This is a genomic window from Siculibacillus lacustris (assembly GCF_004328075.1).
GTDB lineage: Bacteria > Pseudomonadota > Alphaproteobacteria > Rhizobiales > Ancalomicrobiaceae > Siculibacillus > Siculibacillus lacustris.
The window spans coordinates 1-113,576 of record NZ_SJFN01000009.1; the positions used below are offsets into that span (position 1 = coordinate 1).

A 113,576-nucleotide genomic window follows, 5' to 3' on the forward strand; every position below is an offset into this window, starting at 1 on the left:
ATCGACGAACGGGTGAAGGCCTTCCTCGATCGCCCGATCGAAGGCGACTGGCCCTATCTGTGGATCGACGCGACCTACCTGAAGGTCCGCCAGAACGGGCGGATCGTGTCGGTGGCGGTGATCGTCGCGGTCGGCGTCAACACCGACGGTCGGCGCGAGGTGCTCGGCATGGACATCGGACCGTCGGAGGCCGAGACGTTCTGGACCGGCTTCCTCCGCAAGCTCGCGCGCCGGGGCCTGCGCGGCGTCAAGCTGGTGATCTCCGACGCACACGAGGGGATCAAGGCGGCGGTCTCGAAGGTGCTGACGGCGACGTGGCAGCGGTGCCGGGTTCACTTCATGCGCAACGCCTTGGCGCACGCCGGCAAGAACGGCCGCCGGGTCGTCTCCGCCTTCATCGCCACGGCCTTCGCCCAGAACGACGCCGAGGCTGCCCTCCGTCAGTGGCGTGCCGTCGCCGATCAGCTCCGGCCGAAGATGGCGAAGCTCGCCACCTTCATGGACGACGCCGAGGYCGAYGTGCTCGCCTACATGAGCTTYCCCGCCCCRCATCGGGCGAAGCTGCACAGCACCAACCCGCTCGAACGCCTCAACGGCGAGATCAAGCGCCGMACCGAGGTCGTMGGCATCTTCCCCAACGAAGAYGCCATCGTCCGSYTSGTCGGSGCGATCCTGCTCGAACAGAACGATGAATGGGCCGTCCAGCGCTCCCGCTACATGACCCTGGAAACGATCGCCGCCATCGGCGATGATCCTGCCGTCCCTGGCCTGCCGAACATGGCGGCCTGAGTCCGCCGCCCATATCGGCGCCCCCGCTGGCCAACGGTCAGCTACACCACTCCCAGGGACGTCACCCTCGATCTGGATTTTCCGGCTTGCCGAGTTCTTGTTTGCGGAGCACTCGTCGATGGAGTCCGGCAGACTCTCCTCGTCGCGGCCTCGGAGTATTGATCATTCTCGGTGTCGCGGGCGTGGGTGCGACTCATGTTGTTCGAAACTCTTGGATCAATCCGTCGATCGCCTCGATGGCTCCGGCGTCGACGACGGCAGTTCCCGTCCCAACGGCGAAGTTCACATCTACCGATTTTCCGGTGAACATGCATCAATCTGTAGGTGACCGATCAACCAACGTTGAAACGTGAACCTTCCCTTGGACCGTCTCAAAGGGCCGATTGAGTGGCCCGGCATTCCAGGATGCCGTCAGGGATCCGATTGTGTTGGCGCGCGCTCCGCAGCTCGGCGACACCGATCTCGCTTCCCTGTTCGGCCAACTTCCGCGATGCAGCAGTTCCCTGAATGCCCTCTGCCGACTCCCTGTTCCGCCCTGCAGGGAAATCGGGCACATCACCTTGAATCAATATGTGTTTCAGATGCCGACGGGGCCTCGTGCCGGCTCGTTCGACGAAATTTCCCTGCAAATTCCCTGAAAGCAGGGAAATCCGAGACCGGTTAGCGCTCGACTGCGGCCACCGCCACTACACCCTCACAAAATGGCTGTTTTCAGGGGTTTCGGCTCGATCTGTCGGACCCCCAACCCACCACTACGTCGTGATTTCGAGCGGATGGCGGTGAACGACGGTGGACGGTCGACCCTCCCGCTCGAAGCCCGCAGCGGGCCGGGCTCGACAGAGCGAGTCGCTGCCCGTGATCGTACGGTTTCAACTCTTCGCCCCAATCTGACGGGCGGATTCCTGGAAGGCCGTCACGAAGACCTGGGGGGGCAAAACCGGGTCGTCATCGATGACGTCGTACCTCGCCCACGCGACTGACCTCCGAAACACTCCGGTCATCGCCCGAAATTTTTCCGGCCCGAAAATTCCTCGACCCCCGCGCCGCCGCCCAAGTGCAGTGTCGACCCTCCTGCCGTCCGGCACCGTGCCGGGATGACCAAACGCCCACCAAGACCTCGCCCCGAGTTCGTCAGCCGCTGCGCACGCCTGGGGTGATCGACGGCTCGGAAGCTCTGGCGCGGGGAGCGGCAGGCGTCGCTATGGACAGTGTCGCGCCTGGCCGGATCGCGGGTGCGCCGTTCTTCTCAGATGTACGACGCACAGACCGCCTCAATTGGCGAGGAGGACGGGCAGCGTCATGTGCCGCAAGAGGTAGCGCGTACCTGCCCCGCCCCCGAACAGCGTGAAGCCCGATCGATCGAAGGCGCCGGACACCAGCAGATCGGCGCCGTGATCGGACGCCTGATTGAGCAGCGTATCCATCAGATCGACGTGGTCCATCGGCACCCGCCGCCATTCGGCGGCGACGCCGTGGGCGGCGAGTTGATCGAGCGTGAGGGCGGCCATTTCGTCGCCCGCCTCGCCGGCCCGCACCGCCTCGACCACCAGCGCCTCCGCTTCTTTCTCGATCAGAGGCAGCGCGTCGCAGAGCGCTCTCGCGGCGGAGCGCGATCGGTGCCAGGCGAACATCGGCCGCGCGCCGACGCGGACGAAAGTTCCGACCGGCGGCACGATCAGCACCGGGCGACCGGATTCGAGCAGCAGATGTTCGGCGAGGTCTGCCGGAACCTGTCCGCCCGCTTCGTATCCCCCGAGAACCACGAGGTCGAAGCTCGAAGCATATTCGACGGCGCGGAGGACGACCGTGTGTTCACCGCCGCGATCGAGGTCGACGAAACGCGCCCGCTCGCCGAGCCCGCGCGTCCGTTCGACGAAGCGGGAACGCGCGGCGTCGACGCGGGCGACGTAGTCGGCGCTCGGCCAACTGGCGACGGTGCCGACGCGCTGCGGCGCGGCGATCTCGGCGAAGAGCCCGGTGAGGCGGGCGCCGTGGCGCCGGGCGAGGTCGACGGCGAGATCGACCCGGGCGCCGCATCGGGTTTGCGTGTCGAGATGGACGAGGATGGTGGCGATGGTCATGGCCTCTCCTGCGATCGTCAGTCGGCGCCGAGGTCGAAGCGGCGCGGAAGCCTCTTTTCGACGGCGTGTTTGAGAAGAGCCGCGGCGCGATAGGCGCCATGGGCGAACTTGCCGTAGGGCAGCGTCAGAAAGAGCGCCGTCACCGTACCGAGATGAGCGGCGAGCCACAGCGGCATGAGCCGGGTCTCGCGCAGGCCGAGGAGCAGGAGGCCGGTCACGGCGACCGCGAGGAGCAGCACCACGAAGCCGCGGTCCATCGGCCGCTGGTCCGGGTCGCCCTGGGCGGGATCACGCCGGACATTGAGCCACAGGAGCCCGGCCGGCCCGATCGTCAGGCCGATGCCGCCGACCGTGCCGAGGATCACCGGCGCGCTGAACCACGCATAGGGCGCGTCGAGGCGGAACACGTAGTGCAGGACGGTCGCGACCACGGTCGAGGCGAAGCACAGCAGGAAGCCGTAGGCGGTCAGATGGTGGAAGCGGCGCCGCACGAGGGTGAAGCGGTCGTCGGCCTCGTTGCATCCCTCGCCGTGACCGCCGCCGAGATGGCGCAGCGTCGCGACGTCGACCGCCGCTTCGGCGACCGCAGGCCCCCGCACCGTCGCGATCGCCGCGAGCGTCTCGACATCGGCGCCGACGGCGGGCGAGACACCGCGCCAGAAGCGGACGACGCCGATCGTCAGCGCCACCACCGCGAAGCCGAAGACCGTCCCGAACATCGCGACGAGCAGACCGTGCGGGAACACGGCATAGAAGTTCGCGTCGCGTGCCTCGTGCGAGAGGCCGCCGCCGACGAGGACGGTGAGGGCGAGGAAGAGCGACAGGCCGAAGGCCAGCGCCAGCGCCACCGTCAGGCCGGCGCGATGGTAGAGCCGGCCGAAGGCCGCCGGCCAGGCGTGATCGCGGTAGGTCTCCACTCGTACCTTCGCCATGGCCCGCGGTACGTTGACGGCGAACTCGTGCGGCGAAGCATATTGGCAGGCATGCAGGCAGGCGCCGCAGTTGTGGCAGAGATTGGCCAGGTGATGGGTGTCGGCGGCGGTGAACTCGAGGCGCAGGGTCATCGCCGGAAAGACCGCGCAGAAGCCCTCGCAGTAGCGACAGGCGTTGCAGATCTGCAGGACGCGGGCGATCTCGGCTTCGTTCGCGGTGAGGAACCGGGCCGGCGCGAGCCCTTCCATCGGGTCAGAAGGCGCAGACAAGGGCCATCTCCTCTTCGAAGGCGGGATTGGACCGGCCGACCGCACGCGCGGCCGAGGCACCGGCGAAACGCCCGAAGGCGGTGCCGATGCTCATGCCGACCCCGGCGGTGTAGCCCTGCCCGAGCACGTTGCCGGCCATCATCTCGCCGGCGACGAAGAGATTGCCGCTCTCCCGTCCGCCGAAACGGACGGCGGCGGTCGCATCGGTCTTCAGGCCGAGATAGGTGAAGGTGATGCCCGGGCGCAGCGGGTAGGCGACGAAGGGCGGGGTATCGATCGGCAGCGCCCAATGGGTCTTCGGCGGCGCGAGCCCGTCCGTGCGGCAGTCGTCGAGGCGGGTGTGATCGAAGGTGCCGGGTCGGCAGGCCGCGTTGTAGGTGGCGATCGTCTCGCAGAAGGTCGCCTCGTCGAGACCGATGGCGTGAGCGAGGCCGGCGATCGTGTCGGCCCGCGTGCCTTCGAAGACCGGCGGCATGAAGCGTCCGATCGCCTTGCGGTCGATGATCGACCAGGCGATCTGGCCGGGGCGTTGCGCCACCAGACGCCCCCAGATCGCATAGCGCTTGGGCCAGAAGTCCTCGCCCTCGTCGTAGAAGCGGCGCGCGTCGCGGTCGACCACCACACCGAGCGAGACACAGTCGATGCGGGTGCAGATGCCACCGTCGTAGAGAGGGGCCCGGGCATCGATCGCCACGCAGTGCGCCTGGGTCGGATCGCCGATGGTGTCGGCACCCGCCGTCATCATGAACCGCAGCAACGTGCCCCGGTTGAATCGGGTCCCGCGGATCAGGAAGTTCTCCGCCGGCCATTCGCCACGCTCGTTCGTCCCCCAGGCCTCGCGTTGCCATTCGAGGTTGGATTCGAAGCCGCCGCAGGCGAGGACGCAGGTCTTGGCGGCGATGCGTTCGCCCGACGCGGTCACCGCCGCGACGAAACGCTCGCCGTCGAGATCGAGACGATCGACCGGGGTCTCGTAGCGCACCTCGACGCCGAGGGCGGCGGCGCTGCGGTAATAGGCGTTCACCAGGGCCTTGCCGCCTCCCATGAAGAAGGCGTTGGTGCGGGCCACGTGCAACGCGCCGGAAAGCGGCGGTTGGAAGTGGACGCCGTGGCGGATCATCCACGGGCGGCAGCGGGCGGAATGGCGCACGACGAGGCGCGCGAGCCGCTCGTCGGTCTTGCCGGCGGTGACCTTTTCCAGGTCGCGCCAGTATTCCTCCTCGGGATAGCTCTCGACGAGCACATCCTGCGGCGTGTCGTGCATGCAGCGCAGATTGCGCACGTGCATCGAGTTGCCGCCCCGCCAGGCGCGGGGGGCCGCCTCGAGGAGCATGACCGTGGCGCCGGCCTCGCGGGCGGTCAGGGCCGCACAGAGGGCGGCATTGCCGCCGCCGATCACCAGGACGTCGATGTCTGCCGATCGCGTCATGCCCTGCCCTCCGCGCTCGCCGCCCGGCGCCCGGCGGTCCAGCCGAAGACCAGCGCCGGGCCGAGCGTGATGCCGGGGCCGGGATAGGCCCCCTCCATGATCGAGGCCATGTCGTTGCCGCAGGCCCACAGGCCGGGGATCGGCCGGCCGTCCGCGCCGAGGACGCGCGCTTCGGTATCGGTGAGGAGGCCGGCGGCCATGCCGAGGTCGGCCGGCCGCACTTCGACGGCATAGAACGGCGGTGTCACGATCGGCGCGACACAGGGATTCGGCCCGTGGTCGGCGTCGCCGAGGGCGCGTTGGTAGACGTCGCCGCCGCGACCGAAGGCCGGATCTTCACCGCGCACGGCGTCGCGGTCGAAGGTCTCGATCGTCTCCGCGAATGCATCCTCCGGCACGCCGATCGCCCGGGCGAGGCCGGCGATCGTGTCGGCGCGCTTGAGATAGCCGCTCGCCACGTGGCTCTCGACGCCACGCATGAAGGGGCGGACCCGGCCGAGGCCGTAGCGCCACAGAAAATCGGCGTCGCACACCAGAAAGGCCGGCAAGGCGCGCTCCGCGGCGGCGAGTTGGGCGCGGACGAAGGCGTGATAGGAGATCGCCTCGTTGACGAAGCGCCGGCCGTCGCGGCCGACGGCGACGAGGCCGGGCTTGGCGCGATCGGTCACCGTATGAGGAAAGACGCCGGCTCCGCCGTCGGCGCGGGTGAAGGTGGAGGCCGGAACCCAGAAGGCGCCGGCCTCGCCCGGCTCGGAAAATCGCGCTGCGACGGCCACGGCGAGCCGCGCCCCGCAAGCGGCGCCGCCGTGGTCGACGGTGGCGGTGAGATCGCCGGCCGCCGGCGGCACGTGTCGGCGGCGCAGTTCGCGATCGTGGGAGATGCCGCCGGTCGCCAGGATCACGCCGCGGCGCGCTTCGATGCGGCCGGTGGGCGTATCGACGAAACGGACCCGTCCCTCCCCGTCCCGCTCGATGGCGTCCACCGCCGTACCGGTGCGCAGGGTCACCCCGGCGTCGAGCACCGACTTCAGCAGCCGCGCGACGAGCGCATTGCCGAGATGGAGCGTGGTGCCGCGCCTCGCGCGAAGGCGCTCGAAGCCGTGACGCAGGAGGAGGCGGGCGACATGGACGGCCGATCGCGGCGAGCGCGTCGCCCGCCGCAGATGTGGGATGTCGGCGCGCGCGACCATCATGCCGCCGAAGAGCATGAACTCCGGCAGGGGATCGCGCACCAGAGCGAAGGCGCGGCCGAGTGCGCGCGCGTCGAAGGCGACGGGCTCCAGCACGCGGCCGCCGGCGGTGGCACCGGGCCGGTTCGGTTCGTAGTCGGGGTAGGTCATCACCGGTTTGAAGCGGAGCTCGGTGTTGGCTTCGAGCCAGGCGAGAGCGGCGTCCGCGCGGTCGAGGAAGACCCCGAGCCTCGCGCGTTCGCCACCGGATGCGAGCGGCGGCAGTGTGGCGGCGAGGTAGGCCTTCGCCGCCGCGATCGTGTCGGGGCGACCGGCCGCGGCGGTCTTGCGATTGGCCGGCAACCAGACCATGCCGCCGGAGATCGCCGTGGTGCCGCCGACGACGGCGGCCTGCTCGAGCACCAACACCGACGCCCCCGAGCGGGCGGCCGTGGCCGCCGCCGTGAGGCCGCCGGCGCCGGCGCCGACGACGACCACGTCGAAAATCTCCACCACCGGGCGGTCGGGAGGCGTCGTCATACCAGGCCACCGTTCGGCTGGACGACCTGCCCGGCGATCCACGACGCTTCGTCGGAGGCGAGGAAGCGGACGACGGCGGCGATCTCGTCCGGGCGGCCGATCCGGTCGAAGGGGCTCATCGCGGCGGAACGACGCTTGGCCTCGTCGTTCTTGCCGGCGTTGAAGAGATCGGTCTCGACCGGGCCGGGCGCGACCGCATTGACCCGGATCTTCCGTGCGGCGAGTTCCTTGGCCATCGACCGGACCAGACACTCGACCGCCGCCTTGGACGCCGCATAGGGCCCGAGTCCGGGGGCGGCGTGGCGGACCAGCGAGGTCGTCAACGCCACGATCGCCCCGCCGTCGGCGACCCGTCGTGCCGCTTCGGCGAGCACGTTGAAGGCGCCGATCACGTTGACCTCCATGAGGGCGCGAAAGTCCTCGGGCGGAAAGGCGGCGAGCGGCCGCGGCGGCACGTTGATGCCGGCGTTGGCGACGACGGCCGCCGGCGCCGTGCCGAAGGTCGCTTCGGCCTCGTCGAAGACCCGGGTGACGGCGGCGGCGTCGCGGATGTCGACCGAGAAGGCGGTGGCGCGGGAGGAGGACTGCGCCGGACCGGTGGTGGTGAGGCCGACGCGCCAGCCGGCGGCGGCGAAGGCGTCGACGCAGGCCGCGCCGATGCCGCGCGAGCCGCCGAAGACGAGGACGACGGGAGATTGTTCGGTCATGTCGGGTTCCTCTGGGAAAGACGTCGGGAATGACGAGAGGGCGGGACCGCCCTCCCGAAGCGGTTCGGGGCGGTCACCCGGCGGCGGCGCGGGTGGCGGCGACGGTGGCGGCGATGCCGGTCACGATGTCGTGGCGCGGTCGGTAGCCGAGCTCGGACACGGCACGGGAAATGTCGAGCGCCCCCTTGCGGGCCGACACGATCGTGCCGCCGTGGCGATAGGGACCGTCGTCGCCGACCGTGATGCGGGCACCGGGCACCGCCCGGTTCACCGCTTCCGCGGTGTCGGCGAGCGTCGGGGCGGCGCCGGTCGCCACGTTGTAGGCGTCGAAGCGATGTTCGGGCTTGTCGAGCGCCAGAAGCACGCCGGCGACCGTGTCGTCGATGTGGACCTGATCGACGGCGAAGGAGGCGCCGTTCGGCTCGTGGAACGGGCGCCCGGCGAGCGCCGCCTCGATGAAGGTGCGCGGCATCCGGAGGCGCGGGAGATGCGGGCCGTAGACCCAACAGGTGCGCACGTTGATGCACTCGAGGCCGTGCTCGCGGGAATGGACCCGGCCATAATGCTCGGCGGCGAGCTTGGTCAGTCCGTAGACGGAGGTCGGACGTTGCGGATGATCCTCGTCGATACGGTCGGCGAGGAAGTCGCCGTAGGTCTCCTCGGTCGAGACGTGGACGACGCGCCGCACGCCGGTCAGCCGCATCGCTTCGAACAGGTTCACCGACCCCGCGACGTTGACGGCGAGCGCCTTCAGCGGAATGTCCGCCGCCGGCGCGACGCCGACGATCGCCGCGCAGTGGATCACGGCGTCCGGCCCCTTTTGCTCGAAGAGGCGGACGAGGCCGTGCCACTCGCCGAGATCGAGGAGGGCGAAGGTCAGGCGCGGGTCCTGCGCGGCGAGGACGGCGAGCGCCGGAGCGGCGACGGCATCGGTGGCGACGACCCGGTCGCCGCGGGCGAGCAGGGCCCGGACGACGGCCGAGCCGAGCCAGCCGCAGGCGCCCGTGACCAGGATGGTCTTCGACATGGGACGCCTCAACGTGGCTGGGGTTCTTCGTCGGTCGGCGGGCTGGTGATCACCAGGAAGACCAACGGTTCGAGGCCGGTGCAGTGGAATTCGTGGACCACGCCCGGCGGGATGAAGGTGACGTCGTCGGCGCGCACGAGGCGGCGCTCGCCGTCGACGATCAACAGGCCCTGACCGGAGAGCACGTGGTAGATCTGCTCCTGGACCGCGTGAACATGGGCTTCGACGAAGGCGCCGGGTTCGTAGGCCGAGATCCGGTGATCGAAGAACCGACTGCCGACGGTCGCCGGCGTCACGATCGCCTTGGAGAGCGCCTGGTGGTAATGGCCCGGGTACTGGCTCCACAGGAGTTCGCCGAGATTGCGCGTGGCGGCGTACTTCTTCTCCGCGGCATCCGCGAAGGCGTTCGGGTCGGGGGAAACGATGGTCATCTCACTCTCCTGAAGGAAATCCGGGCAGACCGGCGAGGAGCCGGCGCTGGTCGTGTTCGGCGACGAAGCCGAGGCGTCGCTCGGCGTGGGTCAGGTCGTAGAGCGGCGCGAAGGGCCGGCGGGCATAGAGCTCGGGATCGCGGATCTCGACCCGGTCGCCGTGCAGCCGACGCAGACGGTCGACCGTCGGTTCCGGTGACAGCGTCGCCTGCGCCGAGAGGTAGAACGCCTCGAAGGCGCCCGCCGCCATGTCCAGTTCGAGCGCGAGGCGGAAGGCGCGGGCGACGTCGCGGGGATCGACGTGGTGATGGAGCGGCCCGCCGCCGGCCGAAGACGGGCCGCCGACCACCGGTCCGCGATAGGCATCGGGATCCTTCGCCCGGGCGACGATCTCGCCCGCCATCTCCGGATAGGCGACGAAGACGGTCCGCAGCGCCACCACGGCCAGACCGCGCAGCGCGAAGGCGCGGCAGAGATCCTCGCCGAGCACCTTGGAGACCGCATAGGGGTCGGTGGCGAGAAGCGGATGGGAAAGGTCGAGGGGCGCGAAGCGGGGTGGCAACATGCGCCCTTCCCGCACCGTGTAACCGGCGACGGAATCGCTCGAGCAGAAGACGACGCGCCCGACGCCGGCGGCCTCGGCGGCGGCGAGCACCGTGAAGGTACCGAGCACGTTGACGCGCATGATCGTGTCGCCGTCACCCGACCAGATGTTGGGCACCGCCGCGACGTGGAACACCGCTTCGACGCCGGCGGTGGCGCGGGCGACCAGCGCCGGATCGGTCACGTCGCCGACGAACCAGTCGATCGGCTCCGCGGCGGTACGCCGGTCGAGACCCCGGACGGAATGGCCGTGGCCGAGGAGTTCGCGGACGACGTGGCGCCCCAGGAGCCCGGCGGCGCCGGTCACGAGAACAGTGGTCATGCGGCGGTCTCCCGATCGCGGGAACCGATCCCGAGCGACGCGAGCACGGCGAGGCTGACAGCGATCGCTTCGTCCGGGGCGGGATCGATGATCTCGAGCGTGCAGGCCCCCGCGAAACCGGTGGCGTCGAGGGCCGCGACGAAATCGGCGACGGGAACGTCGCCGAGGCCGAGACGATCGTGGCGCCAGACCGTGCGGGTCGTGTCGGAGAGGTGGACGACCTTCAGAAGGTCCGCGACGGCGGCGAGGCCGGCACCCATGTCCTCGCCGACGAAATGGGCGTTGGCGGCATCCCAACAGACGCCGACCGCCGGCGAACCGAAACCGCGCACGAAGGCGGCGAGTTCGACCGAACCGGGAAACGCCGCGAAGGGTACGTTCTCGATCGCCAGACCGACGCCACGCGCCTCGGCGAGCGGCAGCAGGCGCTCGATGCCTTCGCGGATCCACGCCTCGCGCAGAGCGACGGGTGGAGGAAAGAGCGGACTCATCCGCCCGGGCACCACCACGAGCCAGGGCGCGCCGAAGTCGGCGGCGAGCCCGATCGCCGCGTCGAACATTTCGATCGAGGCCGCCCTCACCCGTTCGATCGGACTCGCCAGATTGTGGTCGAGGCTCGGCAGGTTGACCGAGGCGATGCGTCCGCCGCCCTCTTCCGCGGCGGCACGGATCGCGGCACGGGCCGCGGCCGACAGGCCGTCGAGTGGCAGGTGCGGTGGGTGGATCATCAACTCGAAGGCGCGGTGACCGCGTTCGCTCAGTTCACGCACACAGTCGAGCGCCGGTGTCGACCAGATCCAGCCGTAGGTGTTGATCGAGGCTTCGCGCATGGTCAGGCCCTCCGCGTCAACGGGGCGACGTCCGCGCCATTGACGATGCCGAGCAAGCGCTCCTGCAGGGGCCGGTCGGCAGCGAGCAGCGGGGCGGCCCCGCCCCAGGCGACGCGCCCGTTGACCAGCACATAGGCGCGATCGGCCATGGCCAGCACGCTCTCGGCATGATGCTCGACGATGACCAGGCTCGCCCGCGAGGTCAGGCGAGCGACCGCCGCGCGCACTTCCTGGACCACCGCCGGGGCGAGACCCTCGAACGGTTCGTCCAACAGGATCAGCCGGCTCGGCACCATGAGGGCACGCGCGATCGCCACCATCTGCCGTTCGCCGCCCGACAGATGTTCGCCGCGCGACTTCAGGCGCTGGGCGATGCGCGGGAAGAGATCGTAGATCTCCTCGAGCGAGGCGCCGCCGGAGCGCGTCGAGAGCTTCAGGTTCTCCGCGACGGTCAGATTGGGGAAGAGCCGACGGCCTTCCGGGACCAGCGAGATGCCGAGACGATTGATCGCGTCGGCGCGCAGACGACCGATTTCGGTGTCGTCGAAGACGATGCGACCGGCGGTCGGCGGCAGAACGCCGGTGATCGCCCGGAGCGCGGTCGTCTTGCCGACGCCGTTGCGGCCGAGGAGGGCCACCACTTCGCCGGTTCCGACCACGAGATCGAGCCCGTCGAGCACGGTTCCGCCGCCGTAGCCGGCCGAGACGCCCTCGACCGTGAGGAGCGGACGACGCTCGACCGCCACTGCCGTCGCGACGATCTCGATCGGGCGCGACGCCTCGGCCACCGGGGTCGGGGCCGCGCCGTGGCCGGTGCCGAGATAGGCGGCGACCACCTCGGGGTGACCGGCGACCTCGGCGGGAGCGCCGTCGGCGATGAGGCGCCCCTGGTGGAGCACGGTGATGCGATCGGACATGGCGAGGACGCGATCGATGTCGTGTTCGATGAGGAATACCGCATGGCTGTCGGCGAGCCGGCGGATGAGGGCGCCGACGACCTTGCGATCGGATTCGGCGAGGCCGGCGAGCGGTTCGTCGAGGAGCAGCAGGCGGGCCCGGGTGGCGAGCGACACCGCGATCTCGAGCAGGCGCTTCTCGCCGTGAGCGAGCGAGGCACAGAGTTCGCCCGCCCGGTCGACGAGGCCGACCGCATCGAGCAGCGACCAGACCCGGAGGTTGGCGTCGGCATCGGCGTGGGCGTCGCGCCACAGGCCGAACCAGTGACCATCGGCGGCCTGGACGGCGATGCGCACGTTTTCGAAGGCGGTGAGATTGGGAAACACCGACAGGATCTGGAAGGAGCGGGCGATGCCGAGGCGGGCCCGGCGATGCGGCGCCAGATCGACCACCGAACGACCGTCGAGAAGGATGTCGCCGCCGTCGGGACGCAGAACGCCGGTGAGAAGGTTGAAGAACGTCGTCTTGCCGGCACCGTTGGGGCCGATCAGGCTGTGCAGGCCGACCCGGCCGACGTCGAGCGAGATGCCGCTCTGGGTGATGATCGAGCCGAAGCTCTTGGAGAGATCGCGCACGCTCAGGATCGGCCGATCGCCCGCATCCGACTCGGCGACCACTGGTGCATAAGCCGGGATCGTCGCGGGACGGGCCGGGATTCCGTGGCGGGTCAGCGTCCAGCGGTCTCGGCGACCGAAGAGGTTCAGGAAGATGCCCTGCACGCCCTCGTGGGAGAACAGTGCGGAGACGATGATGATCGGCGCGAAGAACAGCCACCAGTTCTCGGTGATCGCCGAGAGGCGGTCTTCCAGCAGGATGAAGATGCCCGCGCCCCACAGCGGTCCGAGGAAGTGATGGACGCCGCCGAGGGCCGCCATCAACACCGGATCCCCGGCATGCGCCCAGTTGAGATTGTTGGCGTAGACGCCCTGCAGCAGGAGGCTCATCAACCCGCCGGCCACCCCGATCGCCGCGCCCGCGACGACGACCGCGACCAGCTTGGTCCGGTAGGTGTCGTAACCGAGACTCGCCACCCGCTGTTCGTTGTCGCGAAGGGCCTGCATGACGCGGCCGAGCGGGGCATGGGCGGTGCGCCAGAGCAACCACAGCACGCCCAGGACCACCACCACCGTGAAGGCATGAAAGGCGGCGGCCGAGGGGAAGAGCGGTCGGGCGACGTTCTGCAGGCCGTTCTCGCCGCCGGTGACCGCCGTCCACTTGTAGGCGACCTCGAAGGCGATCTGCGAACAGGCGAGCGTCAGCAGCGAGAAGTAGAGGCCGCGCCGGCGCAGAATGATCGCACCGACGACCGTCGTGAGGACGATCGAGAACAGGACGGCGACGATCAGGCCGGTGATCTCGTTGCCGCCGGCGATCATGCCGCCGAGAATGGCGACGGCGTAGCTCGCGCAGCCGAAGAAGAAGGATGCGCCGAAGGGCACGAGCCCGAGATAGCCGATGAGGAAGTTCACGCCGGCACCGTAGAGCGCGTAGATCGCGATCTGGGTGATGCGATGGATCGGCATGCCGATCGCCAGAGCCGCACCGGAGCCGACGACGAGCGCCACCGCCGCGACGACGATCGGATGGGCGAGAAGGCGCATGGACGGAGAAGGGACCTTCATTCGAAACGCTCCCAGCGCTCGCCGAACAGACCGCGCGGCCTGAGCAACATGATCGCGAACATCAGCGCGTACATCGACGCGGCGGCCGCCTCGGGCCAGAACTGGATCGTCACCGAGGTGACGACGCCGACCGCCAAGCCGGCCACGACGGCCCCCAGGAACGAGCCGAGACCGCCGATCGCCACCACCACGAAGGCGGGCATGACGGCGTTGGCCGACATCGAGGGCGACACCGTCCACAGCGGCGCGGCGAGGACCCCGGCGATGGCGGCGAGCGCGCAGCCCAACCCGAACACGGCGGTCAGGACGCGCGACAGGTTGATGCCGAGCAGTGCGACCATTTCGGGATCGCGGCTGCCGGCCCGCAGGATGCGGCCGTAGGGCGTCCAGGCGAGAAAGGCCCAGAGGCCGAGCAGGGTCGCAACCGTCGCCCCGAGGACGGCGACGCGATACTTGGTGATGAGCAACGGACCGAATTCGACGATCCCCGCCAGGACGGGCGGCGGATTGAACGGCTTGCCGTCGGCCCCCCAGACCAGGCGGATCAAAGCCTCGATCAGCAGTGCCAGGGCGAAGGTGACGATCAGACTCAGCAGCGGTTCCTTGCCGTAGAGGCGGCGGATGATCGTCGCCTCCACGACCATTCCCACGAGCCCGACCAGAGGCGGTGCGAGGACCACCGCGCTCCAGCCGAACCAGTGGTACATCTGCCAGGCGAAATAGGCGCCCAGCGCGAAGAAGGCCCCGTGCGCGAAGTTGATCACACCGAGAAGGCCGAATGTGATCGACAAGCCGACGGCGATCAGGACGTAGACGAATCCCAATACGAGGCCGTTCGCCACTTGACTGACGAGTATGTCGAGCATGTTCGACACCTGCGATCGTGAGTGATACGAAAACGACGGATCAGAGAGCCGGCATCGAACAGCCGATCTCTTCCTTGGTGCCGAAGGCCTTCTCGGTGTCGGCGAGCGTGTCCGAGGTGTTCTTCAGAAAATCGAAGTAGTTCCATTTGTCGGAGATCTGCGCCTTCACCTGCACGATCACCGCCGGTCGGACCATCTGATGGTCCCATTCCCGGAAATAGAACGGGAACTTTCCTTCGGCATTCTTCCACTTCTCCAGCGCCGTGACGATATCCTGCGCCTTGGTGGACTTGGCGGCTTCGATCGATTCCAGCAGCGCGCGCATGCCGATCCAACCCGACCAGGTCTTGTCCGACGGCGGCTGACCGTACTTCTTCGCGAAGTCTTCGGTCATCTTCTTTTCGGCGGCGGTGTTCTGTGGGTTGTCGTAGTACCAGGGCTTGATGAAGATGCCGGTCGAGGCCTGCGGGCCGACGTCCCAGAAGTCGGTATCCGTCACCGCGACGGCGGCGTACGGAACTTTGCCCTTCATCCCCATTTCGTTCCACTGCTTCAGGAAATTCGAGAAGTCGCCGCCGACGAGGCCGCCGATGACGGCATCGGGCTTCGCCTGTCGGATCTTGAGGATGTAGGAGGAGTAGTCGGCGGTGTTGACCGGGACCTCGTCGACGCCGGCTTCGGTCGCGGCGATGCTCGGAAGTTGCGAGCGGGCCGAACGCAGGATGTCCTGCCCGAAGGCGTAGGACGGGGTGATGAAATAGATCTTCTTGCCGAGCTGCGACACGTAGGGCATCAGCCCGGCGATCTGGACCGGCACCGTCGCTTGGGTGCGGAAGGTGTAGCGCGAACAGTCCTTGCCGGTGATCTCGCGTGCCGCCGCTCCGGTCAGGATCAACGGGATCTTCTCGCGATTGGCGACGCTCATCATCGCCAGTGCAGAGGAGGAGTAGTTGCCGCCGACCACGGCGACGACTTTGTTTTCATCGATCAGGCGCTGCATGTTCTGCTGCGAAACCTGCGGATTGGGCTCGTCGAGCCACACCAGTTCGATCGGCCGGCCGAGCACCTTGCCGCCGGCCTGTTCCACCGCCAGCGCCGAGCCGCGCTGGAGATATTCGCCGATCGCCGCGCCCGGCCCCTGTTTGGTGTAGATGAGGCCGATGCGGATCGGGCCGGCATCTTCGGCCGAGGCCGCAGACGACCCGCCGACCGCAGGAACCGCGGCGAGGGCCGCCAGGAGGCGCAGGATGGCGCGATTTCGGCGCTGGATTTCGGTCATGGCGTAGTCCTCCGTTCGGTTTTTTTCGTTGTTCTTCCGTACGTCGCGGGTCAGTCGAGGCGATGCGGCCGCCCGAAGATCGGTTCCTTGTAGGGAATGGGGGGAAGCGACCAGGTCCCCGTCGAGGGCGGGCGGACATCGGCGTCGACGTGGAGGTCGATCAGACAGGGGCGACGGTTGCGCAGTGCCGTCTCGACGGCGCCGCGCAGATCCCGCGAGCGGGTGACGGTGACCCCGTCGGCGCCGCAGGCCCGCGCCCAGGCCGCGAAGTCGGGATTGTAGCGCTCGCCGCCCGGCCCCTGATTGCCGCGGTAGAAGGCGGTGCCGATCTCGCGCCCCTCGAACAGCCCGTACTGGAGATCGCGGATCGCGCCCCACGCGAAGTTGTTCCAGACGATCCAGATGCAGGGCAGATCGTATTCGACGGCGGTCGCCACCACGTGCGGCGCCATCATGAAGCCGCCGTCGCCGACCACCGCGACGCAGGGGCGATCGGGCGCGGCGAGCTGGGCGCCGAGGACGCCGCAGACGCCGAAGCCCATCGACGAGTAGCCCCAGCTGTTGAGCATGCTCTGCGCCCGCTTCGGCTGCCAGAACTGCATGAACCAGTTGTGGTGGACTCCGGAGTCGAGCGACAAGATCACGTCGTCGGGGAGTACGTCGGCGAGGGCGCCGACCACGAATTCCGGTCGGATCGGCGACGTGTCCAGCGCGAAGTTCGGCCGCACGAAGGCCTCCCACTCGGCGCGCCAGCCGGCGACCTCGGCGCGCCATGCGGCGAAGCTCGCGCGGTCGATCTCGCGGCGTTCGGCGAGTGCAGCGATCAGCTGCCCCGCGAAAGTCTTGGCGTCGGCGATGATGCCGAGCGTCGGGGGATAGTTGCGGCCGATCTCGGTCGGATCGATGTCCACCTGGAGGAGCCTGGTCGTGGGGAAGTTCCACGAATAGCCCGGGTTCCAGCTCGACGAGGAGCGGTCGTCGAAACGGGTGCCGATGCAGATCACCAGATCGGCGAAACGACCGGCCTGATTGGCGGGATAGGCGCCGTTGCGGCCGATGAAGCCGAGGGTCAGCGGGTCGTCGGCCGGAACCAGTCCCATGCCGTTCGGCGAGGTGATGACCGGGATGCCCCAGCGGGCCTGCAGCTCGGTCATCTCGGGGCCGGCCTCGGAGAGCGTGGTGCCGTGGCCGACGAAGAACACCGGACGCTTCGCCGCGGCCACCAGATCGACCGCCGCGGCGACGTCGGCCGCACTGGCGCCCGGGCGATGAACGCCGAAGGAATGCGAGGGCAGCGGCGGGGAAACGTCGTCCTCCTCCTGGAAGACGTTGTAGGGAACGTCGAGGTTCACCGGACCGGGCCGGCCGGTGACCATCGTGTCGAAGGCCTGCCTCAGCGCCAGCGGCAGCATGTCGACCCGGCTCGGCTGGAACGAGCGCTTGACCACCGGGCGCAGCACCTGAGCGAAGTCGGCCTGATTGTGCGCGTAGAGTTCCTGGAAGGGGCCGCGATTGGCCTGCGACGTCGGAACATTGGCGGTGATCGCCAGAAAGGCGGACGAATCCGACAGCGCCGTGACGAGCGGCATCACCATGTTGGCGGATCCCGGTCCGGTCGACGTGAGCGTCGCGACGGGGCGGTGCTTCACGCGGAAATAGGCGTCCGCCATGTGGCCGGCGGCCTGTTCGTGACGCGGCGAGATCAGTCGGACCCGATCGCGCACGGCGTGCAGCGCGTCGAGCATGCCGACGTTGCCGTGCCCGCAGATGCCGAACACGAACGGCACCTTCTGCTCGACGAGATATTCGGCGATGACCTCGCCACCCTTCCTCTTCGTCATCCGACGACACCTCCTGCGACCCGGCCGTTCAGACCAGGAGCGTGACCATTCGTTCTTCGCTCATTTCCCGGATGGCCCAATGCGGACCCTCGCGTCCGAATCCGCTGTCCTTCGACCCGCCGTAGGGCATCAGGTCGACGCGGGAGCTCGGCGTCTCGTTGATGTGGACACCGCCGACCTCGAGACGGCGTACCGCCGCGAGGGCGTGATCCAGACGCTTGGTGAAGATGCCGGTCGCCAGCCCGTAGGGCGTGGCGTTCACGCGCTCGATCGCCTCGGCGAGCTCGTCGAAGGCGGCGATGCACAGGACCGGACCGAACACTTCGGAACACCCGAGCGTGGTCCCGGGGGGCACGTCGGCGAGCAGCGTCGGCGACACCACCGATCCGCGCCGGTCGCCGCCGGCGAGCCGACGGGCGCCGTGTGCCACCGCCTCCTCGATCCAGTTTTCGATGCGATCGGCCGCGGCCGGCGAGATGACCGGCCCGACGACGGTGCCGTCATCGCGCGGATCGCCCCAGGGCAAGGCGGCGACCAGCCCGGCGAGCCGGCTCTCGACCTCGGCGAGGATCGTCCGCTCGACCAGGAGGACCTGGATCGAGGTGCAGACCTGACCGGCCTTGCGGTAGGCGGCGTTGATCACCTTCGGCAGTGCGACGTCCAGATCGGCGTCTTCGCAGAGGATACAGTGGGCGATCGAGCCGAGTTCCATCTGGGTGCGGCGCAGTCCGGCGCTCGCCTGAATCTGGCGGCCGACTTCGGTCGAACCGGTGAAGGCGTAGAAGCGGACGGACGGCTCCTCGAGCAGCCAGCGCGCCACTTCCGCCCCGCCGTTGACGATCGACACCAGGGCCGGCGGCAGACCGGCGTCGATCAGGCACTCGACGAGCGCGGTGGCGCTCATCGGCGTGTGCAACGACGGCTTCAGGACCACCGCGTTGCCGGCGGCCAGCGCCGGGCCGATCTTGTGGGCGACGGTGTTGAGCGGCGCATTGAACGGCGTGATCGCACAGACGACGCCGAGGGGTACGCGGAGCGTGAAACCGATCCGCCCCTTCTGTCCCGGCGCGCCCTCGACCGGCACCATCTCGCCCCCGAAACGCCGTGCCTCTTCGGCCGACAGGCGGAAGGTGAGGACGCACCGACCGACCTCCCCCGCCGCGTCGCGCCGCGTGAAGCCGGCCTCCTGCACGAGGACGTCGATCAGGGCGGCGGCGCGCGCCTCGACGAGATCGGCCGTGCGATCGAGGATCGTACCGCGCTCGTAGGGATCGAGTGCAGCGGTCCGGTAGGCCCGTTCGGCCGCCGCCACACACCGCGTCACCTGAGCCCGCGATGGAAGCTCGGCCTCGGCGTAGGTGTGGCCGAGATACTTGTCGGGAACGGCGACCGTCTCGACGCCGTCCTCCCAAGCTCCGTCGACGAACAGACGGCACCGCGGTACGCCCCGCGACGATCGGCTCTGCGCGAACTCCTGCGCCATTCGAAGCGTCTCCTGCCCGACCTCGTTTTCTTCTGGGCCCCATCTAAAACCGATTTGACATAAGTGGAAATACCGTTTCATGCTTCCCGCCATAAGCCAAATGAATGGCTCTCGTGAGAAGAGGCAAGGCGCGGGATGGATCTCAGGCAGCTTCGATATTTCGCTCAGATCGTCGAGAGCGGCTCCCTTTCGAAGGCGTCGCGCTGCCTGTTCGTGGCGCAGCCGGCGCTCTCGCAACAGTTGGCCAAGCTCGAGGACGAGGTCGGCAAACCGCTGTTGCAGCGCTCCTCGCGCGGGGTGACCCCGACCGAGAACGGGCTCGCCCTCTACCATCATGCCCGCTTCGTCCTGCGTCAGATCGATCAGGCGCTGTCGATCGCCCGCAAGGAATCGGGCGAGGTTCAGGGCATGGTGTCGGTCGGGCTACCGGCGACGACGGTTCTGGCGATCGGTCTGCCGCTGATGAAGCGGATCCGAGCGAAATTTCCCGGAATCCTTCTCAATGTGGTGGAGGGGATGAGCGGCCACCTCGCCCACATGATGCGGCTCGGACAGCTCGATCTCGCCATCCTCTTCTCCAACGACGTGTCGTCGACGCTCGATTCGACTCCCCTGCTCGAGGAGGAGCTGTTCGTGCTGTTTCCTGCCCGCCACGCCTGGGCGCCGACCGGCCGCACCGACATGGCGATCTCCGAGGTGGCGGAGATCCCGCTGATCCTACCGACCAACGCCCACGGGCTGCGGCGGCGCGTGGTCGCCGAATTCGACCAACGCAACCTTCGCCCGCAGGTGGTCGCCGAGATCGACTCGCTCTCGCTGCTGATGAGCTGCGTCCTCGACGGCATGGGGGCGACCATCAAGCCGATGTCGGCCCTCGGCCACGAGCGCGATCGTGCCGGCGACTGGCGGGCGCTGAGGATCTCGGACGCGCGGATCTCGCGACGCAACTACCTCTATTCGATCTCCGCCAATCTGTTGTCGCCGGCGGCCTACACCGTGGCTCGCGAGATCGAGGCGACCGCGCGGGATCTGATCGCCGGAGGCGAATGGCTCGGCGTCCAGGCGATCGACGCCAAGCCCGATCGGACCGTCGCGGAGCCCGCACCGATCCGGTCGGACGCCCGCCCGGAGGCGGTGCGCGAAGGGTGATCGCGGTGCACCGTCGCGCCCCGTCGATGCATCTGATCTCGGTTTGTTCGAAATCTTCGTCCGGGTTCGATGAGAGTTCCGGATGCGCCGATCGTTGCGCGGCACGAGCTCGACGACACCTTAAGCCTCCCCCCCGTCTCGCAGACCGGCATCGAGGCCTGAGTACGCTCCCACATCGGCGCGCCCCGCTGCCCGGCCGGCAGCTACACCACCTCGCGGGACACGATCGCCGGAGGACGGGGGCGACGGCCGGTGCCTTTCCCGGTCTCCTGACATTTCTCCTTTGCCCCAACGGCTTTTCGGGAACCGAACGGGAGCTCGGGTGTTTCCGTTGGGGAGCCGCGCGCTCCTCCCGGAGACTCCCTCATGTCCACGCCGACCTCACCGACCCGCCGCCGCGTCCTGTCGACCGCAGCTTGGCTGGCCGCCTCCTCGATCCCCGGCGTGGCCTTCGCGCGGTCGATTTCCGGGGCCCTGCCCTGGGATGCGAATTCCGCGGCGCCGCCGCCGAAGCTCCAGCTCAACGGATGGTTCTTCTTCACCTCCGCCGAGGTGGAGACGGTGACGGCGATCGTCGATCGGCTGATCCCCGCCGACGCTCTGTCGCCCTCGGGCGCCGAATGCGGCGTGGTCGTCTACATCGATCGCCAGATGATCGGGCCGTTCGGTCGGTCGAGCCGGCTCTACACCCAGGGGCCGTTCTTCCTCGGCACCCCGCGCCAGGGCTGGCAGAGCCCGGATACGCCGGCGCAGCGGTGGCGGGCCGGGGTGGCGGCGCTCGAACGCTGGGTCGCCGCCAACCGAACCGGCCGTCGCTTCGCCGCTCTCGCGGCCGAGGAGAAGGATGCGGTGCTGAAGGACGTCGAGGCCGGCAAGATCGATCTCGGCGCCGGCGTCGATGCCAAGGCCTTCTTCGCCCTGGTCCTCCAGAACACCATGGAAGGCTTCTTCGCCGACCCGGCCTATGGCGGCAACAAGGACATGGCGTCGTGGCGGATGCTCGGTTTCCCCGGCGCGCGCTACGACTATCGCGACCACGTCGACAAGCACGGCCAGCGCTATCCGCTGCCGCCCGTCTCCATCACCGGTCGCCCGGAATGGGCCGGAAAGGTCGACTGACATGGCCAAGATTCTTCCCCGCAAGGACGTCGTGATCGTCGGTCTCGGCTGGTCCGGCGCGATTCTCGCCCACGAACTGACCGATGCCGGGCTCGACGTCCTGGCGATCGAGCGCGGCCCGTGGCGCGACACCGCCCGCGACTTCAACATCGGCTACGCCCAGGACGAGCTGCGTTACGCCATCCGCCGCGATCTGTTCCTGCAGCCCGCCACCGAGACGATGACGGTGCGCAACAGCGACGCCGAGCGCGCCCTGCCGATGCGCGACTACGCCTCGTTCCTGCCGGGCAACGGCGTCGGCGGCGCCGGCGTCCATTGGAACGGTCAGACCTGGCGGTTCTGGAACTCCGACTTCCGCACCCGTTCGAACATCGTCGAGCGCTACGGCGCGGCGAAGCTCGGCGAGCTGACGGTCCGCGATTGGGGCGTCACCGGCGCCGACATGGAGAGCGCCTACGATCGCTTCGAAGCCCTCGCCGGGATCTCCGGCACGGCGGGCAACGTCGGCGGCACGATCCGGCCGGGCGGCAATCCCTTCGAGGATCCGCGCGCCCGCGACTATCCCAACCCGCCGATGAAGATGACCAAGGCGCCCATCCTGTTCGCCGAGACGGCGATGGCGATGGGGCTCCATCCCTTCCCCTGCCCCTCGGCCAATCTCTCGCAGCCCTACGTCAACCCGCTCGGCATCGCCATGGGCCAGTGCACCTTTTGCGGCTTCTGTGAGCGCTTCGGCTGCGCCAACTATTCCAAGGCCAGCGCCCAGACGACCATCCTGCCGGTGCTGATGAAGAAGCCGAACTTCGAGGTGCGGACCGACAGCGAGGTGCTGCACGTCGACCTCGACCCGTCGAAGACCTTCGCGCGCGGCGTCACCTATGTCGACACCTCCGGCGAGACCTGGTTCCAGCCCGCCGATCTGGTGCTGCTGTGCGCCTACGGGCTGCACAACGTGCGGCTGATGATGCTGTCGGGGATCGGCACGATCTACGATCCGGCGACCGACGTCGGCACCGTCGGGCGCAACTACTGCTACCAGACCAATGCCGGCGTCACCGTCTACTTCGACGACGCGACGCTCAACCCGTTCATCGCCGCCGGCGCGCTCGGCCAGACGGTCGACGACTACAACGGCGACGCCTTCGACCATTCGGCGCTCGACTTCGTCGGCGGCGCCGGCATCAACTGCGTGCCGACCAACGGCCGTCCGATCGCCTTTCATCCGACCCCGCCGGGGACGCCGAGATGGGGCGCGGACTGGAAGAAGGCGGTGGCGAAGAATTATTCCAACGCCCTGTCCTTCGGCTCGCAGGGGTCGAGTTACGCGATCCGCGGCAACCATCTCGACCTCGATCCGACCTACACCGACCGCTTCGGGCGGCCGCTGATGCGCATGACCTTCGACTTCGCCGACAACGACATCCGCATGTCGGCCTGGGTCTCCGACCGCATGGAGGCGATCGCCGGCCGGATGGGCGGGCGGCAGGTCGTCTCGGATCGGCGCAAGAAGGGATGGGATTCGACGGTCTACCAGTCCACCCACAACACCGGCGGGGCGATCATGGGCACCGACCCCAAGGCCTCTGCGGTCAATCCCTTCCTGCAGAGCTGGGACGTTCCCAACGTCTTCGTGGTCGGCGCTTCGGCCTTCCCGCAGAACCCGGGCAAGAACCCGACCGGCACGGTGGGGGCGTTGGCCTTTCGCGCCGCCGACGCCATCCGCCGGCAATATCTCGCCAATCCCGGCAAGCCCCTGGTGACGCCATGAACCCCGCGACCTTCCTCCTGGCGCTGGCGGCCGCGGCGCTCGCCCCGACCGCGGCCTTCGCCGGCGACGTCGATCAGGCCGACCGGATCGGGCGCGGCGCCTATCAGGCGGTGCTCGGCGACTGCGCCGGCTGTCACACCGCGCCCGGCGGCGCGCCCTTCGCCGGCGGCGCGCCGATCGCCACGCCGTTCGGGACGCTGATCCCGCCCAACATCACCCCCGACCGGGACACCGGCATCGGCGACTGGTCGCTCGACGATTTCCGCTCGGCGATGACGCGCGGCGTCGGGCACGACGGCATCCGCCTCTATCCGGCGATGCCCTACCCCAACTATGCGAAGATGCCCGAGCCCGACATCGACGATCTCTGGGCCTTCCTGGGCACGATCGCCCCGGTGAAGAACGACGTCGACGCCAACCAGCTGCCGTTCCCGTTCTCGATCCGCACCCTGATGATCGGCTGGAACCTGCTCGAATTCACGCCGAAGCCTTTCGCGCCGGACGCCGCGCAGTCGGCGGAGTGGAACCGCGGCGCCTATCTGGTCCAGGGTCCGGCCCATTGCGGCGCCTGCCACACGCCGAAGACGATCTTCGGCGGCGACGACGCGGGCAAGGCCCTGACCGGGGCGTCTCTCCAGGGCTGGTGGGCGCCCGACATCACCGCCGCGCCGACCACCGGCGTCGGATCCTGGTCGAAGGAGGAGCTGGTCGCCTACCTCGCGACCGGGGTCAACGGCCACACCATCGCCTCCGGCCCGATGGCCGAAGCGATCGCCGCCTCGACCTCGAAGATGACGCCCGAGGATCTCGGTGCGATCGCCACCTATCTGAAGACCCTCGGACCGAGCGATGCCGCCCGACCGACGCCGCTGGCGGCGAGCGACCCGGCGATGAAACACGGCGCGGCGATCTATGTCGACAATTGCTCGGCCTGCCACGGCGGTCGCGGCGAAGGGTCGAAGGATCTGTTCCCGGCCCTGGCGTCGAGCCCGATCGTCGCGCAGGCCGATGCGACCACCCTCGCCCGCATGGTGGTGATCGGCTCGCAGGGCGTCCACACCGCGGCCAAACCGACCACTCCGGCGATGCCGTCGCTCGGCTGGCGCCTCGACGACGCGGCGGTCGCCGACGTGCTGACCTTCGTCCGCAACAGCTGGGGCAATGCCGCCGCCCGGGTGACGCCGGGCACGGTCGCCAAGCTGCGCAACTGACGCGAGCCGTCTTCGCGGAGACGGCGACCCGCGAACCAACCGAGGCGATGTCCGACGCGGTCGGCGCCTCGCACATCGAGGAGACGATCATGAGCACCACCGCCGTCCAGATCAGAGACATCGGACCGCAGCCGCAATCGTTCGACATCGAACAGGCGACCAAGGCCAACACCAACTACCGCACGGTCGCCTGGAGCGGGCGTTATCTCCAGGTGACGCTGATGTCGATCCCGGTCGGGGGCGACATCGGTCTCGAGGCGCATCCCGAGACGGATCAGTTCCTGCGCCTCGACGCCGGCACCGGCCGCGTGCAGATGGGCCCCGCGAAGGACGCCCTGACGTTCGACAAGGAAGTATCGGACGGGTGGTGCGTCCTGGTTCCGGCCGGAACCTGGCACAACATCACCAACATCGGGACGAAGCCGATGCAGGTCTATGCGGTCTACGCCCCCGCGCATCACACCCCCGGCAAGGTGCAGGCGACCGCGGCGATCGCCGAAGCCGACAAGGCCGACGAACCCGCCGACTGGTCGGTGCAGCCGAAGCCTGTGGCCGACAAACACGGCTGACGCGGTCCCGCGGCGCGGCCGGATCGCCCGCCATCACGCGATCGTCTCGCCGTTGCGGCTGCGCGGCACCGCCGCGGCGCCGTCGGACAGCGTGAGGCCGGCGGGCGGCAGATCGCCGAGAACCTCGGCGACCGCTTCGGCGATGGCGAGCAGACGGGCATCGGAATAGCGCGGGCCGACCAGTTGCAGGCCGATCGGCAGCCCCTGTGGCCCCCGGCCGGCGGGGACGGCGACGCAGGGGACGTGGAGCGCCGTCCACAGGCCGTTGAAGATCGGATCGCCGGTCGCCTCCAGGCCGTGGGGCGCTTCGCCCGGCGTGCAGGGGGTCAGCAGCGCATCGAAGCGGCGTTCGCACAGGCGATCGAAGGCGATCCTCAGGCGGGCGATCGCATCGTGGGCGGCGCGCAGACCTTCGGGCGTGATCGCGCGGACATTCTCGACGCAGTCGCGAAACTCGGCGGCGAGGGCGTCGCGGTGGCGCAGATAGTCGGGATAGAGGGCCACGCTCCCCTCGGCATACATCACCGTGTCCTTGTGGTCGGTCAGACGATCGAAGGCGGTCGCCAACTCGACCGGCTCGATTTCGGCCCCCGCCGCCGCCAGTCGCTCGGCGGCGACCGTGAGCAGCCCGCGCACGCCGGCATCGGCGCTGTCCCGGTGCGGTGTCAGGCACAGACCGATGCGCAACCCGGCGACGCCGTCACAGGGCGCGGTGGTCGCGATCTTCGGCAGCCGAAAGGCCTCGGCGACCAGCCGCAGGTCGTCGACGCTGCGGGCGAACCAGCCCACGGTGTCGAGCGACGGGGCGACGACCTTGGTTCCCTCGAGCCCGACCAGACCATGGGTCGGCTTGAAGCCGAAGATGCCGGTGAAGGCGGCCGGTCGCATGATCGAGCCCGCCGTCTGCGTGCCGATCGCCAGCGGCACCATCCGGTCGGCGACCGCCGCGGCGGACCCCGCCGAGGATCCGCCCGGGGTGTGATCGAGGTCGTGAGGGTTGCGGGTCAGCGGGCGGCGCCCACCCAGCGCGAATTCGACCGTGTCGGTCTTGCCGAGAACGATCGCCCCCGAGGCCCGCAGCACGTCGACGGCGGCCGCGTCGGCGCCCCAGGGCCGCCCTTCGTAGAGTGCGGAATTGCACCGGGTCGGCATGTCGAAGGTCGAGAACACGTCCTTGACGCCGAGCGGGATCCCGTCGAGCGGGCCGCCCGCCCGGGCCTTGTCGCATTCGCGCGCCCGCGCCACGGCGAGATCGGGATCGAGATGGACCCAGGCCTTGACGAGCGGATCGCGCGTCCGGATGCGATCGAGGCAGGATCGCACGAGTTCCTCGCAGGACAGGTCGCGGGCGCGAATGGCTGCGACGGCATGACGCGCGCCGAGTTCATGGGGCTGCACGCCGCGACCCTCCCCGCGGGAAACCGGGCCCCGCCGAGGCGACGGGCGGGAAGGAACGCGGCCCGCCCCCGTCGGCTGCCGCAACTTTGTGCACAATTGCCTCCGGCCGATCGGCTATTGTTTCCCTCTCCTCCCGATGACGACGGCGTGACCGATCCCGATCCCCGAGGGGCCGAGGTGGGCACCACCGAATCTGCGTGAACCGGCGGGCAGGGGCGAAGGCTCTTTCCGGCCAGGACGGGAGTGGGACATGGACGACGCGCTGTTGGACGAGGAGGCGGTCTACCAGGTCATCGGTCGAGCCCTGCTGTCGGCGCGACTGCCTCCCGGCACCAAGCTCGGCGAGAAGCGACTGGCCGACGTCTTCGGCCTCACCCGCGAGAGGATCCGCAAGGTGCTGCACCGGCTCGGCCACGAGCGCCTGATCGACGTGATCCCCAATCGCGGCGCCTTCGTCGTCGACCCGAGCCTCGACGAGGCGCGGGTGGTCTACGAGGCGCGACGGATCGTCGAGAGCGGCATCGTCGCCCGCCTCGCCGAATGCCTCGGCGAGGCCGAGCATCGGCGCCTGCGCGCCCACGTCGAGGCGGAAGCCGCGGCGTTGCGGGCCGGCGCCAAGTCCGAATCGATGCGCTTGTCGGGGGCGTTCCACATGGTGCTCGCCGAACTCACCGGCAACGCCTACATCGTGCGGCAGATGCAGGAACTGGTGATCCGCACCACCATGCTCGACGCGTTCTTCGACCCCGGCCTGTCGTGGTCCTGCAGCTGCGACGAGCACCAGGAGATCTTCAGGCGCCTCGTCCATCGCGACACCGCGCAGGCGGTCCGCGCCATGACGACGCATCTCTCGTCGGTCGAAACGCGGTTCCGGCCGATCCGCTGCGAACCGGTCGAGGTCGATCTCGAAGCGGTGCTGCGGGACGAGACCGCGCGTTTCCGCCGCGAGACGGCGGAGTTGGTCGGCGCCTGAAGTCCGCGCGGTCGCGGCGATCACGAGCGTTCTCCCGCGAACAACCGACCGAGGACCGGCGGCAGACCGACGAGCTCACGGGCCGGCGGCAGCGCGTGACTGCCGACCGTGGCCCGCATCGGACGGAGATCGACCAGGGCTTGGGCGAGCACCACGCCGGCGGCGATCCCGTCGACCAGCGGCACCGGAACCCGCGCCTGGATCTCCGCGGCGAGACCGGCGAAGGCGGCGCCGGCGAGGACCAGGCTCTCGGCCCGCCCGTGGCGCACGAGATCGAGCGCCGTCGCCACCACCGTGTCGACGATCGCCGCCGGATCGAGATAGTCCTCCGGCCGCATCTCGACCACGCTCTGGCCGGCCAGCTTCGACATCAGGCCGATGCGCTCCAGCACGTCGCGATAGATCCCGAAGGCGTGTTCGCCGGGGCCGATGAATCCGAACCGCCCGCCGAGCAGGCAGGCGGCATGGACCGCCGCTTCGGTCATCCCGACGACCGGACACGGCGCGGCCTCGCGCAGTGCGTCGAGCCCGGTGTCGAAGGAGACGGCGACCAGCACCGCGTCGCAGTCGCCGCCGTGTTCGGCGAGGAGTTCGACCATCGCCGCGGTGGCGAGGGCGTTCTCGGTGCGCGTGGCGATGACCCGGGGCCCCCGCGACGCGGTCACCGCGACGATCTCGGTTCCCGGCCGCGCCGCCGCGATCGCGGTGGCGCGGCAGCGTTCGGTCATCGCCGCGGTGGTGTTGCCGTTGATCAGGAGCAGACGCATCGGATCACACTCGCGAGGATTGGCCGTAGAACGGGCGACGCTGCTCGCCGTCGAGATAGCCGTCGTAGAAGGCCTTCATGTGCGGCAGCACGTCTCGGGCGAGGATCCGGCGGTTCTCCTCGTCGGCGGTGCGCGGTCGCGTCAGGCTGGTCTCGATCTCCTTCAGCACCGCATCGCGGTCGACGCGGGTGAAGCGGCCGTCGGCATAGATCACCTCGCCGTCGCAATAGACGACGTCGACCGCCGCCGACTTGGCCCGCTGGATCACCGCGTCGAGCGGCGGGATGTCGTCGTCCTGGTAGGGATAGGTCGCCTTGGTCCAGTCGATCGCCACCGCGTCGAAGGCCCGGCCGGGATCGAGGCGTCCGATCTCGGCGCCGAAGGCCGTGGTGAGCGCGCCGTGCTCGGTCGCCATCCGCACCACCTGCGGCACGGTCGGCACCTCGTCGCCCATGCCGGGCACCCGATGGGCCCGCAACACCAGCCGCATCTCCTGCAGCATGTCGCGATCGTCGTTGATGCCGGCCTCGTCGAGACCGATGCCGACCTTGACGCCCTTGCATTCGAAGGCGTTGAGCGGCGCGATACCGCTGCGCAGGCGGAAGTTCGAGGAACAGTTGTGGCAGATGCAGGTCCCGGTGTCGGCGGCGATCTCGATGTCCTCCTCGGTGAGCCAGACGCCGTGACCGAAGGTCATGCGCGGCCCGAGGACGCCGAGATCGTAGAGATGCCGCACCGCCGTCTTGCCGGTGCGGCGGCGGGCATATTCCTTCTGCAGCGCGGTTTCCAGCACGTGCATGTGCATCGGCACACCGTGCTGCTTCGACTTCTCCGCCAGGGCGACGATGCTGTCGTCGGTGCACCAGTGCAGATTGGCCGGGGCCAACTGGACCCGCGTCCGGCGATGCCCGCGGTTCTCGTCGACCAGCTGATCGAACAGTTTCAGATAGTCGTCGAGGCCGAAGTGCTGGGCCTTCAGGTGGGCCGCGACGCGGCTGCCGAGGTCCTGCGGCAAGCGGGCGCAGAAGGCGTCGTCGGCTTCGTAGACGAGGCGGTTCTGTTCGCGCAACGCGAAGCAGTAGGAGCCGCGCATGCCGATGTCGCGATAGGCCTTCAGCACCCGGCTGGCGCCGGCGTGGATCTTGTCGTAGCCGCCGGGCAGCCAGCCGTGGATGTGCTGCACGGTGGTGATGCCCGAGGCGATCATCTCGAAGGCGGAATAGAGCGTGTCGAGATAGAGATCGACGCTCTTCGCCGGGATCCGGGTGCCGAACCACAGCTCCAGCGGCATGTCGGGCGAGCCGAGCTGGAGCGGCGTCAGACCGACGTGGTGGTGGCTGTTGACGAAGCCGGGCAGCAGCATGTGGTGGGGATGGTGGGTGACGGCCGCGGTCGGCGACATCGCCTTCATCTCGGCGAGGGTTCCCACCGCCACGATCGTGCCGTCGCGATGCAGCACCGCCCCGTCGTCGATCAAATCGACGGTGGTGCGATCCGTCACTCCCCGGAGTACCCATTTGGCGTGGACGATGGTCTCGGTCATGTCGTCTCCTCAGAGTCCCGCGGCGGGATGCGGGTTGCGTCTCAGCTCGAAGTTGGGGAAGGCCCGCCGCGCCTCGACGAGGGCGGCGGGGTCGAAATCGAGGATCACCAGGCCCGGGGCGTCGCCGGTGCGGCGCCGCGCGAGGATGCGGCCGGCGGCATCGACGGCGAGGCTGTCGCCGTCGTGGCGCAATCGACGGCCGGCGACGGTCTCCTCGCCGGTCATTGCCGACGACAGGGCGAAGACGCCGCTGGCGCGGGCATGGGTGCGGAATTCCGCAGCGAAGTAGTCGTCGTCTTCGTCGGCGGGACCGGCCACCGGGCAGACCACGAGGTCGGCACCGGCGGCACGCGCGGCGCGCCAACATTCCGGGAAGCGGCGATCGAAACAGACCAGCGCGGCGATCCGCACACCCGCGGCGGCGAACACGCCGATCTCGGACGGGCCCGCGGCGAAATGATCGGGCTCGCCGAAGCGGTCGCCGGGACCGGCCGGCGGCAGATGGATCTTGGCGGCGACGACGCGGGCGGCGGCGCCGGGCGCCACCGAGGCGACCGCGTTCCACGGCCGCTCCGACCTGCGCGCCAGGACGAAGGGCACGACGAGATGGAGATCGTGCCGCCGCGCCGCCGCTTCCGCCCAGCGCAGGGTCTCGCCCGTCACCGACTCGGCGACGTGGCCCCATCGCTGCGGGTCGTCGAGCGGGAAGAACGGCCAGGCGAACAGTTCCGGCAGGAGCAGGAGGCGCGCCCCGGCCTCTGCCGCCGCCACCACCGCGGCCGTCGCCCCGACGAAGTCCGGGGCGTCCCCCGCCGACCCGGCGGCGGCGAGATGCGCCGCGGCGACCCTGACCCGACCGTCCATCAGGAGGCTCCGCTCTCTTGTTGGGCGAAGGCATTGTCGACCTCCGCCGCCAGCAGGTCGGTGAACAGGTCGCGCAGCGCGTGATGGCGCGGGTCGCGCGGCGGTCGCGGCCGCGGCAGGTCGATCGGCACGATCGTCTTGATCTTGCCGGGACGGGCGGTGAACACCACGACCCGATCGGCCAGAGCGATGGCTTCGTCGATCGAATGGGTGACGAGCAGGACCGAGGCGCCGCTCTGTTGCCAGACGTCGAGCAGGAAACCCTGCATCTTGGCCCGCGTCTGGACGTCGAGGGCCGCGAAGGGCTCGTCCATCATCAGGATGCTCGGCCGCATGGCCAGCGCCCGGGCCATCGCGGCGCGCTGGCGCATGCCGCCGGAGAGCTCGTCCGGCTTCTTGTCGAGCATGTCGGCGAGCCCGACGCTGCGCAGGATCTCGGCGACACGGGCTCGCCGCTCCTCGCCGCCGACGCCGGCGACCGAGAGGCCGAAGCCGACGTTTTCGGCGATGGTCAGCCAGGGAAACAGCGAGGCTTCCTGGAAGATCAGGCCCCGATCGGCCGAGGGCGCGCCGATCGGCAGGCCATGCGCCAGCAGAGTCCCCTCGGTCGGCTGCTCGAGGCCGGCGATCATGTACAGCAGGCTGCTCTTGCCGCACCCGGAAGGACCGAGCAGGACGACGAATTCGCCGGGCGCGACGTCGAAGGTGATGCCGCGCAGGGCCTCGACGTCCGCCGACGAGCGCTCGGAGCGCCAGATCTTTCCGATGGCGCGGCAGGATACGGCAGGGGTCACAGGGAGGCTCCCGTCTTGGAGGAGGAGATCCACCACAGCATCCGCCGCTGGATCTCGCGCAGGGCGGCATCGAACAGGAAGCCGACGAGTCCGATGATCGCCATGGTGAAGAACACCAGTTTGGCGTTGAAGGTGGCGCGGGCGACCGCCACGATCTGGCCGAGCCCACTGCCGACGCCGATCGCCTCGGCGATCAGCACGACCATCCAGGCGGCGAAGAGATTGAGCCGCAGCGTCATGAACAGGCTGGGCAGGATCGCCGGAAGGACCACGCGCCAGAAGGTCTGGAACCGGCTCGCCCCCATGATGCGCGCCACGTGGATGTAGTTGATCGGCACGCCGTCGATCTGCCCGATGGTCGAGAGCACGATGGCGAAGAAGATGGCGATGAACACCAGAAAGATCGCCGGCACGTCGCCGATGCCGAACAGGAAGATCGACACCGGCAGCCAGGCCACCGGCGAGATCGGCGCGAGCAGCGTCACCAGGGGCAGCACCAGATTGCGCGCCGGCGCGAAGTAGCGGATCAGCGCGCCGACGCCGACCCCGGCGATGAAGCCGAGGATCAGCCCCAGGACCACCCGCATGGTGGTCCATCCGACCGTCTTCAGGAGGGCCATGACGCCGCCGCCGCTGGCGGAGGAGCCGATCCGGTTGCTGGTGTCGAAGTATTTCAGGGTCTGCGGAATGTCGGCGAGGAACAGATGGGGCGGCGGCAGCAGCAGCGGATTGGCCCAGCCCATCGCCCAGCTGAACTCCCAGAAGCCCGCGAACAGGCTCACCGAGATCACGCCCCAGGCGAACTGCCGCAGCGATGCGAGACCGGCACCATGTCCGCCGCGGTCCTCGGGGGGTCTGGAGGGGGTGGCGTCGATGGCGTCGGTACTCATGTCGGCATCTCCGGGGTCGGGGAGCGAGGTCAGGCGGACTTCAGCTTCAGCGAGGCATAGAGGTCCTTGTTTTCGGCGATCACCCGCTCCAGCGGCGCCCAGTCGAAGGCCTTGCGATCGGGCAGGGTCTTGACGTAGCCGAGCTCCTTCATCGTCTGGCCACGGGCGATGATGAAGTCGGTCTGGTTGCGCTGGTCGACCATCACCGGCTGCTTGCGCGAGGCGTCGAGGGCGGCCTCGAGGCTGGTCTTGAAGTAGCTGCCGACCAGATCCTTGATGGCGCCCTCGCGGTCGGTCTCCGACTGCTTCTGCGCGGTGAACATGGCCTTGATCACCGCCCGGACCACCTCGGGGTTCTTTTCGAGCAGCGGCGTGCGCACCGCCAGGACGCAATCGGAATAGCCCTTGCCGTAGACGTCGGTACCGTCGGACAGGACCGAGGCGCCCTTGGTGGCCTGGACGGTCTGGGTGGCGTAGGGCTCGATGTGGCAGATCGCGTCGATCGCCCCGGTCATGAAGGCCTGGGCCAGTTCCGGCGACGTGTTCATGTAGCGCACGTCGACGTCCTTGAAGCTCAAGCCGTGCTTCTTCAGCCAGTCGTAGGGCAGAACCTCGAGGGTGTCGGCCTGGAAGGTGCCGAAGGTCTTGCCCTTGAGGTCGGCGGCGGTCTTGATGCCCTCGCGGGCAACGATGACGCAGCCCTCGACGCCGCCGCCGGCGACGATGCGCACCGGCGCGCCGGCGTCGTAGAGCGTCATGAAGTTCGAATAGGGGATCATCGACATGTCGACGATCCCGGCCCCGAACAGCGTGGCGATGTCGGCATTGGACGGGGTGACGACGAAGTCGATGTCGACGCCGTCGGCCTTGGCGAGGCCGCGCTCCTTGGCGAGGAAGAAGCCGAGATTGCAGAAGCCCGTTCCGTGGGTCGCCTTGACCGTCATGGGCGCGGCGGCGGCGGCGATCGACGGATCGAGGAGAGCGGCGATCGCCGGCGGCAGGGCGAGGGACGCACCGGCGGCCATCGCGCCGCCGCGCAGGAACGAACGCCTCGAAAAGTGCTTGTAGAAGGTACCGCAACGTTCACACATGTCTGCCTCCTCATGACGCCTGCGGCGAACCCGGAACCCGCTGCGCCCCCTGCCCGGCTCGCCGACGCAGAGAGCCTCGCTCCCGACATCGGCCTCCGGATCGTCGGCCGCGGGGTCCCGCGTCGCCGCCCTTTCATGAGCAACGGCCATGCCATTTCAAAAAGACGAGTAGAAACAACAGATTTTTCTAAATTCGGTCGGTCTCTGAAATTTCCTGACGCCATATTGTGCACTCTTCTGTCTAGATTGTGCACTTTTTCGAATTCCGGCCCATCCGATCGAGGGCGGTGCGGCGAGAAGCCGATTCTCCGATGCGCACGAGGGGATCGAGGCGCCGATCTCGATGGTGCCGACGACGACGGGGCAGCAGTAGCGCGTCCCGTTCAGGTGCAAGCCGCGGCGCACGCCGGCAAGAACGGTCGCCGGGTGGTCTGCGCCATCGGCGCCGAGCCTCAGCCCGGAACGACGCCGAGGCCGCCCGTCGTCGATGGCGCGCCCCCGTCGCGGATCCGCACCGGTCGAAGATGGTGAAGCTCTCCGCCTTCATGGACGAGGCCGACGTCCTCGCCACACGAGCTTCCCCACCCGGCACCGAGCGAAGCAGCACAGCACGAACCCGCTCGAACGGCGCGGCGAGAACAGGCGGTGCACCGAAGTCGTCGGCATCTTCGCCGGCCAAGAGGCCATCGTCCGATGGTCGGCGCGATCCTGCCCGAGCCGAACGACGAATGGGCCGCCCGGCGCTCCCGCTACACGATGCTGGAAACGCTCGTCGCCATCGGCGACGCCCCCGCCGTCCCCGGCCTGCCGAATATGGTGGCCTGGGTGCGCCGCCCATATCGGCGCGCCGGTTGGCCGACCGCCAGCGGCTCCACCTCACGGGACGCGATCCGGAAGCGCCCACCATAAACGCCATGGATCATGCCAGGCTCACGGTCTATCGGCAGTGACGTGCTCCCCATCCTTCCAGCCGCGGACGAGTTTGGTCCACCGACGCCTGCCCTGGTGCCGAGGCCTACACTGACCTAACAATCCACATGTACCGATGGGGACGGATCGCAAGCGAGGAATGCGGCAATGACGACGCTCGAAAAGCCCGGCTTCTGCTCGCTCTGCCGCTCTCGCTGCGGCACGATCAGCGTCGTGGAAGACGACAAGCTGGTCGCCGTCAGGCCCAACCCCGCCCATCCAACGGGCAAGGCGACATGCCCGAAGGGTCGGGCCGCCCCGGAAATAGCCCACTCCGCTCGGCGCTTGAAGACACCGCTGCGCCGAACGGCGCCGAAGGGTGCAGCGGATCCCGGCTTCGTCCCCATCTCCTGGGACGAGGCGCTGACCGAGATCGCCGAGAAGCTCGGCCGTTACCGCGCCGAGACCGGACCGGAATCGGTTGCCTTCGCGATCACGTCCGGTTCCTCCTCGTCGACCTCGGACAGTATCGACTGGCTGCAGCGCTTCGTGCGCGGCTTCGGCAGCCCCAACACCGTCTTCTCGACCGAGATCTGCAACTGGCACAAGGACAGCGCCCACGCCTTCACCTTCGGCTGTGGGCTGCCGACGGCCGAGTACCGCAACTCCGATCTCATACTCCTATGGGGTCACAATCCCGCCAATGTCTGGCTCGCTCAGGCCGAAGCGATCGGTGCGGCGCGAGCGCGCGGCGCGCGCCTTGCCGTGATCGATCCTCGGCGCGCCGGCTCGGCCCGCGACGCCGATCTCTGGTTGCGCATCAGGCCCGGGACCGACGGAGCCCTGGCGCTCGGACTCGCGCGGTGGCTCGTCGTCAACAAGGCCTATGACTCCGACTTCGTGCGGCACTGGACGAACGCGGCCTATCTCGTGCGCGACGACGATGGCCTCTTCGTGCGTCCCGCCGATCTCGGGCTCCCCGATGGAGGTCATGTGGTCTGGGACGCCGGCTCGTCATCGGCGGTTCCCGCCGAGGGCGGCCTTGCCGGCGCCGCGCTGGAAGGTCGCTTCATCCTCGCTGCGCCCACCGGCCCGATCGCCTGCCGCACCAGCTTCGACCACTACGTTGCCGCATCCGCTGCTTACGATCCGGAGACGGTCGAGCGCATCACCGGCATCCCGGCACGGCAGGTGGAGGACTTGGCGAGCGCGATCGCAACCGCCGGCTCGGTCGGCTATCACGGTTGGACCGGGATCGGGCAGCACACCAACGCCTCGCAGACGGAGCGCGCCATTGCGACTCTCTATGCCCTGACCGGCCATTTCGATGCGCCCGGCGGCAATGTCAGGATGCCCAGCCTACCGGTGCCAACGCTGCATTCCATGGCAATGATCCCGCCGGAGACGAGGGCCAAGGCGCTGGGCCTCGACCAACGCCCGATCGGCCCCCCGCGCGATGGCTGGATCACGGCGAGCGACTTCTACGACGCCGCCCTCCTGGCAAAGCCCTATCGCGTCCGCGCACTCTTCGCATTCGGCTCGAACATGCTGGTCTCGCATCCGGCGCCGGAGCGCGGCCGCGAGGCCCTGAAGGCGCTCGATTTCCAGGTCCATTGCGACCTCTTCCTCAATCCCACGGCTGAAATGGCCGACATCGTGCTGCCGGTCTCCAGCCCCTGGGAGCACGAGGCGCTGCGGCTCGGCTTCGAAATCTCGCCCGAGGCACAGGAACTCGTCCAGCTTCGTCCGCAGATGATCCCTCGCCAGGGACAGGCACGCTCGGACATGTCGATCGCCTTCGAGCTCGCTGCGCGGCTGGGCATGGGCGATCTGTTCTTCGACGGTGATGTCGAGAAGGGCTTCGCCCATCTGCTGGCACCGCTCGGCCTCGATCTCGCTGCCCTGCGGGCAAGGCCGGAGGGTATCCGTGTGCCGCTGGCACACGGTTATCGAAAGTACCGTGAGACCGGCTTCGCGACACAGACCGGCAAGGCCGAGCTCTATTCCGAGTTGCTGCACAGGCACGGCTATCCGGCCGTGCCTGATTTCGTCCCGCCCGCCGAACGGCCGAGCGAGGCATTCCCCCTGACGCTGTTTTCCGCCAACAGCGGCTATTACTGCCACAGCCAGCATCGCGGCATCACGTCCCTCAGGCGCAAGCGCCAGGAGCCGATCGCGGAAATCCATCCGGAACTCGCGCGCCGCAAGGGTATCGTCGAGGGCGACTGGATGCTCCTGCGTAGCCGTAAGGGCCAGATCAGGCTGCGCGCCGTGCTCGACGATGCGCTCGCGCAGGATGTCGTCGCCAGCGATTATGGCTGGTGGCAGCCGGCGCCCGATCTGGGCCTTCCCGGCTATCTGCCGGACGCGGAAACTCCGTACGGCGCGAGCTTCAACGCGATCATCTCCGAGACCGAGCGCGATCCTCTCAGCGGGTCTCTGGCGCTGCGCTCCTTTGCCTGCGACGTCGAGCGATGTGAGGCCGTCGCTTGGCCGGGATGGCGCCCGTTCGTCGTCACGGAGCGGCACGAGGAGCGCGGCGACGTCGTGGTCCTGGCGCTGCATCCCGTAGATGGGGACGCCCTCCCCTCCTTCCGCGCCGGCCAGTATGCCGGGCTTCGGATCGGTGGCGCGACGCGATGCTATTCGCTGATCGGGCCCGCCATCGAGCGGCCGGAAAGTTACCGGATCGCGGTCCGTCATATCCCGGGCGGGCAGGTCTCGGGGGCTGTCCGGCGCGAACTCGCGCTGGGCGATACGGTGGAGCTTCAGGCGCCGAAGGGTCGGTTCGTCCTGCCGCTGCACAACGAATTTCCGATCGTTCTGATCGCCGGGGGTATCGGCATCACGCCGTTTCTGTCCTATCTCGAGTCCTTGCAGGGAAAGCCCGGCGAGCCCCGGGTGACGCTCCACTATGGTTGCCGCGACGGCGACAGTCAGCCGTTCCGGGAGAGGCTGGAGGTGCTGCAGCAGCGCCTACCGAACCTGGAGATCATCACTCATTTGAGTTCGCCCGCTGCCGGCGACGCTTTCGACCGCCGCGGCCGCTTCAATGCAGCCGACATCGATGCGGATCTGCTCCTGCAACGTGCGCGTTTCTACATTTGCGCTTCCGACGCCATGATGAACGATACCGTCTCGGATTTGAGGGCGCGAGGCGTACCGATCTTCGAAATATTCACCGAGCGCTTTCGTTCGCCGGGGCGCGCGCCCCAGGACGACCTGCAGCCGCGTGCCATCGTCTTCGCGCGATCGGGCAGGACCGTGGTCTGGTCGCCCGGTGCCTCGGGCGGAATCCTGGGCGCGGCCGAGCGCGCCGGTCTGACGATCCCGAGCGGCTGCCGCGTCGGACAGTGCGAAAGCTGCCTCGTACCGATCCGACAGGGCCAGGTCCACCACCTGATCGACTGTCCGGATCTGGAAGACGGCCAATGCCTGACCTGCCAAGCCATTCCTCTGACGGATCTCGTGCTGGACGCCTGACGGCCGAATTCAACGTTCGGGCGAGACGGTATCGCCTTGTTCGCGTGTGAATCGGCGTGGGGTTTCGAGGTCGATCGGCATTCCGAGTGGTCGTTTTCGTCAGAATCGGCGAGGTCGATCTGCGGCGCCGGATCCACGAGTCCGCCGGTCGGCGGCGACGACGACCGGTGATCACTCGGAGCGAACGGCGGTGTAGGCGTAGAGATATTCGTCGAGCGGCACCCGCAGAGCGGTGTTGATCAGGTTGGTGGCGATCATCAGCGAGGCGAAACCGGTCAGCAGGACCAGATCGGCTTCGCCGAAGCTGGCCTTCACCTCGCCGAGCAGCGCGTCGGGCACCCGACCGCCGTCCGCGACCAGCGCCCGCCCGAAGCGGACGAGCAGGTCCTCGGTCGCGTCGTAGACGAGGTTGGCCGGATCGAGGCCGCGGTCGCGCAGGATCTTGACGAAGAACGTGTCGCAGATCAGGCAGTGGTTGGCGGCGGAAATCGCGTGGGCGAAGAACAGCGCCGCGCGCTCGCCGACCACCGCCTTGACCGCGTCGAACAGCGGATACCAGGTCATCAGCGCGTCGAAGGCCGGCACCGCGTGCAGCAGCGTCCGCTTCATGTGGGTGACGCGACCGTGGCGCGCGATCTGTTCGTCCCAACGGGCGCGGGCGACGGCGTCGAGGTCGTCATAGTCGGGAATGGAGACGTCGGCGGTCATGCTGTTTCCTTTCGGGCGTGCAAACGGGGCCGGCCGCGAGCATTCGTCCGGCGGCGCGGACGGCCGTGCGCGGCGGTTGATCGGTGGGACGCGACGGCTCAGCGCGCCGCCGGGAGCCCACCCGAGCGGATCGCCTCGACGAAGCCGGCCAAGCGGTCGGTCACCGCGGCGTTTTCCTCCGGGCCGCCGATGGTGGCGCGGACGAAGCGCGGCAGGCCGAAGCCGCGCCCGCCGCGCAGCAGAATGCCGCGCTCGAGATAGGCGCGGACCACCGCGTCCCCGTCGACGGTCGTATCGAACAGCACGAAATTGGTCTGCGACGGCACGCCCGGCAGGTCGAGGCCGTCGAGCACCCGCGCCCAGTGGCGGCGCCCGTCGCGCACCCGCGCCAGCGTCTCGGCCTGAAATGCGGTGTCGTCGAGTGCCGCCAACGCCGCCGCCTGGGCGATCGTGTCGACGGCCACCGGATCGCGGATCTTGCCGAGTTCGGCGGCGATCTCCGGATCGAAGAAGCCGAAGCCGATGCGCAGACCGGCGAGCCCGTAGAGTTTGGAGAAGGTCCGCAGCACCACCAGATTGCGATGGGTCGCGAGCAACGGCAGCGACCGCGGATAGGCGGGGTCGTCGACGAAGTCGATGTAGGCCTCGTCGAGCACCACCAGCACGTGGTCGGGAACCGCCGCGAGGAACCGCTCGAACGGATCGCGGCCGAAGATCGTGCCGGTCGGATTGTTGGGATTGCACAGCCAGACGATGCGGGTTCGCTCGCCGACCGCCGCGAGCACCCGATCGAGATCGATGACGTGGTCGGTCAGCGGCACCGCAACCGGGCGCGCGCCGGCGGTCAGGGCCGCGACCTCGTACCAGCCGAAGGTCGGCCACGGCAGAATCACCTCGTCGCCGGGATCGAGGAAGGCCCGCGAGATCAACGACGTCAGGCCGAACAGACCGTTGTCGACGACGATCCGGTCCGGCGCGACGCCGTGGACCGCCGACAACCGCTCCACGAGACGGGTCCAGACCACGTCCGGGTATTCGCCGAGATGGGTCGCGGCATCCGCGATCGCCGCGCGCACCTTCGGCGAGGTCGGCAAGGTGTTCTCGTTGCCGGCGAGCTTGAGGACGCGATCGACCCCGAACTCGCGCCGAACCGACTCGGTGGTGCGTGCCGGTTCGAAGGCCCGGATGGCGGCGAGCGCCGGCCTGACTCGGGGAACATCACTCACGCCGCACGCTCCTCCTGCCGGAGCCGGAGGAGCGCGGCGACGGCGGCGGCGGCCGGCCGGCGATCGTGGCGTTCGAGATCGGCGATCCGGATCATCGCGGTGCCCCTGGGGTCAGCGGGTGAGGAGACCGGCGTCGAGCACATATTGGCTGCCGGTGACGTAGCGGGCCTTGTCGCTCGCCAGGAACAGCACGCTGTCGGCGACGTCCTCCGGCTCGAGCCACGGCACCGGCAGCAGATTGCCGGCCGAGCGCTCGGCGATCTCGATCGGGGTCGCCCCCTCGAGGACGGCGAGGCCGTCGTTCATCGGCGTGTTGACGCCGGTCGGATGGATCGACAGGACGCGGATGCCGTGCGGCGCGAGTTCGATCGCCTGCGACCGGGCGAGGCCGATCAGCGCGTGTTTGGACGCGGCATAGTGCGACAGGCGGTTCATGCCGCGCAGCCCGCCGATCGACGAGTTGTAGATGATCACACCGCGTTTCTTGGCGATGAGATGCGGGATCACGTGTTTCGACGTCAACCAGGCGCCGTTGAGGTTGATGTCGATCATCGTCCCCCATTCGTCCTCGCCGAGCTCGTGCGAGAGCCCGTAGGCGCAGATCCCAGCATTGGCGAACAGAATGTCGAGGCCACCGTGGAAGGCGACCGCCGATTCGACCGCCGCCGCCACGTCGGCGCCGCGGCGCACGTCGCCGGTATGGATCGAGATCCGTCCGCCGACCGCCTCGACGTCTGCCGCCAGGCGTTCGAGGTCGGAAGTCGAGGAGTCGTTGTAGGCCGGATAGGCGATCTTGGCGCCGAGATCGAAGGCGGCGATCGACGCCCCCTCGCGGGCGAAGGCGAGCGCGACCGCCCGCCCCTGCCCCTTCGCCGCCCCGGTGATGAACACCACACGCCCTTCGAATGCCTTCGCCATGATCCGACCTCACCGATGCCGCGGTCGACGCAGGACGCGTCGCCGTCACTCGCGACCGATCCCGAGGGAACCGGCCACCCAGCCCACCGGCGGACGGATCGCTGCGCGGCCGGGCTCGGATGGGAAGCTTCCGCCCAGGGCGGCGACCGCTCCAAATCCCCCGTCGCAGGAGCGTTCCCCCGGAATGGCAGACTATATGGTCGATGGTTTTAATGCGTTTCAGACCGCCGGAACAAGCACACCGATCTCTTCGGATGCCGTCCCCAGAGAATACTCTTCCAATCCGACCGCCCCGCGCCCCGCGTCGCCGGCCCGCCGATCACGCGAGGTGGCAGGCGACCGCGTGACCCGGAGCGATCTCCCGCATCGAGGGAACCTCGTCGGCACAGCGTCCGATCGCCAGCGGGCAGCGCGGGTGGAAGCGGCAGCCGGACGGCGGGCGGGCGGCCGACGGAATGTCGCCGGCGACGATCGCCGCCCGCGGGCGGCGCGGGTCGGGCAGCGGTACCGCGTCGACCAGCGCCCGCGTATAGGGATGACGCGGTTCGCCGAACAGGACGTGGTGATCGGCGCACTCGACGATCCGGCCGAGATACATCACCAGCACCCGGTCGGCGATGTAGCGCACCACCGACAGATCATGCGAGACGAACAGATAGGCGAGGCCGAACTCGCGCTTCAGGTCGACCAGGAGGTTGAGGATCTGCGCCTGGATCGACACGTCGAGGGCCGATACCGGTTCGTCGAGCACGATCAGATCGGGCGACAGCACCAGGGCGCGGGCGATGCCGATCCGTTGGCGCTGGCCGCCCGAAAATTCGTGAGGCAATCGGTCGACCGCGTCCGCCGGCAAGCCGACACGGTCGAGAATCTCCCTCACCCGGTGCCGGCGCGTCGGGCGATCGCCGAGCCGGTGCACCGCGAGCGCGCCGTCGAGGATCTCGCCGATCGTCCGACGCGGATTGAGCGAGGCGTAGGGATCCTGGAAGACGAACTGCACCCGCCGCCGAAAGGCGAGCAGGCGATCGCCCTTCAACCCGGCCACGTCGACGCCGTCGATCGCGACGCGGCCGCCGATCGGCTCGACGAGGCGCAGGATCGCCTTGCCGAGCGTCGACTTGCCACAACCGGATTCGCCGACCAGGCCGACGGTCTCGCCGCGTCCGACCGTCAGGTCGACGCCGTCGACCGCCCGCAGCGCGCCGTCGCGGTGGGCATAGCGGACTTCGAGCCCTTCAACCGACAGCATCGTGCGCTCCCCTCATCGCGTTCGCCCTCGGCGCGGACGCCACCGCCGGCGGACAGGCGACCAGCCGATCGCCGATCGCCAGCGGGCGTGGCGGCGTCACCCGACAATCGGCACGCACCTCCGGGCAGCGCGGCGCGAAGGCGCAGCCCGGATGATCGACGCCGCCGTCCGGCGCGCCGGGGATCTCGGCGAGACGGCCTTCGCTGTGGTGGAGCCCCGTGTCGAGCCGCGGCGCGGCGGCGAGCAGGCCGCGGGTGTAGGGATGCAGAGGTCGGGCGAAGAGCTCGGCGGTCGTCGCCTCCTCGACCTTGTGGCCGGCATACATCACCACCACCCGGTCGGCGTACTGCGCCACCACCCCGAGATCGTGGGTGATCAGCACCAGGGCCATGCCGAGGTCGCGGCGCAGACGGTCGAGCAGGTCGAGCACCTGCGCCTGAATGGTGACGTCGAGCGCCGTCGTCGGCTCGTCGGCGAACAACAGCTTCGGCCGGCAGGCGACGGCGATGGCGATCATCACCCGCTGTCGCATGCCGCCGGACAGGCGGTGCGGATGGTCGTCGATCCGGCGATGCGGTTCGGCGATGCGGACGAGGTCGAGCAGTTCGATCGCCCGCGCCCGCGCCGCCCGCCGCGACAGGTGCTCGTGGCGGATCAACACCTCGGCGATCTGCCGACCGATGGTCAGGACCGGATTGAGCGAGGTCATCGGCTCCTGGAAGATCATCGCCAGCCGGCGGCCGCGCAGATCGCGCAGTTCGGCCGGCGACAGCACCGCGAGATCACGCCCCTCGAAAGCGATCCGCCCGGCGTCGATGCGGCCGGAGCGCGGCAGCAGGCGCATCGCGGCGAGCGCCGTGGTCGACTTGCCACAGCCCGATTCGCCGACCAGCGCGACCGTTTCGCCCTCGGCGACCGAAAGGTCGAGGCCGCGCACCACCGGGCGGCCGGGAAACGACACCTCCAGTCCTTCGAGGGCGAAGAGCGGCGGTCGGCGAGCCGCGGCGGTCGGGTCGATCATGGCTCAGCGATCCTCGAGCCGGGGGTTCAGCGCATCGTTGAGTGCGTCGCCGACCAGATTGAGCGCCAATACGGTGACGACGATCGCCGCGCCGGGCAACGCCGTCAGGTACCAGGCGGTGCGCAACTGCTCGCGCCCGGAGCCGATCATGGCGCCCCAACTGACCACGTCGGGATCGCCCATGCCGAGGAAGGACAGTGCGCTCTCCAGGAGGATCGCCGAGGCGACCATCACCGAGCCGGTGACGATGATCGCCGGCAGGGCGTTGGGCAGGATTTCGCGCAGTACGATGTGGCTGGCCGAATGACCGACCGAACGGGCGGCGAGGACGAAGTCGCGCCGGCGCAGTGAGCGGAACTCGGCCCGGACCAGTCGCGCGACCGTCGGCCACGAGACGATGCCGATGGCGAGCGCCACCCAGACCGCCTTGGGCGGCACGATCGCCACCAGCACCACCAGGAAGATGAACGACGGGATCGTCTGGAACAGTTCGGTGAGCCGCACCAGCAGATCGTCGACGAGGCCGCCGCGATAGCCGGCGACCGCGCCGATCGCCGTGCCGACCAGCGTCCCGACCAGCGCCGCGACGAAGCCGACCAGCAGCGACGCCCGCGCCCCGTGGACGATGCCGGCGGCGACGTCGCGGCCGAGACTGTCGGTGCCGAGCGGATGGGCGAGCGCGACGAAGGGACGGACGAAGGGTTCGGCCACCATGTCGAGCGGATCGCCGGGAAACAGCACGGGGGCGAAGGCGGCGAGGCCGATCACCGTGCCGAGAATCGCGAAGCCGAGCCAAGCCGTCGGATTGACCGCCAGCCGGCCGAGGGTGCGGCGCAGCCGCGGCGACAGGCGCAGCCGCGCGCCCCGCGGCACCGCCGCCGCACGACCGGCGTGCTCAGCCATGGCCATGGCCCTCGATGCGCGGGTCGAGCGCCGCGTGCAGCAGGTCGACCAGCACGTCGACCACCACCACCACCACCGACGACACCACCAGGATGCCGAGCAGCACCGAAAAGTCGCGTTTCATCACCGCCTCGAAGGCGAGACGGCCGAGGCCGGGCCAACTGAACACCGTCTCGATCACCATGGCGCCGCCGAGCAGCGACCCGACGTGCAGCCCGGCGACGGTGGTCACCGGCACCAATGCGTTGCGCAGCACGTGGCGCGTCGCCACGACGATCGGATGCAGGCCCTTGGCGGTGGCGGTGCGGACATAGTCCTGCCCCTGCACCTCGAGCATCGCGGCGCGGGTGAGACGGGCGTAGACCGCGACGAAGAAGGTCGACAGCGCCGCCGCCGGCAAGACCAGATGAGCGGCGACGTCCCATACCCGATCCCAACCGGTCAGGCCCGCGGCGATCGTCTGGCTGCCGCCGGAGGGCAACAGACCGAGGCCGACCGAGAAGATCAGGATCGCCATCAGCCCGGTCCAGAACCCCGGGACGGAATAGAACAGCAGGGTGACGACCGACAGGATGCGGTCCGGCCAGCGATTGACGAAACTCGCCATCACCGCGCCGAGTCCGATGCCGAGGACGACCGCGAAGCCGAGCGCCGAACCCATCAGCAGCAGCGTGTCCGGCAGCCGGGCCAGGATCAGGTCGGCGACCGGAACGTCCCAACGCGGCGACCGGCCGAGGCTGAAATGCGCGAGATTGGCGACGAAGCCGACGAATTGGGTCAGCACCGGCTGGTCGAGGCCGAAGCGGGCCCGCAGGATCGCCATGGTCTCGACTGTCGAGGTGCCGGATTCGCCGGCCATCACGTCGGCGGCGTCGCCCGGCGCCGCCTGCATCAGCAGGAAGGACACGACGACGACGCCGACCAGTGTCGGCACGGCGCGCAGCACCCCGCGCACCAGGGTCCACAGCAGACGGTTCAGGGTCCCGAGCATGGTTCTCCTTCCGCACGCCGACCGTGCCGCCCGTGGAGGGCCGCACGGCCGTCGACGGCGGTCAGACGAAGTGGACGTCGGCGAAGTTGGCGCGCGGCCCGTCGATGGTCAGGGTGTGACCGCGGACCGATTTCTTCGCCACCGTGTAGGAGTGATTGGACAGAAGGTTGAGCACCGGCAGTTCGTCCTGGACGATCTTCTGGAAATCGAACCACAATCGGCGCCGCTTGGCGGTGTCGGGCTCGACCGCCGCCGCCTCGAGCAGTCGGTCGACCTCCTGATTGGCGTAATGGGCGCCGTTGGAGAAGCCGAGACCCGGCCGGAAGTTCTTCGACCAGTAGACGCGCTGGACGCCGAGGGTCGGATCGAAGGCATTGCCGAGGTTCTCGATCTCGATGTCGAAGGCGCGGTCGCCGTAGACCGTCTTGACGTAGGTGGCGAAGTCGAGGTTCTGCACGGTGACTTCGATGCCGAGCCGGCCGAGAGCCTGCCGGACATAGGCGACGGCGCGGGAATTGGCGTCGGCGAAGGGGTTGTGCAGGGCGCGCAGCGAGAAGCGTTTGCCGTCGACCAGCGGGTGGCCGGCCTTGTCGAGGAGCTCCGCGGCTTTCTTCGGATCGTGGGCATAAGGCTGCAGCGAGCCGTCGTGGAAAGCCTCCAGCAGGGGCGTGATCGGCGTCGGCGAGACCACGCCCTGGCCGTACCAGGCGACCGCCAGCACCTGCTTCAGGTCGATCGCATGGGCGATCGCCCGGCGCACCTCGAGCTTGGCGAGGATCGGATTGTCGAGGTTGTAGACGAGCTGGCTCTGGTTGCCGAGATAGGCATAGCCGTCACTGACCACGTCGAGGGTGGGGCTCGCCTTCAGCGTCTCGATCTCCGAGCGGGGCACCGGCGTGTCACCGCCGATGTCGATCTCGCCGGCGGCGAAAGCCGCGGAGCGAGCGTTGGCGTCGGGGATGAAGCGGACGATGATCCGGTCGAGCCAGGGTTTCGGCGCATCCCAGTAGTTCGGATTGCGCTCCAGCACGATGTGGCTGCCCTTGACCCATTCCTTGAAGACGAAGGGGCCGGTGCCGATCGGCGCGGCGTTCGCCGGATTGGTGCCGATCTCCTGGCCTTCGTAGACGTGTTTGGCGACGATCGGCGACTCGGAGGCGGCGAAGGCGCCGAGAATGTAGGGGGCGGGCTTCGACAGGCGGAGGATCACCTTGAGCGGCGTCGGCGTCTCGACGTCGACGACATTGGCGAAGGTCGCACGGCCGCGCGGATGAACCTTCTTCAGCGTCAGGATCGAGAAGGCCACGTCGGCGGCGGTGAACGGCTTGCCGTCGTGCCAGGTGACGTTCGGGCGCAGGTCGAACTCGAGCGACAGGCCGTCGGCGCTCTGCGCCCAGGCGGTGGCGAGTTGCGGCACCGGATTGAACTTCAGATCGTAGGCGAGCAGACCCTCGTTGATCTTCGGACCGATGATGCCGGTGGTACCGAAGGTGTTGTCGATCGGGATCAGATTGGCGGATTCGGTCGCCATCACCAGGCGCAACGTCCCACCTCGGGTCGGCGCCGCGACGGCGGGTCCGAGTCCGGCCAGCGGCGCGAAGAAGGGAAGCGTCGCGAGCCCGGCGAAGGCCCGTCGAGTGATCGTCGGCATCAGAACTCTCCAACCGAAGGGGACATGCCGACGCCAGGAGACGACCGGCAGGAATGCAATATTAGGCACATCATGATTAGATCGATAGAAATTATATATTGTTTTTCTGGGGTGAACGAGGAAACGGTGCCCGTCGATCGCCATCGTCGCCCCTCCTGCGGGTGGTGCGAACCGCGCCCTTACGGCGTCGCTCACCACCTTCGTCGGACGGTCGTGGCGCCGGATCGCGGGTCCGTCGGAGATCGTCGTGCCCGCGCGATCGTCGAAATCGGTCGCGCAGCGTTCCGGCGCGGGCCCGCGCTCCGTTCGGTTCGATGCGCCGTTCTCGGGCGCGATCTTCCCTCTTTTCGGTGTGTTCGATCCCTGTTCCGATCCGAATCTCTCCCGGTTCCTCGCCGCAGGGAATTCTGTCCACAAGGCCATGAAACCGCTCGTGATTTCATCTCTCGGCGAAGCCGATCGGGGTTCGATCGGCGGGATTTCCCTGAAAACAGGGAGTTCCCGAGACCCGTTCGCGCCCGACTGCGCCCACCGCCACCAACCTTCTGATTTCACAGAGATCCCCATATCTGTCGGACCCCGCCAGATGGTGTGGGCCGGCCAGAGACTCGTGGCGCATCGCATCGTGCGGCCGGACCGCGAGACCCGGTCGGTGCCGAACGAAGCGCCCGACGGGTCCGAATATCTCGCGAAGTCTGTTCGGTGGTGCCATTCGCGCCGCGTTGGCCCGGCGATGCAGACCAGTCCCTGCCCCCGTGACGATTCCCAGAGCGCTGCGATGCCGACGCATCCGAACGAAGATCCCCGCCGGCGTGGCGGGGATCTTCAGATCGGCTCTTGCCGGGTCGAACGGACGGATCACCCGAATCCGAGCGCTCGTCGCTGCTCGGTCCCGTCCTTCGGCAGATCGGCGGTGATCGCGGGTCGTTGGGCCGAGAGTTCGATCGGCTGGCGACCCTCGAGAATTGCTGTCGTGATGTCCGGGCGACGAAGTCCTTCGACGGCACGATCGGGTCGGCGAGCTGGCCGGCTTCGATGCGCCCCTTGCGGCCCTCCTCGTCGGCGAACCACGGCCCCTTCGCGGTCCACATCCCGAGCGCCGTCTCGCGTTCGAGGCTGTCGGCGCGCGGGTATCCGTCGGAGCGGTTTCACAAACTCGGCAAAAACAGCCGAACCGACCGAGGAGAAGACGAGGAGCTTGACCGCCACCCGACCAACCCACCATCTTCGCGGCAGGGCGGTGCTCGGCGAAAAACCCGGGGCGGTGCTCGGCGGGAATCGACCCACAGGCATCGATCCATAGGCGACCGATCAACCGACGTTGAAACGTGGAGCTTCCCTTGGACCGTCTCGAAGGGCCGATCGACGAGCTCTCCACACTCTGTGGGCCCATCCACGGCCATGGGCGATCGCCCTTCGTGATCGCGCAACTCGGACAGTCGCTCGACGGGCGGATTGCCACGCCAACCGGAAAATCGAGATATATCAATGGCGCTTCCGGCCTGGATCACCTCCATCGCCTGCGCGCGCTGGCCGATGTGATCGTCGTCGGCGTCGGCACCGTCGTCGCCGACGATCCTCGGCTCACGACGCGACGGGTCGAGGGCCGCAGCCCGGCGCGGGCGGTCATCGACCGCACGGGCCGGTCGTCGCGCACCGCCAAATGGTTGCAGGACGACGGCTGTCCCCGAATCGTGTTCTCGGACGACCCGGGAGGATGGCCGGCGGAGGTCGAGCGCATCGGCTCGGACCACGACATCGGCACCTTCGAACCCGCGAACATCCTGGCCGCCCTGGTGGCGCGGGGGCACCGCACCATTCTGGTGGAGGGCGGCGCCTCGACGATTTCCCGCTTTCTCGATGCCGGATTGGTCGATCGCCTGCATGTCTGCGTGGCGCCGATCATTCTCGGCTCGGGTCAGCCGGGATTGACCCTGAAGCCCATCGACGAGCTCGACGAGGCGCTTCGCCCGTGGACCCGGACCCATCTTCTCGACGACGGCGATGTTCTCTACGATTGCGATCTGCGACGTCGAGCTCGAGGAGGATCCGATGTCGGTCTCTGACGCGCCCCAGGACACCCCCACCGTGCCGGACCGCTACGGTCGCGCCGCGCGGTGGCTGCACTGGGTGATCGCCGTCTTCGTGGCCTGCCTGATCCCGCTCGGTCTCGCCATGGTGGCGCGCGGCGCGGCGACGAACTTCGACGGGCTGACCGATAGACTCTACAGCGCCCACAAGCTGCTCGGCTTCGTAGTGCTCTGGCTGATGATCCTGCGGGTGGTCGTGCGGTTGCGCCGCGGCGCCCCACCGCCGCTCGCCACGCTCACCCCGCTGGAGCGCGTGGCCTCTCAAGTGGTCCACGTCGTGCTCTACGTCCTCCTGCTGGTCGTGCCCCTGCTCGGTTGGGCGGGGGTCTCGGCGTTTCCCGCCCTGAACGTGTTCGGACTGTTCGATCTGCCGGCCATCCTGCCGGCCGATCAGGCGATCGCCGCCGTGATCCTCGGGGCCCACAAGCTGCTGGCCCTCGGTCTCGGCCTCGTCGCGCTCGCACATGTCGCCGCGGCCCTGCGACATCGGTTCCTTAAGCGCGACGGTGTGATGCGGCGGATGTGGCCGCCGGACTGACGCAGGCGCTCAGACGTGCGCGAAGACGTCTCGATGCCCGATCGTGACGGCGTGGGCCTTGGCGTGGCCTTCGGCCCAGTCGACGAGCGCCTCGCGCAGCGCCGGATCGATCTCTCCGGCGGCGCGCGCGAAGCCGTCGGTCAGGGCGGCGATCAGGGCGGCGTCGGCCGGCAGCAGTCGCCAGGGACTGTCGCCGGACCAGGTGACATAGCCCCGGCGTTCACACAGACGCGCCAGCGTCTCGCCGGCGTCCGGTCCGAGCGCCGGCCCGAAGCCCTTGTCGCCGCCTTGATGGCGGTTGAACGCGGCGACCACCCGCTCGTCGAGCGGGCCCGGGGGGTCCCAATGCGCCGCGCCGTCGTAGTTCAGCACGGCGTGGATGGGCACATGCCGTTCGCTCAGTGCGTCGACGAGGCGCTCCAGCCAGTCGCGGGAGACGAGATCGAACAGCGCGGCGGCCGTGACCAGGTCGGCGCCGAGGTCGCCGAACGTCAGACGACACGTGGTCAGATCGGCGCAGTCGAAGCGCACGTCGATCCGACGGCCGTCCTTCTCCAACACGACACCGGTCGCGCTCCGACTCGAGCCGTCGGCCCAGTCGCAGAGCCGATGGCGCGCCGCCAGCAGCAGATCGGCATCGCCGTCGATCAGGTGCCAGGACTGGCGCGGCGGCAAGGATGCGGCGAGGGCGCGCAGGTTCGAGCCGGTTCCGCAGCCGAGATCGACGACGGTGAGCGACGCGCGGGACGCGAAGTGGCGGCGGACCCGTTCCGCGATGTCCGGGTTGCGGGACGCATGGTCGACCGGCTCGCGCAGGGCCAGCCACGCGGCGTCGAACCCGCTCACCGGCCCGCCTCCCGCAGGGGCTGCAGGATCGTGGCCGCGGTCTGCGCCCAGGTCGGCAGCGATTGCGCGTGGCGCCAGGCATGGTCGGCCAACTGCCGTCGGCGGTCCGGCCGGGTCAGCAGCGTCCGGATCGCTTCGGCGAGACCGTCGACATCGCCCGGCGTCGTCAGAACGGCCGCCTCGGGCGGCACGGTGTGCGGGATGGCGCCGGCGCGGGTCGCCACGATCGCCAAGCCATGGGCCAGTGCCTCGGCCAGGGCCATTCCGTAACCCTCGAACAGCGATGCCGAGACGTACAGGTCCGCCGCATCGAACTCCCGCGCCAGCGCCGCTTCCGAGATCGCCCCGGTGAGGACGATGCGGTCGCCGAGCCCGAGCGAAGCGATCCGTCGTTCGACGGCCCGGACCTCGTCGGCGTCGCGGTCGATCGGGCCGACGATGTGGCACGTCCAATCCAGCGCGGACAACCGGGCCAACGCCTCGACGAGCGCGCCATGGGCCTTGCGGGGAATCACCGCGCCGACGCTCAAGAGCCGCGCCGGCCGGCCGCTGCCGTGGGCGCGCGGGCGCCTGTCCGTTCCGGGCTCCGCGACGGTCACGCGGCCGGGCGCGACGCCATAGTCCTCCTCGACGATGCGGGCGGTCGACGCGCTGGTGGCGATCACCGCCACCGTCTCGGCCAGGGCGGCCCGCTCGCTGGCCAGGAGCGACGACCTCCGTCGGTCGTCCAGTCCGGTCTCCAGAGCCAGGGGATGATGCACCAGCGCCACGACCGGACGCCCCAGCCGACGCAGCAGGTCCGCCGGCAGCGCGCCGAGCGCGAGGCCGTCGATCAGCACCGGCCGGCCGGGCGGCAGCTCGTCGAGCCGTCGCGTGGCCGTGGCCAACTCGTCCGACGTGGGAAACGGAAATCCGCCCGGCAGGACGACATGGTCGAATGCGTGTCCGGCGGCGCGCCACTCGGCCATCACGCGCCGGTCATAGCCATAGCCGCCGGTGGCCAGTTCGATGTCACCGGGTATGGCGAAGGCGAACCCCGTCATGCGCGGCTCCTCAGGTCGGGCTGGCTTCGTAGCTGGCGCGAGCGAGATCGGTCTCGTGCAGGGTGACGCGGATCTTCGACAGGCCGCGACCGTCCTCCCCCAACGCGCCGGCGCGGGCCGCGGCGGCGAGAGCGTCGAAGACGTGTCTGGCGAGAAACTCGGTGGTCGTGAGCTGCCCCGCGAACACCGGCAGGGCGTCGAGGTTCTGGTAGGCGAGTGGCTTCAGGGTCGCCCCGAGCACGTCGAGCGCCGCGCCGATGTCGACGACGACGTTCTTCGACGTCAGAGTCTCGCGGTAGAACGCGACGTCGACCACATAGGTCGCGCCGTGCAGGCCCTGGGCGGGCCCGAAGAACGGATCGGGCAACGAATGAGCGATCATGATGCGATCGCGGACTTCGACACAGTACATGATGTTCCCCTATCCGTAGTCGAGAAGGACCGCCAACGCATCCTCGCCGCCGGTCAACAGCGCCGGCAGTCGGGACGGTGCCTCGGCGAACGGGACGACGTGCGTGATCAGTCGGTCGAGACGCGCATCGTCCAAGAGCGCCATCGCCTTGGCCAGCCGACGGGGGTGCGACCAGCGGGGCCGGCGCGACGGTGATACGTGGCCGACCTGCGAGCCTATCAATTGCAGGCGGCGGCTGTGGAAACCTTCCCCCAACGGGACGGTCGGCGCGCGGTCGCCGTACCAACTCATCTCGACGACCCGGGCCTCGAGACCGCCGGCCGCGAGCGCCGTCGCCAGCCCGTCGGCGGTCGCACTGGTGTGAAAGACGATGTCGGCATCATCCCGTACGGCCTGTGGCGCGGCAAAGGCGGCGCCGAAGGCCTGCGCCAGCGCCGCCCGGTCCGGCCGTACGTCGACCAGCGTGACATCGGCGCCCGGCAGGGCGGCGGCGAGGGCCGTCACCAGGAGGCCGACCACGCCGCCGCCGACGACGGTGATGCGATCGCCAGGGCCGGCGCCGGCATCCCACAGGGCGTTGAGGGCGGTCTCCATGTTCGCCGCCAGCGTTGCGCGCCGCGGCGGAATGTTCGCCGGCACCGGCATCGCCGACGCGATGGGCAGGACATAGACATCCTGATGCGGATGCAGCGCAAAGACGGTGCGACCGAGCCACGCCTCCGGCCCGGCCTCGACGATGCCGACGCTCTGGTAGCCATATTGGACCGGGAAGGGGAACTCGCCTTTCTGGAGGGGCGCCCGCATACGCCGGTATTCGCCGGCGGGCACCGCGCCTTCGAGCACGAGGCGCTCGGTGCCGCGGCTGACGGCGGACGCGAGCGCACGCACCGTCAACATGTCCGCCGCCATCGCGCCGGCCGAGCCGCGTCGCAGCTCGTACCGCCCCGGCGCCACGCACCACAGTTGCACCGCGGATCGTTCTGACGGTTCTGCCATCTCGGACCGCGCCTCACTGCCCTCGGGAGGCATCCATTTAGAGCAGCAGATCGCGGTTTGATATAGAAGCGACGTGAACCGCCGCTGCGTCGGCCGTGTAGAATGACCACGGCGCGTCGCCCGGACGCGTCGGCCACCGGATGGGCCGGCATGAACGAGACCGAGACGATCGCGGACGACCGCCTCATGGCCGCCGACGGTGCCGGCGGCAGGACGCCGACGGGCGTCCAGAGCACGCGCCAGCTCCGGCTGAGACGCGCGGTCGTCCTGCTCCTCAATGTGGCGACCTATGTCGGGCTCGTGGGGCTGTTCGCCCGGCTCCTGGCGCATGGTGGCTTCACGGCTCTCGACGCGCTCCTGCTCGTCGCCTTCTGCCTCTCGACGCCCTGGACGATCCTCGGCTTCTGGAATGCGCTGATCGGCCTGTGGCAACTGCACGGCGGCGGCGACGCGTCCCGGTCGGTCTACCCTTATGCGTGCCGGGCGGCCGAGGACGAACCGATCACCGCACGGGTCGCGGTGGTGATGGCGCTGCGCAACGAGGACCCTGAGCGCGCGTTCGCCCGCTTGCGAACCATGCGGGAGGATCTGGCGCGCAACGGTTGCGACGACGGGTTCGCCTGGTTCGTGCTGTCCGACACCACCCACGCCGACATCGCCGTGGCGGAGGAAGCGGCTTTCGCCGGTTGGCGCGCCACGCTCGGCCCGGAGGCACGGCTCCACTACCGCCGTCGCAGCGACAACGTGGGCTTCAAGGCCGGCAACATCCGCGATTTCCTGACACGCTGGGGCGACGACCACGACCTGATGCTGGTGCTCGACGCCGACAGCTTCCTCGGCGGGTCGAGCATCCTGCGCATGGTTCGGATCATGCAGGCCAATCCCATGCTCGGCATTCTGCAGAGCCTGGTCGTGGGTATGCCGTCGCGCTCGCCCTTCGCGCGCATCTTCCAGTTCGGCATGCGCCACGGCATGCGCTCCTACACCATGGGGGCGTCCTGGTGGGCCGGGGATTGCGGCCCCTATTGGGGCCACAACGCGGTGATCCGGATCGCGCCGTTCAAGGCGCATTGCGATCTGCCGCTGCTCCCGGGCAAAGGGCCGCTCGCCGGTCATGTCCTGTCGCACGACCAGATCGAGGCGGCGTTGATGCGCCGCGCCGGCTTCGAGGTGCGCGTGCTGCCGGAGGAGATCGACAGCTACGAGGAAAACCCGCCGCACATCGCCGAGTTCACCCGCCGCGACCTGCGTTGGTGCCAGGGCAACATGCAGTACCGGCGCCTGATCACCCTGCCCGGCCTGCTCGCGACGAGCCGGTTCCAGATCGCCTGGGCCATGCTGATGTATGTCGGTGCGCTCGCCTGGGTCGCCTTCATGATCCTGGCCGCGCTCGAGGTGTTCGACACCGGGACACCGGACGGACCATTCCCGGCGGTGCTCGCCACGACGCTGTTCGTCGTGACCTTCGTCATGAGTCTGGCGCCGAAGCTGGCGGGGCTCGTCGACGTGCTCTGTCGCGCCGGTGAACGGCAGCGCTATGGCGGCACACGACGGCTGCTGGGTGGAGCATTGCTGGAGTTCGTGTTCTCCGTGCTGCTGGGGCCGGTCGTGGCGTTCCGGGTCGCGATCTTCATGGTGGGTCTCATGTTCGGGCGCACCGTGACCTGGGACGCGCAGGCGCGCGACGCCGCGCGCCTGTCGTGGCGCACGGCCTTGTCCGGCCTCTGGCCGCAACTCCTGTTCGGGGGCGTGCTCGGCGGGCTGCTCCAGGCGCAGGCGCCTGCCGCCCTGATATGGGCGGCGCCCGTCCTGGCTGGCCTTCTCGGCGCCGTTCCCTTCGCCGTGCTGACCTCCGAACCCGCCTTTGGACGCACGCTGGCCCGTCTCGGTCTGTGCGCGACGCCCGAGGAAGTCCGGCCGTCGCCGTGTCTGGCGGCGTTGGACGAGGCGCAGAAGCGGTCATGAGGAAACGGGCCTCGGAGCTCGCCGCAAGGCGCGAAATTTCCCCGGATTTTCCCTGCGAGCAAGGAATTGTGGAGACCAATTCGGGCTCGACGGCGCCCGCCGCCACTCCCCCCTGCTGAAGGACCGTCGACCGCTCGGCCGTCGGGCGCAGCACCGCAATCGCAGCCCGCACGTCCGCAACCACGCTCCGAGCCCTCCGCCCGCGCCGGTCCGCGAGAATTGCTCGGCCCAGGCCCGGACGCGTTCGCCTCGTGCAGGGTCGAAGCGATGATCCGCCCCGGTCTCGACGCCGCCGCGATTGGTGACGCGGGCGATCGAGGCGAGGCGCCGGCGGCAGACGGCACAACCCACGACGAGGTCATCGATGGCGTGACGCGTTCGAAGGCCGCGGAAAGATCGGCGCCCCCGAGGGCGAAGCTGCCACCGCCGCTCGCCCGAGCCGGCGGCGCGAGCGTCAGTCCCCGGCGGCGTGATGGCTGTGCAGGAGCAGCGGGTCGATCGAGCTGGACTCCTTCAGCGCGCGCAGGCCGAACGTCGAGCGGGTGTGTTGAATGCCGGGAATCCGGTAGAGGCTCTCCCGGATGAAGCGCTCGTAATGCTCCGTCCCGGAGACGATGACCTTCACGAGGTAGTCGTAGTCGCCCGTCGTGAGATAGGCCGAGACGACCTCGGGTATCCGCACGAGGGCATCGCCGAAGGCGCCGATGATCTTGTCGTCGTGCTTGTTCAGCGTGATCTCGATGAAGACCACGTTGGCGAAGCCCATCGCCTTGTGGTTCAGAACCGCCTCGTAACGGTCGATGAAACCGCCCGCCTCGAGACGTTTCAGCCGGGTCCAGCACGGCGAGGACGAAAGCCCGACCTCGGTTGCGAGCTCGTTGATGGTCAATCGCCCATTGCGCCGCAGCGCCGACAGAATCCGGCGATCCATGAGGTCGTAGGCCGGAGCCTTCTCGGTCGGCGCCCCCTCGGAATGAACGTTCTTCGTTCTGGCCATTCTCGCAGATCCTATCCCGACAAATCCGCCGTTTGACCGAAGCACAGCATAAATTCGGGGGCAAGACCCGCTAAATACAGATGGTTCCGTTCTGCGATGGAGTCTTCCGTGAAAGACGCCCCGATCATCGCCGCCGCGACCATCGAGACCGTGAGGGACGGCGCCTGCGCCTGCCTCTGCGGACCGATCGCCGCCGTCGGCCCCGGTCGGGGATGAGGAGCGGCGCCCATGGCCTTCGACATCCCCGGTTCGAACCGAAGGAATGAGAAGGCCGGCGCCTCCGACGCGCCATTTCTGCAACTGGCCCGTCCACCCCGGCGCCTCTTCGTCTTCCTCGGCGAGGCCGGGGCCGGAAAATCCGAGATCGCGATCAATCTCGCCTTCGCCCTCGCCGGCGCCGGCCACCCGGTCCGTTTCTTCGATCTCGACCAGACCAAGCCCCTGTTTCGCTCGCGCGAAGCGGCCGGGGCGATGCGGGCGGCGGGGATCGTCGTCCACGGCGAAGAGCAGCAGCTCGATGCCCGCACCGTGCCGCCGGGCCTGCGCGACCGTCTCGGCGACGACGGCGGCCGGGTGATCGTCGACGTCGGCGGCGACGCCCAGGGCGCGACCATGCTCGGGCAGATGGCCGACGTCTGGCGCGACGACGTCGCCGCCTTCCTGGTGGTCAATCCCTACCGCATCTTCGCCGAACCGCAGCTGGTGGCCGACGCCCTCGCGGCGATCGATCGGGCCGCCCGCGTGCCGGTGACCGGAGTCGTCGCCAATCCCAATTTCGGCGCGGTCACCACCCTCGCCGACGTCCTCGACGGCGCCCGCGCGGTCGAACGCCTGATCGCGGGGACCGGCTACCCGATCGCCGCGGTCGCCGCCCCCGCCCCCCTCGCGGCGAGGGTCGCCGCCGCCCTGCCCGAATCCCTCGTCCTGCCGATCACCCGCCGGATCGTCACCGCCTGGGACGAAGCCGCCTGAACCGGAGACCGACTATGGCCACGCATGTCGCGATCGACAGAGACCTCTGCAAGAGCTGCGGCTACTGCGTCGATGCCTGCCCGCAGCAGCAACTGCGCATCGGCAAGGCCCTCAACGCCGCCGGTTACCGGGTGGTCGAAGTGCTCGACGAACGCGAGTGCACGGCGTGCAAGACCTGCACCGTGGTCTGCCCCGAGGCGGCGATCGGCCTCGAGAGCTTCGACCTTCTCGAAGCGGCGTGAGGAGGATGCCATGGACCGCGCATTCCTGAAGGGCAACGAGGCGATCGCCGAAGCCGCCGTACGGGCCGGCTGCCGGTTCTTCGCCGGCTATCCGATCACCCCGCAGAACGAAATTCCCGAATACTTCTCCCGCCGCATGCCGGCGGTCGGCGGGGTCTTCGTCCAGGGCGAGAGCGAACTCGCCTCGATCGCCATGGTGATGGGCGCGTCCTGCGCCGGTCGCCGGGCGATGACCTCGTCGTCGAGCCCGGGCATGTCGCTGAAGGCCGAGGGCATCTCGACCATGGCCGGCGCGGCGGTCCCGACGGTGATCGTCGACGTCGCCCGCACCGGCGCCGGCACCGGCCACATCTATCCCGGCCAGAACCAGTACGCGATGGCGACCAAGGCGCCCGGCCACGGCGGCTTCAAGGTGATGGTCTTCGCCCCCTCGACCGTCCAGGAAGCGGTCGATCTGACCTATGCCGCCTTCGACTATGCCGACCGCGACCGCAACCCGGTGATCGTGCTCGCCGACGGACTGATCGGCGGCATGATGGAGGCGGTCGAGCTGCCGCCGATGCGCGACGACGGGCCCGATCGCCGCGACTGGGTCCTCGACGGCGCCAAGGGGCGGCCGAAACGGGTGGTTTCGTCGATCATCTGGGACGGCGCCGAGCTCGAGGCCTTCCAGGAGTCCCGCGCCGCCATCTACCGGCGCTGGGCGGCGAACGACGTGCGCTTCGAGACCCGCGAGCTCGACGACGCCGAGATCGTCGTGGTCGCCTACGGCACCGCGGCGCGGGTCGCCGGTACCGCCTTGAAGACGCTGCGGGCCGAGGGCATCAAGGTCGGGATGATCCGGCCGATCACCGTCTCGCCCTATCCCTTCGCGGCCTTCGACGCTCTCGACTACCGCCGGGTCCGCCACGTGTTGTCGGTCGAGATGTGCGTGCCGGCGCTGATGGTCGAGGACGTCGAGCGCGCCGTCGGCCGGCGGGCGACGGTGTCGAGCTTCGGCCGCGGTGGCGGTCACGTCCTGTCGCCGGCCGAGGTCGCGGCGGCGGTCCGGCGGCTGGTTCCGGGAGACGCGTCATGAACATGATCTATCACAAGCCCGAAGCCCTCGAAGGCCACATCAGTTCCTATTGCCCGGGCTGTCTGCACGGCGTCGCCCATCGTCTGGTCGCCGAAGTGATCGACGAACTCGGCATCCGGGAGCGGACCCTGGCGGTGCTGCCGATCGGCTGCGCCACCCTCGGCACCAACTACTTCAACGTCGATCTGGTCGTCTCCAACCACGGCCGCGCGCCCGCCGTGGCGACCGGCTACAAGCGCTCGCGGCCGGAGAACATCGTCTTCACCTATCAGGGCGACGGCGACCTCGCCTCGATCGGTCTCGGCGAGATCCTGCACGCCGCCAATCGCGGCGAGAATTTCACGACGATCTTCATCAACAACGGCATCTACGGCATGACCGGCGGCCAGCTGGCGCCGACCTCGCTGGTCGGCCAGAAGGCGACCACCGCCCCGGACGGCCGCGACCCCAAGACCATGGGCTACCCGCTGCACATGGCGGAGCTGATCGCCCAGCTCGAGGCGCCGGTGTTCGTCGCCCGCTTCTCGCTGCATCGCGCCGCCTACATCCTCAAGGCCAAGGCGGGGATCCGCAAGGCTTTCGAGAACCAGATCGCCGGACGCGGCTTCTCCTTCGTCGAACTGCTCAGCAACTGCCCGACCAACTGGGGTCTGAGCCCGGCCGAGAGCCTCGACCACATCCGCGAAAAGATGATTCCGGTCTTCCCGTTGAAGACCTTCAAGACCATCTGAGGACCCCCGCCATGGAAAACAGCTTGCTCGTCGGCGGTTTCGGAGGCCAGGGCGTGGTGCTCATCGGCCAGTTGCTCGGCTATTCGGCGACCGAAGCCGACCTCCACGCCACCTTCTTCGCCTCCTACGGCGCCGAGATGCGCGGCGGCACGGCCAACTGCACCGTGCTGATCTCCGACGACGAGATCGGCTCGCCGGTGGTCTCCGAGGTCGACACGGTGATCGCCCTCAACGAGCCGTCGCTCGCCCGCTTCGAGAGCTGGGTGAAGCCCGGCGGCACGATCATCGTCAATTCTTCGATGGTGACCCGCGCGGTCGGACGCAACGACGTCAAGGCCGTCTACGTCGCCGCCAACGACATCGCCCACGACCTCGGCAACGACAAGGCGGCGAACATGGTGATCCTCGGCAGCTACATCGGCGCCACCCATGCGCTCGATCCGGCCACCGTCATCCGCACGATGCGCGCCAAGATGGCCGCCAAGGCGCCGTTCCTCGCCTCGAACGAGGCGGCGATCCGGGCGGGCTTCGCGCTCGCCGATCACCCGGTGCGCGAGGCGGCGGAATGAGCTTCGCCCATTTCTCCGAGCTCTTGGAGCACATCCGGGCCCGGCGCAGCCCGCGCCGTCTCGCCGTCGTCGCCGCCGACGACCCCCACGCCCTCGAAGCGGTGCTCGACGCCGTCCGCGACGGGGTCGTCGAGCCGATCCTGATCGGCGACGCCGCGGCGATCGCGATCCTGCTGCGCCGGCTCGGCGAACGCCCCGACCGTTTCCGCATCGAGGACGTCGCCGACCCGACCGCCGCCGCCCGGCGCGCGGTGGCCCTGGTCCACGTCGGTGAGGTCGATCTCCTGATGAAGGGCCGGCTCGAAACCGCGACGCTGATGCACGTCGTCGTCGACCGGTCGAGCCGCCTGCGCACCGCGCGCGTCATGTCGCACCTCGCGGTGCTGGAGATCCCGACCTATCACAAGCTCCTGGCGATCACCGACGTGGCGCTCAACCTCGCCCCCGACGTCGAGCAGAAGCACCAGATCACCCTCAACGCCGTCGAAGCCCTCGCCGCGATGGGCGTCGTTCGGCCCAAGGTGGCGGTGATGGCCGCCGCCGAGGAGCTCAATCCGAAGCACCTCGACAGCCTGGATGCGGCCGAACTCAAGCGCCGCAGCCTCGCCGGCGACCTCCCCGGCTGCCTCGTCGAGGGGCCGATCTCCTACGATCTGGCCATCGATCGCGAGGCGGTGACCTTGAAGCGCTACGCCAGCCCGGTGGCCGGCGACGCCGATCTCCTGGTGGTGCCGGGGCTGACCGCCGGCAACCTGCTGGTCAAGGCGCTGATGTTCTCGGCCGGCGCCAAGTTCGCCGGTCTGGTGCTCGGCGCGAAGGTGCCGGTGGTGATGACCTCGCGCTCGTCCACCGCCCTCGACAAGCAGATGTCGATCGTCCTCGCGGCGGCCGCGACCCGGGAGCTGGTCCATGGCTGAGGCACGCCGGATCCTGGTGATCAATCCCGGCTCGACCTCGACCAAGGTCGCCGTCTACGAGGACACCCGCGAGATCTTCCGCGTTTCGCTGGAGCACCGCGCCGAGGACCTCGCCACCTATCCGACCGTCGCCGCCCAGTACGAGATGCGGCGCAGCGCGGTGCTCGACGCGCTCGCGGAAGCCGGCATCGCGGTCGAGACGCTCGACGCGATCGCCGCCCGCGGCGCCGCGCTGCCGCCGCCGCTCGAGGGCGGGGCCTATCGGATCGACGACGCGATGGTCGAGATCCTGTGTCGGCGCCCGGTGATCGAACACGCCTCCAACGTCGCCGCGCCGATCGCCCACGACCTCGCCCGGCGGCTCGGCATCCCGGCCTACATCTACGATTCCGTGGTCGCCGACGAACGCGACCCGATCGCCCGGCTCTCCGGGCTGAAGGAACTGCCGCGCATCAGCCTGAGCCATGTCCTCAACATGCGCGCCCAGGCGATCAAGGCCGCCGAGCAGATCGGCCGCCCCTATCGCGATCTGACGCTGATCGTCACCCATCTCGGCGGCGGCATCTCGTCGTCGCTCCATCGCGGCGGGCGGATGATCGACAACGTCTCGGAGGACGAGGGGCCGTTCTCACCGGAACGCGCCGGCCGCGTGCCGCGGCGTTGGCTGATCGACCTCTGCTACGCCGGCACCCACGACCATGCCACCTTGCGCCGGATGCTCTACGGCCGCGGCGGGCTCGTCTCCTATCTCGGAACCTCCTCGGCGGTCGAGGTCGAGCGACGCATCGCCGCCGGCGACGTGGAGGCCGAGCTGGTCTATCGCGCGATGGCGCAGCAGATCGCCAAATCGATCGGCGAATTGGCAACGGTGGTCGCAGGATCCGTCGACGCGATCGTGCTCACCGGCGGCATCGCCCATTCGGCGCTGCTCACCGGCTGGATCGCCGAGCGGGTGTCGTTCCTCGCCCCGGTCCTGGTCCTGCCCGGCGAGAACGAACTGGAATCGCTCGCCCATGGCGTCCTACGGGTTCTCTCCGGCCGAGAGCCGGCCAAGGACTACGCTCCGCCCTGCCCGGCGTGACCTCCGCCGGGCCGCGCGGAACCGCACCGGAAGCGCCGCCGCGTGTCACCGCTCGCGCACCGCGTCGTGGCCGATCTCGCGCAGCGGCGACAGCAGGAAGTCGATCAATCGGCGGTGCCCGGTGGCGATCTCCGCCTTGACCGCCATGCCCGGCAGCAGGGCCGCAGGACGCCCGTCGACCTCGAAACTCCCGGGATCGACGAGGGCGATGTGGACGGTGTAGCGCAACCGCTCGCTCCCCTGGACCCAATCCGTCTGGTCGGCGGTGCGTTCGCCACCGGCCCGTGTCGCGCCGTCGCCCACCGTCGCCTCGGCGTCGCGGTCGATCGACACCACCTTTCCCCGCATCAACCCGTAGCGGGTGAAGGGGAAGGCATCGATCTTCAACTCGACCGACTGGCCGGCCGAAATGAAGCCGACGTCGCGATTCTCCAGCACCGCCTCGATCGCGATGCCGCTCACCGCCGGAACGATCGACAGGAGCTGTTGGGCCGGCGTCACCACGCTGCCGACCGCCGCCGGCCGCAGTTGCTGCACGGTGCCGTCCATCGGCGCGCGCAGGGTGGCGAGGTCGAGGCGTCGGGTCGCCTTGGTGAGGGCCTCGGAGGCGATGCGGATCCTGTCGACCGCGCGCGCACGCTCGTTCATTGCCTCGACCCGGGATTGGGCCAGCGCCGCCTCGCGCCGACGCGCGATGCCGACGATCGCCGCGTCGAGCGCCGCGACCTTCGCGCCGGTGATCTCCAGTTCGGAACGCATGTCGATCATCTGCTGCTGGCTCTGCAGCTTCAGCGGAATCGACGAGTTGCCGAGGGCCGCGGCCGCGCCGTGGATCTGCGCGAGCTGTTCGACCAGCGGCAGCGTCTGCTTCAATTTGTCGACCGTCAACTCGAGCGACACGCGTTCGGCCGTGCGCTGCCGGCTCTCGGCGTCGAGCCCGGCGACCTGGGCCGCCAGGGCCGCGACCTGGGCGGCGAGCTGGGTCCGCGCCCGCTCCCGGTCGTTCGCCGTCGCGGCCGCGATCGTGGAGAAGTCGGCGGCGGAGTTCCCGTCGAGGAAGGCGGTGAGGCGCGCCTCGTCGAGCCGGGCGGCGACGAGATCGGTTTCGGCGTGGTCGCGCTCGGCGCGCGCCGCGGTCTTGTCGAGCTCGATCAGTGGATCGCCCGCGGCGACCGTCTGACCGTCACGGATCAGCACGGCTTCGATCGTCGCCGTTTCGACCGGCTGGACCACCACCGTCCGGGTGTGGGCGACGATCTTGCCGGAGGCGACCGCGACGATGTCGACCTCGCCGACGATCGCCCAGCCGAGGGCGGCGAAGGCGGCGAGCGACACCGCGAGCAGGATCCGGCGCCCGAGCGGATTGGGCGGCGTCTCCATCACCTCCAGCGCCGCCGGCAGAAAGGCGCGTTCCAGGCTCGCCTCCTCCGGCGTGCCGACGAGGCGCAGAGGCGGGCGGCGCACGGGATTGACGGCCATCATCGAGCGATCTCCTCAGCGGCCTGTCGACTGGATGCGATTGAGGGCGGCATAGCGACCGTTCTTCGCCACCAGATCGTCGTGACTCCCGTCTTCGACGATCCGCCCGTCCTCGATGGTCAGGATGCGGTCGGCGCTGCGCACGGTCGACAGGCGGTGGGCGATGACGATCACCGTGCGACCGGCGACGATCTCGCGCATGTTCGTCTGGATGATGCTCTCCGACTCGTAGTCGAGGGCGGAGGTCGCTTCGTCGAAGATCAGGATGCGCGGATCGCCGACCAGCGCCCGCGCGATGGCGATGCGCTGACGCTGACCACCCGACAGCGAAACACCCCGTTCGCCGATCGACGTGTCGTAACCGCGCGGCATGCGGACGATGAAGTCGTGGGCCCCGGCGAGGCGGGCCGCGGCGATCACCCGCTCGATCGGCATCGCCGGATCGATGAGGGCGATGTTCTCCCGGACCGATCGGTTGAACAGGACGTTCTCCTGCAACACCACGCCGATCTGGCGGCGCAGCCAGGCGGGGTCGAGCAGGGTCGCGTCGGTGCCGTCGACCAGCACCCGCCCCGACTCCGGCTGGTAGAGTCGTTGGACCAGCTTGGCGAGGGTGCTCTTGCCCGAGCCCGACGCGCCGACCACCCCGATCACCTGACCGGCGGGGATCGAGAGGGTCAGGTCGCGCAGGACCGGCGGTCCATCGATCCCATAGCGGAACGTGACGCGTTCGAATTCGATGCGGCCGTCGAGTGGCGGCCGATCGTCGGAGGCGGTGGTCGCCGGCTCGACCGGCGTGTCGAGAATATCGCCGAGCCGCTCGACCGACAGCCGGACCTGATGGAAGTCCTGCCACACCTGGACCAGCCGCAGCACCGGCCCACTCACCTGCGAAGCGAGCATGTTGAAGGCGACGAGTTCGCCGACCGTCAGCCGGTTGGCGATCACCAGCCCGGCGCCGAAGAACAGGGTCGCCGCACCGACGCACTTGTTGATCAGATTGGCCGACTGGGTCGCCCAGTTGCCGATCGAGGTGGCGGCGAAGGCGGCGGAGACATAGGCCGCGAGTTGCTCCTCCCACCGTCGGCGCATCTGCGGCTCGACGGCCATCGCCTTGACCGTCTCGATGCCGGTGACGCTCTCGACCAGAAACGCCTGGTTCTCGGCGCCACGCCGGAACTTCTCGTCGAGACGGCGCCGGAAGGCCGGAGTCGTGACGATCGACAGCAGCGCATAGAGCGGCAGGCTGCCGACCACGATCCACGCCAGCGTCGCGCTGTAGAGGAACATCACCCCGATGAACACGGTGCCGAAGGCGAGATCGAGCACCAGGGTCAGGCTGGAGCCGGTGATGAACTGGCGGATGGTCTCGAGCTCGCGCACCCGGGCGACGCTGTCGCCGACCCGCCGCGCTTCGAAATAGGCGAGCGGCAGGCGGACGAGATGCCCGAACACCCGCGCCCCGAGTTCGACGTCGATCCGGTTCGACGTGTGGCTGAACAGGTGGGTCCGGAGGCCCGACAGCAGGGCGTCGAAGGCGGCGATCAGCACGAGCCCGGCGACCATCACTTCGAGGGTCGAAAAGCCGCGATGCACCAGCACCTTGTCGATGACCGTCTGGAACACGATCGGCGTCGCCAGGGCGAACAGCTGGACGACGAAGGAGGCCAGCAGCACCTCGGCGAAGATCGACCGGTACTTTCGCACCGCCCCCCAGAACCACGAGAGGTCGAACCGACGGCCGGGATCACCGAGCGCGGCGCGTTTGGCGAGCAGGATCAGATCGCCCGACCATTCGCGCTCGAAGTCGGCGAACGGGACCAGCCGCGGGACCGGATCGGCAGCGCCCTGAACGAGCACCCCCTCCTCCGCCGTGACCCGGCCGATCACCACGTAACGGCCGTCGGTGAGCCGGGCGATCGCCGGAAGCGGCGTCTTCGCCAGCCGCCGGATCGAGGAGCGGGCCCGACCCGCCTTGACCGGAAAGGCGCGTGCCGCCCGAATGAGATCGTCGAGGTCGAGCGCATCGGATCGACCGGTCGCGTGACGAATCGCTCCGGGATCGGCGACGATGCCGATCAGTCTGAGGGCGAGCGCCAATGCCCAGGCACCCTGATCCGCTTCGACGTGCATGAACGCGTCCCCTGTCGTGTCGAGGGGAGCATCGCTTATTCCACTTAGAGCCCGGTTAAGACGCGCTCCGAGCTCGCGATGGCCGCCGGCGGCCGGCGACGGGGCGTTCTCGTTCAACCGAGCGGCGAGGCCAGGGTCGAGGTCGTGACGGAGGTGAGCGACATCGCCACCATGGCGGTCGAGCTGGTGCCGCTGGTGACCGAGGCGATCGACTGAGCGAACAGTGTCGCCGTGGCTTCGAGCGAGATACCGACCGTCGGATCGGTCGCTCCGCCCGCCAGATCGGCGACCGCCTTGACCGTCGAAGTCGTGCCGGTCGACGAGGTCTTCGTGGTGGCCATCGTGCCGGCGCCGACGTTGTCGACGGTGATCACGTCGCCGGCGGCGAGCAGGGTCGCAAGGCTCACCTCGAAGGTCGTCGCCCAGGTCTGGCCGGGCTCGGTGCCCCAGGGGTTGCGGACCTGCAGCAGGCCGGTCGCGCCGTCCCAGCCGTAGATCGACATGGCGTGTCCGGCGACCAGCGTGGTCTTGCCCGAGGAATCTCTGGCATTGGTGTAGGACGACAGGACGACGTCGTCGCCGGCCGCGATGTCGGCGATCAGTGTGTTCAGGACCGAAGCGTTCGACAAGCCGGCCGAATAACCCACCCGGCTCAGAGACGAATTGTAGACGTTGCAGGTCCAGGACCCCTTGGCCGAGCAGAAGTCGGTGATCTGCGAGGCGCCGGTGATCTCTTCGAGGGCGTATTCGGGGGCGCCGCCGTTGCCGATCGTCGTCCAGCTGTTGCCGTAGTTGTAGATGTTGCCGGTCACCGTGCCGGAGGTCTGCAGTTCGGCATAGGCCTTCTCGGCGAGACTCGCCCAGACATCGGTGCCGCAATAGTTGAAGATGGTGCCACCGTTGGCGAGGCTGGTATTGACCGTCACCCAGGTGGCACTGCCGTTGACGTAGAACTTGACGCCGTAGCTGCCGTTGCCGTTGTCGGTGAACATCGATTTGATCAGCGACGAATTCTGGTCGGCGACCTCGGCCAGACTGGCGAGCAAGAAGCAGTCACCGATGAAGCCCTGATTGACGTCGTTCATGGTCGGGCCGGACGACGCGAACAGCGGCTTCGACACCGCCGAATAGGAGACGGTATAGGTACCGTAGCCGCTCAGCGTGAACCGGCTGGCGGGCAGATCGGAGCCGAGGAACCACTTGCCGATCAACTCGTTGAGCTGGGTCGCGGTCGACCCGGCGGCGAGGTTGCCGAGCGCCACGGACGTCGCGGCCCCACCCGTCCAGGTGGCGTTGGCCTTCGATCCGCCGACCAGCGAACCGGCCAGCGCCGTCAGATAGGCGGAGGTGGAGACGCCGTTGGCGAGATCGGCGACGAGGGTCTTCAGATCGGCGAACTGGGTCGCGCTGAGCGTCGACTTCGCCGAGGTCAGCGACGAGGCGACGTCGGAAAACACCTTGACCAGTTCGGCGTAGGTGATCGTGCCGTCGGCGACGGCGGTGGCGACGTCGCTCTGGATCGCCGCCGTCTTGATCGAGCTCACCCAGGCGGGGAGCTTGGTGGCGGTCGGCGTGGCCGTCGCCGTCGGGGTGGTCGACGCCGTGACGACCGATGGCGTGGTCGTCTTGAGCGTGGTCGTCGTGGCGGCGACCGCGAGACCGAAACCGAAGGCCGAGCCATCGGCGACCGTGACGGCCGATGCGAGTGCATCCACGCCGCGTGCCGGTTGAGAGGAGATCAGCCCATCGGCGAGGTCGAGCAGCGTCTCCTCGCTGGACGACGACCCGAGGTCGGTCGATTTCGCGGATTTCTGACGATCGAACTTCGCGAACATGTACGACATCGGATCCGACTCCGGTGAAAAGGGGGTGCGACTTCGCGAGGCGTCGCTCGGCCAAGAGTCGCATCATCGGTGCCGGAACTTGAGAAGAAGCATTCGAAATCGTGAAAATTGCGCCTTTCGGCCTCGATCGAGCGCAAGACCCGAGTCGAGGCGTCGATGTGCGGAGACCGATCGAAGTCCGAGGGCCTCGCCCACCGACAATTCGGAGTGAACGGAGCCTCGGGCCGGAGTCCTCCCCAGGAAGACGACCGCGCCTGACTTTCCGTGTTGCCGACAAGGCGTCGGAATACCTGTGACCGAGGCACACGCAACCCGATTGCGCGTGCCGCGTGGCCACGGCGACGAGCGACCGCGCGCTCTCCGCGGGCTGTGTCCCGAGGGAACCGTCTACATTCGCCTCGAACGCTCAGAGGTCCGTGCGGCTGAGAGCCTTCTGAAGGGCCGCTGCGAGCGCGGGTGGGCAATAGCCGTCGGTGGGGATACCGCGCATGACCGCGTTGAGTCGTTCGATGCTGAGCTGATTGACTCCAAATCCCGTCGCTCTGCGGACGTAATTCTCCAAGAGAGCATCCAACTTGAAATTCTTATTTCCAGATGTGTGGTGATCGAATGGTTCGGGAAGCGGGCTGATGTAGCCGTCGTGCACGACCCGCCGAAATGTATTCTGCTCCATGGCGCGCATGACCGCACTGGTTCGCGGCCCCCAATAGCCGTCCACTTCCGTGAGTTCGTAACCCAGTTCAAAAGTATACGACCAATACACGAGGAGATATTGCGCGAACCGCACGTCGTCCCCATGTGATCCAGGGCCAATCTGCCGGTCGATGTTCCAATAGAGCCAGCGATTCTTATCCGACGACAACAGGATCAGCACATGCATCTCGAACACTCCCATACCATGGGCCGCGGCGCATTTCATCTGCGAGACTACGCGTAAATACGGTGATTGGCGAGCCCGCTCGCGCCGACGGTCGGGTCGAGGTCAGGGTCGAACGCGTGGCCGCTCTCCGAACGACGACCTGCATCTGCGTCATCGGGCGCAGGCTCGCCAACTCGGAACCGCCCCCCATACCCGGACAGGCCCCCGACCGACGATCCATCGGTCGCCACGCGTCGCCACGCCGAAGACCGTTGCGACGGTGGCCGCTCAACGGATGCCGGCCCGCATGAACGACTGAACGAATTGGCGCTGAAAAATCAGGAAGGCGCCGAGCAAGGGACCGGCGGTCATCAGGGTCGCGGCGGTGATCACCGACCAATCGATCCCCTGGTCGACCGAAGAGAACACCGAAAGGCCGACCGTCAGCGGCCGGGTCTCGACGGAGTTGGTGATGATCAGCGGCCACAGGAAATTGTTCCAATGGTAGCTGACCTGGACCAGGCCATAAGCGACGTAGATCGGCCGGGCCGCCGGGACATAGACACGCCACAACACCCCGAAGGTGCCGCAACCTTCGATGCGGGCGGCTTCCTCGAGTTCCTTCGGCACGGTCTTGAAGGTCTGACGCAGGAGGAAGATGCCGAAGGCCGAGGTGAGATAGGGCAGCGCGATGCCCCACAGCGTGTCGACCGCGCCGAGCATCTTCATCGTGCGGTAGTTGACCACCGCCAGGATCTCCGGCGCGATCATCAGCTGCAACAGGATCAGCGCGAACAGGACATCGCGGCCGCGGAACTCGAGGCGCGCCAGGGCGAAGGCCGCCATGGTGCAGAGCACGATCTGCGCCGAGACGATCACCGTCACCAGAACGATGGTGTTGAGGAAATAGCGGGCGAAGGGCGCGGCGATCCAGGCGCGGCGGAAGTTGTCGAGCGACAGCGGCGCCGAGAGATCGAAATGGGTGGCATAGGCCGGCGGGTGGAAAGCCGTCCAGATCGCATAGACCAGCGGCAGCAGCCACAGGATCCCGACGGTCCAGGCCAGGGCGGTGTCGACGGCATGGGCGACGTGAGCGAGGGGCGTGCGCTTCATCGATAGTGCACTCCGCGCCCGGCGACGAGAAACTGAATCAGCGCCAGGGTCGACAGAATGGCGATCAGCACGATGGTCAGCGCCGTCGCCTGACCCTGGTCCCAGAACTTGAAACCGACTTCGTAGAGGTGGAACAGCAGCACGTTGGTGGCGTTGTCGGGGCCGCCGCCGGTCATCAGGAAGATGTGGTCGATGGTGCGGAAGGCATTGATCACCGCGTTGACCAGGATGAACAGCGTCACCGGCTTCAGGAGTGGCCAGGTCACCCGCCGGAAGAACGTCGATCGCGAAGCGCCTTCGATCGACGCGGCCTCCCGGAGATCGGGCGAAATCTGCTGGAGGGCGGCGAGATAGAAGATCATGAAGAACCCGGCTTCCTTCCACACCGTCACGACCATGATCGCGGCGAGCGCCGAGTGCGGATGGCCGAGCCAGTTCGTGGCCGAAAAGCCGAAGAGATGGGCGATCTGATCGAGCAGGCCGTAGCTCGGCGTGTAGAAGAACAGCCAGATGTCGGCGACGGCGATCATCGGCAGCACGGTCGGGGTGAAATAGGCCATCCGCAGCAGACCGCGGCCGGCGATCTTGCCGTCGACCCACAATGCCATCAGGAGCGCGAGGGCGATCGACGCCGGGATCGTACCGACCGCATAGATCGCGTTGTTGACCATCACCTTCCAGAAGATCGGATCGGCGGCCATGTCCTGGTAGTTGGCGAGGCCGACGAAGCGCGACGGCCGAGCGCCCTTGGGCGTCGAATAGAAGCTGTCGATCAGGGTGCGCACCACCGGGACATGGGTGAAGGTGGCGAAGAGCACCACCGACGGCAGGAGCAGCAGCCAGGCCTCGATCGACTGCGGCCACACCCGCCGGCGCACGGGGCGCCGTGCGCCGGAGCGTGCCGATGCGGTCTCGATGGGTGTGGCGTCGCTCACCGCGCGGCACCCCTCCGACGGTCCGAGAAACGGGGCTCGCGGCCGACCCCTGGGGATCGGTCGCGAGCGGCGGGGGCGCATCGGGCGCGGCCGCGGACGGCGTTCACCGATAGTCCTTGAGGATGCGTTCGGCCTCGGCCTGCGCGTCCTTCATCGCCTGCGCGGGCGACTTGGCGAGGGTCAACGCGGCCTGGAGATTGTCGTTGAGCGCCTTGGCGACGCGCTGATTGTCGTGGGTCGAGAGCTCGGCGACCGACACGGTGAGTTGGTCGCGGGCGACCGCCGCCTGGGGGAAATCGGCCAGATAGGCCTTCATCGCCGGAGTCTCGAAGGCGGCGGGCGACACCGCGACATAGCCGGTGGCGATCGACCACTGGGCGGCGCGTTCCGGGGTGGTCATCCACTTGGCGAATTCGACCACGGCCTTCTGCTGCTCGGGGCTCGAGCCCTTGAACAGATAGAAGTTGCCGCCGCCGGTCGGGCTGCCGCGACGCTGCTTGGCCGGCAGCATGGCGACGCCGAAGGGGAAGCTCGCGTTCTTGCGGACGTTGGTGAGGTTGCCGGTGGTCTGCCACATCATCGCGGTCTTCCCCTCGAGGAAGTCCTTGGGCGTGGTGCCCCATTCGACGATGCCGGCCGGATGGACCTTGTCCTTGGCGGCGAGATCGACCCAGTACTGCAGCGCCTCGACCACTTCCGGCGCATCGAAGGTGATCTTGTTGCCCGCCTGGTTCATCAGCTCGACGCCATTGGGCGTGGTCAGGCCCTGGAAGAGCCAATAGGGGAAGCCCGACGACGGGATCTCGACGCCCCACCTGACGACGTTGCCGTTTGCGTCGCGCTTGGTCAGCTTCGCCGCGAAGTCGCGCATCTCGGCCCAGTTCGCCGGCGCCTTCTCCGGATCGAGACCGGCCTCGGTGAAGGCCGCCTTGTTCCAATAGAGCACGATGGTCGAGCGCTGGAACGGGATGCCCCAGGTCTTGCCGCCGGTCTGGCTGTTGGCCATGAAGGCCGGGTAGAAGGACGAGAACCACGCTTGGGCGTCGGCTCCGGCGGCCGCGTCGAAGGGGATGACGGCGTCTTCGTCGATCAGGGTGAACATGTCGGTGGACAGCGCGATCGCGGTGTTCGGGGCATTGCCGCCCTTGGCCGCGGTCAGGATCTTGGCGATCGTGTCCTGGTAGGAGCCGGAATAGACCGCCTCGACCTTGATCTGCGGATGGTCCTTCTCGAAGTCGGCGACCATCCCGTCGATGATCTTGGTGACCGGACCGCCGACCGCGACCGGATAATAGAACGTGATCTTGGTCTCGGCGGCCGACGCCGCCGGAGCGAGAGCGAGACCGGCGACGAGGGTCGCGGCGGTTGCGAGCAGGGTGCGACGGGTGGGGGTCATGCGCGGACACGCTCCTGTGGGGCGATTGGGTGTGGTTGGTCGAGCCGACGACCGCTGGCGACGTCGAAACGATGTTCGTGGAAGTCTTCCCAGGCGAGGCCGACGGCGTCCCCGACGCGAGCGCCGACCCGCCCGGGGAGGCGTGCGGCGACACTGCAGCCGTCGGCGAGGACCACCGCCACGACCGTGTCCGCACCGAGATATTCGACGCTCGCCACCACCCCGTCACGATCCGTGCCCCGGGGCGGGGCGAGGCGCACGTGCTCGGCCCGGACGCCGACGACGATCTCGTCGACGTGACCATCGATCCGCTGGGGTGCCAGGAGGTTCATGGCCGGAGCGCCGATGAAGCGCGCGGTGAACATCGTCGCCGGACGTTCGTAGAGGTCGGCGGGTACGCCGTTCTGCTCGATCCGGCCGTCCTTCATCAGGATCACCCGGTCGGCCATGGTCATGGCTTCGATCTGGTCGTGGGTGACGTAGATCATCGTCATGCCGAGGCGCTGTTGCAGGGCGCGGATTTCCAGGCGCATTTCGCCGCGCAACTGGGCGTCGAGATTGGAGAGCGGCTCGTCCATCAGACAGATCGGCTGCTCGCCGACGATGGCGCGCGCGAGCGCGACCCGCTGCCGCTGGCCTCCGGAAAGCTGCGACGGTTTACGATCGAGATAATCCGACAGTCCGGTGAGGGCCACGACCCGCATCAACCGGTCCGCGCGTTCGGCCTTGGGCACGCCGCGCACCTTGAGACCGAAGACGATGTTCTCGGCGACGTCGAGGTGAGGAAACAGAGCGTAGGACTGGAACACCATCGAGATGCGCCGGTCTTTGGGCGGCATCGCGACCACGTCCGCATCGTCGATCAGAATGCGCCCGAAGTTCGGTTCCTCGAGCCCGGCGATCAACCGAAGCGTCGTCGATTTGCCGCAGCCCGACGGCCCGAGCAGGACGCACAATTCGCCGGCACCGACTTCGAAGGCGATGTGGTCGACGACGACCCGCCCGTCGAACGCCTTGGTGAGATGTTCGACACGCACTCCGGACAATGAAGTCTCCACCACGGTCGCTCGCATCGGCGCGTCGACCGACGGTCGGCCGCAACGGCGCCGAGCCGTCGTCCGTGCAATAGAGCCGCACCATCACAGTTTCATGTCACCGATGACGTCGAACGGGCCCCGCGACGGCCGTCGGTGCCGCCGCCGGGTCCGACGACCGAGCGGCGGCGCCGTTCGTCACGGACGACCGTATTGGAGAACGGAGAACGTGTTCTTGGTGAACCCGTTCGGATAGTAGGGCGCGATATAGGCGAGGTTCTTCTTGGTCGCGTCGAAGACGGGCTCCGCGGCGATCGAGAACAGGTCGCCGGTCGCCGGATCGAGCGCGATGGTCTTGGCCATCGGCCGCGTCCCGATCACCTCGTTCAGGGTGTAGGTGTCGGGATTGGCCTGCTCGAAGACGATGAGATGGGCGCCGATGCCGTTGGTGACGTAGACGCGCTTGCGGGCCGCGTCATAGGCCACGCCGTCGTTGCCGGGGCTGGTCGGGGCCTTGAAGACGATGTCCCCGGTCTCCGCATTGGCCACCACGAACATCGGTTCCGTGAAGGCGCCGCGGCAGCCGATCATCAGGCGCTTGCCGTCCTTGTCGTAGTCGAGGCCGGTCGGCTGTTTGCAGGGAACCGCGAAGGACGCGGTGATGGCCAACGTGCCGAGATCGACGCGGACGATGGAGTTGAGGTCCTGTGCGGCGACGAAGACCCCGCCCTTGCCGTCGACCACCGAATTCTCGAGCTTGGCCGACGGCGCATCGATCTCGCCGATCCGTTTGCGCTCCGGCATCTGGTAGACGGCCACCTTCGAACTGGTCTTGTCCTTACCGGGCAATCCGAAGACCGCGAGGCGTTTGGTGGTCGGATCGTAGCGGGTCGAATCGAGTTCCTCGCCGACCTTGATCTGTTCGACGACCGAGAGATCCGAGGGCTTGAACACGGTGACGGTGCCGTCGCCGTTCTCGGAGAAGCCGAGATCGAGTTCCGGGGCGACGGTGGCCCCGTTCGACGACTTGGTCTTCTCGACGAGTGAAACCTTGCCGCCGTTCGCCAGATCCACCACCTGCAGACCCTCGGCGCGATGGCCGATGAACAGTTTGCCGGCGGAATAGGTGACGTAGTCGAAGCCCGAACCTTCGCTCGGAATCGGAATCTCGCGTTTGAGATGATTGCCGTCGCGTGCCGCAACCGGCGTCGCCGCGATGATCGCCAACGATACGAAGACCGTCTTCGAAGTGATCGACATGGTGTTTCCCTCGCCTCGTGATGCTTCTGGGTCGATCCGCCCGGTGGGGTCGTCGGTACCGGTGCGAAACGACGGGAGTTCTGCGACGACGCCGGAGAGATCGGACCTCCCGGCGTTCGCTGCATTCGCAGAAACACGCAAACGACGTGCCGTCCGCGAGGTCACCGGCGACGGGCTGACCACACAGGGGAATTCGCCGCGGAGGCTCGCATCGCGCATCACCGATGTCCGGAAGTCCGGAAATTTGCCTGTTTGGGGTTCCGGATTTCCGACCCTCGCGGCGAACGCGTCGTCCGGAATTTCGCGGGTCGAGCGTGCGGCTCGTGGCCGGCGACTGGGCGGGCGTTACCGGAGACGCCCGCCCCCCGGATCACGCGCGACCATCAATCGCGCCGGAGCTTTCGGCGGCACCGGTGACGTGCCGGTGCACCTCGACGGTCAGGGCCTCGACCCGTTCGGTCAGCGCCTTGATCGTCTCGGTCAGTGCGGTGTTCTGTCTGACCAGTTCGAGGAGCATGGTCGTCTGTTGCGCAGCCAGTGCTTGGCGCTGGTCGCTCGCATGAGCGATATCCTCGCGATGCTGGGCGTCGGCCTCGGCATGGGCCTTGTCGCGATCGGCCTGACGGGTCTGGGCCAAGAGGATGAGCGGAGCCGCATAGGCCGCCTGCAAACTGAAGGCGAGATTCAACAGGATGAAGGGGTAGATGTCGAACTGGGTCCACCCGATGACATTGGCCAGAATCCAGCCTGCCACGATCACCGTCTGGCCGATGAGGAACACGGGAGTTCCGAAGAACCGCGCAAATTTCTCGGCTTTCAACGCGAACCAATCGTCGCCGAAGACGGAATGGAGATGCGCGTGCGGAAGATGAAATCGAAAGAACATCTTCAAATCCTTGTGTCCGTTCGGCTGGCCATCGGGTTCTGTGGAAATTGCAAACCGCCTCCGGGGGAACGATGCCCCCTGTGTCTCGGACTCGTCGTGGCAGATGCGACAGGTCGGTCCATGACCGATCGGCGGGCCCGATCCCTTTCGGATCCCGTCGGCCGAGAGGACGTCACCTCACGTCGAGGCGCAGCGGTGTCGTTCATATGAGGCCGGCGGCGATGTTGATCATCAGAGCGAGCACCGTCGTATTGAAGATGAAGGACAGCACGCAGTGGATCAGACCGAGCTGCCGCGCTTCGGTCGTCAGGAAGCTGATGTCGGCCGTCTGCCCCGACGTCCCGATGACGAAGGCGAAGTAGAGGAAGTCCGAGTAGCGCGGCTCCGGCGTCTTCGGAAATTCCAGGCACGGGGTGTGATTGCGGATGAGGCCGGCATAGTAGGCATGGGCATAGTGGAAGGCGAAACTCGTGTGGATGAACACCCACGAACTGAGCAGGGTGACCACGCCGAGCGAGATATGCGCGGTCTTCAACCACCCGACCGCGTCCTTGGTCGTCGCCAGTTCCGCGACGATGGCGATCAGGCTCAGCGTCGCGGCGAAGGCCGTCGCGATCAGAATGACCATCCCGCCTTCGTCGTGCAGCTTGGAACGGGCCCGCATGCGTTCCGCGCCGCTGCGGAGCATGGTCGTCCAGGCGAGCACCACGTAGAGGCCGGCGCCGGCGTTCCAGGCGATCAGCGCCCGCGTCGACGCACGCCACGGCGTGCCCAGGGCAATTCCCACCAGCACGACGAGCCCGACCGCGATCGACACGAGCAGGCGCGGCCGGTGCCGGAGATTGCGGGCGAGGACATGGATTCGATGTTTCGAGACGTCGTTCACTGCGGCTCCCCTCCCCTGACCGTGGCCTCGACCGACGGTTCGTTCTCTTTCGATCGACGATCGACCGCGGATCGGCGACCTCAGGCGAGATAGGCCGCGGCCGCCAGAGCGCTGCCGGCGCTCCCCATCGCGATCGAGACGTACCACGGCCAGCGGCGGCCGCGTGCCACGATGGCGATCGTCGCGATGGCGATCGAGATGTGGAGCAGGGTGGCGGCGATGGTGAGCGTGTGGTGCCGGTGCTCGTGCTCGGCGGCGGCCTGCAGGGCCTCCTCCGACTGCGCTTCGAGCCCCTCCGCCTTCTTCTGGATGGCGCCGTTCTCGGCGTCGTATTGCGCCGCCTTCTTGGTCAGTTCGGCGGCCTTGTCCGGATTGGTGATCGCCGCGACCTCGTAGAGGTTCTTCTTGATGCTGCGCGCCTGGAAGAAGGCCCAAGCGTCGGTGGCGCGGTTCTGATGGAGGACGGAGTCGTTCTTGGCGGCGATCGCCCGGCCGCTCTCCATGGTCTCCAGACTGCCGACCGACGCCGCGATCACCGCGAGCAGGGCCACCGTCACGGTGACCTTGATGATGAAGGGTTCCCCGGCGTGGGCGGCGTGTTGGGCGTGCTCGGCGTGTTCGTAGGGCTCCAGCGGTGCGTCGCTCATGGCGAGTCTCCATTCGTCGGGGGAAGTCATACGCCGCACCGCGCCGGGTGAGAGAGAAAGGTCCGTCGCGATCTGCTGGGCGCCGGCGCAGGCCGAAGGTCGGGTTGGGGGGCGTTCTTCAGGCGTTACGCGACCGTTTATGGGAACTACGGTATTTCCGCGGCGTCAGAAACCGGATTTCGACGTGAGCCCCTTAGACTTCCAATGGCGGCGGCTTTCGAAACCGACCGCTCCGCTACCGAAGATTTGCGACACTGTCCCCCGAACGAGGCGCGTTTCGATGAGACACCCAGCGATGATCGTCATCGTGGCAACGATCCTCGGCCAGTCGGCGACCATCGCCACGGCTCGCGCCGAAGGCTGGCTGTTCTGTGTCGTCTCCGGACCGGACGGGCACGACGTCGCCGTGACCGACGTGTTCACGACCCGGGCGACGCGCCTGTCGATCGAGAACCAACTGGTCGACGAAGAAAAGCGACGGCGCGGGCTCGACGTCGTCGCTCAATGTCCATTGCCCAAGGCCGATCGCGGATCCGTCGTCGGCGACCAGACTCGTGCGGTCACGTTCAATCGGTCGATGGGCAACCGTGTGGAGATCGTACCGGAGCCGTCGATCCTGCGCTGATCGCCCGGCAGCGCCTCGGGCGGGGGGCGCCGACGGCGTCGGTCGGACACGTCTTCGTGAAGCCGGTCTTCGCCGCCCCGGCGACGTTCGGTGGCCGATGCGACCCCCTGTTCTCACCGCGATCCACATCGGCCGCGCGACCCGCGTTCGAGACCGATCGAGGGTCGCCATGGACGAATCCGCTGAATCCCCGCCATAGTCCGCCCGACGGCATCGCGAGGATCGGCGGGAGAGTCGGATGGTTGGCAAGATCGTTCTCGGGCTCGATCGAACGATCCGCGCGCTCGCCGCGGCCGGACGCTGGTTGGCGCTGCCGATCATGCTCCTGCTCTTTCTGCAATGGCCGCTGCGCGAAGGGCTCGGCCGCTGGTCGCGGGAAGCCAACGATCTCGGTCAATGCGTCTTCGCGCTCTACGTGGCGATCGCCATGACCGCCGCGACACGGGCCGGCCGCCATCTGTCCGCGGATCTCATCGCCCATCGCTACGGCGATCGTCTGCGCCGACGGCTGCATGCGATCGCCATCCTCACCGCGACCCTGCCGTGGTCGGCGTTCGTTCTGTGGAAGGCGTGGCGGCCGGTGGTGATGTCGATCGGCGGCCTGGAGCGGTTTCAGGACACCGACGATCCCGGTTACTTCGTGGTCAAGGCCGCGCTGCTCCTGCTGGCGGCGATGGTGGCGATCCAGGGCGTCCTCGACCTGCGCCGCGGGGCCGCCTGATGGCGGCGCTCGGGCTCCTCCTGCTCCTCGGCGTGGCGGTGGCGCTGGTCACGACCGGCCTGCCGGCCCATGTCGTGCTGGTCGGCGCGTCGGTGATCGGCGCGCTGGCGGCGGTGATCGGCGGCGTCGGCTCGTTCGACGTCTTCGCCGCCCTGCCGTCGCGGCTGATCGGCCTGCTCGACAACGACCTGCTCCAGGCGATCCCGCTCTACGTGGCGATGGGGGCGCTGATCGATCGGCTGCCGATCGTCGATTCGGTGTTCGTCACCCTGATGGCCGCCCTGCCCGGCCGGCACGACAATCGCCCGCTGGTCGCGGCCCTGGCCCTCGGCGCCCTGATGGGTCCGATGAACGGATCGGTCGGGGCCAGCGTCGTCGCCTTGACCCGGACCCTGGCGCCACGGCTGAAAGCCAGCGGCATCGACCCGGCGACCCGCCAGACCCTGATCGCCGTGGCGAGCACCCTCGGCGTGGTGGTGCCGCCGTCGTTGGTGCTGATCCTGCTCGGCGACGCCATGCTCTCCGCGCACACCGCCGCGCTCAACGCCACCGGCCGCTTCGATCTCATCGTCAACAACCGCGACATCTTCCGCGCCGCCCTGCTGCCGGCCGGTCTGTTTCTGACGGCGGCGATCGTCGTCGCCCTGGTCCTCGGACGCCGCCGGGCGGCCGTGGACACCGTCGCGTCGCCGCCCAGCCGCCGCGACGTCGCCGTCACGGTGACGGCGTTGACCTTTCTGGTGGCGTTGCTCGGTGGCGTCGCCACGGGACGCTTCTACGCGGTCGAAGCGGCGGCGATGGGGGCGCTGGTGCTGTTCGTCGCGGCGGCGGTGGGCGGACGGCTCCGGGGCGGCGAACTCCCCCGGCTCCTCGACGAGACCCTGGCGACCACCGGCGTGTTGTTCGCCCTGCTCGCCGCGGCCACGACCTTCACGCTGGTGTTGCGGGTGCTCGGCACCGATCGTCTGGTCGGGAGCTGGCTCGAGCATCTGCCCGGCGGCCCGACCGGGATCGCCGCGGCCGGTCTGGCGATCATCGGTCTCTCGGCCTTCGTCCTCGACGCCTTCGAGATCATCTTCGTGATCGTGCCGATCGTCGCGCCGGCGATCCTGGTGCACGTCGAAGACGCCGCCTGGGTCTCGGTTCTGATCCTGCTCACCCTGGAACTGAGCTTCCTGACGCCGCCGATCGGCTATGCCCTGATGCTGTCACGCAGTCTGATGCCCGATGCGCCGCCCTTGCGCTGGACGCTGCGCCGCCTGGCGCCGTTTCTGGTCGCCCAGGCCGCGGTGCTCGGGCTGGTCTTCGCCTTCCCCGGCCTGACCCACCCCGAACGAATCTTCGCCGGCGCCACCGTTCCGGTCGCACCGCGTGGTCCGGCGACGACCGGCGGCGACATTCCCTTCCCCGAGTTTCCCGCCACCCCGGACTTCTCCGGCATCGGCCCGGCTGGTGGTGATCCGTCGCATCCCCGTTGAGCGCACATGCCGGCCGTCGCGATCGATCGCGCGACGATCCTCACCATCTCTGGGATGCGCCTGCCCCGGCAAGGGGAGGCTGCGCTCGGAGGATGTGATCGGTCGAGGTCACGCTCCCCGCCGCTTTGCGTGGCGACCGGCCATCGGTCGCGAGGATTTCCCGGCCGACGACCGCCCGGCCGCCATCCTCTCGACGGCCCGCTCGGCTTGCGGACTTGGTCCGTCACCTAGCCTCCGGCCAGACGTTGGACGACACCGGCGAGGTCGCCGATCCGGCAGGTCGCGCCGGTGAGATCGGTGCAGACCTCGAGCGAACCGCGGTGGATCATGTCGACGGCGACATAGAAGATCATCGCCAGCCCGATCCAGGCGATCCAGCGGAAGCGGGTGAGGATGCCGGCGATCAGGTTGGCGGCGGTGCCCATCAATGCGACCGACAGCAACAGGCCGATGATCAGCACGCCGACGTGCTCCCGAGCAGCCCCGGCCACCGCCAGCACATTGTCGAGCGACATCGACAGGTCGGCGACGATGATCTGGATCATCGCCTGTCGGAAGGTCTTGCCGGGCGCCGCCGGTGCGGCGTCGCAGGACCCGGACCCGAAGGCCGCCTCGACCGCCTCGCCCGCCTCCCGCTCCGCCCGTGCGTCGGCGCGGATCTCCCGGAACATCTTCCACGACACCCAGAGCAACAGCACGCCACCGGCGAGCGTCAACCCGACGACCTCCAACAGCCGGGTAGCGACGATCGAGAAACCGATGCGCAGCACCACGGCGCCACCGATCCCCCAGAGGATCACCTTGCGGCGGATCTTCGCATCGACCCCGGCCGCGGCCATGCCGACGACGATGGCGTTGTCGCCGGAGAGAACCACGTTGATGAACAGGACCTGGGCGAGCGCCGCCAGCTCCGTCGACAAGAGATCGAAGGAAAACACAGTTTTCTTCCCGTTGAGTTCGACCGGCGTCGCTCCGCTGAGCGACCGTCGGCGCGCGACGACGTCCGGCCGGGCCGCGTCGGTCCGGTCTGTGGTCGGTCTCGATGTCGAAGGCGGCGATGGTCGGCGAAGCGATCCGCGACCGCCGGACGGCTACGGAGTCGGCGGCCCGCCGAAGGCGCCTCGCAGAGCCTGGACCTGGTCGGCCGACAGCAGCCGGACCCTCTGGCCCTGCAGCAGCACCAGAAGCTTCGCGGTTTCCTCGAGTTCTTCGGCGGCCTGGACCGTCGAGCGCAGATCGGCGCCCGCCACCACCGGCCCGTGATTGGCCAGCAGCACGGCGGCGTGCGCCCCGTTCAGTCCGCGGATCAGGTCTCCGGCCGAGGCGTCGCCGGGGCGGAAATAGGGCAGGAGTTTCACCGTCCCGACCCGCATCACGACATAGGGCGTCAGCGGCGGGATGCAGTCGTCGGCATCGACGTCGGCGAGGCAGGACAGGGCCGTCGCCCCGGTCGAATGCAGATGCACCACCGCTCCGGTCGCTGGTCGGGTCTCGTAGAAGGCGCGATGCAGAAACACCTCCTTCGACGGCGGGTCGCCGGCGACGTGCCGTCCGTCGCGGTCGAGCTTGCTGATCCGGTCGGCGTCGAGGAAGCCGAGACAGGAGTTGGTCGGCGTGATCAACAGCCCGTCCGCGACCCGGACGCTGATGTTGCCGGCCGATCCCACCGAGAAGCCGCGCTCGAACAACGACTTCGCCAGCCGTACCAAGTCATCGCGCAATTGCGCTTCGGTCATGACCGTCCCTCCAGCCGCAGCAGGGCTTTTTCGAAGAAGTCCGGAGCGCCGAAATTGCCGGACTTGAGCGCCAGCGCCACCGGGTCGGTGCCGTCCGACACCAACACCGGCACGCCGGGATCGATCTCGCCGCCGATCGTCAGAGCGCCGAGATCGAGCGCCGAGACCACCGCCCCCGAGGTCTCGCCGCCGGCCACCACCAGACGCCGAAGGCCGCCGGCGACGAGTTTCACCGCGGTTTCGGCGAACAGTCCGTCGAGCGCCGCCGAAACCCGCTCGCGCCCATGGCGGTCCTGCAGCGCCCGCACCGCCTCGGGCGTCGCCGAGGAATAGGCGAGCGGGGCCGCGTCGGGGACGGTGAGCAGAAAGGCCGCGACGTCGTCGGCGGTGGTCCGCCCCGCCATCACCGCGTCGACGTCGATGGCGAGGGACGCATGCGTGGCGATGTGGCGATCGATCTGGCCCCGCGTCGCGCCGGAACAGCTCCCGGCGAGGATCGCACCGCGACCGGGCACCCCCGGCACCGTCGGTGCCCCTCCCACGGTGAGGCCGCGCCGGATGAAGCCGTCGGCGAGGCCGAGGGCCACGCCCGAGCCGCCGGTGATCAGGCGATCGTCGCGGCAGGCTTCGGCGATGGTCAGGAGATCGGCATCGTCGATTGCGTCGACGATCACCAGCGTCTCGCCGCGCGCCGCTGCGGCGTCGAGCGCGGCGCGCAGGGCACCGGGTCCGGCCCGCGACGTCTGCCACGGCACCAGCCCGACCGGCCGGCGCGCCTGACGCGCCAGCCAGCGGCGGAGATCCGGATCGGTCATCGGATTGATCGGATGGTGCTCCAGCCCCGACTCGCTCAGCAGCCGGTCCTTCACGAACAGATGCCCCTGATAGACGGTGCGCCCGACGGTCGGAAACGCCGGACAGGCGACCACGCCGGTCACCCCGAGCGCTTCGGCCAGCGCCTCGGCCACTGGGCCGATGTTGCCCTCGGGCGTCGAATCGAAGGTCGAGCAGTATTTGAACACGAACTGCCGGCACCCCTGGGCGCGGAGCCAATCGAGCGCCGCAAGCGACTGCGCGACCGCCTCGCCCGCGGCGATCGAACGGCTCTTCAGCGCCACCACGCCGGCTTCGATCCCGTCGCGCGCCGGCCCGGCCGGCACGCCGAGGAACTGGGCGGTCTTCAGTCCGCCGCGTCCGGGCAGGCCCTTGGCGATGGTGTCGGCGATGTCGCTCGCCCCGGTGAAATCGTCCGCAATGACGCCTAGCAACATGACGATCCACCGTCGAATTTGCGGGCGCGGGGCCCGGCTTTCGGGTTCATGAGGGTCTCCCATTCGTCTTCGATCGACGGCGGTCTCAGGCGTCCGTCGGCCGGTGCGTGATCGCCGCCCGGAGCGCGGCCACGGCGCAGGCCGGGCTGGTCAGCACCGGCACCGGGACGTCCGACAAGCGCTCGGCCACCGCCGCCATCGACATCTGCGCCAGGACGATGACCTGGAAGTCGGCGGCCAGCCGTCGCGCCGCTGCCGCGACCAGATCGTCGTGGCGGGCCCGGTCGCCGGCGGAGAGCGCCGCGAGGGCGCCGTCGACGAGGGCCACCTCGACGTCGGCGGTGAGGCCGAGAGCCGCGGCCGCGGCGCGGAACATCGCTTCGGAGGTCGCCAGCGACGCCGGGAAGGTACAGAGGATCGCGGTGCGTCGCCGGAGCTTCGCCGCGGCTTCCAGCATGGCGAGGTCGGCGGCGACGATCGGCACCGGAAACAGCCGCTGCAGCGTCGCCAGATGCGGCGAGAACACGGTGCAGGTCAGAAGCACGGCTTGCGCCCCGTCGTCGACCGCCCGTTCGATGAGGCCGATCATCCGGCACAGGCCGTGGTGGTCGACCCCGCCGCGGGCGGTGACCGTGGCCTGCAGTCCCTCGTCGAGGGTGTGCCGGATGCGCCAGGCGATGTCGGTCGGCGCCTCGCGGAAGGCCAGCATCATCGGCGCCACCGCGTTCAGGGTCACACTGATCACGGCGATTGGGTGCTGCGTCTCGGTCATCGGCGATGCTCCTCTCGTCTCTGTCGCGCGGGTGGGACGGCTCCCACCCGCGGTCTCGCGCCGCGCTCAGCGATAGAGCGGCACCACGCCCAGCACGACCGCCGTCGACACGAAGATCGCGAAGATCACCAGCGTCCAGCCGAAGCAGGCCTTCTGCCACTCGCCCATGTCCAGGCCGGTCATGCTGAGCAGCAGATAGATGAAGGCGGTGAGCGGGCTCAGCATGTGGAAGGCCTGGCCGAGCAGCGAGGCGAAGCCGATCTCGAACGGCGAGAAGCCGTAGAGCTTGCCCGCCTGCACCAGGACCGGCAGCACGCCGTAGAAGAAGGCGTCGTTCGACAGGAAGAAGCCGCCCGGCGCCGAGATCAGAACGACGATCAGGCCCCAGAAGCGCCCGAAGGATTGCGGCACCACGCTGACCAGACTGCCGGCCATGGCGTCGGACATGCCGGAGTTGGTGAACAGGCCCATGAACACGCCGGCGCCGATCACCATGATCACGGTGGTCAGAACCTCGCCGGAATTGGCGTAGATCCGGTCCTTCTGCTCCTTCAGCGTGCGGTAGTTGACGACCAGCGCCAGCACCGTGCCGACGATGAAGATGAACACCGGGTCGAAGGTGCCCTGGATCAGCAGGAACAGCGCCGCCGCCGTGAGGACGGCGTTGATCGCCGCGTGATTCGGCCGCTTCAGGGCCTCTTCCTCGCTGGTGCTGGTCGCGAAGATCTGGGCGATGTCGGCATCGCTCAGGCTGCGGATGCCGAGGCGGCGACGCTCGGCGAGGCCCAGCCAGTAGGACCCGGCGGTGACGAACAGGCTGGCCAGGATCATGCCCGGCAGCAGGGCGTTGAGCAGCGCCGGGACGTCGATGCCGTCGATGACCGCGATGACCCGCGCGGTCGGTCCGCTCCACGGCAGCAGGTTGAGAATGGTGTTCTGCAGGATCAGCAGCATGCCGAGATGCATCATCTTGAGATGCAGCTTCTGATAGACCGGGATCAGCGCGCTGCAGCAGATCAGGGTGGTGGTGGTCCCGTCGCCGCTGAGCGACACGACGGTCGCCAACACGCTGGTCGCCACCAACACCTTGAGCGGATCGCCCTTGGCGAGTTGCACCACCTTCTTGGTCAGCGGATCGAACAGACCGACGTTCAGCATCAGCGAGAAGAACAGGATGGCGAAGAACAGCATGAAGGCCGTTCCCGACGTCTTGGTCAGTCCCGCCTTGACCCACAGCCCCAGGACCTTGAACTGATCCCAGAGGGTCAGGCTGTCGGCGGCGATCTTCAGGGTCTTGGCGGTCGGGACCTGATAGAGCCCGAGCAGCGCGCCGACCGCCGCAAACAGGATGGGGATCAGGACGATCGCCACGAAGGGGTGCATCTTCTTGGTGAGAATGAGCGACATGAAGACGAAGACCGTCGCCCATGCCAGGAAGGTGATCAGCATGTTTCTCTCCCAGAATTTTCTTCGGAAGTTTTCTTGATTGATTTCGTGACCGTCGTCTCAGGCCAGGAACGTCGCGTCCTGGCGCCGGCGCAGCGCCCACAGCACCGAGCCCGCCGGTTCTTCGACCATGGCGTAGGTGATGGGGGTGCCGGCCGGGATGTCCACCGCGGCGCGGTTGCCGGTCAGCAGGTGGGCGGCGGCGGCATTGCCGGGCGCGATCGGCAGGGCCGCGACGATGCGGGCGGTGGTCTGCGGACTGTGGTCGTTGCCGAAGATCTCGCCGGCCCGGATGTCGTGCGTCGCCACCTTGATCAGATCCCAGCGCGGCCGGAAATCGTCCGACGCGGTGTCGAGGCCGAGCAGTCCGGCGACCAGGATGGTGGTCGAGGTCTCGACGCCGCAGAGGTGATAGGGGCGGTAGATCACCGCGGCGGTGGCGTCGTAGTTGGCGATCTGTCCCTTGGTGGTCAGGACGTGGTTGGAATAGGCGTTGTCGCAGCGCACCACCAGGAACACGCCGCCGCCGAGCCCCGATTCCTCCGGCGCGCGCAGACAGGTCGCGAGATCGACGACGCCTTCGCCGGCGAAGACGCCGCCGTTGGCCGTGGCGCAATAGGCGATCGGGATCTCGGTGATGCGGAGCGGCGCGTGGACCAGGGTGTCGACTGCCGGGGCGAGCCCGGTGTAGTTCGCCGCCACCGTCATTTCGCAGAGGTCGTAGGAGCCGGGCTGCGGCAGCTTCGCCAGGATCGCCTTGCGGTGGGCGATGAATTCCGCCGCCCGCCCCTCGGGGATCAGGCCGAGATAGGGCCGATCCTCGGGGGCGACCGTCACGGTCTCGACGGAAGGCGCGTGGATCTTCTTGTCGGTCTTGATCGTGACGGTGCCGGCGGCGGCGTCCCAGATGAATTCGCCGTCGGTCGCCTTGCCGCCGGAGAGCACCGTCAGTCCGACCGTCTTCGCCCATTCGTGGAGCTGGATCAGCAGGCCGTGCTGGTCGCCGTCGACCGGCGTGTAGACGACGCCCGCCTCGGTCGCGATTGTCTTCAGGATCGGTCCGACGCTGGCGTCGGTGTCCTTGGTGATCATCGCGACGTGCTTGTGGTTGGCGATCGCGTCGAGCGCATAGACGACGCTCGCTTCCGGGATCCCGGTGGCCTCACAGACCACGTCGACGCTGCCGATCCGCGCCACGATTTCGCACTTGTCGGTATAGACGCGCTTGCCGCGTTCGATTTCCGCCGCCGCCTCCTCGGTCGTCGCGCAATAGACGATGTCGGCCGGATCGAAGCCGGCTTTCGCATAGGCGCCACGGGCCGCCTCGAGCGACAGGTCGGCGACCACCACGACGCGCATCAGCGGCGTGTGCGGATCCTGTGTGACGATCGCGGTGCCGTAATTGCCGGCGCCGATGATCCCCACCCGGACGAGCTTTCGGTTGGAGAATTTCTTGTAGAGGTGGTGGTAGATCATGCAAGTCTCTCCGTTGGCGCACAGGTTCGCCGTCGCACCGCAGGTGGCGCGTCATGTCGATGGTCGAAGTCGGTGGTGTATCTTTGCGAATCCCCCAGGAGCACGGCCGCTCGCGACGCATGCCCGCGCTGTGCTTGTCGTGTGCACAGAACTATTTGCTTGAGTCGATGATAGGAGAACTTGCCGACCCTGTAAAATTGTGATCCTGTATCGCTTGCCATTCAAAAATTGAATGGAGACTGTTTCGACCGGGGTGTCGCCCGCGAAGGATGGGCCCGTGGACGAGAGCAACTGGAAGATCGTCATCGAACTGAAGCGGACCGGCAACATCACCCGCGCCGCCGATCGGCTGTTCATGAGCCAGCCGAACCTGACGAAGAAGCTCCAGGCGATCGAGAGCGAACTGGGGGTGCGGCTGGTGGTGCGGACGCCGAAGGGGGTCTCGTTCACGCCGGAGGGCGAATATGTCGCCCGCGAAGCCGCCGACGTCCTCGCCCGTTTCGCCGAAATCCGCAAGAACCTGCTGCGGATCGGCGACGGCCGGGCCGGCACCATCAAGCTCGGGATGACCAACGCCTTCGCCCGCTACACGCTGCCGTCCTGCCTGAAGCGCTACAAGGCGATCTGCCCGGAGGTCGAATTCGACATCGTCACGGACATCAGCGGGCGCATCGTTGAGCGATTGCACGACGACGAGATCCACGTCGGCTTCATCCGCGGCGATCTCGAAGGCGACTTCGAGCGGACCCTGGTCAGTACCGACCAGGCCGTGCTGGTGAATCGCGACGAGATCGCGCTCGCGGATCTGCCGAAGACGCCGCAGATCGCCTATTTGAGCGACCCTTTCGCGCTGCGCCTGCTCGACGGCTGGTGGCACGATCGGTTTTCCCGCCCGCCGCTGATCGGCATGCGCGCCAACCACGGCGAGACTTGCCTGGAAATGGTGGCCAACGGCCTCGGCTATGCGATCTTCCTGTCGCCGCACTTCCTCGCCCGCTCGACCGACCTCTTCTGCCGCCCGCTCGACTACACCGATGGGCGACCGTTCGGACGAAACTCGTGGATGATCTGGACCCCGGCGTTTTCGAACATGCCGCTGGTCGGCAATTTTCTGCGCTACATGCAGGACGACATCGCGAAGGGCACGGCTTCGAAACCCCTCCCCGTCGTCGGCCCGCCGCCCCTCTCGCGGTGACGGTGGCGATCGACCGACCCTTCGCCCGTCAGCCGGTCTTCCGCTCGAGGAGTTCGATCCAGATCCCGTCGGGGCCGAGGACGTAGCATCCCCGCACGCCCGGCCGGAGCGTCTTCACCGGTTCGGCGAGTTCGACGCCGGCGCCGGTCAGCTCGGCCACCGCCGCGTCGAGATCCGGCACGACCAGACCGAAATGGTCGAGACCACGGTGCGGGTGGGCCGGCGGCGGCAGGACGCCGTCGCCTTGCGTGACCCGCGCGACGAAGATGTCGACGCCGTCGAGGCGGATGGTCAGGCGGCCGGGGCCGCTCAGGATTTCGGCGCCGAAGTGGCGCGCGAACCAGGCGGCGGTGTCTTCGGGCGCGGCACTGCGCAGTTGAACGTGGTCCCAGGTGTAGCCGGTCATGCGCCGGGGCCTCCCATCGAGGGTCGCGGGGACGTCGGGATCCGGATCGACCCGACGGGCGGCGATCGCCGGCCCGACCATGGCCGGGCCGGCGTCGATTCAGGCGGCCAGCGTCGAGGCGTGGCGGGCGAGGAGGCGCCAGTCGCCGCCCTGCTTCACCCAGACCTGGAGGACCGTCAGGTGGTTGACGTTGACGCCGCCGTCGGGGCGCAGGCGTTCGCCGTCGAAGACGTGACGGACGACGGCATTGGCGCCGACCACCTCGATCACCTGGTCGGACTGGACGATCGAGCGGAAGGCGACCTTGCCGTCGAGAGTGGCGAGGAGATCGGCCTTGCGATCGATCTTGCCGTTCGAATGGCCGAAGCTGACTTCGTCGGTGAACAGGCGGCGGAGGACGGCGCCGTCCCCCTCGACGGTGGCCTTGCGCAACGCCTCGACGGCGGCGGCGACGGCACGGGTTTCCGGCATGGGACTCTCCTGGAGGACTCGGGTGAAGACGGGGACGGTCGGCGCGATCCGTCGCCCCTCTCGCCGGCGCGAGAGGGGGCGGCCGGCGGTCGCTTCGATCGGCGTCAGACGCGGTTGATCACTTCGCCGGTCTCGGCGAAGGCGGCGAGGTTCTGGAAGACCAGCTCTTCCATGGCGAGACGGGTCTCGGCGGTGCCGCTGGCGATGTGCGGCAACACCACGACGTTCGGACTGGCGATCAGCTCGGCCGGTACGTTGGGCTCGCTCGCATAGACGTCGAGCGCCGCGCCGGCGATGGTGCCTTTGGTCACCGCCTCGACCAGCGCCGGTTCGTCGACCACCGAGCCGCGCGAGACGTTGATCAGATAGCCCGTCGGCCCGAGCGCCTCGAGCACCCGCCGCGAGACGAGACCCTTGGTCGCCGGCCCGCCGATGCAGGTCAGCACCAGGAAGTCGGCCCATTCGGCCAACCCCTCGGCGGTCGGCTCGTAGTGGTAGTGGACGCGGTGGTCGCGGATCGGATCGCTGTAGCCGATCTGCATCTCGAAACCCGAGGCGCGCTGCACCACCGCCCGACCGATCCGGCCAAGGCCGACGATGCCGAGCTTCTTGCGGAACACCTGGGTGCCCAGCGGCGGAGCTCCGCTCAGCCACTTGCCTTCCCGCACGAAGCGGTCGGTCTGCGACATCCGCCGGGCGACGTCGATGATCAGGCCCATGGCGAGATCGGCGACGCAGTCGTTGAGGACGTTCGGGGTGTTGCTGACCTGGATCGAGCGCCCCTTGGCGACGTCGACGTCGATCGCGTCATAGCCGACGCCGAAGCTGCAGATCGCCGCGAGGTTGGGCAGCAGCTTCATCTGGGCTTCGCGGCAGCCGTAGCGCGCCGAGGTGGCGACGACGTCGAACTTCGCGCCGTTCTCGGCGAGGAAGGCGGCGGGATCCGCCTCGGTCCACAACGGATGGGCCTTCCAGGTCTCGGCCATGCGCTGGTTGAAGCGATCGGTCATCGAGCCGATCTGCAATACCGTCGGTTTCTTCACGAGAACTTCTCCGTCTCGGTGTGGGGCGTGGAGGGGGTCAGTCCATCTCGATGCGATAGAGCGGTCCGAGCAGGAACGAATAGGAGAACGCCCCGATCAGGCAGACGCCGCCCATGATGTTGAGCGCCCAATAGAATTCGCCGGTGTAGTGGAGGATGTAGCCGATCAGGATCGGGGTCGTGATGCCGGCGAGGTTGGCGGCGAGGCTGGTGACGCCGCTGGTCAGGCCGATGTACTGGCGCGGCGCGATCTCCGACACCGCGGCCCACGACGACGAGGCGACGCCCTGGGCGAAGAACGACACGGTGAGGACGGCGATCACCACCACGTCGGACTCGACGAAATTGACCAGCACGATCGACGAGGCGAGCACCGTGCCGATGATCAGCGGGGCCTTGCGGGCCGCCGACATCGAGTAGCCGCGGCGGATGAAGAAGTCGGAGAAGAAGCCGGCGAGCAGGATGCCGGCGGTCGCGCCGAGGAAGGGCAGCGCCTGGAAGATGCCGACCTTGATCATCGTCATGTGGCGGGCTTCGACCAGATAGGTCATGAACCAGGTGGTGAAGAAGATCAGGATCGAGTTGTTGCAGTACTTGCCGAGGCAGATCGCCAGGACCGGGCGATAGGTGAGGAGCTTGATCGCCTTGCGCCATTCGAAGGCGTCGCGTTCCTTCTTGCCGACGAGGCCGCCGCCGGCGCGGATCTCGTCGATCTCGGCGGCGTTGGCGGCCGGATGGTCGAGCGGGTCGCGGTAGAGGAAGTACCAGGCGAGGCCGAGCGCCAGGCCGCCGAAGCCGGTGGTGAAGAACACCGAGCGCCAGCCGAAGTCGTTGGCGAGCCACAGCAGCAGGCCGGCGAACAGCGGTGTGCCGATGTACTGGCCGGTGATGTAGACGCTGGTGGCGAAGCCGCGCTCGCCGGTCGGGAACCACATGGTCACGGCGCGGGCGTTGGCGGGAAACGCCGGCGATTCGAGCGCCCCGATCGCCAGACGCGACCCGAACAGCATGTTGAAGCCGTTGGCGAAGCCCTGGGTCAGGGTGGCGATCGACCAGGTGGTGAGCGCGAAGGCATAGGCGATCCGCGAGCCGAGCACGTCGGCGATGATGCCGCCCGGAACCAGCGCGAAGGCATAGGTCAGACTGAAGGCGGCGAAGATCTGTCCCATCTGGGCCTTGTCGAGTCCGAGATCCTTGCTCAGGAACGGCGCGGCGATCCCCAGATTGGTCCGGTCGACGTAGTTCAGGATCGTGGCGATCAGCAGCAACGCGAGAATGAAGTAGCGAATACGGGTCGGTTTGGCCGATGGTGATGCGGCAGTCGGCGCCACCGTTCGGGCGGCGGGGATCGTCTCGGTCATCGCGTATCCTCCATACGTCTTGGTGCCGGTCGAGCGGCTGGGTCGTCCGCTTCGTATCTGGCGGGATTTTCGGGCAGGGATCGGCGGTCCGGCGCCATGTCGGCGGCGCCGGAGGAAATCGTGCGGGAATCGTAACGGGGCAGCGGGCGACGGCGTCAGCCGCGTCCGACGAAGGGCATCTTGGCGGCCATCACCGTCAGGAACAGGATGTTGGCTTCGAGCGGCAGGCTCGCCATGTGGACCACGGCGTCGGCGACGATGCCGACGTCGACCCGGTCTTCCGGGATCATCCGGCCGTCGGGCTGGAGCACTCCCTTGGTCATCCGCTCGGTCAGTTCGGTCGCGGCATTGCCGATGTCGATCTGGCCGCAGACGATGTCGAAGGCGCGGCCGTCCAGGGCGACCTGCTTGGTCACGCCGGTGATCGCATGTTTGGTCGCGGTATAGGCGAGGGCGTTCGGCCGCGGTGCATGGGCCGAAATCGAGCCGTTGTTGATGATCCGGCCGCCCTGCGGCGTCTGCGCCTTCATCAGGCGGAAGGCGGCGCGGGTGCACAGGAAGACGCCGGTCAGGTTGGTCGCGACCACCTTGTCCCACAGGTCGAGCGGATAGTCGTCGAGCGGCGTCGCGCCGGCATTGCGGCCGGCATTGTTGAACAGCACGTCGAGACGGCCGAAGCGATCGCGGACCGCGGCGAACAGGGCCTCGACCGAAGCCTCGTCGGCGACGTCGGTGGCCACCGGCAAGGCGGTGCCGCCGGCCGCTTCGATCTCGGCGGCGACGGCGGCGAGCGCCTCGGCGCGTCGGCCGGCGAGCACCACGGCGAAACCGGCCTTCGCCAGGGCGAGGGAACTCGATCTGCCGATTCCCGACCCGGCGCCGGTGACGAGTGCGATCTTCTGCGATGCCATGCGTTCGTTCCTCCTCGCGGGATCGGACGGCTGCGCGCGTCTCTCTTTGCCGGTGCGATCGCCATCGGATGCACGGGTGCGTCCGGCGGGACCTCGCCGAGCGCGCCGTCCATCGGTCGGTCGCTCCGGCGGTCCGGGGATCGGTCGTCGGCGCCGCGCGATGGCGCCCGACCGCCGGAGCGGTCGGAGTCGTCGCGGGTCGGGGCAGGCGGTCGATCGGCGGATCGTCGGCGTCAGTCGTCTGATGACATTCGGGAGCATGCCGACAAGCTTCGAGATTTGCAATGTGCTATTTCATTTCGACGAACTCACCGATTGCCGCCGAATTGACCGTCGCCACCGAGATTGTCACGCATATCCAAGGGTCTGCGCCGGCCGTCAGCCTTCGTTCGATCCGTGATGGTGCGTAGCCGGAAGCTCTCTTTCGGTCGTGCCGAGCCATGCTCGTCCGGCGACCGCTGGTAGACATCAGATGTCTCGGGCGATCCCGAGGGGCTCGTGCCGGCCTTGCGCCGCGGCGGTCCGACCGCCGGCGCGCCCGACCATGGCGACCCGCCGCCATCCGGAAATCCCCTCTTGGCGCCCCGTGCATTCCGAGATAGCAGATTGTGGATGGCAGCAGATCTGATTTCCCCGATCGTCTCCGAGGACGTCCCGTCACTGGCCGACCGTGCCTATGCGTCGCTGCGCGAAGCGATCATCGACGGGCGGCTGGCGGCCGGCGCCAAGCTCTCCGAACGATCGCTGGCCGCGGCCCTCGGCGTGTCGCCGCAGCCGGTGCGCGAGGCGTTGCGACGGCTGGAGAGCGAAGGGCTCGCCGAGGCGCGACCGCGCAGCGGCAGCTTCGTCACGGTGTTCACCGTCGAACGACTGGTGGAAATGGGCCTGATGCGGGCGGCTTTGGAGACGGTGGCCGCCGGCATCGCCGCGCGCCGCCGAACCGACGCCGACATCGCGGCGCTGCGGGCCTGCATGACGGTGGTCGATGCGGCCTCCGCCGCCAACGACGACCGCCGTCTGGCGGCCGCCAACGACGCGCTCCACGCCGCCATCCACGCGATCACCGGCAATCTCGTGCTGATCCGCAACCTGCAGGCGCTGCGTGGCTACTATCACATCTCGAGCCGGTTGATCCTGGTGCGCGAGCTCGAGATCGGCGAATCGCTGAAGGAGCACACGGCTGTGGTCGAGGCGATCATTGCCGGCGATCGGGCCGAAGCCGAGCGCCAGATGCACCATCACACACATCGCAACCTGCGCGTCGCCTTCCCCGGCAGCGACATCTGATCGAGATCTTCGCGGGCGCCGCGCGCCGCAACCAGCGTATCGCTCCCCGGCCCTTCGATGATCGGATTGATGGGCAGCACCACGGTCACCATGAAGAAGGCGCCGATCAGCAGCGGATCAGCCGGCGGATTTCGTCGGCGGAAAGAGCCGTGCGGTTGATCGGCCGGGCGTGCAGCGCGTCGGAACCGAGCGCCATGTCGAGGGCGACCCGCTTCAGCGGAAAGCGCTTCTCGGCGACGATCACCGTGTAGGCGAGATCGGCGAATTCGCGGCCGCGCTCGCTCATCGCCCCCTCCCCCGCCCGGCGCCGAGCTCGGCGAGCCGGGCCACCAGCCGCTCGCGATCGATCCATTCGAGCGGCACCAGCGCCACGCCGAGGGCCGCCGCCTTGCCGTGCAGTTGCTCGTAGCGCGGCTCGCCGCGGCGCTCGTCCCACAGATCGGTGGTGACCACCAGGGCGACGGCGGAGGTCGCCTCGCCGAAGTGGTCGATCAGATTGTCGGCCTCCTGGAGGGCCTCCATCAACCGGGCGCGATGGCGGGGGCCGCCGTCGTCGAGGCGCGAGCGCAGCGCCTTGGCCGAGACGAACACCAGGCGATCGGCGAAGCGGGCGATGGTGTCGATCTCGTTCTCGCCTTCGAAGCCCTGGGCGATCCAGCCGAGCTTCTGGCCGATCCGCACCTCGTCGGCGCCGGCGGCGAGCGCACAGAGCCCCAAGTGTTCCTCGAGCCAGCCGCCGCGCAAATAGCGATCGGCCTCCGCCGAGGGCGAGAACACCCCGCCGCCGTCGACCACGAGCACGCCGCAGGCGACCAGTTGCCGGGCGAGCGCGACCTCCGCAGGCCCCGCGAGCGGCCCGGCGACACAGCCGGTCGCCACGTCGCGGACCCGTTCGAAGGTGGGAAAATGCGCGGCGATCGCGGTCGTCGCGTCGGCGCGGGCGGTGGCGCGGGAAAGATCGAGGCCGCGATCGGCGAACCACGCGCCGTGACGCCTGAGCCGCGCTTCGATGCCGGCGAGAGGTGCGAGATCGACGTCGGACATGAGACCCCCTCGGCGCGCGAAGCTGTAATCCACCTTCTTCATCCAACTGAGGCCAGTGTCCAGAGGTCAACGCGCCGTCACGCCGGCTGAGCGAATCGGCGCCGTGATCGTGAGCGAGGCCACCGGGCAGCCCTACAGCCCGGGGATCTTCGCGAAGACGTGGCGGAAGATCGCGGACGCGGCCGGCATCCCGAAGGAGGTCTGGAACCGCGACAGCCGGGCCGGGGCGGTCTCCGAAGGTGATGAGGCCGGCGCCACGCTCGGCGAGTTGCAGCGCATGGCTGGCCACACGACGTCGAAAATCACGCAGCGCTACAGGCGGGGCGAGAACGTCGTTTCGTCTCAGGAATTGGCTGGATTGCGTGCGGAGAAACGAAAGGTCGGGAAAACGTGATTCAGTCGGGAAAAACCGCTTCCCAACCGTAAATGAGGATACCCTTCCAAGTCATTGAAATCGTTGGCGACCCCGGCAGGATTCGAACCTGCGACCAACAGCTTAGAAGGCTGTCGCTCTATCCCCTGAGCTACGGGGCCCGCGCGAACGCTTCGAGCCGGGCGCGGCGGATCTCCATGACGAATTCCGCCCCGGAATCCGCGTCTCGTCGACCGGCCCGACGCGCCCTCTGTAGCGGATTTCAGCGGGCCTTGTACAGGCCGATCGCCGCCGCCGGCCGCCCCGCCGAGCCTACGCCAGCGCCGCTCTCCGCAAAGGTCGGGTCCGGCTTCGCCTCGCCCACGCCGTGGGCCGTCGCCGCACCCGCGAGGTCGGCCGGCACCGCGCCGGCGCGGTCGGCGGTCGCGCCGCCCTCGCCCCCGCGCTCCGCCGCCCGCGCGCAGCGATGCGCATAGGCCAACGCCTCCGCGGCGATCGTCGGACGCGCGAAGACGAAGCCCTGGACCTCGTCGCAACCCAGATCGCGGAGAATCGCCACCTCCTCGGCCTTCTCCGCCCCCTCCCCGACCAGGTTCAGACCGAGACCGTGACCGAGCGCGACGATGCCGCGCAGGAGCTCGCGCGAGCGGCTGGATTCGGCGATGCCGTCGATGAAGACGCGATCGATCTTCAGCGTGTCGAAGGGAAGCTGGGTGAGATAGCCGAGCGAGGAATAGCCGGTCCCGAAATCGTCGAGCGACAACATCACCCCCTGCCGCTTCAGGGACTGCAGCGCCGCCAGCACCCGGCCCTCCTCGTGATCGGCGAGCAGGCTCTCGGTCAGTTCCAGGCACAGGAGATGCGGCGGCAGCCCGGTCTCGGCGAGCACCCGGGCGACGTCGGCGGCGAAGTCCGAAGCCCAGATCTGCGCCGCCGAAACGTTGACGGAGACCTTGCAGGCGGGCTCGCCGGCCGCGAGCCAGGCTTTGGCCTGACCTGCCGCCTCCCGCAGGATCCAGGTCCCGAGATCGCAGATCAGATGCGAACTCTCGGCCACCCGGATGAACTCGATCGGCGGCACGTTGCCGAGACGCGGATGGGTCCACCGCGCCAGCGCCTCGAAGCCGCACACCCGCCCGGTCGCGAGATCGATCTGCGGCTGATAGTGGACCGCCAGTCCGCCTTCGCCGGCGAGCGCACAACGCAGATCGCGGGCCAAGGTGGTCTTGTGTTGAATCTCGTCGTTCATCATCGGATCGAAGGTGGCGCAGCGCCCGCGCCCGGCTTCCTTTGCCCGATAGAGGGCGAGATCGGCGTTGCGCAGCAGGTCCGTCGCCGTGGTCCCGTGCTCGGGAATGAGCGCGATGCCGATGCTGGCGCCGACCGAGACTTCGGCGCGGCTGAGCCGCATCGGTACGCTGAGCGCCGCGATGATGCGGCGGGCCAGCGGCTCGGCCGTCGCGAGCACCGCATCGTCCTGGATCAGCACCGCGAATTCGTCGCCGCCGAGCCGCGCCACGAAATGGTCGGGGCCGAGCAGGCGCGAGATCAGATGGGCGATCTTGCCGAGCAACTCGTCACCGGTCGAATGGCCGAGCGCGTCGTTGACGTCCTTGAACCGGTCGAGATCGAGGAGCAGCAGCGCCCCCGGAATCCCGCCCGCCCGGCAGCGGGTCAGAACCTCGTCGAGATTGCGCTGAAACAGCGCGCGGTTGGCGAGGCCGGTGAGCGGATCGTGATAGGCGAGTTGCGCCAGGCGATCTTCGGCCGATTTCCGCTCTGTGATGTCCTGAACGGTCCCGCGCAGACCGACGGTGCGGCCCCGCTCGTCGAAGAGCAGCTTGAGGATGATCGCGAAATCACCGACCGAACCGTCGCCGCGGCGCATCTTGACGTCGACGGCGGCGGCGCGCCCGGTCCGCATCACCTCGGCCTGGGCGTCGAGAATGCGTTTCGCGCCGTCGCCGACGTAGAGATCGAGCACAGCGCGCCGGGTCGGGAGAAAGGCCTCCCGTTCGTAGCCGAGCAGGTCGAAGACTTCGTCGGACCACTCCAGCACCTGCGTCTCGAACCGGCGACTCCAGGCACCGAGCCGCCCGATGCGCTGGGCCTCGACGAGTTGTTGGGTGCGTTGCTGCAGCAGGGTGTTGGCGAGCGTGATCTCGTCATTGGCCGAGCGCAGTTGCGCGAGCGCCCGATCGAGCGCCCTGAGCGGCAGAACCCGAACCGCACCATAGGTGACGATCCCGGTGAGGCCGCTCAGCAGGGCAATCAACGCCAACCGATCGATCAGCGGCTGCAGCGGGAAGGACACGTCGACCCGACCCACCACTTGACCCGCCACTTCGATCGGCGCCCCGCGGACCAGTCGCGGGTAGGCCGGCAGCGTTCCGACCTCGACCAACGGCCGCCCCATCGCATCGAAGACCGCCTGATGGGGCGCGGGAATGGGTATCCGGTCGAGATCGATGAGTTCTTCGATTCGAACCTTCTGGTACTGCCACAGCTTGGGGTTCGCATAGACGTATTTGGCGACGCGAACCGCGCTGAGACTCGCCGTGAACATCGCCCGCTCGGACTCGTAGTGAACCGCGCCGAACCAATAGCTCGCCGGCACGAACACGGCGACCGCGAGAGCGGCCGCCATGGCGATGAAATTGATGTTCCTGCGAACGGCGGTTTCTTTCACTCGGCTCTACCTGACCGGATCGATCCGAACGGTGGACGGAAGACAGCCCGCAGCCCGCAGCACCTCGGCTGCGGCGGCCGAGCCGGCGAATTCGACGAACCGTCGCGTGGTCGGCGACGCCGTCGCCGCGACGATGAACTGGAAGTCCTTCCCGTAAGGATAGCGACCCGACTCGAACGCCTCGAGGGTCGGCATCACCCCGTCGATGGAGAGGAACCGCAAGGCGCGGTTCTCGGTGCGGATCTGGGCGAGGCTGATCGCCGCGAGCGATCCCGGAATGGTCTCGGCGGCCGCGGCATTGTCCTGATCGGTGGCGGCGACCACCACTTCGGGACGGACGCGGACGCGGTCGATCGCTTCCGCCATGCCGGGGAAGAGACCGGCGAGCCGCGCCGTGTCGCTCTCGCTCTTCGGACGCAGCACCACCCGCACCGGCGCCCCGCTCGGCCAGATCGCCGTCGTCGAGGAGAAGAAGGCGGCGACGTCGCGAGATGCGAGGCCGCCGGGATCGCGCTCCGAACTCGCCAGCCCGAACGGCGAGCGCGCCAGGATCTCTCCGGTCAGCCCCTTGCCGATCTCCTCGACCCGCAGCAGGCGCCCGGAAACCGCCACATCGATCTCCCCGTCGGCGACCGCCGCGATCGCCCCGGTACTGCCGAGACTGGGAATGACCTCGAGGGTCGTCCCGGGTTCGCGCGCCGAGAAGGCGGCTCCGAGGCGTTTCAGGAGTTCGGTCGCCGCCCCGGTTCCGCCGGCCCGCACCGTCTCGGCGCGCACGTCGCAGGCGACGACGAGCCACAGCGCCGCAGCAGCCACGAAGAACTCTCGATACCTGACGTATGGTAATGTATTCATTCGCCACCCCGAGCCCATACGTATAGATTCTAGGGGATGAAGTGCAATATGCCCTTAACAATCGAATTGCATTCCGAGGATTTCATGCACGAGGAACGACGGCTGTGACGCCGATAATTCAAAAGAATGCTCCGGGCCGCAAATCGTCTTGAACCTTCAGGTGATACGAATTCAAATTGACGTTGCGTCAATTTGATTCCGATCGAGCGCGCAGCCGCGCGCCGGGCCGAGCGACCAGCCCCGGACGTGCCACGGCCGCCCGCGGTCTCCCGCGGACGGCCGTTCGATCGGACACGAAGTCGTCTTTCAACCCCGGGGCGGCAGCGGCGCCAGGATGTCGTCGAAGTCGACGAAGGCGGTGCCGGGCTTCACCGGCCGATCGGGATCGTTGTCCTTCAAGACCTTGAACACCCGCTCCTTGAGCGGCGACGACGTGACGAAGTCGTCGTAGGCGCGCTCGAGGTAGGAGCGGCAGCGCGCCGCGATCACCCGGTCGGGCAGACCGTCGAAGTCCTCGGTCGCCAGATATTGGCCCATCCGCTTCAGGACGTGCAGCCGCGCCGAGGCGAGCACCTTGGGGTCGTACTTGACCGACAGCGCGTCGAAGAAATCCTCGGCCGAAGACAGGGTCTTGAGGCGGGGCAGAATATCGACGACGTCGACCGGCTTGTCGTCGAGCGAACAGCTGGACATGGGGCTCTCCTCGGGGGCTCGGGGGTCAGGGGCGGGTGCGGGCGGTGGTGGACGACGGACCGAACCGGCGCGGCGGCTCGTGGATCGCCAGGATCTCGACATGGCAGCCCGCCGGGATCGGCGGCTCGCCACGCGGCCGGATGACCACGACGCAGCTCGGTTCGGAATGCGGGCAGGCGGACATGGGCGATCTCCTCGGGCTCGGGGTCAGTGGGGAACGGGCGGGGCCTCGCCGACCGCAGGCGTCTCGGCGGCGGGCGGGGTGTCGAAGCGGCGCGGCGGTTCGTGCACGGCGAGGATCTCGACATGGATCCCACCGCCGGCGGCCTTGCGGGTGGCGTGGTCGAAGCGCGCCTCGAGAAAGTCGATGCGGTCGATCAACGAGGCGAGTGCTTCCCCGACCGGATCGGGCATCAGATGATGTTCGAGGTCGATCCGCCCGCCGATGCGCCGCCGATCGGCCGGCGCCTTGACGATCCGGCCGGGAATGCCGACCACCGTCATCTCCGGCGGCACGTCTTCGATCACCACCGAATTGGCACCGATCCGCGCACCGCGCCCGACGGTGATCGGCCCGAGGATCTTGGCGCCGGCCCCCACCAGCACGCCGTCCTCGAGGGTCGGGTGACGTTTGCCCGGTCGCCACGACACGCCGCCGAGCGTCACGCCGTGATAGAGCGTGACGTCGTCGCCGATCACCGCGGTCTCGCCGACCACCACGCCGGCGCCGTGGTCGATGAAGAAGCGCCGCCCGACGGTGGCTCCGGGATGGATGTCGACATTGGTCAGGAACCGCCCGAGCCAGGCGGTGAAGCGCCCGGCGAAGCGATGGCCGCGCATCCACAGGCGATGGGCGAGGCGATGCCAGACGATGGCGTGGACCCCGGGATAGGTCAGGACGATCTCGAGGGTGAAGCGCGCCGCCGGATCGCGCGCCTTGACGCAGGCGACGTCCTCGCGCAGTTCCGCCCACAGCGTCGGGCGTCCTTTGGCCGGCACCGCAGCAGGGATCCCGGGCGAAGCGGCGGCGACGTCGGTCATGGGCTCCTCCTGCGGCAAAGGGGTCACGGGGCGGCGAACCGGCGGGCGAGCGACCGCGGTGCGGCCTCTTCGACCAGCCGGTCATGGAAATGGGCGAGCACGTCGATCGGCATCGTCCGCTTGTGACCGACCGCCCAGCCCTTCACCCGGTCGATCAGTTCGGCATAGACCCGGTCGTCGAGGTCGACACCGCGCGACGCCAGCGCGTGCGCAATCGCCGCGCGGCCGGAATGCTTGCCGATCGCGAAATCGTGGTCGCGGCCGAGGTCGCGCGGATCGAGGCCCTGATAGGTGTCGCGGTCGGTCAGGAGCCCGGCGACATGCAGGCCGGATTCGTGGGTGAACACCGCGCCGCCGATCACCGCCTTCTGCGGCGGGATCGGGCGGCCCGAGGCGGTCGCCACCACCGCGGCGAGATCGCACAGTTGGGTCGGGTCGATGCGCGAGCGATAGCCGAGCCGGTCGAGCGCCAGCACCATCTCCTCGAGCGCGGCATTGCCGGCCCGTTCGCCGATGCCGCCGACCGTCACCGAGACGTGGCGGGCGCCGGCCCGCACCGCGGCGAGCGCATTGGCGGTGGCGAGCCCGAGGTCGTCGTGGGTGTGGATCTCCAGCGGCAGATCGGTCGAGGCGACGAGACGGACGACGAGATCGTGGGTGGCGAAGGGGTCGAGGATGCCGACCGTGTCGGCGAGGCGGACGCGGAAGGCGCCGAGCCGCTCGACGGCCTCGATCACCCGGGCGAGATGGCCGAGATCGGCGCGGCTGGCATCCTCGCAGCCGATCGCCACCGCCATTCCCGCGTCGAGCGCCTTGGGCACCAGCCGTTCGATCCGCGCCAGAGCGGTCGCCCGATCGATGCCGAGCTTCGCCTTCAACTGGATGTCGGAGGCGGGGATCGACAGATTGACCGCGGCGACGCCCGCCGCCCGCGCCGCGGCGAGATCGGCGTCGGTCATCCGGCACCACGCCATCACCCGCAGCGGCAGATCGGCGGCGACGATCGCCCGGATCGCTTCGACCTCGTCCACGCCCATCACCGGCGTGCCGGCTTCGATCTCCGGCACCCCGGCCCGCGCCAGGGCCTCGGCGATCTCCACCTTCTCGTCGGTCGAGAAGGCGACGCCCGGCGCCTGCTCGCCGTCGCGCAGCGTGGTGTCGTTGAGGAAGACGCGATGGGCCACGGCGGATCCTTTCTCGCCTCAGGCGTAGACCGGATTGAAGGTCGCCGGCGCCTGGTCGGCGCCCTTCCAGAACGGCGACAGGGCACGCAGTTTCTCGATGATCGGCGGCATCACCTCGAGCACCCGATCGACGTCGGCGTCGGTGTTGTCGCGGCTGAACGAGAAGCGGATCGCCCCGTGCGCGGCGGTGTAGGGGATCTTCATGGCGCGCAGCACATGGGACGGCTCGAGCGACCCGGAGGTGCAGGCCGAGCCCGACGAGGCGGCGATGCCCTCGCGGTTCATGAGCAGCAGGATGCCTTCGCCCTCGATGTATTCGAAGGCGATGTTGGCGGTGTTGGGCAGGCGCTCGGCCGGGTTGCCGGTGACGAAGCAATTGGGGATGCGCTGGAGCAGGCCCTTCTCGAGCCGATCGCGAAGCCCCGCGACCCGGGTCTGTTCGTCTTCCATGTGGAGGAGCGCCAGTTCCGCGGCCTTGCCGAGACCGGCGATGCCGGGGGTGTTCTCGGTGCCGGCGCGCCGCCCGCGTTCCTGGTGGCCGCCCTTGAACAGCGAGCGGAAGCGCAGGCCCCGCTTGACGTAGAGCGCACCGATCCCCTTGGGGCCGTGCAGCTTGTGGCCGGACAGCGACAGCATGTCGATCGCCGTCGACTTCAGATCGATCGGGATCTTGCCGACCGCCTGGACCGCGTCGGTGTGGAACACCGCGCCGACCTCCTTGGCGAGCTCGGCGAGTTCGGCGACCGGAAAGATCGTGCCGGTCTCGTTGTTGGCCCACATGATCGAGACCACCGCGGTCTTCTCCGACAGCGCGGCGCGATAGGCCGCGATGTCGAGCAATCCGCGGCCGTCGACCGGGATGACGTGGACCTTGATCCCGCGGGTCTTCTCGAGATGGGCGCAGAGCGACAGCACGGCGGGATGTTCGACCGCCGAGGTGATGATCTCGCTGCGCTCGGGCGCGGCTTCGAGCGCCGACAGGATGGCCATGTTGTCGCTCTCGGTCCCGCCCGAGGTGAAGACGATCTCGTGATCGAACTCGGCGCCGACCAGCTTCTGGAGGGAGGCGCGGGCCGCCTTGACGGCGCCGCCGACCGACGCACCGAAGGCATGCATCGACGACGGATTGCCGAACTGCTCGGTGAAATAGGGCAGCATCGCCTGAACGACGGCCTCGTCGCAGCGCGTGGTGGCATTGTTGTCGAGATAGACGGGGGTGGTCATGGGGTTCTCCTCGAAAGTCTCGGCAAGGGGTGGTCGGTCTGCGAATGGTTCAGATGCGGCGCGGAGCCGATATGTTCGACGGGCCCTTCCACCTCGTCCCCTCCCCCCTCGAGGGGGAGGGACAGGGAGGGAGGGCGCGGCGGAGCGATCGAGTCCAGAGATCGGAAGCGGGCCCCTGCCCCCCCTCTCTGCCTCTCCCCCTCGAGGGGGGAGAGGACCCTGTGGCACCGACCTTCGGACCTCGAAGGCCGGACGAGGGGTTTCGCCCTCACTCCCGAGTCCTGCGTCCGTGGCGCCCCCTCATCCGCCCCTTCGGGGCACCTTCTCCCACGAGGGGAGAAGGGAAGAGGGCTGCCCGTGTCGCGTCTCTTCCAGGCGAGGGCGCCCGTTTTGTCGTCCCCGCCCGTCGAACGGGCGACGGCCTCCGTTTTGTCGTCCCCTCCCCCCTCGAGGGGGAGGGACAGGGAGGGGGGGCTCGGCGGAGCGATCCGACACCGGGTCAAAGGCGGGGCCCTACCCCCCCCTCTCTGTCTCTCCCCCTCGAGGGGGGAGAGGACCCTGTGGCACCGACCTTCGCGCCTCGAAGGGCGTCTCGGACGGGGAAGCCACCGGCGCCCCGCACGCCCTCCCCTCACTTCACCGGGATCACCCGCAGCGGCAGGCCGGTCTTGGCGATCAGCTTCTCCTGGACGCCGTTGACGGTCACCGAGGCCATCTGGCAGCCGACGCAGGCGCCGGCCAGCTTGACGATGACGTTGTTGCCGTCGACGTCGACCAACTCGCAGTCGCCGCCGTCCTGCTTGAGGAACGGCCGGATCTCCTCCAGCGTCTCCTCGATCAGACGGATCTTCTGCACCGTGGTCAGCCGCGCCACCGGCGCCGGCGCCTCCAGCACCGCGGTCGCGGCAGCGGCGGCCGGGGCCGGCACCGGAGCCAGGGTCTCGAACGCGATCAGCGGCTTGATGTCGAGCTTGGGCGGGGCCGGCGGGGCTTTCGGCCGCGCCTTCTGCTTGAGCGCCCGCGGATCGACCGAGCCGATGCGATAGGCCTCGTCGAAGGACAGCAGCCCTTCGGCCACCAGCTCCTCGTTGACCCGCGCCAGCACCGCCTCGATGCCCTCGAAACAGGTGAGGCAGCCGCCGCCGGCCTTGGTGAAGTTGGTGACCTGCTCGGGCGTGGTCAGCTTGTTGGCGCGCACCGCCCGCTCGATCATGCCCTCGTCGACGCCGAAGCACTTGCAGACCAGCCCGCCCTCTTCGTGGTCGTCGGACCAGGTCTCGCCGCGGAAATTGGCCACCGCCGCCTGCAGCGCCTCGTAGCCCATCACCGAGCAGTGCATCTTCTCCGGCGGCAGGCCGCCGAGGAAGTCGGCGATGTCCTGGTTGGAGATCTGCAGCGCCTCACCCAGCGTCTTGCCGACGATGATCTCGGTCAGTGCCGACGACGAAGCGATCGCCGAGCCGCAGCCGAAGGTCTGGAAGGTCGCCGCCTCGATCACTTCCGTTTCCGGATCGACCCGCATCATCAGCTTCAGCGCGTCGCCGCAGGAGATCGCCCCGACCTCGCCGACCGCGTTGGCGGTCTCCAGCACGCCGGCGTTCTTCGGATTGAAGAAGTAGTCCTTGACCTTGTCGGTGTAGTCCCACATGGGTCGCTCTCCCGAAATGCCGTCGGATCAACCGAAGGACTTGCCACACGAACACTTCGAGGCCGCGTTCGGGTTCTCGAACACGAAACCCGAGCTCTCCAGCCCGGTGACGAAGTCGACGGTCATGCCGGCGACCAGCGATTGGGAATTGGGGTCGACGTAGAGCTTGACGCCGCCCTGGTCGATCACGGCGTCGCCGTCGCGGGCGGTGCCCTCGAGGCCCATCATGTATTTGAAGCCGGCACAGCCCCCGGCCTCGACCATGATGCGCAGGCCCTCGGCGGGCACGGCGGCCCGGGACAGGGCGGTCTTGACGGCGGCGACGGCACTTTCGGTGAGTTGGATCATGGCCGAACCCTCGATCTCGAATGGTCTCGAGGGGAGCTCGCAAGGGCCGTGCCAAACCCTAGGTGCCCGACAAATCAGGGCTTTTTCGCAACTCGCCGTGTCCGGAATCCGACAACGGGGCTTTTGCGACATGTCGCCGAGGCGACAGGCGGGGGCTCGGCGGGTGGCTCCGCCGTGCCCGGCCCGGGCACGCGGTCGGGCGGCGAGGCCCTGCGACCTCGCCGTTCTCCGAACCCATGCCGGCCATCAAAGGTACCGTCGATCAGGCGGCGCGGCTCTGGGCGCGGGCGTCGGCCGCCTCGACGATCACCCCGTACCAGCCGAGCCCGCGATAGGTCTCGTAGCCGGGCGTGCGGTGGAAGGCGACCGACCCGCCGCGCGGATCGGTCTCGAAGCCCGACTCCCGGCCCTTGGGATCGAAGCCGACCTGCTCGGTGAGGATGCCGTGGCCATCGGAGGCGGCGATCACCCGGCGATTGCGGTCGACCAGCAGCACCCGGGTGCGCTCGCGCCGATCGGGGTCGATGCGCACGCCCTCGACGATGCCGCGCGCTTGGGCCTCCCAGTCGAAATGGATGGCGAGCAGGCCGATCGCCGCGCCGTCCGCGGCGCCGTCGACCCGCACCGGCGTGACGAAGGTCGCGACCTGGGCATGACCGAGCAGGTCTTCGCGGGCGATGTCCTCGGCGTGGAAGTCGTCGCCGGTGGCGAGCCCGCGGCCGGCGCGCCACCAGCCGCGGTCGGCGACCGAATGGCCGGCCACCGCCCAGCGCTCGGGCCGGCCGCTGGCGATCACCCGGCCCGCGGCGTCGATCAGCCAGATGTCGAGATAGACGGTGTAGGCGCGCAGGATCACCGCGAGGCGCTCGCTGGCATGGGCGCACAGATCCGGCGTCGGATCAGCGGCGGCGTCGACCACGGCGCTGTCGGTCGCCCACCAGCGGACGTCGCAGCTGCGCTCATAGAGATTGCGGTCGACCAGTTCGACGGCGTTCAGCGCCTGATCGACCATGCGCGTGCCGTGCGCCGAACGCGCCATGTCGCGCGCCATGCCCGACAGCCGTTCGATTTCGCCGCCGAGTTCGGCTTCGAGCCCGACCGCCATGGCGTCGACCTCTTCGGAGATGCCGCGCACCTCCTGGCTGACCACGGCGAAGCCGCGCCCCATTTCGCCGGCCCGCGCCGCTTCGATCAGGGCGTTGAGCGCCAGGATCTTCATCCGCCGGGTGATCGCCCGGATCTCCCCGACCTTCTTCATCGTCACGTCCCGCGCCCCATGGGCCCGGTCGACGATGTCACCGATCTTGGCACTCCCCCGGACGTCGTCCGTCGCAGCCGAACCTCGCATCCGCACTCTCCCGTAGAATTTTGCCCATTTGAGGCGATCATCCCGGGGTCAGGGTTAAACATGCCCTAAGGGCAGCACGCGGAATCTCGTATAAATTGGATCTGCTCAAACTTTCCGCAAAATCGACCCTTCGGAATACACCTGCCGGCGCCGACGCAAAGACGCGACAGCCCGCCGGAGCGGGTGCTCGGGCGGGCCGGATCGATCTTCGGAGCAGAGGAACCGCGTCACATGTGGATGGCGCGGCCTTCGGAATCGAGCACCGCCTCGTGCATCATCTCCGACAGCGTCGGATGCGGGAACACCGTGTGGATCAGATCTTCCTCGGTGGTCTCGAGGTTCATCGCCACCACGTAACCCTGGATCAGCTCGGTGACGTCGGCGCCGATCATGTGGGCGCCGAGCAGCCGCCCGGTCTTCTTGTCGAAGATCACCTTGATCAGGCCTTCCGGCTCGCCCATGGCGATCGCCTTGCCGTTGCCGATGAACGAGAAGCGACCGACCTTGACCTGGAAACCGGCGGCCTTGGCCTTGGCTTCGGTATAGCCGACCGAGGCGACCTGAGGCTGCGAGTAGGTGCAGGCCGGAATCTTGGTCTTGTCCATCGGATGGGGATGTTTGTCGGCGATCGCCTCGACGCAGATGATGCCCTCGTGTTCGCCCTTGTGGGCGAGCATCGGCGGCCCGGCGACGTCGCCGACCGCGTAGATCCCGGCGACCGACGAGCGCCCGAACGGATCGGCGACCACGCAGCCGCGCTCGGTCTTCACCCCGACCCGTTCCAAACCGAGGTTCTCGACGTTGCCGACGACGCCGACCGCCGAGATCACCCGATCGACGATGATCTGCCGCTGCACGCCGTTCTTGTCCTCGAGCGTCGCGGTGACGCTGTCGGCGTGACGGACCAGACCGACCACCTTGGTCTCGGTGTGGATGTGCAGGCCGAGCTTGGCGAAGCTCTTCTGCGCATAGGCCGAGATCTCGGCGTCCTCGACCGGCAACACCCGATCGAGCACCTCGACCACCGTCACCTCGACGCCGAGCGCGTTGTAGAACGAGGCGAATTCGATGCCGATCGCCCCCGACCCGACCACCAGCATCGACTTCGGCAGGCTCTTCGGGGTCATCGCGTCGAAATAGGTCCACACCAGCTTGCCGTCGGGCTCGAGCCCGGGCAGCACCCGCGGCCGGGCGCCGGTCGCCAGAATGATGTGGGCGGCCCGGTAGTCGCCGCCGCCGAGCGCGCCCTTGGGCGGATTTTCGGTGGCGGTGACGGTCAGCGCGCCGGGCGTGGTCAGCTGCGCGCGGCCCCAGATCACGTCGACCTTGTTCTTCTTCAGGAGGAAGCCGACGCCGGTGTTGAGCTGCTGCGACACGCCGCGCGAGCGCTTGACGATCGCCGCGAGATCGAAGCTCGGGTTCTCGACCGACAGGCCGAAGGCCGAGGCGTGCTTCATGAACTGGTAGATCTCGGCCGAGCGCAGCAGCGCCTTGGTCGGGATGCAGCCCCAGTTGAGGCAGATGCCGCCGAGGTGCTTGGGCTCGACGATGGCCGTCTTGAAGCCGAGCTGGGCGGCGCGGATCGCAGTGACGTAGCCGGCCGGACCGGCCCCGATCACGATGACGTCGTAGGTGGACATGAAAGACCTCGCTTCGTCGAAGTCCCGCTCTCAGGAACGAGATTCGAGCACCGCGAGCCGCTTCTTCAGGTCGGTGATCTCGGTCTGGATCGCCTGAATGTCGGCCCGATTTTCGCCATGGAGACCGACCGTGAACGTGACGTAGCCCTTGACCTGCTCGAGGATCTCGCGCTGGTCTCGCACATCGCCCTTCAGTTCGGTGACATCCGCTCTCACTTTGCCGACATCCGCCTGGATGCGCTGAAGGATCGGCAGAACGACGTCCGAGATCTCCGACATGCTGGTCTCCTCATGTCCGACCACCGATGATGACGCCAGACTGCCGATCCGGCAACTCACACCAGCATCGACATCGGCTTCTCGATCAGATCCTTGAACGCGCCGATCAGTTGCGCCCCGAGTGCGCCGTCGACCGCGCGATGGTCGGTCGACAGCGTCACGGTCATCTGAGTCGCGACCGCCGGCACCCCGTCCTTGACCACCACCCGCTTCTCGCCGGCGCCGACCGCCAGGATGGTGGCGTGCGGCGGGTTGATGATCGCCGCGAACTCCTTGATCCCGAACATGCCGAGGTTGGACACCGCGGTCGATCCGCCCTGATACTCCTCGGGCTTCAGCTTGCGCGCCTTGGCGCGCGCCGCGTAGTCCTTCATCTCCGCCGAGATCGTCGACAGGGTCTTGGTGTCGGCCTTGCGGATCACCGGGGTGATCAGGCCGCCGGGGATCGACACCGCGACGCCGACGTCGGCGTGATGGTGCTTGAGCATCGCCGCTTCCGTCCAGGTGACGTTGGCGTCCGGCACCCGGATCAGCGCCAGCGCCAGCGCCTTGATGACGAAGTCGTTGACCGACAGCTTGAAGGCCGGCTTGCCGTCGAGGCGCGGCGCGCCGCCGTTGATCTGCTCGCGCAGGGCCAACAGCGGGTCGAGATCGACGTCGAGCGAGAGGTAGAAGTGCGGCACGGTCAGCTTGGATTCCATCAGCCGCTTGGCGATGGTCTTGCGCATCCCGTCGTGCGGCACGCTCTCGTAGGAGCCGGCCTCGAACATCCGGGCGATCACGTCGTCGGCCATGCCGGTCGGCAGACCCACGACCGGCTTCGAAGCCGGAGCGAACGCGGCGACCGGGGCCGGCGCGGCGGCGGCGATCGGGGCGGCGGCGGAGGCCGCGGCAGGGGTGCCGCCGGCCGCCACCGCGGCGTCGACGTCGGCGACCACGATGCGGCCGCGCGGACCCGAGCCCGAGATCTTGGAAAGGTCGATGCCCTTCTCGCGGGCGATCCGCCGGGCGAGCGGCGAGGCCACCACCCGTTCGCCGGACGCCGCCGGAGCGGCCGGCGCGGCAGCAGCCGGTGCGGCGACCGGAGCGGGCGCTGCCGCCACCGCAGCCTGCGGGGCGGCGGGTGCCGCGGCGGGCGCCGGCGTTGCGGCTGCGGCCGGCGCGGTCGCCTTGGGCGCGGCGGCCGGAGCCGCGGAGGCGTCTTCACCTTCGGCGGCGATCACCGCGATCGGCGTGTTGACCGCCACGTCCTGGGTACCGGCCGGCACCAGGATCGCCGAGAGGATCCCCTCGTCGACGGCTTCCACTTCCATGGTCGCCTTGTCGGTCTCGATCTCGCACAGCACGTCGCCGGACTTGACGGTATCGCCGACGGCCTTCAGCCACTTGGCGAGGTTGCCCTTCTCCATGGTCGGCGAAAGGGCGGGCATCAGGATGTTGGTGGGCATGGGTCCCCCCGGGATGACGTCTCGAACAGTGGAATCGGGTCGCGGCAGCGACCGCGTCCGACGAGCGAGACCGCGGCGACGGCGCCGTCGCGGTCTCGGGGGATCACCGATAGGTCACGGCGCGCACCGCATCGACGACCTCGGCGACGGTGGGCAGCGCCAGCTTCTCGAGATTGGCGGCATAGGGCATCGGCACGTCCTTGCCGGTCACCTTCAGCACCGGCGCGTCGAGCCAGTCGAAGGCCTCGGTGACCAGCCGCGAAGCGATGTCCGAGCCGATCGAGTTCTGCGGCCAGCCCTCTTCGACGGTGACGCAGCGCCCGGTCTTCTTCACCGAAGCGATGATCGTGGCGATGTCGAGCGGACGCAGGGTGCGGAGATCGATCACCTCGACCGAAATCCCGAGCTTCTCGAGCTCGTCGGCGGCCTTGATCGCATAGGTCATGCCGATGCCGAACGACACCAGCGTCGCATCGCGACCGGTGCGCACCACCTTGGCCTTGCCGAGCGGCGTCACGAAATCGCCGACCGGCACCGGCGAGGCGTGGCCGTAGAGGATCTCGTTCTCCAGGAACACCACCGGATTGGGGCTGCGGATCGCCGCCTTGAGCAGGCCCTTGGCGTCCGCCGCCGACCACGGCGCCACCACGGTCAGACCCGGCACCTGGGAGTACCAGGCCGAATAGTCCTGGCTGTGCTGGGCGCCGACCCGAGCGGCCGCGCCGTTGGGGCCGCGGAACACGATCGAACAGCCCATCTGCCCGCCCGACATGTAGAGCGTCTTGGCGGCCGAGTTGATGATGTGGTCGATCGCCTGCATGGCGAAGTTGAAGGTCATGAACTCGACGATCGGCTTCAGCCCGGCCAGCGCCGCACCGACCGCCAGACCCGCGAAACCGTGCTCGGTGATCGGCGTGTCGACCACCCGGGTCTCGCCGAACTCCTGCAGCAACCCTTGCGTGATCTTGTAAGCGCCCTGGTACTCGGCGACCTCCTCACCGATCACGAAGACCTCGCCGTCGCGGCGCATCTCCTCGGCCATGGCGTCGCGCAACGCCTCGCGTACCGTCTGCGAGACGAATTCGGTGCCTTCGGGATACTCGGCTTCCGGCGCCGGCGCCGGGCTCGGCGCGGGGGCCGCGGCGACGATCGCCGGGGCGGCGGCGACGGCGGCGGCCGGCAGAGGTGCGGCGATCGGCGGGGCCGAGGTCTTGGCGGCGGTGTCGGCGGCGTCGGCGCCGATCACCGCGATCGGCGTGTTGACCTTGACCGCTTCGGTGCCGGCCTCGACCAGGATCGCCGTGAGGATCCCCTCGTCGACCGCTTCCACTTCCATGGTCGCCTTGTCGGTCTCGATCTCGGCGAGCACGTCGCCGGACTTGACGGTATCGCCGACGGCTTTCAGCCACTTCGACAATTTGCCCTCTTCCATCGTCGGGGAGAGCGCGGGCATCAGGATTTCGGTCGCCATTGGTCGCGTCTCCTCAGCGCAGGATGTCGGTCCAGAGCTCGGCGGCATCCGGCTCGGGATCGTTCTGGGCGAATTCGGCGGACTCCTGCACGATCGCGCGGACCTCCGCGTCGATCTTCTTCAGCGCCTCTTCGTCGACCGCGCCGCCGGCGAGCAGGCGCTGACGCACCTGTTCGATCGGATCGTGGTCGTTGCGCATCTTCTGCACTTCTTCCTTCGAGCGGTACTTCGCCGGGTCCGACATCGAATGGCCGCGGTAGCGATAGGTCAGCATCTCAAGGATGTAGGGACCGGCGCCGGAGCGGGCGTGTTCCATCGCCCGCAGCGAGGCCTCGCGCACCGCCCGCACGTCCATGCCGTCGACCTGTTCGCCGGGGATGTTGAACGAGGCGCCGCGCTTGGAGAAGTCGGTCTGGGCCGAGGCCCGATTGACCGAGGTGCCCATGGCGTACTTGTTGTTCTCGATCACGTAGACCACGGGGAGCTTCCACAGCTCCGCCATGTTGAAGCTCTCGTAGACCTGACCCTGGTTGGCCGCGCCGTCGCCGAAGAAGGCGAGGCTGACCTTGCCGTTCTTGCGATAGCGGTCGGCGAAGGCGAGGCCGGTGCCGAGCGCCACCTGGGCGCCGACGATGCCGTGGCCGCCGAAGAACTGCTTCTCGACGCTGAACATGTGCATCGAGCCGCCCTTGCCCTTGGAATAGCCGCCGCGGCGTCCGGTGAGCTCGGCCATCACGCCGTTGGGGTCCATGCCGCAGGCCAGCATGTGGCCGTGGTCACGGTAGCCGGTGATGAACTGGTCGCCGGTCTGCATGGCCAGCTGCATGCCGACCACCACGGCTTCCTGCCCGATGTAGAGATGGCAGAAGCCGCCGATCAGGCCCATGCCGTACATCTGGCCGGCCTTCTCTTCGAAGCGGCGGATCAGCAGCATGGTGCGGTAGGCCGCGAGTTCTTCCTCGGTGGTGAACGGGGCCGGCCCGGCCTCCGTCGGCGCCTTGCTCTTCGTGGACTTGGCCGTGGCCATGGCATCCTCCCGTGGGGTCGGCTGTCGCCGGTTCGATGGCGGGAGAATAGACCCTCTGAGGTTCGACGCAAGCGGCGCCGCGAGGCTTTTCAGAGCCCCGTAATATGTTGCTGCGCAACAATAAAAAAGCGATTTACCGGATTTTGGTTCATGTGGTCACATGAACTCAATTCCGGTTTACGAGCGAATGCTGCGGTGCACCCGTCACGATGGCGATTTCGTTCGCATTTGCGAAGCCGAGGATCTCGCGGGCCCGTTCGTCGAGCATGTCGCTCTCGAGATTGGCCGAGCGCAGCAGGTTGACCCGCCGCTCCACCGCCCGCCGTTCGTCCTTGGCCTTCTGCAGATCGGCGTCGAGTCGGGCCGCTTCGACCACCAGATGGCGCCGCGCCTCCATGCCGAACGACCCGTGCCAGCCGTGCCAGGCGAAGTAGCCGGTGAAGGCCAGAGCGACGAGAGGGACGATCAGGGGGCGGACGTAGGACTTCTTACGCTGACGAGTGGACATGAAGAACGCGACGCCCCGATGATCGACGCGACCCCGGCAGACGCGGGATCCGACCCGTCCATGACACCAGACTCTGGTTAACGCGAGCTTGCCGAGACGGTCACGAATCGCCCCGCCCCCCGTCCTTTCGCCGGCGCGAGACGATGCGGCGAGTGCGGCCGCCGACGAATCGGCCGCGGCGCGCCGGCGCGCCAACCCGATGTTCATCCGATCGTGCGATCCTCGCGGTCGAGACCCGGGTGTCGCCGGGTCGCCGTTCCGAGGTGCGCCATGCCGGCCCGCGTTCCCCGCCCCCTCGCCCTGGTCCTGCTCGCGCCGCTGGTCGTCGGCTGCTGGGGTTCGTCGACCGACATCTCCGTGTCGCGCGACACCACCCGCGTCTCGCGCGAAGTGGTCGACCGGACCCTCGCCACCTTCCGCGCCGTCTGCGCGCCGCTGTTCGCCGCCCACGCCGCCGACGTCGCGGCGGTCGGCGCGGTGGTCTCCGACGAGACCGCCACCGAACCGCGCCGCCGCGGCTGGGGCGTCCACGTCGACCTCACCGTGACCCTGCGCGGCAGCCCGCGGACCTTCTCCGGCCCGGTCGATACCAACGAACCCGCCCGCTTCCTGATGGGCGGCGGCGAACGCCCCGGCCTCGTCGCCTTCACGCCGACCGCCGCGGCGCTGTGCGACCGCTCGGCGCCGCCCGGCCGCGATCAGGTCTTCGTGCCGATCCCGGAACTGACCGCCCTGCTGCCGCGCCTGCGCCAGCAGCCGACCGACGCCCAGCGCGCCTGGTGGGCCGACGAAATGGAGCGGGCGATGGCCGGCGACTATCAGAGCCAGCGCAACATCGCCTGGTGCCGTTTCGACGGCTGCGACGGGGTCGAACCGATCGACGACGCCGCGGCCTGCGTCTGGCGTCTGGTGATCGCCGCCGCCCGCGATCCGCGGTCCGACGCGTCCGACCGCGAGAATGTCGAGTTCTATTGCCGCAAGGCGCTGACGCCCCCCGACCTCGCCGATGCCCGCACCCGCGCCGCCGCCCTGTTCCGCCGCATCTACGGCCGCGACCTGCCGAAATGAGGCGTCACGGCTCCGCGCGCGGCGCCTGACCGCCACGCCGGGCATCCGTGGGCGTCACCCGCGCCGTCACCGCGGCGAGAATACGCCGGAAGGAGGCCAAGACCGCGCCGAGCAGAACTCGGCCGGCGTTCGACGCCTGCTTGGCGAGGAAGTCGAAGAGTCGATCCTGCCAAGTCTTCGGCGTCGGCTTGCCGGCCTCAGTTCGGGCCGCCAGGATTCCGATCACCGCTGCGAGGTTCCGGTCCACCGCAGCCTTTTCGTCGCGGGCCCGAGTGGTGTCGACACGGCAGCGATCGAGGGCGAGCGACAGCTCCACCTCCTGCGCCGATCGAATCGACGGCGGCTCACCGACGCCCTGCATCGTCGTGCCCACTTTGGCGGTCGACGAAAACTGGGCCACGAGGTCGCCGACTCCGTTGGACGCCCCGATGCGAGGGGGAGCGACGGCGACCGGCGGCGGCAGGGTGGGCGGATTCGATGGTGTGACACGCACCACCTCGATCGCTTCCGTGAGAGCCCCATGGGACCCCGCGGACGCCATGGCCTGCGCGAAGGCCGGTGGCCCGATCGCCGCCTGGGCCTCGACGAGCGCCATGGCCGCCGCCGCCGATTCGCCGTCGTCGCTCCCGTGATCCCGCCCGATCCGGTAGACGCCGTCGGCCATCAGCGCGAAACCGATGACCGCGATCAAGAAATGAATGAACGTCCTCACGTCGACACCCCTCCCCGGTGAACCGCCGCCCGAACGTCATCATAGGTTGTATGTAAATCTATGCGCAACTTCGAAAACGCAAAACGGCGGCCCGAAGGCCGCCGTCCGCTGGAGGAAACACGGCGTCGCCGCCGATGTCCGATCGATCAGAGCTTGAACACGCCGAGGCCGGTGTAGCGGGCGGCGTCGCCGAGCTGCTCTTCGATGCGCAGCAGCTGGTTGTACTTGGCCAGCCGGTCGGAGCGGGCGAAGGAACCGGTCTTGATCTGTCCGCAGTTGGTGGCGACCGCCAGATCGGCGATGGTCGAATCCTCGGTCTCGCCCGAACGATGCGACATCACCGCGGTGTAGCGCGCCTTGTGGGCGGTCTCGACCGCGTCGAGGGTCTCGGTCAGCGAGCCGATCTGGTTGACCTTGACCAGGATCGAGTTGGCGACGCCCTGCTTGATGCCGTCGACCAGTCGCTTGGTGTTGGTGACGAACAGATCGTCGCCGACCAGCTGGACCTTCGAGCCGATCTTGTCGGTGAGCAGCTTCCAGCCCGCCCAGTCGTCCTCCGCCATGCCGTCTTCGATCGACACGATCGGATAGAGCGAGGCGAGCTTGGCCAGGTACTCGACCTGCTCGGCCGGGGTGCGGGTGACGCCTTCGCCTTCGTAGACGTAGTTGCCGTTCTTGAAGAACTCGGTCGAGGCGCAGTCGAGCGCCAGGAAGATCTCCTTGCCCGGCTTGAACCCGGCCTTCTCGATCGCCTGGACGACGAAGTCGAGGCCGGCGGTGGCCGACGACAGGTTCGGAGCGAAGCCGCCCTCGTCACCGACGTTGGTGTTGTGGCCGGCCTTCTTCAGTTCGCTCTTCAGGGTGTGGAACACCGTGGCGCCGGCGCGCAGCGCCTCGGAGAAGCTGTCGAACCCGGCCGGAACGATCATGAATTCCTGGAAGTCGATCGGGTTGTCGGCATGGACGCCGCCGTTGATGATGTTGGCGAGCGGCACCGGCAGGACGCGGGCGTTGGGGCCGCCGAGGTAGCGGTAGAGCGGCAGGCCGGACGCCGCGGCGGCGGCCTTGGCGACGGCCAGCGACACGCCGAGGATGGCGTTGGCGCCGAGGCGGGCCTTGTTGTGGGTGCCGTCGAGGGCGATCAGCGTCTCGTCGATCTGGATCTGCTCTTCGGCGTCGAAGCCGCCGATCGCGTCATAGATCTCGCCGTTGACGGCTTCGACGGCCTTCAGCACGCCCTTGCCGAGATAGACGTCCTTGTCGCCGTCGCGCAGCTCCACCGCCTCGTGCGCACCGGTCGACGCCCCCGACGGCACCGCGGCGCGGCCGAACGAACCGTCCTCGAGGGTGACGTCGACTTCGACCGTGGGATTGCCACGGCTGTCGAGGATCTGGCGGCCGACGATATCGACGATGGCGGTCATGTGGCTTTCTCCTGAAGGCGTACGACCAAAGT

The 113,576-nt window shown here is 68.5% G+C and carries 103 protein-coding genes and 1 tRNA gene; 26 read left to right on the top strand and 78 right to left on the bottom strand.

What is annotated here, in order from left to right; translation table 11 throughout:
- Positions 1-789, top strand: a 789-nt coding sequence (locus EYW49_RS07390; RefSeq protein ID WP_131307762.1) for an IS256 family transposase, incomplete at its 5' end; no start/stop codon positions are given.
- A 1,271-nt stretch (positions 790-2,060) separates the two neighbouring features.
- Here the strand turns inward: EYW49_RS07390 and EYW49_RS07395 are convergent.
- From EYW49_RS07395 to EYW49_RS07460, 14 genes are all read right to left on the bottom strand, one after another.
- The gene (locus EYW49_RS07395; RefSeq protein ID WP_131307765.1) at positions 2,061-2,870 is read right to left on the bottom strand and encodes a universal stress protein; all 810 of its coding nucleotides are present in this window, start codon (positions 2,868-2,870) and stop codon (positions 2,061-2,063) included.
- 17 nt (positions 2,871-2,887) lie between these two features.
- The gene (tcuB, locus tag EYW49_RS07400; RefSeq protein ID WP_323052984.1) at positions 2,888-4,072 is read right to left on the bottom strand and encodes a tricarballylate utilization 4Fe-4S protein TcuB; all 1,185 of its coding nucleotides are present in this window, start codon (positions 4,070-4,072) and stop codon (positions 2,888-2,890) included.
- The gene (gene tcuA, locus EYW49_RS07405; RefSeq protein ID WP_131307767.1) at positions 4,056-5,501 is read right to left on the bottom strand and encodes an FAD-dependent tricarballylate dehydrogenase TcuA; all 1,446 of its coding nucleotides are present in this window, start codon (positions 5,499-5,501) and stop codon (positions 4,056-4,058) included. Before tcuA ends, tcuB begins: the two co-directional genes overlap by 17 nt.
- Complete coding sequence (locus EYW49_RS07410) at positions 5,498-7,210, bottom strand: FAD-dependent oxidoreductase (RefSeq protein WP_131307769.1); 1,713 nt, start codon at positions 7,208-7,210, stop codon at positions 5,498-5,500. The genes tcuA and EYW49_RS07410 overlap by 4 nt, the downstream gene beginning before the upstream one ends.
- Positions 7,207-7,917 carry an SDR family oxidoreductase gene (locus EYW49_RS07415; protein WP_131307771.1) on the bottom strand — a complete coding sequence of 237 codons (711 nt, stop codon included), beginning with the start codon at positions 7,915-7,917 and terminating at the stop codon, positions 7,207-7,209. Before EYW49_RS07415 ends, EYW49_RS07410 begins: the two co-directional genes overlap by 4 nt.
- 73 nt (positions 7,918-7,990) lie before the next feature.
- Complete coding sequence (locus tag EYW49_RS07420; RefSeq protein ID WP_131307773.1) at positions 7,991-8,944, bottom strand: NAD-dependent epimerase/dehydratase family protein; 954 nt, start codon at positions 8,942-8,944, stop codon at positions 7,991-7,993.
- Positions 8,945-8,952: 8 nt separating this feature from the next.
- Positions 8,953-9,375, bottom strand: a complete 423-nt coding sequence (locus EYW49_RS07425; protein WP_131307775.1) for a cupin domain-containing protein — start codon at positions 9,373-9,375, stop codon at positions 8,953-8,955.
- A gap of 1 nt (position 9,376) precedes the next feature.
- The gene (locus EYW49_RS07430) at positions 9,377-10,300 is read right to left on the bottom strand and encodes an NAD-dependent epimerase/dehydratase family protein (protein ID WP_131307777.1); all 924 of its coding nucleotides are present in this window, start codon (positions 10,298-10,300) and stop codon (positions 9,377-9,379) included.
- Entirely contained in the window at positions 10,297-11,130 is an 834-nt protein-coding gene (locus EYW49_RS07435; RefSeq protein WP_131307779.1) for a sugar phosphate isomerase/epimerase family protein, read from the bottom strand. The genes EYW49_RS07430 and EYW49_RS07435 overlap by 4 nt, the downstream gene beginning before the upstream one ends.
- A gap of 2 nt (positions 11,131-11,132) precedes the next feature.
- Complete coding sequence (locus tag EYW49_RS07440; protein ID WP_131307781.1) at positions 11,133-13,709, bottom strand: branched-chain amino acid ABC transporter ATP-binding protein/permease; 2,577 nt, start codon at positions 13,707-13,709, stop codon at positions 11,133-11,135.
- A complete protein-coding gene (locus tag EYW49_RS07445; protein WP_131307783.1) occupies positions 13,706-14,575 on the bottom strand; it encodes a branched-chain amino acid ABC transporter permease in 870 nt (289 codons plus the stop codon). Before EYW49_RS07445 ends, EYW49_RS07440 begins: the two co-directional genes overlap by 4 nt.
- Before the next feature lie 40 nt (positions 14,576-14,615).
- Positions 14,616-15,854 carry an ABC transporter substrate-binding protein gene (locus EYW49_RS07450; protein WP_131307785.1) on the bottom strand — a complete coding sequence of 413 codons (1,239 nt, stop codon included), beginning with the start codon at positions 15,852-15,854 and terminating at the stop codon, positions 14,616-14,618.
- Positions 15,855-15,904: 50 nt separating this feature from the next.
- Entirely contained in the window at positions 15,905-17,695 is a 1,791-nt protein-coding gene (locus tag EYW49_RS07455) for a thiamine pyrophosphate-binding protein (protein ID WP_131307787.1), read from the bottom strand.
- A 28-nt stretch (positions 17,696-17,723) separates the two neighbouring features.
- The gene (locus tag EYW49_RS07460; RefSeq protein WP_131307789.1) at positions 17,724-19,178 is read right to left on the bottom strand and encodes an aldehyde dehydrogenase family protein; all 1,455 of its coding nucleotides are present in this window, start codon (positions 19,176-19,178) and stop codon (positions 17,724-17,726) included.
- Between the two features lie 135 nt (positions 19,179-19,313).
- On the opposite strand from EYW49_RS07460, the gene EYW49_RS07465 reads away from it, so the two are divergent.
- The 5 genes from EYW49_RS07465 to EYW49_RS07485 all read left to right on the top strand — a co-directional run bounded on the left by EYW49_RS07465 (position 19,314) and on the right by EYW49_RS07485 (position 24,994).
- A complete protein-coding gene (locus tag EYW49_RS07465) occupies positions 19,314-20,327 on the top strand; it encodes a LysR substrate-binding domain-containing protein (protein WP_131307791.1) in 1,014 nt (337 codons plus the stop codon).
- A gap of 366 nt (positions 20,328-20,693) precedes the next feature.
- Positions 20,694-21,446: a gluconate 2-dehydrogenase subunit 3 family protein gene (locus EYW49_RS07470; protein WP_131307793.1), complete on the top strand. Its 753-nt coding sequence runs from the start codon at positions 20,694-20,696 to the stop codon at positions 21,444-21,446.
- A gap of 1 nt (position 21,447) precedes the next feature.
- Positions 21,448-23,214, top strand: coding sequence for a GMC family oxidoreductase (locus tag EYW49_RS07475; protein WP_131307795.1), 1,767 nt, complete (start codon positions 21,448-21,450; stop codon positions 23,212-23,214).
- A complete protein-coding gene (locus EYW49_RS07480) occupies positions 23,211-24,425 on the top strand; it encodes a c-type cytochrome (protein ID WP_131307798.1) in 1,215 nt (404 codons plus the stop codon). The genes EYW49_RS07475 and EYW49_RS07480 overlap by 4 nt, the downstream gene beginning before the upstream one ends.
- An 89-nt stretch (positions 24,426-24,514) precedes the next feature.
- Positions 24,515-24,994, top strand: a complete 480-nt coding sequence (locus EYW49_RS07485) for a cupin domain-containing protein (RefSeq protein ID WP_131308001.1) — start codon at positions 24,515-24,517, stop codon at positions 24,992-24,994.
- A 33-nt stretch (positions 24,995-25,027) separates the two neighbouring features.
- Here EYW49_RS07485 and EYW49_RS07490 read toward each other — a convergent pair whose 3' ends face one another.
- Complete coding sequence (locus tag EYW49_RS07490; RefSeq protein WP_165498166.1) at positions 25,028-26,392, bottom strand: amidase; 1,365 nt, start codon at positions 26,390-26,392, stop codon at positions 25,028-25,030.
- Positions 26,393-26,642: 250 nt separating this feature from the next.
- Between EYW49_RS07490 and EYW49_RS07495 the strand changes: the two genes are divergently transcribed.
- Positions 26,643-27,365, top strand: coding sequence for a GntR family transcriptional regulator (locus tag EYW49_RS07495; RefSeq protein ID WP_131307801.1), 723 nt, complete (start codon positions 26,643-26,645; stop codon positions 27,363-27,365).
- A gap of 20 nt (positions 27,366-27,385) precedes the next feature.
- Here EYW49_RS07495 and EYW49_RS07500 read toward each other — a convergent pair whose 3' ends face one another.
- Genes EYW49_RS07500 through EYW49_RS07520 form a run of 6 tightly spaced genes read right to left on the bottom strand, consistent with a single transcriptional unit; the run spans position 27,386 to position 33,314 of the window.
- Positions 27,386-28,132 carry an aspartate/glutamate racemase family protein gene (locus EYW49_RS07500; protein WP_131307803.1) on the bottom strand — a complete coding sequence of 249 codons (747 nt, stop codon included), beginning with the start codon at positions 28,130-28,132 and terminating at the stop codon, positions 27,386-27,388.
- Positions 28,133-28,136: 4 nt separating this feature from the next.
- Positions 28,137-29,675, bottom strand: coding sequence for an amidohydrolase family protein (locus EYW49_RS07505; RefSeq protein ID WP_131307805.1), 1,539 nt, complete (start codon positions 29,673-29,675; stop codon positions 28,137-28,139).
- Positions 29,676-29,684: 9 nt separating this feature from the next.
- Positions 29,685-30,539 (bottom strand): carbon-nitrogen hydrolase family protein, encoded by an 855-nt coding sequence (locus tag EYW49_RS07510; RefSeq protein WP_131307807.1) that lies wholly within the window; start codon positions 30,537-30,539, stop codon positions 29,685-29,687.
- On the bottom strand, positions 30,539-31,333 hold the full coding sequence (locus tag EYW49_RS23400; RefSeq protein ID WP_228259535.1) for an ABC transporter ATP-binding protein: 795 nt from the start codon (positions 31,331-31,333) through the stop codon (positions 30,539-30,541). The genes EYW49_RS07510 and EYW49_RS23400 overlap by 1 nt, the downstream gene beginning before the upstream one ends.
- Positions 31,330-32,223 (bottom strand): ABC transporter permease, encoded by an 894-nt coding sequence (locus tag EYW49_RS23405; RefSeq protein ID WP_228259536.1) that lies wholly within the window; start codon positions 32,221-32,223, stop codon positions 31,330-31,332. The genes EYW49_RS23400 and EYW49_RS23405 overlap by 4 nt, the downstream gene beginning before the upstream one ends.
- A gap of 29 nt (positions 32,224-32,252) precedes the next feature.
- Positions 32,253-33,314 carry an ABC transporter substrate-binding protein gene (locus EYW49_RS07520; RefSeq protein ID WP_131307811.1) on the bottom strand — a complete coding sequence of 354 codons (1,062 nt, stop codon included), beginning with the start codon at positions 33,312-33,314 and terminating at the stop codon, positions 32,253-32,255.
- A 693-nt stretch (positions 33,315-34,007) separates the two neighbouring features.
- On the opposite strand from EYW49_RS07520, the gene EYW49_RS22960 reads away from it, so the two are divergent.
- Together EYW49_RS22960 and EYW49_RS07530 are read left to right on the top strand one after the other, a co-directional pair.
- Positions 34,008-34,223, top strand: a complete 216-nt coding sequence (locus EYW49_RS22960; protein ID WP_165498167.1) for a hypothetical protein — start codon at positions 34,008-34,010, stop codon at positions 34,221-34,223.
- A gap of 168 nt (positions 34,224-34,391) precedes the next feature.
- Positions 34,392-37,706, top strand: a complete 3,315-nt coding sequence (locus EYW49_RS07530; RefSeq protein WP_131307815.1) for a molybdopterin-dependent oxidoreductase — start codon at positions 34,392-34,394, stop codon at positions 37,704-37,706.
- Between the two features lie 171 nt (positions 37,707-37,877).
- Here EYW49_RS07530 and EYW49_RS07535 read toward each other — a convergent pair whose 3' ends face one another.
- From EYW49_RS07535 to EYW49_RS07570, 8 genes are all read right to left on the bottom strand, one after another.
- Positions 37,878-38,414: a carboxymuconolactone decarboxylase family protein gene (locus EYW49_RS07535; protein WP_131307817.1), complete on the bottom strand. Its 537-nt coding sequence runs from the start codon at positions 38,412-38,414 to the stop codon at positions 37,878-37,880.
- Positions 38,415-38,512: 98 nt separating this feature from the next.
- The gene (hisC, locus tag EYW49_RS07540) at positions 38,513-39,640 is read right to left on the bottom strand and encodes a histidinol-phosphate transaminase (protein ID WP_131307819.1); all 1,128 of its coding nucleotides are present in this window, start codon (positions 39,638-39,640) and stop codon (positions 38,513-38,515) included.
- Positions 39,641-39,751: 111 nt separating this feature from the next.
- Positions 39,752-40,558 carry an SDR family oxidoreductase gene (locus EYW49_RS07545; protein WP_131307822.1) on the bottom strand — a complete coding sequence of 269 codons (807 nt, stop codon included), beginning with the start codon at positions 40,556-40,558 and terminating at the stop codon, positions 39,752-39,754.
- 319 nt (positions 40,559-40,877) lie between these two features.
- Positions 40,878-41,807: an ABC transporter ATP-binding protein gene (locus tag EYW49_RS07550; RefSeq protein ID WP_131307824.1), complete on the bottom strand. Its 930-nt coding sequence runs from the start codon at positions 41,805-41,807 to the stop codon at positions 40,878-40,880.
- Positions 41,794-42,828 (bottom strand): ABC transporter ATP-binding protein, encoded by a 1,035-nt coding sequence (locus tag EYW49_RS07555; RefSeq protein WP_131307826.1) that lies wholly within the window; start codon positions 42,826-42,828, stop codon positions 41,794-41,796. Before EYW49_RS07555 ends, EYW49_RS07550 begins: the two co-directional genes overlap by 14 nt.
- Before the next feature lie 3 nt (positions 42,829-42,831).
- Positions 42,832-43,737, bottom strand: coding sequence for an ABC transporter permease (locus EYW49_RS07560; RefSeq protein WP_131307828.1), 906 nt, complete (start codon positions 43,735-43,737; stop codon positions 42,832-42,834).
- Positions 43,724-44,722 (bottom strand): ABC transporter permease, encoded by a 999-nt coding sequence (locus tag EYW49_RS07565; protein WP_131307830.1) that lies wholly within the window; start codon positions 44,720-44,722, stop codon positions 43,724-43,726. The genes EYW49_RS07560 and EYW49_RS07565 overlap by 14 nt, the downstream gene beginning before the upstream one ends.
- 61 nt (positions 44,723-44,783) lie before the next feature.
- Complete coding sequence (locus EYW49_RS07570; protein WP_131307832.1) at positions 44,784-46,373, bottom strand: ABC transporter substrate-binding protein; 1,590 nt, start codon at positions 46,371-46,373, stop codon at positions 44,784-44,786.
- A gap of 1,340 nt (positions 46,374-47,713) precedes the next feature.
- Here EYW49_RS07570 and EYW49_RS07575 point away from each other — a divergent pair.
- Together EYW49_RS07575 and EYW49_RS07580 are read left to right on the top strand one after the other, a co-directional pair.
- On the top strand, positions 47,714-48,439 hold the full coding sequence (locus EYW49_RS07575; protein ID WP_131307834.1) for a RibD family protein: 726 nt from the start codon (positions 47,714-47,716) through the stop codon (positions 48,437-48,439).
- On the top strand, positions 48,426-49,001 hold the full coding sequence (locus EYW49_RS07580) for a cytochrome b (protein ID WP_131307836.1): 576 nt from the start codon (positions 48,426-48,428) through the stop codon (positions 48,999-49,001). The genes EYW49_RS07575 and EYW49_RS07580 overlap by 14 nt, the downstream gene beginning before the upstream one ends.
- A gap of 9 nt (positions 49,002-49,010) precedes the next feature.
- On the opposite strand, the gene EYW49_RS07585 is transcribed toward EYW49_RS07580, so the two are convergent.
- From EYW49_RS07585 to EYW49_RS07600, 4 genes are read right to left on the bottom strand one after another with little or no spacing between them, the layout of a single operon-like run.
- Positions 49,011-49,847 carry a class I SAM-dependent methyltransferase gene (locus EYW49_RS07585; RefSeq protein WP_131307838.1) on the bottom strand — a complete coding sequence of 279 codons (837 nt, stop codon included), beginning with the start codon at positions 49,845-49,847 and terminating at the stop codon, positions 49,011-49,013.
- The gene (locus tag EYW49_RS07590) at positions 49,844-50,890 is read right to left on the bottom strand and encodes a glycosyltransferase family 4 protein (RefSeq protein ID WP_131307840.1); all 1,047 of its coding nucleotides are present in this window, start codon (positions 50,888-50,890) and stop codon (positions 49,844-49,846) included. The genes EYW49_RS07585 and EYW49_RS07590 overlap by 4 nt, the downstream gene beginning before the upstream one ends.
- Positions 50,891-50,900: 10 nt before the next feature.
- Entirely contained in the window at positions 50,901-51,302 is a 402-nt protein-coding gene (locus tag EYW49_RS07595; protein ID WP_131307842.1) for a 6-pyruvoyl trahydropterin synthase family protein, read from the bottom strand.
- Positions 51,303-51,311: 9 nt separating this feature from the next.
- Positions 51,312-52,298, bottom strand: coding sequence for a zinc-dependent alcohol dehydrogenase (locus EYW49_RS07600; RefSeq protein ID WP_131307844.1), 987 nt, complete (start codon positions 52,296-52,298; stop codon positions 51,312-51,314).
- A gap of 150 nt (positions 52,299-52,448) precedes the next feature.
- On the opposite strand from EYW49_RS07600, the gene mdoH reads away from it, so the two are divergent.
- A complete protein-coding gene (mdoH, locus tag EYW49_RS07605; RefSeq protein WP_131307846.1) occupies positions 52,449-54,263 on the top strand; it encodes a glucans biosynthesis glucosyltransferase MdoH in 1,815 nt (604 codons plus the stop codon).
- Between the two features lie 454 nt (positions 54,264-54,717).
- On the opposite strand, the gene EYW49_RS07610 is transcribed toward mdoH, so the two are convergent.
- Positions 54,718-55,260 carry an Lrp/AsnC family transcriptional regulator gene (locus EYW49_RS07610; protein ID WP_131307848.1) on the bottom strand — a complete coding sequence of 181 codons (543 nt, stop codon included), beginning with the start codon at positions 55,258-55,260 and terminating at the stop codon, positions 54,718-54,720.
- Positions 55,261-55,488: 228 nt separating this feature from the next.
- Here EYW49_RS07610 and EYW49_RS07615 point away from each other — a divergent pair, with 228 nt between their 5' ends.
- From EYW49_RS07615 to buk, 7 genes are read left to right on the top strand one after another with little or no spacing between them, the layout of a single operon-like run.
- A complete protein-coding gene (locus EYW49_RS07615) occupies positions 55,489-56,232 on the top strand; it encodes a nucleotide-binding protein (protein WP_131307850.1) in 744 nt (247 codons plus the stop codon).
- A gap of 14 nt (positions 56,233-56,246) precedes the next feature.
- Positions 56,247-56,474, top strand: coding sequence for a 4Fe-4S dicluster domain-containing protein (locus EYW49_RS07620; protein ID WP_131307852.1), 228 nt, complete (start codon positions 56,247-56,249; stop codon positions 56,472-56,474).
- A gap of 10 nt (positions 56,475-56,484) precedes the next feature.
- Positions 56,485-57,552 (top strand): 3-methyl-2-oxobutanoate dehydrogenase subunit VorB, encoded by a 1,068-nt coding sequence (vorB, locus tag EYW49_RS07625; protein ID WP_131307854.1) that lies wholly within the window; start codon positions 56,485-56,487, stop codon positions 57,550-57,552.
- On the top strand, positions 57,549-58,283 hold the full coding sequence (locus tag EYW49_RS07630) for a thiamine pyrophosphate-dependent enzyme (protein WP_131307856.1): 735 nt from the start codon (positions 57,549-57,551) through the stop codon (positions 58,281-58,283). Before vorB ends, EYW49_RS07630 begins: the two co-directional genes overlap by 4 nt.
- 11 nt (positions 58,284-58,294) lie before the next feature.
- Positions 58,295-58,852 (top strand): 2-oxoacid:acceptor oxidoreductase family protein, encoded by a 558-nt coding sequence (locus EYW49_RS07635; RefSeq protein ID WP_131307858.1) that lies wholly within the window; start codon positions 58,295-58,297, stop codon positions 58,850-58,852.
- Positions 58,849-59,769 (top strand): bifunctional enoyl-CoA hydratase/phosphate acetyltransferase, encoded by a 921-nt coding sequence (locus tag EYW49_RS07640; RefSeq protein WP_131307860.1) that lies wholly within the window; start codon positions 58,849-58,851, stop codon positions 59,767-59,769. Before EYW49_RS07635 ends, EYW49_RS07640 begins: the two co-directional genes overlap by 4 nt.
- Positions 59,762-60,850, top strand: coding sequence for a butyrate kinase (gene buk / locus EYW49_RS07645; RefSeq protein WP_131307862.1), 1,089 nt, complete (start codon positions 59,762-59,764; stop codon positions 60,848-60,850). The genes EYW49_RS07640 and buk overlap by 8 nt, the downstream gene beginning before the upstream one ends.
- A gap of 45 nt (positions 60,851-60,895) precedes the next feature.
- Here buk and EYW49_RS07650 read toward each other — a convergent pair whose 3' ends face one another.
- From EYW49_RS07650 to EYW49_RS07705, 12 genes are all read right to left on the bottom strand, one after another.
- Entirely contained in the window at positions 60,896-62,329 is a 1,434-nt protein-coding gene (locus EYW49_RS07650; protein ID WP_131307864.1) for an HlyD family type I secretion periplasmic adaptor subunit, read from the bottom strand.
- A gap of 15 nt (positions 62,330-62,344) precedes the next feature.
- Complete coding sequence (locus tag EYW49_RS07655; protein ID WP_131307866.1) at positions 62,345-64,462, bottom strand: type I secretion system permease/ATPase; 2,118 nt, start codon at positions 64,460-64,462, stop codon at positions 62,345-62,347.
- 113 nt (positions 64,463-64,575) lie between these two features.
- Entirely contained in the window at positions 64,576-66,306 is a 1,731-nt protein-coding gene (locus EYW49_RS07660; RefSeq protein ID WP_131307868.1) for a C2 family cysteine protease, read from the bottom strand.
- 406 nt (positions 66,307-66,712) lie between these two features.
- Complete coding sequence (locus EYW49_RS07665; protein WP_131307870.1) at positions 66,713-67,186, bottom strand: peptidoglycan-binding domain-containing protein; 474 nt, start codon at positions 67,184-67,186, stop codon at positions 66,713-66,715.
- Between the two features lie 267 nt (positions 67,187-67,453).
- Positions 67,454-68,278, bottom strand: a complete 825-nt coding sequence (locus EYW49_RS07670) for a carbohydrate ABC transporter permease (protein WP_131307872.1) — start codon at positions 68,276-68,278, stop codon at positions 67,454-67,456.
- Positions 68,275-69,156, bottom strand: coding sequence for a carbohydrate ABC transporter permease (locus EYW49_RS07675; protein WP_407695467.1), 882 nt, complete (start codon positions 69,154-69,156; stop codon positions 68,275-68,277). The genes EYW49_RS07670 and EYW49_RS07675 overlap by 4 nt, the downstream gene beginning before the upstream one ends.
- A gap of 160 nt (positions 69,157-69,316) precedes the next feature.
- The gene (locus EYW49_RS07680) at positions 69,317-70,609 is read right to left on the bottom strand and encodes an ABC transporter substrate-binding protein (RefSeq protein WP_131307876.1); all 1,293 of its coding nucleotides are present in this window, start codon (positions 70,607-70,609) and stop codon (positions 69,317-69,319) included.
- Positions 70,606-71,682, bottom strand: a complete 1,077-nt coding sequence (locus EYW49_RS07685) for an ABC transporter ATP-binding protein (protein WP_131307878.1) — start codon at positions 71,680-71,682, stop codon at positions 70,606-70,608. Before EYW49_RS07685 ends, EYW49_RS07680 begins: the two co-directional genes overlap by 4 nt.
- Before the next feature lie 159 nt (positions 71,683-71,841).
- On the bottom strand, positions 71,842-72,903 hold the full coding sequence (locus EYW49_RS07690; RefSeq protein ID WP_131307880.1) for a YncE family protein: 1,062 nt from the start codon (positions 72,901-72,903) through the stop codon (positions 71,842-71,844).
- A gap of 370 nt (positions 72,904-73,273) precedes the next feature.
- The gene (locus EYW49_RS07695) at positions 73,274-73,789 is read right to left on the bottom strand and encodes a DUF1003 domain-containing protein (protein WP_131307882.1); all 516 of its coding nucleotides are present in this window, start codon (positions 73,787-73,789) and stop codon (positions 73,274-73,276) included.
- 202 nt (positions 73,790-73,991) lie between these two features.
- Positions 73,992-74,675, bottom strand: a complete 684-nt coding sequence (locus tag EYW49_RS07700; protein WP_131307884.1) for a DUF1345 domain-containing protein — start codon at positions 74,673-74,675, stop codon at positions 73,992-73,994.
- 80 nt (positions 74,676-74,755) lie between these two features.
- Positions 74,756-75,322 carry a DUF4337 family protein gene (locus EYW49_RS07705; RefSeq protein WP_131307885.1) on the bottom strand — a complete coding sequence of 189 codons (567 nt, stop codon included), beginning with the start codon at positions 75,320-75,322 and terminating at the stop codon, positions 74,756-74,758.
- Positions 75,323-75,602: 280 nt separating this feature from the next.
- On the opposite strand from EYW49_RS07705, the gene EYW49_RS07710 reads away from it, so the two are divergent.
- From EYW49_RS07710 to EYW49_RS07720, 3 genes are all read left to right on the top strand, one after another.
- The gene (locus EYW49_RS07710; protein WP_131307887.1) at positions 75,603-75,947 is read left to right on the top strand and encodes a hypothetical protein; all 345 of its coding nucleotides are present in this window, start codon (positions 75,603-75,605) and stop codon (positions 75,945-75,947) included.
- A gap of 238 nt (positions 75,948-76,185) precedes the next feature.
- The gene (locus tag EYW49_RS07715; protein WP_131307889.1) at positions 76,186-76,668 is read left to right on the top strand and encodes a TRAP transporter small permease subunit; all 483 of its coding nucleotides are present in this window, start codon (positions 76,186-76,188) and stop codon (positions 76,666-76,668) included.
- A complete protein-coding gene (locus EYW49_RS07720) occupies positions 76,668-78,146 on the top strand; it encodes a TRAP transporter large permease subunit (protein ID WP_131307891.1) in 1,479 nt (492 codons plus the stop codon). The genes EYW49_RS07715 and EYW49_RS07720 overlap by 1 nt, the downstream gene beginning before the upstream one ends.
- Positions 78,147-78,373: 227 nt before the next feature.
- Here the strand turns inward: EYW49_RS07720 and EYW49_RS07725 are convergent, their stop codons facing one another.
- From EYW49_RS07725 to EYW49_RS07750, 6 genes are all read right to left on the bottom strand, one after another.
- Positions 78,374-79,084 (bottom strand): TerC family protein, encoded by a 711-nt coding sequence (locus EYW49_RS07725; RefSeq protein WP_131307893.1) that lies wholly within the window; start codon positions 79,082-79,084, stop codon positions 78,374-78,376.
- A gap of 153 nt (positions 79,085-79,237) precedes the next feature.
- Entirely contained in the window at positions 79,238-79,882 is a 645-nt protein-coding gene (gene otnC, locus EYW49_RS07730) for a 3-oxo-tetronate 4-phosphate decarboxylase (protein ID WP_131307895.1), read from the bottom strand.
- A complete protein-coding gene (otnK, locus tag EYW49_RS07735) occupies positions 79,879-81,153 on the bottom strand; it encodes a 3-oxo-tetronate kinase (protein ID WP_131307897.1) in 1,275 nt (424 codons plus the stop codon). The genes otnC and otnK overlap by 4 nt, the downstream gene beginning before the upstream one ends.
- A gap of 85 nt (positions 81,154-81,238) precedes the next feature.
- A complete protein-coding gene (locus EYW49_RS07740) occupies positions 81,239-81,925 on the bottom strand; it encodes an aspartate/glutamate racemase family protein (protein ID WP_131307899.1) in 687 nt (228 codons plus the stop codon).
- Between the two features lie 66 nt (positions 81,926-81,991).
- Positions 81,992-83,374, bottom strand: a complete 1,383-nt coding sequence (locus tag EYW49_RS07745) for a CitMHS family transporter (protein WP_165498168.1) — start codon at positions 83,372-83,374, stop codon at positions 81,992-81,994.
- 57 nt (positions 83,375-83,431) lie between these two features.
- Positions 83,432-84,847, bottom strand: coding sequence for an NAD(P)H-dependent oxidoreductase (locus EYW49_RS07750; RefSeq protein WP_131307901.1), 1,416 nt, complete (start codon positions 84,845-84,847; stop codon positions 83,432-83,434).
- Positions 84,848-85,124: 277 nt separating this feature from the next.
- Here EYW49_RS07750 and EYW49_RS07755 point away from each other — a divergent pair, with 277 nt between their 5' ends.
- Complete coding sequence (locus EYW49_RS07755) at positions 85,125-86,042, top strand: LysR family transcriptional regulator (RefSeq protein WP_165498169.1); 918 nt, start codon at positions 85,125-85,127, stop codon at positions 86,040-86,042.
- A gap of 28 nt (positions 86,043-86,070) precedes the next feature.
- On the opposite strand, the gene EYW49_RS07760 is transcribed toward EYW49_RS07755, so the two are convergent.
- From EYW49_RS07760 to EYW49_RS07780, 5 genes are all read right to left on the bottom strand, one after another.
- On the bottom strand, positions 86,071-86,448 hold the full coding sequence (locus EYW49_RS07760) for a VOC family protein (protein WP_131307905.1): 378 nt from the start codon (positions 86,446-86,448) through the stop codon (positions 86,071-86,073).
- A 99-nt stretch (positions 86,449-86,547) separates the two neighbouring features.
- Positions 86,548-86,919: a nuclear transport factor 2 family protein gene (locus tag EYW49_RS07765; protein ID WP_131307907.1), complete on the bottom strand. Its 372-nt coding sequence runs from the start codon at positions 86,917-86,919 to the stop codon at positions 86,548-86,550.
- Between the two features lie 104 nt (positions 86,920-87,023).
- Positions 87,024-87,962, bottom strand: coding sequence for a 2-hydroxyacid dehydrogenase (locus tag EYW49_RS07770; RefSeq protein ID WP_131307909.1), 939 nt, complete (start codon positions 87,960-87,962; stop codon positions 87,024-87,026).
- Positions 87,963-87,999: 37 nt separating this feature from the next.
- Positions 88,000-89,322 (bottom strand): MFS transporter, encoded by a 1,323-nt coding sequence (locus tag EYW49_RS07775; protein WP_131307911.1) that lies wholly within the window; start codon positions 89,320-89,322, stop codon positions 88,000-88,002.
- A 155-nt stretch (positions 89,323-89,477) separates the two neighbouring features.
- Positions 89,478-90,233, bottom strand: a complete 756-nt coding sequence (locus tag EYW49_RS07780; protein ID WP_131307913.1) for an SDR family oxidoreductase — start codon at positions 90,231-90,233, stop codon at positions 89,478-89,480.
- A 612-nt stretch (positions 90,234-90,845) separates the two neighbouring features.
- Between EYW49_RS07780 and EYW49_RS07785 the strand changes: the two genes are divergently transcribed.
- A complete protein-coding gene (locus EYW49_RS07785; RefSeq protein WP_131307915.1) occupies positions 90,846-91,520 on the top strand; it encodes a GntR family transcriptional regulator in 675 nt (224 codons plus the stop codon).
- A 106-nt stretch (positions 91,521-91,626) separates the two neighbouring features.
- Here EYW49_RS07785 and EYW49_RS07790 read toward each other — a convergent pair whose 3' ends face one another.
- Both EYW49_RS07790 and EYW49_RS07795 read right to left on the bottom strand, forming a co-directional pair.
- Positions 91,627-91,806 (bottom strand): hypothetical protein, encoded by a 180-nt coding sequence (locus EYW49_RS07790; protein WP_131307917.1) that lies wholly within the window; start codon positions 91,804-91,806, stop codon positions 91,627-91,629.
- The gene (locus EYW49_RS07795; protein WP_131307919.1) at positions 91,803-92,564 is read right to left on the bottom strand and encodes a hypothetical protein; all 762 of its coding nucleotides are present in this window, start codon (positions 92,562-92,564) and stop codon (positions 91,803-91,805) included. Before EYW49_RS07795 ends, EYW49_RS07790 begins: the two co-directional genes overlap by 4 nt.
- A gap of 103 nt (positions 92,565-92,667) precedes the next feature.
- On the opposite strand from EYW49_RS07795, the gene EYW49_RS07800 reads away from it, so the two are divergent.
- Complete coding sequence (locus tag EYW49_RS07800) at positions 92,668-92,958, top strand: site-specific integrase (protein ID WP_131307921.1); 291 nt, start codon at positions 92,668-92,670, stop codon at positions 92,956-92,958.
- Positions 92,959-93,022: 64 nt separating this feature from the next.
- On the opposite strand, the gene EYW49_RS07805 is transcribed toward EYW49_RS07800, so the two are convergent.
- From EYW49_RS07805 to EYW49_RS07880, 17 genes are all read right to left on the bottom strand, one after another.
- Positions 93,023-93,098: transfer RNA gene (locus tag EYW49_RS07805), tRNA-Arg, on the bottom strand.
- Between the two features lie 101 nt (positions 93,099-93,199).
- A complete protein-coding gene (locus tag EYW49_RS07810; protein WP_131307923.1) occupies positions 93,200-95,584 on the bottom strand; it encodes a putative bifunctional diguanylate cyclase/phosphodiesterase in 2,385 nt (794 codons plus the stop codon).
- Positions 95,585-95,632: 48 nt separating this feature from the next.
- On the bottom strand, positions 95,633-96,442 hold the full coding sequence (locus EYW49_RS07815) for a substrate-binding domain-containing protein (protein ID WP_165498170.1): 810 nt from the start codon (positions 96,440-96,442) through the stop codon (positions 95,633-95,635).
- A 345-nt stretch (positions 96,443-96,787) separates the two neighbouring features.
- Positions 96,788-97,174, bottom strand: coding sequence for a nitrogenase stabilizing/protective protein NifW (gene nifW, locus EYW49_RS07820; protein WP_131307927.1), 387 nt, complete (start codon positions 97,172-97,174; stop codon positions 96,788-96,790).
- A gap of 25 nt (positions 97,175-97,199) precedes the next feature.
- Entirely contained in the window at positions 97,200-97,358 is a 159-nt protein-coding gene (locus tag EYW49_RS22965) for a hypothetical protein (protein WP_165498171.1), read from the bottom strand.
- Positions 97,359-97,381: 23 nt separating this feature from the next.
- Positions 97,382-98,215, bottom strand: a complete 834-nt coding sequence (gene cysE, locus EYW49_RS07825; RefSeq protein ID WP_131307929.1) for a serine O-acetyltransferase — start codon at positions 98,213-98,215, stop codon at positions 97,382-97,384.
- Positions 98,216-98,238: 23 nt separating this feature from the next.
- A complete protein-coding gene (gene nifV / locus EYW49_RS07830; protein WP_131307931.1) occupies positions 98,239-99,399 on the bottom strand; it encodes a homocitrate synthase in 1,161 nt (386 codons plus the stop codon).
- An 18-nt stretch (positions 99,400-99,417) separates the two neighbouring features.
- Positions 99,418-100,623, bottom strand: a complete 1,206-nt coding sequence (nifS, locus tag EYW49_RS07835; protein WP_131307933.1) for a cysteine desulfurase NifS — start codon at positions 100,621-100,623, stop codon at positions 99,418-99,420.
- Between the two features lie 631 nt (positions 100,624-101,254).
- Complete coding sequence (nifU, locus tag EYW49_RS07840) at positions 101,255-102,271, bottom strand: Fe-S cluster assembly protein NifU (RefSeq protein ID WP_131307935.1); 1,017 nt, start codon at positions 102,269-102,271, stop codon at positions 101,255-101,257.
- 27 nt (positions 102,272-102,298) lie between these two features.
- A complete protein-coding gene (locus EYW49_RS07845; protein WP_131307937.1) occupies positions 102,299-102,619 on the bottom strand; it encodes a HesB/IscA family protein in 321 nt (106 codons plus the stop codon).
- A 262-nt stretch (positions 102,620-102,881) separates the two neighbouring features.
- Positions 102,882-103,877, bottom strand: a complete 996-nt coding sequence (locus tag EYW49_RS07850; protein WP_323052985.1) for a methyl-accepting chemotaxis protein — start codon at positions 103,875-103,877, stop codon at positions 102,882-102,884.
- Between the two features lie 317 nt (positions 103,878-104,194).
- Complete coding sequence (gene lpdA, locus EYW49_RS07855) at positions 104,195-105,607, bottom strand: dihydrolipoyl dehydrogenase (RefSeq protein WP_131307941.1); 1,413 nt, start codon at positions 105,605-105,607, stop codon at positions 104,195-104,197.
- A 30-nt stretch (positions 105,608-105,637) separates the two neighbouring features.
- Positions 105,638-105,886 carry a hypothetical protein gene (locus EYW49_RS07860; protein WP_131307943.1) on the bottom strand — a complete coding sequence of 83 codons (249 nt, stop codon included), beginning with the start codon at positions 105,884-105,886 and terminating at the stop codon, positions 105,638-105,640.
- Between the two features lie 56 nt (positions 105,887-105,942).
- Positions 105,943-107,334: a pyruvate dehydrogenase complex dihydrolipoamide acetyltransferase gene (locus EYW49_RS07865; protein WP_131307945.1), complete on the bottom strand. Its 1,392-nt coding sequence runs from the start codon at positions 107,332-107,334 to the stop codon at positions 105,943-105,945.
- A gap of 103 nt (positions 107,335-107,437) precedes the next feature.
- A complete protein-coding gene (locus EYW49_RS07870; RefSeq protein ID WP_131307947.1) occupies positions 107,438-108,805 on the bottom strand; it encodes a pyruvate dehydrogenase complex E1 component subunit beta in 1,368 nt (455 codons plus the stop codon).
- A 13-nt stretch (positions 108,806-108,818) separates the two neighbouring features.
- Positions 108,819-109,832, bottom strand: coding sequence for a pyruvate dehydrogenase (acetyl-transferring) E1 component subunit alpha (gene pdhA, locus EYW49_RS07875; RefSeq protein ID WP_131307949.1), 1,014 nt, complete (start codon positions 109,830-109,832; stop codon positions 108,819-108,821).
- Between the two features lie 166 nt (positions 109,833-109,998).
- The gene (locus EYW49_RS07880) at positions 109,999-110,547 is read right to left on the bottom strand and encodes an FtsB family cell division protein (RefSeq protein WP_131307951.1); all 549 of its coding nucleotides are present in this window, start codon (positions 110,545-110,547) and stop codon (positions 109,999-110,001) included.
- 63 nt (positions 110,548-110,610) lie between these two features.
- Here EYW49_RS07880 and EYW49_RS07885 point away from each other — a divergent pair, with 63 nt between their 5' ends.
- Positions 110,611-111,408, top strand: a complete 798-nt coding sequence (locus EYW49_RS07885) for a hypothetical protein (RefSeq protein WP_131307953.1) — start codon at positions 110,611-110,613, stop codon at positions 111,406-111,408.
- A 4-nt stretch (positions 111,409-111,412) separates the two neighbouring features.
- Here EYW49_RS07885 and EYW49_RS07890 read toward each other — a convergent pair whose 3' ends face one another.
- Positions 111,413-112,120 (bottom strand): hypothetical protein, encoded by a 708-nt coding sequence (locus tag EYW49_RS07890; protein ID WP_131307955.1) that lies wholly within the window; start codon positions 112,118-112,120, stop codon positions 111,413-111,415.
- Between the two features lie 146 nt (positions 112,121-112,266).
- Positions 112,267-113,544, bottom strand: a complete 1,278-nt coding sequence (gene eno / locus EYW49_RS07895) for a phosphopyruvate hydratase (protein ID WP_131307957.1) — start codon at positions 113,542-113,544, stop codon at positions 112,267-112,269.
- Positions 113,545-113,576: the final 32 nt, after the last annotated feature.

Coding starts and splice junctions, on each gene's coding strand:
- EYW49_RS22965 (WP_165498171.1), bottom strand. CDS start 97,358: ATGTCCGCCTGCCCGCATTCCGAACCGAGCTGCGTCGTGGTCATCCGG.
- EYW49_RS07780 (WP_131307913.1), bottom strand. CDS start 90,233: ATGGCATCGCAGAAGATCGCACTCGTCACCGGCGCCGGGTCGGGAATC.
- EYW49_RS07580 (WP_131307836.1), top strand. CDS start 48,426: ATGTCGGTCTCTGACGCGCCCCAGGACACCCCCACCGTGCCGGACCGC.
- EYW49_RS07870 (WP_131307947.1), bottom strand. CDS start 108,805: ATGGCGACCGAAATCCTGATGCCCGCGCTCTCCCCGACGATGGAAGAG.
- tcuA (WP_131307767.1), bottom strand. CDS start 5,501: ATGACGCGATCGGCAGACATCGACGTCCTGGTGATCGGCGGCGGCAAT.
- cysE (WP_131307929.1), bottom strand. CDS start 98,215: ATGACCGACGTCGCCGCCGCTTCGCCCGGGATCCCTGCTGCGGTGCCG.
- EYW49_RS07775 (WP_131307911.1), bottom strand. CDS start 89,322: ATGACCGAGACGATCCCCGCCGCCCGAACGGTGGCGCCGACTGCCGCA.
- EYW49_RS07555 (WP_131307826.1), bottom strand. CDS start 42,828: ATGATCGACCCGACCGCCGCGGCTCGCCGACCGCCGCTCTTCGCCCTC.
- EYW49_RS07420 (WP_131307773.1), bottom strand. CDS start 8,944: ATGTCGAAGACCATCCTGGTCACGGGCGCCTGCGGCTGGCTCGGCTCG.
- EYW49_RS22960 (WP_165498167.1), top strand. CDS start 34,008: ATGGTCGGCGCGATCCTGCCCGAGCCGAACGACGAATGGGCCGCCCGG.
- EYW49_RS07670 (WP_131307872.1), bottom strand. CDS start 68,278: ATGAAGCGCACGCCCCTCGCTCACGTCGCCCATGCCGTCGACACCGCC.
- EYW49_RS07415 (WP_131307771.1), bottom strand. CDS start 7,917: ATGACCGAACAATCTCCCGTCGTCCTCGTCTTCGGCGGCTCGCGCGGC.
- EYW49_RS07790 (WP_131307917.1), bottom strand. CDS start 91,806: ATGAGCGAGCGCGGCCGCGAATTCGCCGATCTCGCCTACACGGTGATC.
- EYW49_RS23405 (WP_228259536.1), bottom strand. CDS start 32,223: ATGAGTACCGACGCCATCGACGCCACCCCCTCCAGACCCCCCGAGGAC.
- EYW49_RS07535 (WP_131307817.1), bottom strand. CDS start 38,414: ATGACCGCCGACGTCTCCATTCCCGACTATGACGACCTCGACGCCGTC.
- EYW49_RS07595 (WP_131307842.1), bottom strand. CDS start 51,302: ATGTACTGTGTCGAAGTCCGCGATCGCATCATGATCGCTCATTCGTTG.
- EYW49_RS07885 (WP_131307953.1), top strand. CDS start 110,611: ATGCCGGCCCGCGTTCCCCGCCCCCTCGCCCTGGTCCTGCTCGCGCCG.
- EYW49_RS07610 (WP_131307848.1), bottom strand. CDS start 55,260: ATGGCCAGAACGAAGAACGTTCATTCCGAGGGGGCGCCGACCGAGAAG.
- EYW49_RS07495 (WP_131307801.1), top strand. CDS start 26,643: ATGGACGACGCGCTGTTGGACGAGGAGGCGGTCTACCAGGTCATCGGT.
- EYW49_RS07660 (WP_131307868.1), bottom strand. CDS start 66,306: ATGTCGTACATGTTCGCGAAGTTCGATCGTCAGAAATCCGCGAAATCG.
- EYW49_RS07705 (WP_131307885.1), bottom strand. CDS start 75,322: ATGAGCGACGCACCGCTGGAGCCCTACGAACACGCCGAGCACGCCCAA.
- EYW49_RS07505 (WP_131307805.1), bottom strand. CDS start 29,675: ATGACCGAGACCATCGTCCACGCCAAATGGGTACTCCGGGGAGTGACG.
- EYW49_RS07570 (WP_131307832.1), bottom strand. CDS start 46,373: ATGCCGACGATCACTCGACGGGCCTTCGCCGGGCTCGCGACGCTTCCC.
- EYW49_RS07520 (WP_131307811.1), bottom strand. CDS start 33,314: ATGTGTGAACGTTGCGGTACCTTCTACAAGCACTTTTCGAGGCGTTCG.
- EYW49_RS07435 (WP_131307779.1), bottom strand. CDS start 11,130: ATGCGCGAAGCCTCGATCAACACCTACGGCTGGATCTGGTCGACACCG.
- EYW49_RS07845 (WP_131307937.1), bottom strand. CDS start 102,619: ATGATCCAACTCACCGAAAGTGCCGTCGCCGCCGTCAAGACCGCCCTG.
- EYW49_RS07455 (WP_131307787.1), bottom strand. CDS start 17,695: ATGACGAAGAGGAAGGGTGGCGAGGTCATCGCCGAATATCTCGTCGAG.
- EYW49_RS07865 (WP_131307945.1), bottom strand. CDS start 107,334: ATGCCCACCAACATCCTGATGCCCGCCCTTTCGCCGACCATGGAGAAG.
- EYW49_RS07715 (WP_131307889.1), top strand. CDS start 76,186: ATGGTTGGCAAGATCGTTCTCGGGCTCGATCGAACGATCCGCGCGCTC.
- EYW49_RS07650 (WP_131307864.1), bottom strand. CDS start 62,329: ATGGCCGTCAATCCCGTGCGCCGCCCGCCTCTGCGCCTCGTCGGCACG.
- EYW49_RS07860 (WP_131307943.1), bottom strand. CDS start 105,886: ATGTCGGAGATCTCGGACGTCGTTCTGCCGATCCTTCAGCGCATCCAG.
- EYW49_RS07785 (WP_131307915.1), top strand. CDS start 90,846: ATGGCAGCAGATCTGATTTCCCCGATCGTCTCCGAGGACGTCCCGTCA.
- EYW49_RS07760 (WP_131307905.1), bottom strand. CDS start 86,448: ATGACCGGCTACACCTGGGACCACGTTCAACTGCGCAGTGCCGCGCCC.
- EYW49_RS07565 (WP_131307830.1), bottom strand. CDS start 44,722: ATGCTCGGGACCCTGAACCGTCTGCTGTGGACCCTGGTGCGCGGGGTG.
- EYW49_RS07600 (WP_131307844.1), bottom strand. CDS start 52,298: ATGGCAGAACCGTCAGAACGATCCGCGGTGCAACTGTGGTGCGTGGCG.
- EYW49_RS07765 (WP_131307907.1), bottom strand. CDS start 86,919: ATGCCGGAAACCCGTGCCGTCGCCGCCGCCGTCGAGGCGTTGCGCAAG.
- EYW49_RS07795 (WP_131307919.1), bottom strand. CDS start 92,564: ATGTCCGACGTCGATCTCGCACCTCTCGCCGGCATCGAAGCGCGGCTC.
- EYW49_RS07745 (WP_165498168.1), bottom strand. CDS start 83,374: ATGCTGATCACCTTCCTGGCATGGGCGACGGTCTTCGTCTTCATGTCG.
- EYW49_RS07500 (WP_131307803.1), bottom strand. CDS start 28,132: ATGCGTCTGCTCCTGATCAACGGCAACACCACCGCGGCGATGACCGAA.
- EYW49_RS07850 (WP_323052985.1), bottom strand. CDS start 103,877: ATGAAGAAGGTCGGGGAGATCCGGGCGATCACCCGGCGGATGAAGATC.
- EYW49_RS07485 (WP_131308001.1), top strand. CDS start 24,515: ATGAGCACCACCGCCGTCCAGATCAGAGACATCGGACCGCAGCCGCAA.
- pdhA (WP_131307949.1), bottom strand. CDS start 109,832: ATGGCCACGGCCAAGTCCACGAAGAGCAAGGCGCCGACGGAGGCCGGG.
- EYW49_RS07530 (WP_131307815.1), top strand. CDS start 34,392: ATGACGACGCTCGAAAAGCCCGGCTTCTGCTCGCTCTGCCGCTCTCGC.
- EYW49_RS07810 (WP_131307923.1), bottom strand. CDS start 95,584: ATGGCGGCCGCTCTCGCGGTCGCCGTGTTCGTGCCGGCGAGCTATTGG.
- nifU (WP_131307935.1), bottom strand. CDS start 102,271: ATGTGGGACTACACCGACAAGGTCAAGGACTACTTCTTCAATCCGAAG.
- EYW49_RS07450 (WP_131307785.1), bottom strand. CDS start 15,854: ATGACCGAAATCCAGCGCCGAAATCGCGCCATCCTGCGCCTCCTGGCG.
- EYW49_RS07665 (WP_131307870.1), bottom strand. CDS start 67,186: ATGCATGTGCTGATCCTGTTGTCGTCGGATAAGAATCGCTGGCTCTAT.
- EYW49_RS07615 (WP_131307850.1), top strand. CDS start 55,489: ATGGCCTTCGACATCCCCGGTTCGAACCGAAGGAATGAGAAGGCCGGC.
- EYW49_RS07685 (WP_131307878.1), bottom strand. CDS start 71,682: ATGCGAGCGACCGTGGTGGAGACTTCATTGTCCGGAGTGCGTGTCGAA.
- EYW49_RS07680 (WP_131307876.1), bottom strand. CDS start 70,609: ATGACCCCCACCCGTCGCACCCTGCTCGCAACCGCCGCGACCCTCGTC.
- EYW49_RS07550 (WP_131307824.1), bottom strand. CDS start 41,807: ATGCTGTCGGTTGAAGGGCTCGAAGTCCGCTATGCCCACCGCGACGGC.
- eno (WP_131307957.1), bottom strand. CDS start 113,544: ATGACCGCCATCGTCGATATCGTCGGCCGCCAGATCCTCGACAGCCGT.
- EYW49_RS07395 (WP_131307765.1), bottom strand. CDS start 2,870: ATGACCATCGCCACCATCCTCGTCCATCTCGACACGCAAACCCGATGC.
- EYW49_RS07710 (WP_131307887.1), top strand. CDS start 75,603: ATGAGACACCCAGCGATGATCGTCATCGTGGCAACGATCCTCGGCCAG.
- EYW49_RS07410 (WP_131307769.1), bottom strand. CDS start 7,210: ATGACGACGCCTCCCGACCGCCCGGTGGTGGAGATTTTCGACGTGGTC.
- EYW49_RS07655 (WP_131307866.1), bottom strand. CDS start 64,462: ATGCACGTCGAAGCGGATCAGGGTGCCTGGGCATTGGCGCTCGCCCTC.
- EYW49_RS07590 (WP_131307840.1), bottom strand. CDS start 50,890: ATGACGGGGTTCGCCTTCGCCATACCCGGTGACATCGAACTGGCCACC.
- EYW49_RS07560 (WP_131307828.1), bottom strand. CDS start 43,737: ATGGCCATGGCTGAGCACGCCGGTCGTGCGGCGGCGGTGCCGCGGGGC.
- EYW49_RS07880 (WP_131307951.1), bottom strand. CDS start 110,547: ATGAACATCGGGTTGGCGCGCCGGCGCGCCGCGGCCGATTCGTCGGCG.
- EYW49_RS07695 (WP_131307882.1), bottom strand. CDS start 73,789: ATGTTCTTTCGATTTCATCTTCCGCACGCGCATCTCCATTCCGTCTTC.
- EYW49_RS07690 (WP_131307880.1), bottom strand. CDS start 72,903: ATGTCGATCACTTCGAAGACGGTCTTCGTATCGTTGGCGATCATCGCG.
- otnC (WP_131307895.1), bottom strand. CDS start 79,882: ATGACCGAAGCGCAATTGCGCGATGACTTGGTACGGCTGGCGAAGTCG.
- EYW49_RS07510 (WP_131307807.1), bottom strand. CDS start 30,539: ATGGACGGTCGGGTCAGGGTCGCCGCGGCGCATCTCGCCGCCGCCGGG.
- EYW49_RS07720 (WP_131307891.1), top strand. CDS start 76,668: ATGGCGGCGCTCGGGCTCCTCCTGCTCCTCGGCGTGGCGGTGGCGCTG.
- EYW49_RS07480 (WP_131307798.1), top strand. CDS start 23,211: ATGAACCCCGCGACCTTCCTCCTGGCGCTGGCGGCCGCGGCGCTCGCC.
- vorB (WP_131307854.1), top strand. CDS start 56,485: ATGGACCGCGCATTCCTGAAGGGCAACGAGGCGATCGCCGAAGCCGCC.
- nifS (WP_131307933.1), bottom strand. CDS start 100,623: ATGACCACCCCCGTCTATCTCGACAACAATGCCACCACGCGCTGCGAC.
- EYW49_RS07470 (WP_131307793.1), top strand. CDS start 20,694: ATGTCCACGCCGACCTCACCGACCCGCCGCCGCGTCCTGTCGACCGCA.
- EYW49_RS07630 (WP_131307856.1), top strand. CDS start 57,549: ATGAACATGATCTATCACAAGCCCGAAGCCCTCGAAGGCCACATCAGT.
- EYW49_RS07750 (WP_131307901.1), bottom strand. CDS start 84,847: ATGATCTACCACCACCTCTACAAGAAATTCTCCAACCGAAAGCTCGTC.
- EYW49_RS07740 (WP_131307899.1), bottom strand. CDS start 81,925: ATGACCGAGACGCAGCACCCAATCGCCGTGATCAGTGTGACCCTGAAC.
- nifW (WP_131307927.1), bottom strand. CDS start 97,174: ATGTCCAGCTGTTCGCTCGACGACAAGCCGGTCGACGTCGTCGATATT.
- EYW49_RS07640 (WP_131307860.1), top strand. CDS start 58,849: ATGAGCTTCGCCCATTTCTCCGAGCTCTTGGAGCACATCCGGGCCCGG.
- EYW49_RS07465 (WP_131307791.1), top strand. CDS start 19,314: ATGGATCTCAGGCAGCTTCGATATTTCGCTCAGATCGTCGAGAGCGGC.
- otnK (WP_131307897.1), bottom strand. CDS start 81,153: ATGTTGCTAGGCGTCATTGCGGACGATTTCACCGGGGCGAGCGACATC.
- EYW49_RS07425 (WP_131307775.1), bottom strand. CDS start 9,375: ATGACCATCGTTTCCCCCGACCCGAACGCCTTCGCGGATGCCGCGGAG.
- EYW49_RS07430 (WP_131307777.1), bottom strand. CDS start 10,300: ATGACCACTGTTCTCGTGACCGGCGCCGCCGGGCTCCTGGGGCGCCAC.
- lpdA (WP_131307941.1), bottom strand. CDS start 105,607: ATGTCCACCTACGACGTCATCGTGATCGGGGCCGGTCCGGCCGGCTAC.
- EYW49_RS07545 (WP_131307822.1), bottom strand. CDS start 40,558: ATGGCGAAGGCATTCGAAGGGCGTGTGGTGTTCATCACCGGGGCGGCG.
- EYW49_RS07475 (WP_131307795.1), top strand. CDS start 21,448: ATGGCCAAGATTCTTCCCCGCAAGGACGTCGTGATCGTCGGTCTCGGC.
- mdoH (WP_131307846.1), top strand. CDS start 52,449: ATGAACGAGACCGAGACGATCGCGGACGACCGCCTCATGGCCGCCGAC.
- EYW49_RS07635 (WP_131307858.1), top strand. CDS start 58,295: ATGGAAAACAGCTTGCTCGTCGGCGGTTTCGGAGGCCAGGGCGTGGTG.
- buk (WP_131307862.1), top strand. CDS start 59,762: ATGGCTGAGGCACGCCGGATCCTGGTGATCAATCCCGGCTCGACCTCG.
- EYW49_RS07440 (WP_131307781.1), bottom strand. CDS start 13,709: ATGAAGGTCCCTTCTCCGTCCATGCGCCTTCTCGCCCATCCGATCGTC.
- EYW49_RS07460 (WP_131307789.1), bottom strand. CDS start 19,178: ATGGCGCAGGAGTTCGCGCAGAGCCGATCGTCGCGGGGCGTACCGCGG.
- EYW49_RS07620 (WP_131307852.1), top strand. CDS start 56,247: ATGGCCACGCATGTCGCGATCGACAGAGACCTCTGCAAGAGCTGCGGC.
- EYW49_RS07445 (WP_131307783.1), bottom strand. CDS start 14,575: ATGCTCGACATACTCGTCAGTCAAGTGGCGAACGGCCTCGTATTGGGA.